Origin of the sequence: Myceligenerans salitolerans (assembly GCF_017349295.1) — a bacterium.
Taxonomy (GTDB): domain Bacteria; phylum Actinomycetota; class Actinomycetes; order Actinomycetales; family Cellulomonadaceae; genus Myceligenerans; species Myceligenerans salitolerans.
Genome location: NZ_JAFMPK010000025.1, coordinates 1 through 115,343, shown reverse-complemented (window position 1 = coordinate 115,343; position 115,343 = coordinate 1). Strand labels below are relative to the sequence as shown.

At 72.9% G+C, this 115,343-nt stretch carries 98 protein-coding genes and 1 riboswitch (1 of these 99 running past the window's edge); of the genes, 42 read left to right on the top strand and 56 right to left on the bottom strand.

What is annotated here, in order from left to right:
* The 8 genes from J0911_RS20990 to J0911_RS04950 form a co-directional block, all read right to left on the bottom strand.
* Positions 1 to 1,230, bottom strand: partial view of a polymorphic toxin-type HINT domain-containing protein gene (locus J0911_RS20990; protein ID WP_207274360.1) — the 5' end (the start) only. The gene continues 7,881 nt to the left of window position 1, outside the view; the window shows 1,230 of its 9,111 coding nt (coding positions 1-1,230); it begins with the start codon at positions 1,228 to 1,230; its stop codon lies off the left edge, out of view.
* 116 nt (positions 1,231 to 1,346) lie between these two features.
* Entirely contained in the window at positions 1,347 to 4,592 is a 3,246-nt protein-coding gene (locus tag J0911_RS04980) for a LamG domain-containing protein (RefSeq protein WP_207274359.1), read from the bottom strand.
* A 121-nt stretch (positions 4,593 to 4,713) separates the two neighbouring features.
* Positions 4,714 to 5,628 (bottom strand): carbohydrate ABC transporter permease, encoded by a 915-nt coding sequence (locus J0911_RS04975; RefSeq protein WP_207274358.1) that lies wholly within the window; start codon positions 5,626 to 5,628, stop codon positions 4,714 to 4,716.
* Positions 5,625 to 6,593, bottom strand: coding sequence for a carbohydrate ABC transporter permease (locus J0911_RS04970; RefSeq protein ID WP_372434838.1), 969 nt, complete (start codon positions 6,591 to 6,593; stop codon positions 5,625 to 5,627). Before J0911_RS04970 ends, J0911_RS04975 begins: the two co-directional genes overlap by 4 nt.
* Entirely contained in the window at positions 6,586 to 7,965 is a 1,380-nt protein-coding gene (locus J0911_RS04965; protein ID WP_242636300.1) for an ABC transporter substrate-binding protein, read from the bottom strand. The genes J0911_RS04970 and J0911_RS04965 overlap by 8 nt, the downstream gene beginning before the upstream one ends.
* A gap of 41 nt (positions 7,966 to 8,006) precedes the next feature.
* The gene (locus J0911_RS04960) at positions 8,007 to 9,707 is read right to left on the bottom strand and encodes a glycoside hydrolase family 13 protein (RefSeq protein WP_207274357.1); all 1,701 of its coding nucleotides are present in this window, start codon (positions 9,705 to 9,707) and stop codon (positions 8,007 to 8,009) included.
* An 82-nt stretch (positions 9,708 to 9,789) separates the two neighbouring features.
* Complete coding sequence (locus tag J0911_RS04955; protein ID WP_207274356.1) at positions 9,790 to 10,803, bottom strand: LacI family DNA-binding transcriptional regulator; 1,014 nt, start codon at positions 10,801 to 10,803, stop codon at positions 9,790 to 9,792.
* A 77-nt stretch (positions 10,804 to 10,880) separates the two neighbouring features.
* Positions 10,881 to 13,619: a discoidin domain-containing protein gene (locus J0911_RS04950; protein WP_207274355.1), complete on the bottom strand. Its 2,739-nt coding sequence runs from the start codon at positions 13,617 to 13,619 to the stop codon at positions 10,881 to 10,883.
* A 219-nt stretch (positions 13,620 to 13,838) separates the two neighbouring features.
* Between J0911_RS04950 and J0911_RS04945 the strand changes: the two genes are divergently transcribed.
* Positions 13,839 to 14,600 (top strand): GTP pyrophosphokinase, encoded by a 762-nt coding sequence (locus J0911_RS04945; RefSeq protein WP_207274354.1) that lies wholly within the window; start codon positions 13,839 to 13,841, stop codon positions 14,598 to 14,600.
* Positions 14,601 to 14,799: 199 nt separating this feature from the next.
* Positions 14,800 to 15,633 (top strand): NAD(P)-dependent alcohol dehydrogenase, encoded by an 834-nt coding sequence (locus J0911_RS04940; RefSeq protein WP_207274353.1) that lies wholly within the window; start codon positions 14,800 to 14,802, stop codon positions 15,631 to 15,633.
* On the opposite strand, the gene J0911_RS04935 is transcribed toward J0911_RS04940, so the two are convergent.
* Positions 15,611 to 15,844 carry a helix-turn-helix domain-containing protein gene (locus J0911_RS04935; protein WP_207274352.1) on the bottom strand — a complete coding sequence of 78 codons (234 nt, stop codon included), beginning with the start codon at positions 15,842 to 15,844 and terminating at the stop codon, positions 15,611 to 15,613. The genes J0911_RS04940 and J0911_RS04935 overlap by 23 nt on opposite strands.
* Positions 15,845 to 15,957: 113 nt before the next feature.
* Here J0911_RS04935 and J0911_RS04930 point away from each other — a divergent pair, with 113 nt between their 5' ends.
* From J0911_RS04930 to J0911_RS04900, 7 genes are all read left to right on the top strand, one after another.
* Positions 15,958 to 16,476: a gamma carbonic anhydrase family protein gene (locus tag J0911_RS04930; RefSeq protein WP_207274351.1), complete on the top strand. Its 519-nt coding sequence runs from the start codon at positions 15,958 to 15,960 to the stop codon at positions 16,474 to 16,476.
* A 77-nt stretch (positions 16,477 to 16,553) separates the two neighbouring features.
* Positions 16,554 to 17,240 carry a DsbA family oxidoreductase gene (locus J0911_RS04925; protein ID WP_207274350.1) on the top strand — a complete coding sequence of 229 codons (687 nt, stop codon included), beginning with the start codon at positions 16,554 to 16,556 and terminating at the stop codon, positions 17,238 to 17,240.
* Positions 17,233 to 17,421, top strand: a complete 189-nt coding sequence (locus tag J0911_RS04920; RefSeq protein WP_207274349.1) for a hypothetical protein — start codon at positions 17,233 to 17,235, stop codon at positions 17,419 to 17,421. Before J0911_RS04925 ends, J0911_RS04920 begins: the two co-directional genes overlap by 8 nt.
* A gap of 95 nt (positions 17,422 to 17,516) precedes the next feature.
* Positions 17,517 to 18,113: a YbaK/EbsC family protein gene (locus tag J0911_RS04915; protein WP_207274348.1), complete on the top strand. Its 597-nt coding sequence runs from the start codon at positions 17,517 to 17,519 to the stop codon at positions 18,111 to 18,113.
* A 62-nt stretch (positions 18,114 to 18,175) separates the two neighbouring features.
* On the top strand, positions 18,176 to 18,928 hold the full coding sequence (gene fabG / locus J0911_RS04910) for a 3-oxoacyl-ACP reductase FabG (protein ID WP_207274347.1): 753 nt from the start codon (positions 18,176 to 18,178) through the stop codon (positions 18,926 to 18,928).
* A gap of 126 nt (positions 18,929 to 19,054) precedes the next feature.
* A complete protein-coding gene (locus J0911_RS04905; protein ID WP_242636316.1) occupies positions 19,055 to 20,848 on the top strand; it encodes an HNH endonuclease signature motif containing protein in 1,794 nt (597 codons plus the stop codon).
* A gap of 68 nt (positions 20,849 to 20,916) precedes the next feature.
* Positions 20,917 to 21,939, top strand: coding sequence for an LLM class flavin-dependent oxidoreductase (locus tag J0911_RS04900; protein ID WP_207274345.1), 1,023 nt, complete (start codon positions 20,917 to 20,919; stop codon positions 21,937 to 21,939).
* A gap of 10 nt (positions 21,940 to 21,949) precedes the next feature.
* Here J0911_RS04900 and J0911_RS20985 read toward each other — a convergent pair whose 3' ends face one another.
* A complete protein-coding gene (locus J0911_RS20985) occupies positions 21,950 to 22,534 on the bottom strand; it encodes a methylated-DNA--[protein]-cysteine S-methyltransferase (RefSeq protein ID WP_207274344.1) in 585 nt (194 codons plus the stop codon).
* A gap of 137 nt (positions 22,535 to 22,671) precedes the next feature.
* Between J0911_RS20985 and J0911_RS04890 the strand changes: the two genes are divergently transcribed.
* Entirely contained in the window at positions 22,672 to 23,061 is a 390-nt protein-coding gene (locus J0911_RS04890) for a TFIIB-type zinc ribbon-containing protein (RefSeq protein ID WP_207274343.1), read from the top strand.
* Positions 23,062 to 23,165: 104 nt separating this feature from the next.
* Here the strand turns inward: J0911_RS04890 and J0911_RS04885 are convergent, their stop codons facing one another.
* Positions 23,166 to 23,606 carry a GNAT family N-acetyltransferase gene (locus J0911_RS04885; RefSeq protein WP_307864916.1) on the bottom strand — a complete coding sequence of 147 codons (441 nt, stop codon included), beginning with the start codon at positions 23,604 to 23,606 and terminating at the stop codon, positions 23,166 to 23,168.
* Between the two features lie 20 nt (positions 23,607 to 23,626).
* Positions 23,627 to 24,898, bottom strand: coding sequence for an arginine deiminase (locus J0911_RS04880; RefSeq protein WP_207274342.1), 1,272 nt, complete (start codon positions 24,896 to 24,898; stop codon positions 23,627 to 23,629).
* Positions 24,899 to 24,989: 91 nt separating this feature from the next.
* Here J0911_RS04880 and J0911_RS04875 point away from each other — a divergent pair, with 91 nt between their 5' ends.
* Positions 24,990 to 25,478 carry an HtaA domain-containing protein gene (locus tag J0911_RS04875; RefSeq protein ID WP_207274341.1) on the top strand — a complete coding sequence of 163 codons (489 nt, stop codon included), beginning with the start codon at positions 24,990 to 24,992 and terminating at the stop codon, positions 25,476 to 25,478.
* Here J0911_RS04875 and J0911_RS04870 read toward each other — a convergent pair.
* Complete coding sequence (locus J0911_RS04870) at positions 25,465 to 25,923, bottom strand: GNAT family N-acetyltransferase (RefSeq protein ID WP_307864915.1); 459 nt, start codon at positions 25,921 to 25,923, stop codon at positions 25,465 to 25,467. The two genes, J0911_RS04875 and J0911_RS04870, sit on opposite strands and share 14 nt — an antisense overlap.
* A gap of 77 nt (positions 25,924 to 26,000) precedes the next feature.
* On the bottom strand, positions 26,001 to 26,471 hold the full coding sequence (locus J0911_RS04865; protein ID WP_207274339.1) for an HNH endonuclease: 471 nt from the start codon (positions 26,469 to 26,471) through the stop codon (positions 26,001 to 26,003).
* Between the two features lie 506 nt (positions 26,472 to 26,977).
* Here J0911_RS04865 and J0911_RS04860 point away from each other — a divergent pair.
* On the top strand, positions 26,978 to 27,796 hold the full coding sequence (locus tag J0911_RS04860; protein ID WP_207274338.1) for a metal-dependent hydrolase: 819 nt from the start codon (positions 26,978 to 26,980) through the stop codon (positions 27,794 to 27,796).
* Between the two features lie 3 nt (positions 27,797 to 27,799).
* Here J0911_RS04860 and J0911_RS04855 read toward each other — a convergent pair whose 3' ends face one another.
* On the bottom strand, positions 27,800 to 29,614 hold the full coding sequence (locus tag J0911_RS04855; RefSeq protein ID WP_242636297.1) for an AAA family ATPase: 1,815 nt from the start codon (positions 29,612 to 29,614) through the stop codon (positions 27,800 to 27,802).
* Between the two features lie 297 nt (positions 29,615 to 29,911).
* Here J0911_RS04855 and J0911_RS04850 point away from each other — a divergent pair, with 297 nt between their 5' ends.
* The 3 genes from J0911_RS04850 (at position 29,912) to J0911_RS04840 (ending at position 35,467) form a co-directional block, all read left to right on the top strand.
* Positions 29,912 to 32,023 carry a serine/threonine protein kinase gene (locus tag J0911_RS04850; protein WP_207274337.1) on the top strand — a complete coding sequence of 704 codons (2,112 nt, stop codon included), beginning with the start codon at positions 29,912 to 29,914 and terminating at the stop codon, positions 32,021 to 32,023.
* A 392-nt stretch (positions 32,024 to 32,415) separates the two neighbouring features.
* Positions 32,416 to 34,323: a serine/threonine-protein kinase gene (locus J0911_RS04845; protein WP_207274336.1), complete on the top strand. Its 1,908-nt coding sequence runs from the start codon at positions 32,416 to 32,418 to the stop codon at positions 34,321 to 34,323.
* Positions 34,324 to 34,612: 289 nt separating this feature from the next.
* A complete protein-coding gene (locus J0911_RS04840; RefSeq protein WP_207274335.1) occupies positions 34,613 to 35,467 on the top strand; it encodes a serine protein kinase RIO in 855 nt (284 codons plus the stop codon).
* A 19-nt stretch (positions 35,468 to 35,486) separates the two neighbouring features.
* Here the strand turns inward: J0911_RS04840 and J0911_RS04835 are convergent, their stop codons facing one another.
* Positions 35,487 to 36,392, bottom strand: a complete 906-nt coding sequence (locus J0911_RS04835) for a hypothetical protein (protein ID WP_207274334.1) — start codon at positions 36,390 to 36,392, stop codon at positions 35,487 to 35,489.
* A 59-nt stretch (positions 36,393 to 36,451) separates the two neighbouring features.
* Here J0911_RS04835 and J0911_RS04830 point away from each other — a divergent pair, with 59 nt between their 5' ends.
* Together J0911_RS04830 and J0911_RS04825 are read left to right on the top strand one after the other, a co-directional pair.
* The gene (locus J0911_RS04830) at positions 36,452 to 37,096 is read left to right on the top strand and encodes an SRPBCC family protein (protein WP_207274333.1); all 645 of its coding nucleotides are present in this window, start codon (positions 36,452 to 36,454) and stop codon (positions 37,094 to 37,096) included.
* Between the two features lie 11 nt (positions 37,097 to 37,107).
* The gene (locus J0911_RS04825; RefSeq protein ID WP_307864914.1) at positions 37,108 to 37,503 is read left to right on the top strand and encodes an ArsR/SmtB family transcription factor; all 396 of its coding nucleotides are present in this window, start codon (positions 37,108 to 37,110) and stop codon (positions 37,501 to 37,503) included.
* 42 nt (positions 37,504 to 37,545) lie between these two features.
* On the opposite strand, the gene J0911_RS04820 is transcribed toward J0911_RS04825, so the two are convergent.
* Positions 37,546 to 38,727 (bottom strand): trans-sulfuration enzyme family protein, encoded by a 1,182-nt coding sequence (locus tag J0911_RS04820; protein WP_207274331.1) that lies wholly within the window; start codon positions 38,725 to 38,727, stop codon positions 37,546 to 37,548.
* Between the two features lie 59 nt (positions 38,728 to 38,786).
* Between J0911_RS04820 and J0911_RS04815 the strand changes: the two genes are divergently transcribed.
* Positions 38,787 to 39,254 (top strand): Lrp/AsnC family transcriptional regulator, encoded by a 468-nt coding sequence (locus J0911_RS04815; protein WP_207274330.1) that lies wholly within the window; start codon positions 38,787 to 38,789, stop codon positions 39,252 to 39,254.
* Between the two features lie 55 nt (positions 39,255 to 39,309).
* On the opposite strand, the gene J0911_RS04810 is transcribed toward J0911_RS04815, so the two are convergent.
* The 7 genes from J0911_RS04810 to J0911_RS04780 form a co-directional block, all read right to left on the bottom strand.
* Positions 39,310 to 40,146, bottom strand: coding sequence for a hypothetical protein (locus J0911_RS04810; RefSeq protein WP_207274329.1), 837 nt, complete (start codon positions 40,144 to 40,146; stop codon positions 39,310 to 39,312).
* 153 nt (positions 40,147 to 40,299) lie between these two features.
* A complete protein-coding gene (locus J0911_RS04805) occupies positions 40,300 to 43,677 on the bottom strand; it encodes an error-prone DNA polymerase (protein WP_207274328.1) in 3,378 nt (1,125 codons plus the stop codon).
* Positions 43,670 to 45,247: a DNA polymerase Y family protein gene (locus J0911_RS04800; RefSeq protein WP_207274327.1), complete on the bottom strand. Its 1,578-nt coding sequence runs from the start codon at positions 45,245 to 45,247 to the stop codon at positions 43,670 to 43,672. The genes J0911_RS04805 and J0911_RS04800 overlap by 8 nt, the downstream gene beginning before the upstream one ends.
* Complete coding sequence (gene imuA' / locus J0911_RS04795) at positions 45,244 to 45,945, bottom strand: DnaE2-dependent mutagenesis accessory factor ImuA' (protein ID WP_207274326.1); 702 nt, start codon at positions 45,943 to 45,945, stop codon at positions 45,244 to 45,246. The genes J0911_RS04800 and imuA' overlap by 4 nt, the downstream gene beginning before the upstream one ends.
* Positions 45,946 to 46,102: 157 nt before the next feature.
* On the bottom strand, positions 46,103 to 47,479 hold the full coding sequence (locus J0911_RS04790) for an extracellular solute-binding protein (protein ID WP_207274325.1): 1,377 nt from the start codon (positions 47,477 to 47,479) through the stop codon (positions 46,103 to 46,105).
* Positions 47,476 to 49,386 (bottom strand): VWA domain-containing protein, encoded by a 1,911-nt coding sequence (locus J0911_RS04785; RefSeq protein WP_207274324.1) that lies wholly within the window; start codon positions 49,384 to 49,386, stop codon positions 47,476 to 47,478. The genes J0911_RS04790 and J0911_RS04785 overlap by 4 nt, the downstream gene beginning before the upstream one ends.
* 117 nt (positions 49,387 to 49,503) lie before the next feature.
* Positions 49,504 to 50,403, bottom strand: coding sequence for a siderophore-interacting protein (locus tag J0911_RS04780; protein WP_242636310.1), 900 nt, complete (start codon positions 50,401 to 50,403; stop codon positions 49,504 to 49,506).
* 224 nt (positions 50,404 to 50,627) lie between these two features.
* Between J0911_RS04780 and J0911_RS04775 the strand changes: the two genes are divergently transcribed.
* Together J0911_RS04775 and J0911_RS04770 are read left to right on the top strand one after the other, a co-directional pair.
* Positions 50,628 to 51,452 (top strand): MHYT domain-containing protein, encoded by an 825-nt coding sequence (locus J0911_RS04775; RefSeq protein WP_207274322.1) that lies wholly within the window; start codon positions 50,628 to 50,630, stop codon positions 51,450 to 51,452.
* Positions 51,453 to 51,573: 121 nt separating this feature from the next.
* Entirely contained in the window at positions 51,574 to 52,164 is a 591-nt protein-coding gene (locus J0911_RS04770) for a hypothetical protein (protein ID WP_207274321.1), read from the top strand.
* Between the two features lie 313 nt (positions 52,165 to 52,477).
* Here J0911_RS04770 and J0911_RS04765 read toward each other — a convergent pair whose 3' ends face one another.
* Entirely contained in the window at positions 52,478 to 53,341 is an 864-nt protein-coding gene (locus J0911_RS04765; protein WP_207274320.1) for a TrmH family RNA methyltransferase, read from the bottom strand.
* Between the two features lie 115 nt (positions 53,342 to 53,456).
* On the opposite strand from J0911_RS04765, the gene J0911_RS04760 reads away from it, so the two are divergent.
* A complete protein-coding gene (locus J0911_RS04760) occupies positions 53,457 to 54,182 on the top strand; it encodes a sigma-70 family RNA polymerase sigma factor (protein WP_207274319.1) in 726 nt (241 codons plus the stop codon).
* Positions 54,183 to 54,294: 112 nt separating this feature from the next.
* Here J0911_RS04760 and J0911_RS04755 read toward each other — a convergent pair whose 3' ends face one another.
* The 7 genes from J0911_RS04755 to J0911_RS04725 form a co-directional block, all read right to left on the bottom strand.
* A complete protein-coding gene (locus tag J0911_RS04755; protein ID WP_207274318.1) occupies positions 54,295 to 57,318 on the bottom strand; it encodes a hypothetical protein in 3,024 nt (1,007 codons plus the stop codon).
* 100 nt (positions 57,319 to 57,418) lie between these two features.
* A complete protein-coding gene (locus tag J0911_RS04750; protein ID WP_207274317.1) occupies positions 57,419 to 59,461 on the bottom strand; it encodes an ABC transporter ATP-binding protein in 2,043 nt (680 codons plus the stop codon).
* Between the two features lie 150 nt (positions 59,462 to 59,611).
* Positions 59,612 to 61,378, bottom strand: a complete 1,767-nt coding sequence (locus J0911_RS04745) for an ABC transporter ATP-binding protein (protein WP_207274316.1) — start codon at positions 61,376 to 61,378, stop codon at positions 59,612 to 59,614.
* Positions 61,379 to 62,155 (bottom strand): TetR/AcrR family transcriptional regulator, encoded by a 777-nt coding sequence (locus J0911_RS04740; protein ID WP_307864912.1) that lies wholly within the window; start codon positions 62,153 to 62,155, stop codon positions 61,379 to 61,381.
* Between the two features lie 116 nt (positions 62,156 to 62,271).
* Positions 62,272 to 63,459, bottom strand: a complete 1,188-nt coding sequence (locus J0911_RS04735; protein ID WP_207274315.1) for an SPFH domain-containing protein — start codon at positions 63,457 to 63,459, stop codon at positions 62,272 to 62,274.
* 67 nt (positions 63,460 to 63,526) lie between these two features.
* Complete coding sequence (locus J0911_RS04730) at positions 63,527 to 63,973, bottom strand: NfeD family protein (RefSeq protein WP_207274314.1); 447 nt, start codon at positions 63,971 to 63,973, stop codon at positions 63,527 to 63,529.
* Between the two features lie 121 nt (positions 63,974 to 64,094).
* Complete coding sequence (locus tag J0911_RS04725) at positions 64,095 to 64,880, bottom strand: ABC transporter ATP-binding protein (protein WP_207274313.1); 786 nt, start codon at positions 64,878 to 64,880, stop codon at positions 64,095 to 64,097.
* 41 nt (positions 64,881 to 64,921) lie between these two features.
* Between J0911_RS04725 and J0911_RS04720 the strand changes: the two genes are divergently transcribed.
* Positions 64,922 to 65,683, top strand: coding sequence for an Rv1486c family protein (locus J0911_RS04720; RefSeq protein WP_207274312.1), 762 nt, complete (start codon positions 64,922 to 64,924; stop codon positions 65,681 to 65,683).
* Positions 65,684 to 65,723: 40 nt separating this feature from the next.
* Here the strand turns inward: J0911_RS04720 and serB are convergent, their stop codons facing one another.
* Positions 65,724 to 66,356: a phosphoserine phosphatase SerB gene (gene serB, locus J0911_RS04715; protein ID WP_207274311.1), complete on the bottom strand. Its 633-nt coding sequence runs from the start codon at positions 66,354 to 66,356 to the stop codon at positions 65,724 to 65,726.
* Positions 66,357 to 66,417: 61 nt separating this feature from the next.
* Positions 66,418 to 67,656, bottom strand: coding sequence for a glucose-1-phosphate adenylyltransferase (gene glgC, locus J0911_RS04710; RefSeq protein ID WP_207274310.1), 1,239 nt, complete (start codon positions 67,654 to 67,656; stop codon positions 66,418 to 66,420).
* 87 nt (positions 67,657 to 67,743) lie between these two features.
* Here glgC and glgA point away from each other — a divergent pair, with 87 nt between their 5' ends.
* From glgA to J0911_RS04690, 4 genes are all read left to right on the top strand, one after another.
* Complete coding sequence (glgA, locus tag J0911_RS04705; RefSeq protein WP_307864911.1) at positions 67,744 to 69,018, top strand: glycogen synthase; 1,275 nt, start codon at positions 67,744 to 67,746, stop codon at positions 69,016 to 69,018.
* Positions 69,019 to 69,168: 150 nt separating this feature from the next.
* The gene (gene fabG / locus J0911_RS04700; RefSeq protein WP_207274309.1) at positions 69,169 to 69,897 is read left to right on the top strand and encodes a 3-oxoacyl-ACP reductase FabG; all 729 of its coding nucleotides are present in this window, start codon (positions 69,169 to 69,171) and stop codon (positions 69,895 to 69,897) included.
* A 177-nt stretch (positions 69,898 to 70,074) separates the two neighbouring features.
* Positions 70,075 to 70,851, top strand: a complete 777-nt coding sequence (gene fabI / locus J0911_RS04695; protein ID WP_207274308.1) for an enoyl-ACP reductase FabI — start codon at positions 70,075 to 70,077, stop codon at positions 70,849 to 70,851.
* Between the two features lie 68 nt (positions 70,852 to 70,919).
* Positions 70,920 to 71,501, top strand: coding sequence for a SixA phosphatase family protein (locus J0911_RS04690; protein WP_207274307.1), 582 nt, complete (start codon positions 70,920 to 70,922; stop codon positions 71,499 to 71,501).
* 4 nt (positions 71,502 to 71,505) lie between these two features.
* Here J0911_RS04690 and J0911_RS04685 read toward each other — a convergent pair whose 3' ends face one another.
* On the bottom strand, positions 71,506 to 72,486 hold the full coding sequence (locus J0911_RS04685; RefSeq protein WP_207274306.1) for a LacI family DNA-binding transcriptional regulator: 981 nt from the start codon (positions 72,484 to 72,486) through the stop codon (positions 71,506 to 71,508).
* 144 nt (positions 72,487 to 72,630) lie between these two features.
* Here J0911_RS04685 and J0911_RS04680 point away from each other — a divergent pair, with 144 nt between their 5' ends.
* From J0911_RS04680 to J0911_RS04640, 9 genes are all read left to right on the top strand, one after another.
* Positions 72,631 to 74,427: an HAD family hydrolase gene (locus J0911_RS04680; RefSeq protein ID WP_207274305.1), complete on the top strand. Its 1,797-nt coding sequence runs from the start codon at positions 72,631 to 72,633 to the stop codon at positions 74,425 to 74,427.
* Positions 74,428 to 74,461: 34 nt separating this feature from the next.
* Positions 74,462 to 75,421: a DUF8171 family membrane protein gene (locus J0911_RS04675; RefSeq protein ID WP_207274304.1), complete on the top strand. Its 960-nt coding sequence runs from the start codon at positions 74,462 to 74,464 to the stop codon at positions 75,419 to 75,421.
* Complete coding sequence (locus tag J0911_RS04670) at positions 75,421 to 77,268, top strand: ABC transporter ATP-binding protein (RefSeq protein WP_207274303.1); 1,848 nt, start codon at positions 75,421 to 75,423, stop codon at positions 77,266 to 77,268. Before J0911_RS04675 ends, J0911_RS04670 begins: the two co-directional genes overlap by 1 nt.
* On the top strand, positions 77,265 to 78,116 hold the full coding sequence (locus J0911_RS04665) for an energy-coupling factor transporter transmembrane component T family protein (RefSeq protein WP_207274302.1): 852 nt from the start codon (positions 77,265 to 77,267) through the stop codon (positions 78,114 to 78,116). The genes J0911_RS04670 and J0911_RS04665 overlap by 4 nt, the downstream gene beginning before the upstream one ends.
* A 115-nt stretch (positions 78,117 to 78,231) precedes the next feature.
* On the top strand, positions 78,232 to 78,648 hold the full coding sequence (locus J0911_RS04660) for a DUF3099 domain-containing protein (RefSeq protein ID WP_207274301.1): 417 nt from the start codon (positions 78,232 to 78,234) through the stop codon (positions 78,646 to 78,648).
* The gene (locus J0911_RS04655; protein WP_207274300.1) at positions 78,648 to 78,908 is read left to right on the top strand and encodes a hypothetical protein; all 261 of its coding nucleotides are present in this window, start codon (positions 78,648 to 78,650) and stop codon (positions 78,906 to 78,908) included. Before J0911_RS04660 ends, J0911_RS04655 begins: the two co-directional genes overlap by 1 nt.
* Positions 78,905 to 79,858: an SURF1 family cytochrome oxidase biogenesis protein gene (locus J0911_RS04650; RefSeq protein ID WP_207274299.1), complete on the top strand. Its 954-nt coding sequence runs from the start codon at positions 78,905 to 78,907 to the stop codon at positions 79,856 to 79,858. The genes J0911_RS04655 and J0911_RS04650 overlap by 4 nt, the downstream gene beginning before the upstream one ends.
* Positions 79,859 to 79,995: 137 nt before the next feature.
* Positions 79,996 to 80,823 (top strand): DUF4184 family protein, encoded by an 828-nt coding sequence (locus J0911_RS04645; RefSeq protein WP_207274298.1) that lies wholly within the window; start codon positions 79,996 to 79,998, stop codon positions 80,821 to 80,823.
* Between the two features lie 72 nt (positions 80,824 to 80,895).
* Positions 80,896 to 82,494, top strand: a complete 1,599-nt coding sequence (locus J0911_RS04640; protein ID WP_207274297.1) for an ABC-F family ATP-binding cassette domain-containing protein — start codon at positions 80,896 to 80,898, stop codon at positions 82,492 to 82,494.
* Here the strand turns inward: J0911_RS04640 and J0911_RS04635 are convergent.
* The 9 genes from J0911_RS04635 to J0911_RS04595 form a co-directional block, all read right to left on the bottom strand.
* Entirely contained in the window at positions 82,481 to 82,972 is a 492-nt protein-coding gene (locus J0911_RS04635; RefSeq protein WP_207274296.1) for an SRPBCC family protein, read from the bottom strand. The genes J0911_RS04640 and J0911_RS04635 overlap by 14 nt on opposite strands.
* Before the next feature lie 31 nt (positions 82,973 to 83,003).
* Positions 83,004 to 83,888, bottom strand: coding sequence for an FAD binding domain-containing protein (locus J0911_RS04630; protein WP_207274295.1), 885 nt, complete (start codon positions 83,886 to 83,888; stop codon positions 83,004 to 83,006).
* A complete protein-coding gene (locus tag J0911_RS04625; RefSeq protein ID WP_207274294.1) occupies positions 83,885 to 86,299 on the bottom strand; it encodes a xanthine dehydrogenase family protein molybdopterin-binding subunit in 2,415 nt (804 codons plus the stop codon). The genes J0911_RS04630 and J0911_RS04625 overlap by 4 nt, the downstream gene beginning before the upstream one ends.
* On the bottom strand, positions 86,296 to 86,787 hold the full coding sequence (locus tag J0911_RS04620) for a (2Fe-2S)-binding protein (protein ID WP_207274293.1): 492 nt from the start codon (positions 86,785 to 86,787) through the stop codon (positions 86,296 to 86,298). Before J0911_RS04620 ends, J0911_RS04625 begins: the two co-directional genes overlap by 4 nt.
* An 82-nt stretch (positions 86,788 to 86,869) precedes the next feature.
* Complete coding sequence (locus J0911_RS04615; protein ID WP_207274292.1) at positions 86,870 to 88,186, bottom strand: endo-1,4-beta-xylanase; 1,317 nt, start codon at positions 88,184 to 88,186, stop codon at positions 86,870 to 86,872.
* Between the two features lie 9 nt (positions 88,187 to 88,195).
* Positions 88,196 to 89,341: an XdhC family protein gene (locus J0911_RS04610; RefSeq protein WP_207274291.1), complete on the bottom strand. Its 1,146-nt coding sequence runs from the start codon at positions 89,339 to 89,341 to the stop codon at positions 88,196 to 88,198.
* The gene (locus J0911_RS04605; RefSeq protein WP_207274290.1) at positions 89,334 to 90,557 is read right to left on the bottom strand and encodes a vWA domain-containing protein; all 1,224 of its coding nucleotides are present in this window, start codon (positions 90,555 to 90,557) and stop codon (positions 89,334 to 89,336) included. The genes J0911_RS04610 and J0911_RS04605 overlap by 8 nt, the downstream gene beginning before the upstream one ends.
* Position 90,558: 1 nt before the next feature.
* A complete protein-coding gene (locus J0911_RS04600) occupies positions 90,559 to 91,440 on the bottom strand; it encodes an AAA family ATPase (protein WP_207274289.1) in 882 nt (293 codons plus the stop codon).
* Positions 91,441 to 91,568: 128 nt separating this feature from the next.
* Positions 91,569 to 91,841: a hypothetical protein gene (locus tag J0911_RS04595; protein ID WP_207274288.1), complete on the bottom strand. Its 273-nt coding sequence runs from the start codon at positions 91,839 to 91,841 to the stop codon at positions 91,569 to 91,571.
* Between the two features lie 180 nt (positions 91,842 to 92,021).
* Between J0911_RS04595 and J0911_RS04590 the strand changes: the two genes are divergently transcribed.
* Positions 92,022 to 95,303 carry a TIR domain-containing protein gene (locus J0911_RS04590; protein ID WP_207274287.1) on the top strand — a complete coding sequence of 1,094 codons (3,282 nt, stop codon included), beginning with the start codon at positions 92,022 to 92,024 and terminating at the stop codon, positions 95,301 to 95,303.
* Here J0911_RS04590 and J0911_RS04585 read toward each other — a convergent pair.
* From J0911_RS04585 to J0911_RS04570, 4 genes are all read right to left on the bottom strand, one after another.
* On the bottom strand, positions 95,195 to 96,574 hold the full coding sequence (locus tag J0911_RS04585; protein ID WP_207274286.1) for a ThiF family adenylyltransferase: 1,380 nt from the start codon (positions 96,572 to 96,574) through the stop codon (positions 95,195 to 95,197). The two genes, J0911_RS04590 and J0911_RS04585, sit on opposite strands and share 109 nt — an antisense overlap.
* Positions 96,571 to 97,497 carry a thiazole synthase gene (locus J0911_RS04580; RefSeq protein ID WP_207274285.1) on the bottom strand — a complete coding sequence of 309 codons (927 nt, stop codon included), beginning with the start codon at positions 97,495 to 97,497 and terminating at the stop codon, positions 96,571 to 96,573. Before J0911_RS04580 ends, J0911_RS04585 begins: the two co-directional genes overlap by 4 nt.
* A gap of 2 nt (positions 97,498 to 97,499) precedes the next feature.
* Positions 97,500 to 97,757 carry a sulfur carrier protein ThiS gene (thiS, locus tag J0911_RS04575; RefSeq protein WP_207274284.1) on the bottom strand — a complete coding sequence of 86 codons (258 nt, stop codon included), beginning with the start codon at positions 97,755 to 97,757 and terminating at the stop codon, positions 97,500 to 97,502.
* Positions 97,754 to 99,097 (bottom strand): FAD-dependent oxidoreductase, encoded by a 1,344-nt coding sequence (locus tag J0911_RS04570; RefSeq protein WP_207274283.1) that lies wholly within the window; start codon positions 99,095 to 99,097, stop codon positions 97,754 to 97,756. The genes thiS and J0911_RS04570 overlap by 4 nt, the downstream gene beginning before the upstream one ends.
* Positions 99,087 to 99,189: riboswitch (TPP riboswitch) on the bottom strand. Its footprint overlaps the gene before it by 11 nt.
* Before the next feature lie 80 nt (positions 99,190 to 99,269).
* Here J0911_RS04570 and thiE point away from each other — a divergent pair.
* Positions 99,270 to 99,935, top strand: coding sequence for a thiamine phosphate synthase (gene thiE / locus J0911_RS04565; protein ID WP_207274364.1), 666 nt, complete (start codon positions 99,270 to 99,272; stop codon positions 99,933 to 99,935).
* A gap of 61 nt (positions 99,936 to 99,996) precedes the next feature.
* On the opposite strand, the gene J0911_RS04560 is transcribed toward thiE, so the two are convergent.
* The 8 genes from J0911_RS04560 to J0911_RS04525 form a co-directional block, all read right to left on the bottom strand.
* Positions 99,997 to 100,206 carry an EF-hand domain-containing protein gene (locus J0911_RS04560; RefSeq protein ID WP_207274282.1) on the bottom strand — a complete coding sequence of 70 codons (210 nt, stop codon included), beginning with the start codon at positions 100,204 to 100,206 and terminating at the stop codon, positions 99,997 to 99,999.
* A gap of 63 nt (positions 100,207 to 100,269) precedes the next feature.
* Entirely contained in the window at positions 100,270 to 101,640 is a 1,371-nt protein-coding gene (locus tag J0911_RS04555; RefSeq protein WP_207274281.1) for an NAD-dependent succinate-semialdehyde dehydrogenase, read from the bottom strand.
* Positions 101,641 to 101,653: 13 nt separating this feature from the next.
* Positions 101,654 to 102,955, bottom strand: a complete 1,302-nt coding sequence (gene doeA / locus J0911_RS04550; RefSeq protein ID WP_207274280.1) for an ectoine hydrolase — start codon at positions 102,953 to 102,955, stop codon at positions 101,654 to 101,656.
* A gap of 97 nt (positions 102,956 to 103,052) precedes the next feature.
* Positions 103,053 to 104,297 (bottom strand): aspartate aminotransferase family protein, encoded by a 1,245-nt coding sequence (locus tag J0911_RS04545; RefSeq protein ID WP_207274279.1) that lies wholly within the window; start codon positions 104,295 to 104,297, stop codon positions 103,053 to 103,055.
* A 161-nt stretch (positions 104,298 to 104,458) separates the two neighbouring features.
* Complete coding sequence (locus tag J0911_RS04540) at positions 104,459 to 105,265, bottom strand: NUDIX hydrolase (RefSeq protein ID WP_207274278.1); 807 nt, start codon at positions 105,263 to 105,265, stop codon at positions 104,459 to 104,461.
* A 184-nt stretch (positions 105,266 to 105,449) separates the two neighbouring features.
* Positions 105,450 to 106,964: a glycerol kinase GlpK gene (gene glpK, locus J0911_RS04535; RefSeq protein ID WP_207274277.1), complete on the bottom strand. Its 1,515-nt coding sequence runs from the start codon at positions 106,962 to 106,964 to the stop codon at positions 105,450 to 105,452.
* A gap of 83 nt (positions 106,965 to 107,047) precedes the next feature.
* Complete coding sequence (locus J0911_RS04530) at positions 107,048 to 107,785, bottom strand: MIP/aquaporin family protein (protein ID WP_207274276.1); 738 nt, start codon at positions 107,783 to 107,785, stop codon at positions 107,048 to 107,050.
* Positions 107,786 to 107,863: 78 nt separating this feature from the next.
* Positions 107,864 to 109,609: a glycerol-3-phosphate dehydrogenase/oxidase gene (locus tag J0911_RS04525; RefSeq protein WP_207274275.1), complete on the bottom strand. Its 1,746-nt coding sequence runs from the start codon at positions 109,607 to 109,609 to the stop codon at positions 107,864 to 107,866.
* 181 nt (positions 109,610 to 109,790) lie between these two features.
* Here J0911_RS04525 and J0911_RS04520 point away from each other — a divergent pair, with 181 nt between their 5' ends.
* From J0911_RS04520 to J0911_RS04500, 5 genes are all read left to right on the top strand, one after another.
* Positions 109,791 to 110,762, top strand: a complete 972-nt coding sequence (locus tag J0911_RS04520) for a sugar-binding transcriptional regulator (protein ID WP_207274274.1) — start codon at positions 109,791 to 109,793, stop codon at positions 110,760 to 110,762.
* Between the two features lie 183 nt (positions 110,763 to 110,945).
* Entirely contained in the window at positions 110,946 to 111,977 is a 1,032-nt protein-coding gene (locus J0911_RS04515; protein ID WP_207274273.1) for a LacI family DNA-binding transcriptional regulator, read from the top strand.
* Between the two features lie 190 nt (positions 111,978 to 112,167).
* On the top strand, positions 112,168 to 113,430 hold the full coding sequence (locus J0911_RS04510; RefSeq protein ID WP_207274272.1) for a sugar ABC transporter substrate-binding protein: 1,263 nt from the start codon (positions 112,168 to 112,170) through the stop codon (positions 113,428 to 113,430).
* An 89-nt stretch (positions 113,431 to 113,519) separates the two neighbouring features.
* Complete coding sequence (locus tag J0911_RS04505) at positions 113,520 to 114,485, top strand: carbohydrate ABC transporter permease (RefSeq protein WP_207274271.1); 966 nt, start codon at positions 113,520 to 113,522, stop codon at positions 114,483 to 114,485.
* On the top strand, positions 114,482 to 115,309 hold the full coding sequence (locus J0911_RS04500; RefSeq protein ID WP_207274270.1) for a carbohydrate ABC transporter permease: 828 nt from the start codon (positions 114,482 to 114,484) through the stop codon (positions 115,307 to 115,309). The genes J0911_RS04505 and J0911_RS04500 overlap by 4 nt, the downstream gene beginning before the upstream one ends.
* The last annotated feature ends 34 nt before the right edge of the window (positions 115,310 to 115,343 follow it).

Here is a 115,343-nt window from a genome sequence, read left to right as displayed (position 1 = left end):
CAACCAGTCGGCGTCCAGCCCGAGCCGTAGTCCGACCGTAGAGCGCTCGCCCACAGTTCCGGCTCCGCCCGCCACACCAGGACCACTCCCGGCGGGCGCACCGCCGACGGTCAGGCGACCGGTCGGGCTCGCCTGCCCGCCCGCTGTCATGCCGTTCAGAACATCGTCAGCTCCGAAACCACCGGAGTCCCCCGCCTCGTCCGCGCCAACCGCGGCGTCCTGATGACGCGGCGCGGCGGGAACGAGATCCACCCCGATTCCCGTGGACCGGTCTCCCGGAAGAGCCGATCGCGCGTGCACCGACCGGTCGTTTGGATCGACGCCGTCGCCCGCCAGGTGCTCCCACCCAGAGGGGCCGCGGGCCCGCAGTGGGCCCACCGCTTCCTGGCCTGGCAGCCGCCAGGACGATCCGGCGGCCTCCGCCGTCCCGGTCAGGTCCTGTGACGTCGAGTCCCACGCCCGGGGCGCGGGGGTGGTGAAGATCTCCTGGCCGAACATGTCGGCCGCGACGAGTCCGCCCTCCTGACGGGTCACCTGCAGCCCCGCCGATGTCGTCAGCGGAAACGTCAACGTCTCGATGCCGACCTTTTTGTCGGCGCGCTCGGCGGCCTCCCGCGAGGAGAAGACCAAGGTCTCCGTGAAGCCGGTCGCGTCCGGGTTCACGGTCACCACCAGGTCCACGCCGTCGGTGATGACATCCGGGTAGGTGACCTGATCGCCCTCGAACCGCGGCGTGGTCAGGTCGAACGGGGCGTCCAGGATCAGTTCGTGCCCGTCGCGCACCATCGAGGCCAGCGACTGGCCCGCGGTGCCGTCCGAGAACGTCAGCTCGTTCGGGCTGACGGCGACCTCCAGACGCCCGTCGCCCGAGTCCCCGGCCACCACGCGAGGATCGACCGGCAGCCATGCCCCGTCCACCAGCGCACGCTCGGCCAGCGCCGTTGCCTCCACACGCATAGTGCCCGACGGCGTGGCATACACGGTGGTCCACGACGTGCGCTCGGTACGGACCTCGACCTCCAGCTCACACGCGTGCGCCACCTTGAGCGCGGTGGCCTGGTCGTCCGAGACCGTCACGCACTCCACGCCGGCCGCCGCCGGCACCGCGAGCGCCGGCTGCACGCCCAGCGTCACCGCCACCGTCGCCGCGACGAGCCCTACCCCCACCGGCTTCCCGCGTCCCACCATGGCGCTCAGGCCAGAGGTCATCCGGCTCGCTGCCTGCTTCACGATCCTCGTCCCACCCGTCCCGGCCGCGGTCGGCGGCCTCACGCTGTTCGTCGCCGCCTCGCCACGAGTCGTCGACCTGCCCCACGCTCGCGGCTCGCCGCCGCTCCCGCGCCGGGTCACTGCTCCGGGTCCTTGATCGTCGGGTCCAGGGCGATCTTTCCGTCCTCGAGGCCCTCCGGCCCTGCCTCGAACGCGCGTGCCTCCGCGCCCTGGCACAACCGGCGGATCTTTGCCTCGGCCACGATCTGCCCGTCGAAGACGCGCACGTTGTCGATGGCGCCGTTCCAGAAGTCCCTCTGTTCGCCCCGGTACTTGGACCGGCCGATCACGAACGGGCCATCGGCCTGCCACGGCGTCGGGTTGGCGAACGGCGTCGTCGTGCGGACCGGCTCACCCGGCTTCGGGGCCTCCGGAGTGCCGACCGGGCACACCCACAGCGAGATCTCGTCGGACACCGCGTTGTACGCGCCGGTCAGGTGGACCCACTCGCCCGTGACGGGTTCCACGCCGCTGATGGCGTGGACCGCCGCCGGGGAGTCGACGTCCGACTCGAACATCCAGAAGCCCCAGCAGTCTCCGGCAGGCGTCCCCGCGCAGTCACCGCGGTACCCCAGCTTGAAGCCTGAGGTCCGATCCGCGTCCTGCGAGACGGCGACCTGCGTGGCGCCCCGTTCGGCCAGCCGCACGTGCGCGCTGACCACGAAGCTTCCCGTGGTGTCGACCAGCGGCGCCCACCGGAAGATCCGGTTGTCCACCCCGTTGAACTCCAGTGCGTGGTCGCCGTCGCGGGAGCCGAACAGTTCGTGCGGGCCTGCCACCCACTGCGGTGGGTCCGTTCCCGGTCGGAACTCCATGGGATCCGGATTGGGGACACCCGACGAGTCGGCAGCGTCCGTGCCCGTTCCCTCGTCCAGCATCCAGATGCCGTTCGCCTGCGGATAGGCGACGTCGATGCTCCAGGTTCTCCGCCCCACCGACGGGTTCCCGGCCTTGTCGCGGGAGCGCACGTACAGCGTCGTCGGCCCCGGCTTCGAGGGGTTGAACGAGATCGTCGCGTACCCGTCGGACCCGACGCTGACCTTCTTGCCCATCGTGTCCGTCCCGAACGAGTACTCGAACCGGGACACGTCCGTCGACCCGTTGCGCCCGAGCTTGAACTTGCCGGTGACACCGGCCCCGCCGGTCTCGACGTTCTGGTGGTACTCGGCCGGCTGCCCCGGAACGACTTCGATGGTCGGCGTGTTGGGCGCGACGATGTCGGGAATGAAGTGGCACCACTCCGACCACGGGCCTTGCTTGCCCGACGAGTCCTGCGCCGCCACCCGCCAGCGGTACTTCACGTTGGAGGAGAGTTCACCGGAAGGGAGCTGAAGGGTGTGCCGGCTCCCGCTGGTCTTGTACGAGGAGTACTTGCCCCATACCTTTGTCCCGTTCGAGACGCGGTAGACCTGGAACCGCCCTCGCACCTGCGTTGCGTCCGGGTCCTTGATGTACGCCGACAACTTCGGCCGCACCGTCGACAGGTACGGCGCTCCTGCCGAGGATGCACACCACTTGTTCTCCGAGCCCTCGTAGGTGTGCAGGTACTTCGGTGTGTTGGGCGGGCGGTTGTACGTCACCGAGAGCGTCGCCCCGTGGTCGTAGTTGCTGCCGTACCGGGATCCCGCGTACCGCTTCCAGGCGTTCATCGACGACTCGTCCGCCTTCAGGCCGAGGGTCAGGTAGTTCCATCCGGACGACGCGACCTTCTTCGCGGACGACGTCACCGCGTAGCCGATCCGGACCTTGCGTCCCGTGCAGCCGTCGCGATGGTTCGTGCCCTGGGAGGCCACCCGGGTCCCCCACGAACCCTTCGTGTTCCATGTCGTGGACGACGAAACCTTGTTGGCCCCGATCCGGTAGACGGCCGTCGCCGTCGTGGAACACGTCGCAGCGTGGACGCCCGACACGGAGAACTCCGCACCCGTGATGTCGGAGGAGTTCAGCTTCCCGACGTTCGACACGTTGAACTCGTACAGCACGCGGTGATAGGAACGCAGCCCGCAGTCGTCGCCGTAGCCCGAGGACGGGTCGCACAGGCCCACTCCGTGATCACCGGCCTCGCGGTCCTGGAACTTGTACGCCGAGTTCGAGTCCGGCCACCGGGACTTCACACCCGCCCATTCGTTCAGCGAGACGCCGGACACCGAGGGGTCGATCGCGAGCGGGAAGTCCACCCCTTCACCGGCGAGCATCCCCGCATCGGGCACGATCGTCACGGTCGCCGTCGAACTGCCCCGCCGTTCCACGACCGCCGGGAGCTCGGCCACGCCGCCTTCCACCATCGGTCCGTCGAACGACTCATTCCTTTCGTCCGGAGCACCGTCCTCACCGGTAGCAGCGGAGCGCGGCTGAGCGTCGAGGCCCACTACCGGGGACTCCTCGGCCGCCGGTCCGCCGGCTGGATCAGCCACGCCGCCGCCCTCCGGCTCACCCCACATCAGGGGCACCGGTGAGGTGAAGATCTCCTCACCGTCTTCGTCGACCGCGACGAATCCGTTTCCCTCCCCCTGAAGTGTCAGGCCCGCCGAGACCTCCACGCCGAACGTCAGTTCTTTCAGCGCCGGGTTCTGCGCGGCCTGCTCGTCGGCGACCCGGATCACGTCGTCGAAACCGGTGCCCTGTGCGTCCGCGGAGACAATCAAATCGAGTCCGTCGTCGTCCAGGATCCCCGGATAGGTCACCTGGTCCCCCTCGACCACCGGAGCGGTGAGGGCGAACGGTACGTCGAACTCCAGCCAGTGCTCTCCGGACTCGACCCGTGCCAGCGGCTCGTCGTCGCGCGCCGCAAACGACACGTCGTACACGGGCGCTGCGACGTTCAGACGGCCGTCGCCGTCCACGTCGACGGTCTCGATCGTCCGGTCCACGGCGGTCCACGTCCCGCCGTCGGTCTCGGCGCGCACAGGGGCGGCCGAGGACTCCCAGCGAACCGCGACACCGTCCGGCTGGGCCCATTTGGCCGACCAGGCATCGTAGGAATCCTCGGCTGCCACTTCGTGACCGCACCGCACGGCCATCTCGAATGCCGCGGCCAGCGTGGGTGCCGATGACGCGCACGGCTCCTCCGCCACACCGCCGACGCCGAGCGCCGAGAGGAGTGCGTCCCGGGAGTCCGTCGCGACCACCGCCCCCGCACCCGCCCCGAGAGCCAGCACGAGGACGCCCGAGACGAGCAACGTCGATCTCGAGCGAAGCCCTCGCGCCACACGCGCCATCACGTGCTGCCGGTCGCTCAGTCCCTCCGGTGCCATTCCCGCTCCCGCTCTCACGGCGACCGCCCGGGCGGCGACCACACCGAGCACCGGAACATACCTGCTCATAACCAACGCACAGGGTGAATATCACCCTGGAACGGCGTCTTTGCTCTTTTCGTTACTGAAAGGAGACATAAGGGCCCATGGGACGCCTCGTGCGAACCCGGTGGTCGTCGCACGCTTTCGCCTACCCCTTGACCGCCCCCGACAGCCCCGCCCCGCTCAGGAACAGCCGCTGGAACACCAGGAAGATCGCGATGGGGATCACCGTGCTGATCGCCAGCGCCGCGAGCAGCACGTCGAGCTCGACGTAGTCCTGCAGCGCGGGCAGCCGCACGGAGAGCGGCTGCACGGCCGGGTCGCGCAGCACGAGCAGCGGCCACAGGAAGTCCTTCCACGCCGTGATGAAGGCGAAGACGGACACCACTCCGATGATGGGCCGGGACATGGGCAGCACGATCGACCAGCCGAGCCGGAACGGGCCCGCGCCGTCGACCTTGGCGGCCTCGAAGACCTCGCGTGGCAGGCCGTCGAAGAACCGCGCCACGAGCAGCACGTTGAACGCGTTGGCCCCGGCGGGCAGCCACACGGCCCAGAACGTGTTGATCAGGGACACGTTCGCGACCGGCACGTCGAGCACGGTGAGGTACAGCGGCACCAGCAGCACGACGGCGGGCACGAACAGCGTGGACAGCACCAGCGCGCTGAGCACGCGGGCGTACACGGGCCGCAGCACGGACAGCACGTACCCGCCCGTGACGGCGATGAGCAGCTGCACCGCCCAGGACCCGAGGGCCAGCCAGAGGGTGTTGAAGAAGTGCAGGTCGATGTCGAACCGGGTCCACGCGACGGCCAGGTTCGCCCAGTCGGTCCCGTTCGGGAACACCTCGATGGGGGCGCGCAGCGTGTCCTGTGTCGGCGTGATCGCGGCCTTGGCGAGCCACAGGATGGGCCCGAGCCCCACCACGACCAGCGCGACCAGCAACCCCGCGTGCACGGCCCGTACACCGCGGCGTACGCCCGGCCGGCGCAGGTCGGCGTCGGAGACGATGCCCCGGTCGATCATCTGGCCGGTGGCCCGGCCCGTCGTCGGTCCGCTCATGTCGTGCTCCAGCGTCTGGTCGTGCGGAAGTAGATCGCCGACAGGATCGCGAGGACGACGGCGAGCATGAGGCTGAGCGCGGTGGCGGCGCCGTAGTCGCCGCGCCCGCCGAAGGCGTAGTTGTAGATCATCAGCAGGATCGTGGTGGTGGAGTTCGCGGGGCCTCCCCCGGTGAACAGGTAGGGCTCGGTGAACACCTGCGACGTGCCGATGATCTGCAGGATCAGCGTGATGAACAGGACGGGCCGCAGCTGGGGCAGGGTGACGTGCCAGATCTTGCGCCAGATCCCTGCGCCGTCCACCTCGGCGGCGTCGTACAGCTCGGGCGGGACGCTGGTCAGCGCGGCGAGGTAGATGATCACGGTGCCGCCGGCCGCCGCCCAGGTGGCCTCGAGCACGAGGGAGGGCATCGCCCAGTCCGGGTGCTGCAGCCAGGGGAACGGCCCGGCGCCGAACCAGCCGGCGATGGTGTTGAACACGCCGGTGTCGGCTCCGCTGTAGAAGGTCTTCCACAGCAGCACGGCCACCACGGGCGGCACGACGACGGGCAGGTACGCGAGCGCCGCGAACAGCCCGCGCGCCCGGCGCACCTCGCTCATCGCCACGGCGGCCAGGAGGGGGATCGGGTACCCGAACAGCAACGCGAGCACCGCGAAGTAGAACGTGTTGCGCACGGCCACGGGCAGCAGCGGGTCGGAGAGCACGTAGGTGAAGTTCTCCAGGCCCACGAACTCGGGCGCGGTGACCAGGTTGGTGAACTGGAAGCTCATGACCACCGCACGGGCGATCGGGAACCAGGAGAACAGGCCGAAGCACAGCAGCATCGGCAGGGCGATGACGAGGGTGGACAGCCCTCCGCGGCGGATCCACGCGGCCACCCGGCCGCCGCGGGGCCCGCCCGGCGGCGCCTGCGAGGGGGCAGGCGGCGCCGAGCGGACGGCGAGGGAGACGGTCGTGTCAGCCACGGTCGATCAGGGTCTGGACCTGCTGCTCGGCGTCGGCCAGCAGCGTGTCGATGTCGGCGCTCTCATCGGTGAGCACGGCCTGGACCACGGGGTCGAGGGTGGCGTACAGGTCCTGCGTGGCGGCGGGCGGCTCGGCGGCCAGCGGCTGGTCGTAGATCCGGTCGCTGTACGGCGCGAACTGCTCGAGCGGCACGTTGATCAGGTCGGCGATCCACTCCTGCGACTGGTCGTACGTCTCCTGGTCGAACACGGGCAGGATCGGAGCACCGACGGGCTGGTCCTGCGCGGTGAGGGCCTCGGCGTCGGCGACGGCTCCTTCCTGCGTGGTCAGCTTGCCCATGTAGTAGAAGTCGATCCACTCCACGGCCGCCGCCTGCTCGGCGGGGGTGGCCTTGGCGTCGACGGCGGCGAGCGTGCCGCCGCCCAGCACTGCGGCGTCGTCGCCCTCGAGCGGGAGCACGGTGACGCCGTAGTCGTCGGGGTTCATCGCGTTCTGCGTGATGAGGTTTCCGTAGTCGCCGCCGCCGGAGATCATCATGCCGATCTTCCCGGCGCCGAAGTCCGCGTGGCTCGTGGCCCAGTCGTAGAGGAACTCGTCACCCATGGAGTCGTCCTCCCACCGCATGGCGTGCAGGTACTCCAGGGCCTCCTGGTACTCGGGGGTGTCGATGGTGGCCGTGACCTCGTCGCCCTCGACGGCCTCGGCACGGCCGCCCATGGCGTACACGAGGGTGGTGAGGATCCAGCCGCCCGTGTTCGACGACGTCATCATCCCCAGGCCGGTCTGGCCCGTCTCCTCGCTGATCGTGTCGGCGGCCTCGCGGACCTCCTCCCAGGTGGTGGGCGGGGCGTCCGGGTCCAGGCCGGCCTCGGCGAAGAGTGCCCGGTTGTAGTGGATGCCCTGCCCGTAGGCGGCGACCGGGACGGCCCACTGGGCGCCGTCGGCGGACTGGCCCGCGGCGGCGACGGTCTCGTTGAACTGGCCCGCGTACGGCAGTTCGGCCACGAGCGCCGAGATGTCGGCGATCTGCTGCCGTTCGATCAGGCCGCGCCCGTCGGTGAAGGGGACGGTGAACACGGTGGGCAGGGTGCCGCCGGCGAGGTCGGCGGCGAAGGTGGTGCCGGTCCAGGTGTACTCCTGGGCCTCGACGGTGATGTTGGGGTGTTCCTCGGTGAACTCGGCGGCGCGGGTCTCGAAGGCCTCGACCGCTTCCTCCTCCAGGCCCTCGTCGATGGCGACGTGGAGGGTCACCTCCTCGTCGGCGAGCGCGTCGGCGTCGGCCGGGGTGAGGGCGTCGTCGCCGGTCGAGCAGGCCGCAAGACTCGCGGTGAGCGCGACGACGGCGAGGGGGGCAATCATGCGTGACTTCATCATCACTCCTTGGTTCGGCGCGGGGGTCGCGCCACTGGGTACTACAGGCGGCACCAGGCCGCCGTGTCCGAGGCCAGGCGTCCGTCGTCCGTGAGGGGCGCGCTGGTGAGGATGACCGTGGCGTCGTCGGGCAGCGCCACGGGTTCGGTACCGAGGTTCACCACGCAGGCGAATCCGGTACCGCGGGTGAAGGCGAGGAGGTCGGTGTCGTCGCCGGGCAGGGTGCCTGGCAGCTCGAGCCAGGCGAAGGCGTCGTCGCGCAGTCCGGGTTCGGTGCGGCGGGCGGCGATCATCCTGCGGTAGAGGGTGAGCATGGAGCCGGGGTCGGTGGCCTGGCGCTCGACGGCGAGGTCGCCCCAGCCGTCGGGCTGGGGCAGCCAGGGCGGGGCGCCGTCGTCCGGCCCGAACCCGTGGCTGGGTCCGTCCGCGGTCCACGGCAGCGGGACGCGGCAGCCGTCACGGCCCGGGTCGACGCCTCCGGAGCGGAAGTGCATGGGGTCCTGGATCGCGTCGCGGGGGATGTCCACCTCGGGCAGGCCGAGCTCGTCGCCCTGGTAGACGTACAGGCTGCCGGGCAGCGCGCCGGTGAGCAGGGCCGCGGCGCGGGCGCGCCGGGTGCCGAGCTCCAGGTCGGTCGGGGTGCCGAAGCGCTTGGCCGCGAAGTCGAACGAGGTGTCCTCCCGTCCGTAGCGGGTGACCGGCCGGGTGATGTCGTGGTTGGACAGGACCCAGGTGGCCGGCGCGCCGACGGGGGCGTGCGCGTCCAGGGTGCGCGTGATCGACTCGCGCAGTTCTTTCGCGTCCCACGGACGGGTCATGAAGTCGAAGTTGAACGCGGTGTGCATCTCGTCGGGGCGCAGGTAGAGCGCGAACCGCTCGGGGTCGGGCAGCCACACCTCCCCCACGAGCACGCGTTCGTCGGCGGGTCCGGTGCCGTAGGAGTCGGCGACGGCGCGCCAGTCCCGGTAGATGTCGTGCAGGTCGTCGCGGTCGAGGTGCGGGTGTTCGCCCGCGCCCCACGTCTCGGGGACCTCCGGCAGGGCCGGGTCCTTGGCGGGCAGGGCGGCGGAGTCGATGCGGACGCCGGCGGCGCCGCGGTCGAACCAGAACCGCAGGACGGCCTCGTGCTCCGCGCGCACGTCGGCGTTGTTCCAGTTGAGGTCGGGCTGCTGCGGGGTGAACAGGTGCAGGTACCACTGCCCGGGGGTGCCGTCGGGGTTCGTCGTCCGGGTCCAGGTCTCGCCCTGGAAGCTGGAGGTCCAGCCGGTCGGCATGCCGTCGCCCTCGGGGCCGGTGCCGTCGCGGAACCAGAACCGGTCGCGTTCGGGCGAGCCGGGCGGGGCCGCGAGCGCGGCCCGGAACCACGGGTGCTGGTCGGAGACGTGGTTGGGGACGACGTCGACGATGGTGCGGATGCCCCGGGCGTTCGCCTCGGCGATGACGGCCTCCGCCTCGGCGAGGTCGCCGAACACGGGGTCGATGGCGCGGTAGTCGGCGACGTCGTAGCCGCCGTCGGCGAGCGGCGACGCGTACCAGGGGGTGTACCAGACGGCGTCGACGCCGAGCTGTTCGAGATGGTCCAGGCGGGCTCTGATGCCCGCGAGGTCGCCGGTGCCGTCGCCGTCGCCGTCGGCGAACGACCGCGGGTAGATCTGGTAGATCACCGCGTCGCGCCACCATGCGCGCTCGTCGGGGTGGTTCACGCTGCCCTCCGCACTTCGTCGTGTTCGGTCTCTGAGCATGACCGTAACGACTCGACAGGATCAGCGCAAGAATCTGACAGATATTCGGCAGAGATTTTTGTCCGGGAGGTTCAGGACCGCGTCACGACCGCGGGCGGGCCGCGGCGGTCGACCGTCGCACGACCAGCTCGGGCTCGAACAGCAGCTCGTCGCGCGACACGGTCGCACCATCGATGAGGCTCGCCAACAGGTCCACGGCGGCACGGCCCATCTGGTCGATGGGCTGGCGCACGGTGGTCAGGGCAGGGTCGGTCGAGTTCATCAGGGCGGAGTCGTCGTAGCCCACCACGGACACGTCGCGGGGCACGTCGAGACCCGCACGCCGCACGGCGCGGATGGCGCCGAGCGCGAGCGGGTCGGAGGCGGCCAGGATCGCGGTGACCCCGCGGTCGACGAGCTTCGCCCCGGCAGCCTGACCGGCCTCGATGCCGTAGCGGCTGTGCACCACGAGCTCGTCGGGCAGCTCGATGCCGGCCCGGGCCGCGAACGAGCGGGCGGCGTCCAGCTTCCGCTCGGAGGGCACGTGGTCGCCGGGCCCGAGCAGCAGCCCGATGCGTTCGTGCCCCATGGAGACCAGGTGTTCCAGGCCCTGGTGGGTGGCGATGAGGTCGTCGCACGACACGTGCGGGAAGCCCAGCTCGTCGATCGAGGCGTTGATCAGCACCACCGGGAGCCCGAGGGACTCCAGCCGCTCGTAGTGCTCGTGGTCGGCGTCCCGCTCGGCGTACAGGCCGCCGGCGAAGATCACGCCGGAGACCTGTTGGGTCAGCAGCAGATCGATGTACTCGGCCTCGGTGATCCCGCCCGCGCTGCGCGTGCACAGCACGGGGGTGAAACCCTGCTGCGCCAGCGCGCCACCCATGACCTCGGCGAACGCCGGGAAGATCGGGTTCACCAGTTCCGGCAGCACCAGGCCCACCAGGCGGCCCCGGTCGCCGCGCAGCTTCACCGGCCGTTCGTAGCCCAGCACGTCGAGCGCCGTGAGCACCGCCTCACGGGTCGCGGCGGACACCCCGGGCTTCCCGTTCAGCACCCGGCTCACGGTCGCTTCGCTGACCCCGACCTTCTCGGCAACATCGGCAAGTCGTCGTCCCATGGAAGCGACCTTACACAAGATCTCGCAAGCCGCTTGCACGGCTTGCGAGATCTTGCGCCACTCCGGACCGGAAGCGCCTACTGGCGGTCGATCGTGAAGGTACTCGTCTCGTTCCGGATGTCGATCGCGTTGTTCGACAGCGTCAGGTCCACGAACGTGGCGGAGCCGACGGCCGGCCCCTGACCGGGCTCGGGCAGCTCGTTCGCCCAGATGCCGAACCCGGACTTCGCGTCCCAGTCGTCCCCGCTGCGCCGGGCGCCGCTGATCGAGACCCGCGTGAGCACGGTGTCCTCGACGGCGTTCTGCGGCTGCCCGCCCACGTAGTTCGTCTGGAACATGATCCCCGAGTACGTCGGGTCGACGATATCGACGTCGGACACCCGAATCGCGCGGAACTCCTTCGACGCCGAGAACAGCCACATGGCGGGGAAGGTCTGGTTGCCCCAGAAGTGCCCACCGGTGCGGATCAGCGAGATGTCCTCGAACACCGTCTGGCCCGGCCCGAAGCCCTCCATGGGGTAGCCGAAGTCGAGCGAGCTGATCGTCACGCCGGAGTAGACCAGGGTGTCGGCCACGAGGATGTCGCGGAACGTGTTGTTCTGCCCGCCGTAGACGGCCAGACCGGCCGCCCGCCACGTGACCAGCGACGTCAGGCTCTCGTACAGGTTGCCCGACTGGCCGCTGCCGCCCGCGTCGGTCGCCGCGAACAGGGCGAACGAGTCGTCCCCTGTGCCGCGGGTCTCGATGTTGCGCACCACGTTGCCCGACGAGCCGTTGGTCATGTTGATCGCGTCGGCCCAGGTGTTGCGTACGCGGGAGTTCGTGATCGTCGAGTCGTCCATGTTCGCGGCCCAGAACATGCAGATCATGTGCTCCACCCACAGGTCGTCGACGGTCATGTCGGCGACGCCGTTGAAGTCCAGGACCTTGCCCGGCCCGTCGATCCGCTCGACGTAGTTGCCCCAGTAGGAGAAGCTGCGGAACTTCGACCCGTTGGCCGACGACTCGGCACGGAAGCCGATGTCCGTGTTGCTCTGGCCCTGGGGCGCGTGGAAGCGGGTGTACCAGGGACCGGCGCCGACGATGTCGACCGCCTCGCCGTACACCTGGAACTTGTTCGACGTCGTGTAGTCACCCGCGGGCAGGTACACGCCGTCGTACTCGCCGTCGTTGTCCATCCGGGCCTTGTCGAGGGCGTTCTGCACGTCCTGGTGCGTGAACCCGGTGGGTTCCACGTACCGGGCCGGGTCGGGGTTCGCCTTGGGGCTGACCAGCTCGGTGCTGATGAAGTCGACGGCGACCGGCAGCGGGTTGGCCGACGTCTTCTGCAACCGGATCGTCGAGCCGGCCGGGACGGTCTCGTCGAGGAAGGTGTTGGCCTCGTCGTAGATGTGCCGCGGCCCGCCCGCGGACGGGTTGTTCACCGGGCTCGCCTCGTTGCCGTACACCCAGGTGTACCGGGAGGTGAGGTCGAGCCTCTTGTGGAACTGCCCGTCCACGTAGATGTCCACGCTGCCGTCCTGCCCGCCGCCTCCGGGCGCGTCCGGGATGGAGAAGCGGGTGACCAGGGTGTTGGTGGGTTCGGTCAGCGTCCATTCCACGTAGGCGCCGTTCTGCTCCAGGTGCGCGGCCTGGCGCCCGGACGCCTCACCGGCCAGGTCGCCCACGGTCCGGTTCGGCCCGAGCAGGTCGGCGCCGCCGCCGAGCGTGCCGTCCTCGGACTCCAGGAGCTGGTACGGCATGTCGGCCCCGCGCCCGTCGGGCAGGTCCGGCGGGTCGGTCGGGTCGTCGGTGGGCGGGTCGGTGGGGTCGTCCGTCGGCGGGTCGGTCGGGTCGTCCGTCGGCGGGTCCGTCGGGTCCTCGCCGGCCGTGCCGCGCACCTCGAGCTCGGCCACCTGCGCACCCGGCGCGCCCGAGTTCGCGGTGAACTCCAGGCGCACGTCCCGGGCCGAGCCGCTGACCGGAACCGTCACCACGTTGCCGGTGGACGGGCTGAACGTGTATTGCACGGGCTCCACCAGGGTGGTGAACGCCCCCGAGCCCGTGCGCCCGAGCACCGCGAACGTCTGCGTGCGCTGCGCCCACACCGGGTCCGGGTTCAGCCGGACCGTGACGGACGTGAGTTCGGCCGGTGTCGCGAGGCTGGTCGTCAGGGTCGCCGGGTACTGCCCGCCGCCCGACTCCCAGTAGGTCCCCGTGTCGCCGTCGGTCGCGTGCGCCGCGACGTAGGCGTGCGTGTGCGACGACGCCGACGACGGGCGCCCCTCGGCGAGGTTCGCACCGTCGGTGGGCTCGTCCGCCGTGCCCAGCACCCGCAGCTCGGAGAGCTGCCCGGCGGGCCATCGGGTGTTGGCCTCGAACCGCAGCCGGAGGAACCGGGCGTCGGTGTCGGCCACGTCGACCTCGACGGTGTTCTCGGTCGCGGGGTCGAACGAGTAGGTGTCACGGTCCCGGACGGGAGCGAACGACACGCCGTCGGCCGAGGCCAGGACGGTGACGTCCTGGTCACGGGACTCCCAGGCCGGCGGCAGGCGAAGTTCCAGACCGGTCACGGTGGCGGAGGTGCCCAGGTCCACCTGCAGCCACTCGGGGAAGCTGTCGTTCGCCGACTCCCAGTAGGTCGCCGCGTCACCGTCCGTGACGTTGGCCGAGACGTACGTCTGGGTGTGCGAGCTGGCGCTGGTCACCCGGCCGGCGGCCAGGTCCTGCGGCTGTGCGGTGGCCGACTGCGTCGCGACGACGGCCAGTGACGACAGCAGCAGGCCGGTCAGCCCGGCCAGCGCCGTGATCGTGGTGGTGCGCTTGCGTCTTCTCATCGGATCTCCAGGGATCATGGCCGACGGCGATGGCGGCGGCGATGGAGTTTCTCGGGATGTTTCCTCGTGGCTGACAACTTTGTGCAGCCTGCCTGTCAACTTCTTGCGCACAGCGAGCCTACGAACGCCCCACGGACCCGTCAAGCCCCTGACCCGCACACCGAAGGTGTCAACCGATTTTCACGACCTCGTCACGCCGTTCTGCCTAGGATCAGGGCCATGGACACGGTGGACCCGATCGAGCTCCGGGCTGTCATGCACGAGGTCCGCCGGATGGCGCTGACCTACAAGTTCGGCATCGACGAGGTGATGACGAAGATCTCGATCCTGCGGGACGAACTGCGCCACATGCAGCAGTACAACCCGGTCGAGCACGTCGGCTCCCGGCTCAAGTCCCTCGACTCCATCGTCGCCAAGTGCCGGCGCAAGGGCATCCCCTTCACGCCCGAAGGCATCCGCAAGCACATGTTCGACATCGCGGGCATCCGCGTCACCTGCAGCTTCGTGTCGGACATCTACCACGTGCGCGACATGCTCACCAAGCAGGCCGACATCACCGTCCTCGAGGAACGCGACTACATCGCCACCCCCAAGCCGAACGGATACCGCTCCCTCCACCTCATCGTCCAGGTCCCGGTCTTCCTGTCCGACCGCGTCGAGGACGTCATCGTCGAGGTCCAGCTCCGGACCATCGCCATGGACTTCTGGGCCTCGCTCGAACACAAGATCTACTACAAGTACGACCGCGAGGTCCCCCGGCACCTCATCGACTCCCTCAAGCTCGCCGCCGACGTCGCCCAGTCCCTCGACACCTCCATGGAACGCATCCACGACGAGGTCAAGGAGCTGTCCGGCGGCACCGAGCCCACCGCCCGCCGCGACACCCTCCTGAGCCCCGAGGAGATCCTGCGCGAGTTCTGGTCCGGCCGCTCCGACGACGCCCGGTTCGACGACCACGGCCGCCTCACCCGCGGCTCCTGACCCGTGCGAGCGGTCATCCAGGACAGGTACGGCGCGGCCGACGTCGTCCGGCTCGGCGAGCTGCCCCGACCCGAACCCGCCGCCGGGCAGGTCCTGGTACGCGTCCACGCCGTCTCCCTCAACGGCTCCGACCGCGAGAACCTCACCGGAAGCCCTTTCTACGCCCGCCTCGGCGGGCTGCGGCGCCCGGCGCCACCCCGTGCCGGGATCCGATGTCGCGGGCGTCGTGGCCGCCGTCGGCAGCGACGTCACCGGCCTCGCCCCTGGTGACGAGGTGTACGGCGAGCTCGCCGGATACCGCGGAGGTCTCGCCGAGTACGTCGCCACCCCGCCGGACCTGCTCGCACGCAAGCCGGCGGAGCTGTCGTTCACCGACGCCGCGGCGATCCCGCAGGCGGGCTGCATCGCCTGGCGAGCCGTGCACGAGACCGGCAAGGTGCGGCCGGGTGACAAGGGGCTGGTCAACGGGGCGGGCGGAGCCGGCGGGGCGTTCGTCGTCGGGCTCGCCAAGCACGCCGGCGCGGAGGTGACCGCCGTCGACCGCGCCGAGAAGGCCGACCACCTGCGGCGCGTCGGCGCGGACCGCACGGTCGCCTGCGAGACCGAGGACTGGGCCACCCACCCCGACCACCGCGAGCGCTACGACCTGATCGTGGACCTCGTCGCGCGCCGCTCCCCCTACCGCGTCCACCGGGCGCTACGGCCCGGTGGCGCCTACTACGTGGTCGGCGGCCTCACGCGCACGCTCCTCGCCACCCTCGCCGCCGGACCGGCGATCCGGTGGCTCACCGGCAAGCGGGTGCGCGTGCTCGTCGTCCCGCAGAGCCGCGACGACCTCGTGGCGGTGACGCGACTGGTCACCACCTCCGCCGTCGTCCCCGCCATCGACCACGTCCACCCGTTCGACGACGTGCCGCGGGCGTTCCGGCGCCTCGCGAGCGGCGCGAACCGCGGCAAGATCGTGGTGGAGGTCGCGGCCGGGCACGCAGACCGGCCGGGTGGCCCCGGCCCTACTCGACCTCCCCGTGCCTGATCCGCTCCCTCACCAGGGCGTACTGGCCGGTGATGTACTCCTCGAAGCGGGACCGCTCGATCCGCCAGACCTTCTTCGGTCCCACCTGGATGCCGGGCAGCTCGCCACTGCGCAGCAGGCCGTAGACGATGGCGCTGGAGACGTCGAGCGCCGTACAGACGTCGGTCAGGGTCATGAACCGGGAGTGGTCGGGCTTGTACTGACTTTCCATGCCGTACAGTCTCGCGGTTGTGACGGCTCGGGGCGCGGGCGACGCGCCCGAAGTCCCTGGTCGGCGAAGGACGCCGGGAGGAACCCGCCCCGGGGAGCAACTAGGGTGCGGACATGGCTACGGTTCTCCCCTTCGACGGCCACGAGCCGCGGATCGACCCGACGGCATGGATCGCGCCGACGGCGACCATCGTCGGCCGGGTGACGATCGGCCCGCGCGCGAGCGTCTTCTACGGCGCGGTGCTGCGCGGCGACATGGACGAGATCACGCTCGGTGAGGGCAGCAACATCCAGGACAACTGCGTGGTGCACACGGACACAGGGGTCCCGGCGCACATCGGGGCCGGCGTCGGCGTCGGGCACGCGGCGGTCATCCATGGCGCCACGGTCGAGGACGGCTGCCTCATCGGCATGGGAGCCACGCTGCTGAACAGCAGCGTGATCCGCGCCGGCGCGTTCGTCGCCGCGGGCGCGCTGGTGCGCGAGGGGCAGGAGATCCCGGCAGGCCACCTGGCCGCGGGCCTGCCGGCAAAGGTGCGCGGCGAGCTGGACGAGGCCGGGCGCGAGCGGGTGCGCGAGAACGCGGTCGAGTACCAGAGGCTCGCGGAGCTGCACCGCCGCTCCGTGGGCTGAACCGGGGGCGGGCGACGTCGGCGGTCCGAGGCCGTCCCCGAGGAATACGGTGTCTCCCGGCCACGTTGTGGCCCGGCGTGAGCCAATCCCTCAAGATCGACATCTGGTCCGACGTCGCCTGCCCCTGGTGCTACATCGGCAAGCGCCGGCTGGAGTCAGCGCTGGAACGCCTCACGGAGCGCGACGGCGCGCGCCCGGACGTGACCGTCGAGTACCACTCCTTCGAGCTCTCGCCGGACACGCCGGTCGACTTCGAGGGCACCGCGACCGAGTTCCTGGCGCGGCACAAGGGCATCCCGCTGGCCCAGGCCCAGCAGATGCAGGACCACGTGACCCGGCTCGCGGCCGCCGAGGGCGTCGAGTTCCGCACCGACCGGGTGCGGCACACCAGGACGCTCAAGGCTCACGAGCTGCTGCACCTGGCCAAGGCGCACGGCAAGCAGTACGAGATGAAGGAACGGCTCCTGGCCGCGTACTTCACGGAGGGCCGGCATGTCGGCCACAGCTCGGACCTGGCCGACCTGGCCGCCGAGGTGGGCCTGGACCGGGACGAGGTCCTGGCGGCCCTCGACAGCGGCCGGTTCGCCGGTGACGTCGCGGCCGACATCGCCCAGGCCCGCGCCTACGGCATCAACGGCGTCCCCTTCTTCGTGCTCGACGGCAGGTACGGCGTCTCGGGTGCCCAGGACCCGGCGGTGTTCGTCCAGGCGATCGACGAGGCCACCAAGGCCGCGGCCGGCACGGAGGAGCACGCCGATGCCTGACGCACCACGGTCCGCCGTCGGACGGTCCGCCCCGGCCCGCCCCGCGCCGCCGGAGGCGGACACCGCGAACGGCCCGGACGAGTCCGCCGGGCCGACGGCGCCCGTTCTCAGCATGCTGGCCGACGACGGCGCCGCGTGCGTCGACGGCGTGTGTGCGCTCCCGGATCCGGTCACTCCCTGACGACGGCCCGCCCACGGGCGGGCTCCGGCTCCGGGCAGAGGCCACGAGCCGGCCACCCGCTACCGTCCGGCCGGGCTTTTGGCAGAGTAGCCCGCATGAACGCACAGTCCACGAACCGGCCGACCGATCTCCCCACGCTCGGCGACCTGAACTGGTCCCCGGCGCTCGACCACCCCGGCCTGCTCGCGGAACCCGTCCTGGCCGCGCTCCGCACGTGGGCCGACACCGAACCGGGCGTCGCCACGGCCGTGGCCGTCACGGAGATCGACCCCGGGCACGCCGACACCGAGACCCTCAACGCCCTCCACGGGCTGCCCCCGGAGTCCTCCGCCAACTGCGTGGTCGTCGCGGGCAAGCGGGGAGACGACGAGCGCGTCGCCGGCGTCGTCGTGCCCGCCTCCACGTTCGCGGACGTGAACAAACGCGTCCGCAAGCTGCTCGACGTACGCAAGGCGTCGTTCGTGCCGCAGGACCGCGCGGTGGCCGAATCGCGTATGGAGTACGGGGGTATCACGCCCATCGGCCTGCCGGACGGCTGGCGGGTGCTCGTGGACTCCCGGTTCTCCGAGGCCGGGACGGTCGCCCTGATGGGGTCCGGCGTGCGCCGTTCCAAGCTGCTGATGGCAGGGCCGCTGCTGTGCCGGGCACCGGGCGTCGAGGTGGTCGAGGACCTGGGGGTGGCGCGGTCCTGAGGGGGTCGTCGCCGTCCGACCATCCGGCAGACTGGGCGCACACCTGACGTGAAAGGACGACGATGACCTCTCGTACCGCCATCGTGACCGGAGCCGCACGCGGCATCGGCGCCGCCACCGCGAAGCGCCTCGCCCGGGACGGCCACGCCGTGGCCGCGCTCGACCTGCTGGAGGACCAGGCGCGGGCGACCGCCGAGCAGATCGTGGCCGACGGCGGCCGCGCCACCGCCGTCGGCGTGGACGTGTCCGACGAGGACTCGGTGGCCGCCGCCGTCGAGCGCGTCGTGAGCGAGCTCGGGGCTCCCGCGATCCTGGTGAACAACGCCGGGATCCTGCGGGACAACCTGATCTTCAAGATGTCGGCCGACGACTGGGACGCGGTCATGGGCGTACATCTGCGGGGCGCGTTCCTCATGACACGGGCCGCGCAGGCGCACATGGTCGCGGCGCGGTACGGGCGTATCGTCAACCTGTCGTCGACGTCGGCCCTCGGCAACCGCGGGCAGGTGAACTACGCCGCCGCCAAGGCCGGGATGCAGGGCTTCACCAAGACCCTCGCGATCGAGCTCGGGAGGTTCGGCATCACCGCCAACGCGGTGGCTCCGGGAACGATCCGGACGGCGATGACGGAGGCGACCGCGGAGCGCATGGGCATCACGTTCGACCAGCTCCTCGAGGGCGCGGCACAGCGGATCCCGGTGGGCCGCGTCGGGCAGCCGGAGGACGTGGCGGCAGCCGTCGCGTTCTTCGCGTCCGAGGACGCGGGCTTCGTGTCCGGACAGGTGCTGTACGTGGCGGGCGGGCCGCGCGACTGACGGCCGCACGGCCATGTCGATGTCGGTTGTCCACAGGTCCTGCTCCCGGGTGGCTGCTGGGCGGGAGCAACCATAGGATCGAACAGGCATGCACGGCGTGGACGGTACGCGGAGAGGGTGAGCACGATGGACGGGCAGACGTTGCACGACGGCGGACGGGCGCGCCTGGACGTCGTGCTGCCCGAGACGTCGTGGGCCGACCCCGGAATGCTCGACGCCGAGCAGCCGCACGACGGTGCACCGGGCGATGCCTCGGTGGACACGCTGGTGGCGCAGACACGCGCGAGCGAACCGGGCCCGTGGCTCGCGAACCTGCTGCACCTTGCCGTCGTGGCCGCGGCCGGATCCGGCGGCGGTGAAGGCACCACCGGTGCACCCGCCACCGGCGTGCTGGGCCGGTTGGACGCGGTGGAGCTGGCCGAGGTCGTGGCCGCCGCGCAGCGCCTGGCCGGGTGGGCACACGCCGTGCAGGCGCGAGCGGCAGGAGCCCTGGTCGAGGCGCAGGGCGGGATCCTGGGGGTGGACCAGGCCGCGACCGTGGTCAAGGACCGGCTCGGTGTCACCGCCCGCGAGGGCAGCGTGATCGTGAACCGCGCCGACCGCTGCGCCCGCTTCCCGGACGTGCTCACCGCGCTGGAGGCCGGTCGGATCGACGCGCGCAAGGCAGATGCCCTGCTGGGCGCCGGCGCCGAGCTGACCGACGCCGAACGAGCCGCTGCGATCGACGTCCTGCTGCCCGAGGCGCCCACCCGCACCTGGAAGTGGCTGTCCGAGCAGTTGAACGCCCTCGCCGCCCGTCTGCACGGCAGCAGCGACGAGCTGGCTCACGCCGCCGACCAGCGCAACGTATGGCTCGAGACGGCGGGCCCTGGCATGGCTCTGCTCACCGCGCTCCTGCCCGCCAAGGACGGCGCCCGCCTGTTCAACGCCGTCCAGGCGGGCGCGCAGGCGCTGATGAACCTCCCCGGCCAGACCCGCCGCCGCGGCCAGGCGCGCGCCGACGCGCTCACCTCCCTGGTCACCGGTCGGATGGTGCCTCATCCGCTCGACGAGGCACCGGACACGGGCGACAGCGCACCGTCCGCGACAACGGCGCCCGCCCCGATCCCCACCGCCCCGCCCGGCGCGCTCGTCCCGCCCGTGCGGGACACCGATCTCGTGCCCGTCCCGGACGAGGACGACGGCGTGCTGTCCACGGCCCCGGCTTCAGGCGTGGTCGTGCGTGGCGTCGAGGTACCCGCCACGGTCAACGTCACCGTGCCGGCCTCCGTGCTCGCCGACCCGAGCGACGACACGCCGGGGATCCTGGACCTCCTCGGCCCGATCCCCGCGGCCCTCGCCCGCGACATCGCCGCCGAGGGGGTCTGGCACCGCCTTGTCACCGATCCGGTCACGGGGATCCTCACCGACTACTCCACCGGCAGCTACCAGCCACCGCCCCGCCTCCGGCGAGCCGTCGAGGCCCGCGACCGCGTCTGCGCCCACGCCGGATGTGACCGGCCTGCCGCGGGCTGCGACCTGGACCACATCGAGCGGTACGACCACGACCGCCCGTACCGCCCGGGCGAGCCCGGCCAGACCAGCGCCACCAACCTTCATGCCCTGTGCCGGAAGCACCACAACCTGAAGACCCACGCCGGATGGCAGGTGCGGCGCGACCCCACGACCGGTACCGAGACCTGGACCAGTCCCCACGGCCACACCCAGGTCTATCAGGCCGACCCCATCGACCCCGGCGCCCGTTACGGCACCACCGCTCATCTCACCGCCGGCACGGCTCGCGGCGCCGACGCGGCCCCGGCCACCGCCGATCCACCGAACGGCCTCACCCTGGCACGCCCGCGGCCCGCGCCACGGCCGACGCCCGTCGAGACCCCGCCACCGAGCCCACCGGGAGAGGACGCTCCACCGCCCTTCTGATCCTGAGCGGCGTCCCCGGTGACGCGCGCCCCCGTGACACCCGGTTCGAAGAAGGGCAGGCTGACATCGTGAAGCACATCGGTTTTCTCTCGTTCGGGCACTGGACACCCCACGCCTCCTCACAGACCCGATCCGCCGCGGACACGCTGCTGCAGTCCATCGACCTGGCCGTCGCCGCAGAGGAGCTGGGTGCCGACGGCGCCTACTTCCGCGTGCACCACTTCGCACGGCAGCTCGCGTCGCCGTTCCCGCTGCTGGCCGCAGTCGGCGCGCGCACGTCCCGCATCGAGATCGGCACCGGCGTCATCGACATGCGCTACGAGAATCCGGCCTACATGGCCGAGGACGCCGGGGCGGCCGACCTCATCTCCGGTGGCCGTCTGCAGCTCGGCATCTCACGCGGATCACCGGAACAGGTGATCGACGGCTGGCGTCACTTCGGGCACGAGCCCCGTGACGGCGAGTCGGACGCCGACATGGCGCGCCGACATGCCGCGCGCTTTCTGGAACTGCTGGAAGGCGAGGGATTCGCCGAACCCAACCCGCGACCGATGTTCCCCAACCCGCCCGGGCTGCTACGCATCGAGCCGTGGTCCGAAGGGCTCCGGGAGCGTATCTGGTGGGGTGCCGGCACCCGCGCCACGGCCGAGTGGACGGCGCGGCAAGGCATGCACCTGATGTCCTCGACCCTCCTCACCGAGGACACCGGCGTACCGTTCCACGAGCTGCAGGCCGAGCAGATCCAGCGCTTCCGCGACGCATGGACGGCGGCAGGCCATGCGCGGGAGCCGCGCGTGTCGGTCTCCCGATCGATCTTCCCCATCACGGACGAACGCGATCACGCCTACTTCGGCATGGAACGCTTCAGCACCGACCAGGTCGGGAACCTGCAGGGTTCGGCCCGGGCCCGGTTCGGCAAGACGTACGCGGGCGAGATCGACGAGATCGTCGAGGACCTCGCCGCGGACACCGCGATCGCAGCCGCCGACACCCTCCTCGTCACCGTGCCGAACCAGCTCGGTGTCGACTACAACGCCCATGTGATCGAGAACGTCGTCAAGCACGTGGCACCCGCCCTCGGCTGGCGATGAGACAGGCTCCTCACAGTTCGAACAGAGCAGGCTGCTCCGGGATGGCGCCCTCCTTCACCAGCATGCGGAGCTTGGTGCGTGCACCGCCCCGTGCCGAGAACCCGCCGATCCCGCCGCCGGCAGCCAGCACACGATGGCAGGGCACGATCGGCGGGAACGGATTACGCCCGAGTGCCTGTCCGACGGCCTGTGCCGAGCCGGGCGCTCCCAGCCTCGCGGCGACCTCACCATAGGTGAGCGTCTCTCCCGGCGGGATGCTGCGCACCACCTCGTACACCCGGCGGTCGAACTCCGGGACCGCGCCCATGTCCAGGGTGATCTCCGCCGCCGGTGCGGCGTCGGTCTCGGCGCCGTGGTCGAGCAGTCTCCTGACGCGTTCGACCGCCTCCGCGACGCCCGCCGTCGCCTCCGCCTCGACCGCGCCGGGATACCAGCGTCGTACGGCGCGCCGCACCTGTTCCGTCCCGCCCTGAGGCAGAGTGGAGCCGACGACCGCGCCGTCACCGACCCGCCAGACGATCGCGCAGTCCCCTACCTGGGTCGCGAACACGGCGAACGCGAGAGAGTTCGCTCCAGACCCTGCTTCACTGTCCACGTCCCTACTGTAGGAAGCGACACCGACACTGCGGGAAGCGACACCGCCATGGCGCGCGAGCCGGGCCGGGCGGAACTGGCACCGGGTCGAGTTCGTTGAGCCTGACCAGGAAGCAAGCAAACCGAAGGAGCCCGACCATGCAGTGCCCCATCGATCAGGCGAACCTCGTCATGTCGGAACGTAAGGGGGTCGAGATCGACTACTGCCCGCAGTGCCGCGGCGTCTGGCTCGACCGGGGCGAGCTCGACAAGATCATCGACCGTTCGATCGACGCCGAGATCGCCGCCGAGAACGCGCGCCCCCAGCCGGCTACGGCCGCGGCGCAGCCGCAGGTCCCTGCCGCCGTTCCGGCGGCGCCACCGGCCGTCCCCCAGCAGCCGCAGTACCGCGACGACCGGCGGTACGACGGCGAGCGGCGGTACGACGGCGATCGCCGCTACGACGACCGCCGCCGGGACCACTACGACCCCCGCTACAGCAAGCGCAAGCGCAAGGAGTCCTTCCTCGGCGAACTGTTCGACTTCTGACGGGCGGAGCCGGCCACCCTTCCTCGTGCGCGGTGCCGCCCGACTCCTCGGCGCCGCGCACCCGGGACTGCCCTCGCGGGCCCGGCTACGGTTCCCGCACGGAGCTACGGCTCCCGCACGAAGTGGTACGACGCGATCCGGTACCGCTGCGAGAAGTACAGCCCGTGCGCCGCGGCACGCTCCGGCTGCACTCCCGAGTCGAGATGCACCATGCTCACGCCCTCGTCCGCGGCGATCTCGTGCACCCGCTCCAGGAGAGCGGTGGCATGGCCCTCACCCCGCGCCTCCGGCACGGTGGACAGGTCGTCCACGTAGCAGAACCGGCCCCAGGCGAGGTTCGTGGCGAACCGGAAGCCCAGCACGGCGACGGCGTCGGCTCGCTCGCTCCGCTTTTCGGTGAAGGCGCCGAGGAGGCGGTAGCCCTGTGGCCGCTGGACCTCGTCGACTTGTGTCGCGAACGCCGCCGGGTCCGTGAGGTGGCCGCGCAGCGCCCGCATGGCGCGAAACGCGAGCGGGGTGTCCGGGGGAAGGATCTCGAGTACCACCCGCGGATTATCGCACCGCGTCAGTCCGCGGCGTCCCGGATGATCGGGCACGTCATGCAGTGACCACCGCCGCGTCCGCGGCCCAGCTCACCGCCCGCGATCTCCAGCACCTCGATCCCCGCCTTGCGCAGGAGGTCGTTCGTGGTGGTGTTGCGGTCATAGGTGAAGACGACACCGGGTTCCACGGCGACGGCGTTGTTGCCGCTGTCCCACTGCTGCCGTTCGGACTCGTAGCTGTCCCCGCCCGTCTCGATCACCCGGAGGCCGTCGAGTCCCATGGCGTCGGCGACGACCTCGAGGAACGTGGCGCCGCCCCCGTCGGACACCACCACCTCGCCGCGATCGCCCGGCCGCAGCACGAACGGGTGCACGCCGTCCACGATCCGGGGGTAGACGGTCACGGTGTCCACGTCGACGAACGTCATCACGGTGTCGAGATGCATCGCCGAGCGCAGGCGCGGCATCCCCGCCACGACCACCCGGTCCGCCGCGCCTCCCGCGAACAGCTGGCCGGCGACCCGCGTGATCGCCTGCCGCGACGTGCGCTCCCCCATGCCCATCAGCACCGTGCCGTTGCCGACCGGCATGATGTCCCCGCCCTCGAACGTCGCCTGGCCGTGGTCCACCTCCGGGTCCCCCCACCACACCCGCGACCCGACGAAGTCCGGATGGAACTCGTAGACCGCCTTCATCAGCAGCGTCTCGTCACGGCGCGCCTGGTAGTAGAGCGGGTTGAGCGTGACACCTCCGTACAGCCAGCACGTCGTGTCGCGCGTGAACAGGGTGTTCGGCAGCGGCGGCATCAGGAACTCCCGCTCGTCCGGCGAGAACGCGGCGAGCGCCCGGTGCCCCGGCGGTAGCTCGGGGACGTCCGCGACCGCGAGCCCGCCGATCAGGTACTCCGCGAGCGTGTGCGGGGGCAGCGACTCGAGGTACCCGCGAGTGGCCTCGACGAGTCCGTCGCCGACGATCTGGGGCACGATCTTGCGGTCCAGCAGCCAGTCGCGGGCCCCGGGGACGCGCAGCGTCTGCGCCAGCACGGCGTGCAGTTCGACGACCTCGACACCGCGGGCCTCCAGTTCCCCGACGAAGGCGGCGTGGTCCGCCTGCGCCCGCTCGACCCAGAGGACGTCGTCGAACAGCAGGCCGTGGGAGTTCGACGGTGTGAGCCGGCGGTGCGCCTGTCCTGGCGCGCAGACGAGGACCTTGCGGAGCCTGCCCACCTCGGAGTGCACGCCGTAGGCGGCGGAGGGACGCGGGCCGGTGTCCTGGGTCGCGAAAGCGGTCGTCATAACGGCCAACGGTACGTCGGTGGCAACGAGGCGACGAAACGTGCAGCGCAGGGTGGAGCCGAGGAAGGAACCCAGGCGTTAGGGTCGTCGCGTGCATCTGGACTGGGGAATCAAGCCGAGCCTGCTCATGTACGTGGCCGGGGCGCCTGGTGGTCGCCTCGCCGTGGACCCCGAGGTGGGAGGTGAGGGAGCGTCGTTCTGGTTCCGCCTGGACGTGGAACGTTCCGCCGCCCTGCCCGGCGGCGGGACGACGCCGGACGCGCGCGCGTTCGCCTTCGGCGGCTCGGTCGCGTTCTTCGGGCACTTCGGTTCGTTCGTCGGCGAGATCGGTGACCCGGAGGTCCGCGCGGACGAGGGGGATAGCTGGACGATGTCGGTCCTGGACCGCGAGTCGGGGGTCCGCACGGACGCGTTCCGGCTCGTCGGTGAGCCGGAAGGGGCTGACGGCGGTCGCCTGCTGCGCTGGACCCAGGTCGAGGTGAGCGAGGCGGGGGCGGGCCTGTGGGGCGGCAACTACCCGGCGGGGACCCGGTTCGAGCCGGTCACCATCGACTTCGGCGAGGACGTCACGAGCCGATGACCTTCACGTAGTGCAGGAAGGAGACGTCGCGCGCGAAGCCCTCGGACTCGTACAGCCCCTGGGCCGCGACGTTGTCCCAGGCGGTGGCGAGCGAGACCCGGATCGCGCCTGCCTGTCTCGCGCGTTCGCAGATGGCCTGGACGAGGACGCGCCCCGCCCCGGTGCCGCGGGCGGCAGGTTCCACGAACAGGTCGTTGAGCACCCACACGGGTCCGAGGCTCACCGACGACCAGGAGCGGTATGCCTGAGCGAGCCCGACGGCGGGACCTTGTCCGTCGGGCTCGGCGATGAGCAGCACCGTGTCGTCGGAGGCGAACCGCGCGCGCAGGAACTCCCGTACGCGCTGTTCGTCGGCGGCGTGCTCGTAGAAGGCCAGGTACTGCAGGAACAGTCCGGCGACGGCGTCGAGGTCGGCAGCGTTGGCGTCACGCACTTCGATGGGCACGCGGGAGATCATGTCAGGTCCCGGCCCGTGAAGGCCATTCCCTCCCGTGTTCGGAACCCTCGCACCACCGGCCGCGGCTACGCGATCCGGGCGGCGCGCTGCAGCCGCGCCCGCGCGTACTCGGCACGCGGCACGTACGGCGTGAGGTACAGCAGCATCCCGGCCTCGGCGGGGGTACGGTCCGCCTTGAACGAGTTGCACTCGTAGCAGGCGGCCACGAGGTTGAGCCAGGTCGACGGGCCCCCGCGCGACCGTGGCACGACGTGGTCCACCGTGTCGGCGGGCCCGCCGCAGTAGGCGCAGGCGCCGTCACGGCGCTTCACTCCCTGCTTGGTGCAGGCGGGTGCGCCGTTGCGCTTGTAGAGCCACCGCATCGCGACGTACCGGACCAGGCGCAGGACGCGCGGTAAGGGGAACGGTCCGAAGGTGCGGCCGTCGACCGCCTCCTCCACCACCGCTACCTCCCGCACGAGCATCCCGATGGCATGCCTGACCGACACGCGATGCAACGGCTCGTAGCCGGCATTGAGTACGAGGACGTCGGCCACGGTCCGCTCCTTTCGGGTGAGAAGTTCGTTTCGTCGGTGCTGGAAGTGCAAAGAAAAAGCCGCCCAGGACGCAAGTCCTCCAGGCGGCACACGAGTGCTGGTCCGGCAACGCGCCGGTTCAGCGTCGTATCGCGCCTCGGAGAGCCTCGCGGCCGTCCAGGAGGTGCTGCGCGGTGGTCGGGTAGGACGAGGTGCCTGCGCAGCGGATCATGGGCTTCCCGTCCTTTCGTGTCGATACAGCCGATTGATGGCAGTGGATACAGCCAGGTGACGAGACCGGGCGACCTCGTCGTGAAAAAAGGTACACACGCGAGCTTGACACGTCCATGCCTTTTCTGGATCTGTCCCCAAGAATTCATCAAAGCTCGGGGGTTCGCCGCGCGACACGCCGAAGCACGCCGCGTCACGCCTGGTCACCCCGAACGTCGGCGTCTCGCGCTACCGTTACCCTTCGGCCGGGCGTTTCCGGTCGGAACGGACACCAGGCTGGAAGGAGCCCACATCCCATGATGGGAGGACATCACGCCGCGACAGGCGCCGCTGCCTGGGTCGCCGTGACCTCGACCGCACCCTTCGCGTTCGGCTGGTACGAGGGGGTCTCCCATACCGGTGTCGTCGCGGGCGCCCTGGTCTGCGCCGGTGCGGCGCTCCTGCCCGATGCCGACCACCACAGCGGCACCATCGCCAACTCGCTCTCCCCTGTCTCGGACGGGGTGGTCAAGGTCATCGAGAAGGTGTCCGGCGGGCATCGCAAGGGCACGCACTCCATCCTGGGCGTGGCCGTGTTCACCGCGATCGCGTGGTTCCTGAGCCTGCTGTCCGTGGACACCGGGATCGAGGGTGTCGGCACCGTGCTCATCGGCCCCGGCATCATGTGCGTCCTCCTGGTCGCGTTCGCACTGAAGGCGTTAAAGATCACGCGCGACACCAAGGTCCTGCCCTGGACGACGTCGCTGACCCTCGCCGCGCTCATCGCCATCTTCGCGCCCGAGGAATGGTTCTGGATGCCGTTCTGCGTCGCCCTCGGCTGCGTGGTGCACATCCTCGGTGACTTCATCACGACGAACGGCGTCCCCCTGTTCTGGCCGCTAAGGTTCAAGTCGCCCTACTGGATGCGCGACGGCAGGGGCATCGAGCTCGACAGCTTCTGGCGGCGCAGCGGCAACATCGCCGTGCCGATCATCGGCAACGCCGGGTCGGTCCGCGAATGGATCCTGCTCGTCCCGGTCTCGCTCTACGCGGTGGTCGGCATCGTGTGGGCGCTGCTCAACCAGATGGGGTACGACACGATGCCGCTGTGGGAACAGGTCATGTCCTGGGTGTGACCGTCAGAGCCCTCTGGCCACGGCGGCACCCGCGGCGAGCCAGGCCCGCCGTGTCGCGGGTCGCAGCGCGCCGTACCGCAGGTGGCCGTCGACCATCCCCGGGTCGAACGGCACCGTGACGACCTCTCGCGCGATGGTCTCGTACCCGGCGGCCACCTTCCGCACCTCCTCCGCGGGAGCCTTCTGGTCCGCCTGGCTCACCACCGCCACCGCCTGCTGCGCCAGGTAGGCGGACCGTCCGTCACGCTCCGCCAGGCCCTCCAGCAGCAGAGCGCCGGCCTCGGCGTGGTCGTCGCGCGTGGTCGTGGCGATGACGAGCTGATCCGTGTGGTCGATCATCCGCTGCCACATCGGGTCGGACTCGTCGTTGCCCGAGTCGATGATGATCAGCCGGTAGTACTTGCTCAGCACGGCGTGGATCGCGTCCACGTCCGCCTGACCGATCCGCTGCTCGTTCGCCATCGCCATCGGCTTGGAACGCAGCACGTCGTAGCGGTCCCGGGTCTGGTGGTGCACGTAGCGGGCGAGGTCCGCCGCCTGGGCGGAGGGCCCGAGCAGGTGGTCGGCACGCGGCAGCAGGTCGAGCAGCGTGGCGTCGTGCGGCCCCTTCTCCGTACGCCAGCCGAGCGTGCCGCGCGTCTGGTTGTTGTCCCACGCCACCACGCCCGCGCCACCGAACTGCGCGAACACCGCGGACAGCAGCACGGACGACGGCGTCTTGCCCGCCCCGCCCTTGCCGTTCACGATCGAGATGGTGCGCGGGCCCGGCCAGTGCTGGCTCACGTCGCGCTCGTCCGCCCGCTCTGCCCGCTCGGCCTCGCTCGGCCCCACCGGCAGGCCCAGCCGCGTGAGCCAGCCGCGGAAACCGTGCTCGGCGGGTTCCTCCACGGAGACCTGGGTGAGGAACGAGGCGCGTCCCTCCCGACGCGTCCGGGCGACCGGCTCCGCCTCCGGGACCCCCACCGCCTGCTCCCCGCGGACCCAGTCGGCGACGCCTGCCGGTTCCGGCGGCACGGCGGTCGGCGGCGGCGCACTGTGGCGTCCGGCGTCCGACGACGTGCGGTCGTGCGAGGCTCCGTCGTCCCGGACGTCCCGCATCACGGGGTGGTCCGCGGCAGGGAGCGCGTCATGCGGGGCGGTGCCGTTCGGGGCACCGCTCGGGGCGGCGTCGATCGGGGCGGCGGCGTCCATCGGCGCGGCGTCGATCGGTGCAGTGCCGTTCGCGGCGACGTCATTCAGAGCGGTGCCGTTCGGAGCGGTGCCGTTCGAAGCGGTGCCGTTCGGAGCGGTGCCGTTCGGAGCGTCACCGTTCGAGACGGCGTCGTCCGGTACCGGCTCGGTGGGAGGCTGCCCGTGGAGAGCAGGGCGGCCCACCGTCGTCTCGTCCGGCACCGTCTCGTCCGGCACCGTCCCGTCCGGCGCGCTCTCGCGTCCCTGCGGGGGCAGCGCGTCGGCGGTGGGCGGAACCTCGGCGGTCCGGCGGTGCGGAGCGCGCGGCACGGTCAGTTCCGGGTCCGGCGCGGGCTCGACGGCCGGCGTCGCTCCGGTCGGCGTCGGACCGTCCTCCTCCGGCACGACCGTGCCGTCGGGGTGGACGACGAGCTTCCACACGCCCTCCGGCCCTTCCGCGCTCGCCCGCACAGGACGGCCCATGTGGACCGCGTTCTCGGTGACTCGGCGCAACACCTCGATCCGCGCCTCCTCGAGGCTGCCGGCGACCACCGGGTAGACGTTCCCGTCGATCCGGACCTCGCCAGAACCGTCCGTCCTGACCACGGCCTCGATCTGAGGCCAGCTGCGCACCGTCTCCGCGCTCATCGGCGTGCTCCTCGGCTTTGCTGTTCGTCTCGCTGCGCCCAAGCTTCCGCCATCTCGCCTTCGAAAGCGACCGGAAACGCCGCTTTCGACCAGGGATCATCCACTCGGCCGCTGGATTCCGGCAACCCCGCCGGGTGGATTCCGGCAACCCCACCGGATCGGACCGGGACGGCGGCGGGTGAACATTCCGCGGGAACCATGAAGTTGTTTGCGGATCGCAATTCTGGCAGCCTTTCGGCGCTGGTAGGTTGTTCTGTGGGCTGACCTGCGCATTTTGTCCCGTACCAAGGAGTTCTCATGTCCGACGAGACGTACCGCCCCACGCACGGCGCGGTCCCGCCGGATCCTGAGGCGACCCAGGTGCGGCCGGGCATCGCCCAGGTGCCGCCGCCTCCGCCCGGAACGGTGCCGGACCCGTACGCGACGCGCGTCCAGCACCCGGGCGCCCCCACCGGTGACCCGTCCGCGACCCGCGTGCAGCCCCCGGCGACGCGGACGGCTTCCCCCGCCCGGCAGCCCGCGATCGTCCAGCAGCCCGGCCACGTCCCCGCGACGGGTGAGGTGCTCGGTGGCTTCGTGCTGCGCGAGTCGCTCGGTCACGGCGGCTTCGCCCACGTCTACCGGGCAGAGCATCCGTCCGACGGCGTGGTCGCCCTCAAGGTCCTGACGAACTCGCAGGCCGGATCCCACGATCGCTTCGTCACCGAGGCCCGGCTCCTGGAGCAGCTCGGCGGGCGCGGTTTCCCGGCCTTCGTGCGCGGTGACCTCGACGCCCCTACCCCGTGGTTCGCCATGGAGCTCGTCCCGGGCAGGACACTCGCCCAGGTGGTGCACGAGCACGGACCGCTTCCACGCCAGGACCTGCTTCGCGTGGCCGACGACGTCGCCGGCGCCCTGGCCGTGCTCCAGGAGGAGCACTACCTCCACCGGGACGTGAAGCCGGCCAACATCATCGTCTCGGACGGCCGGTGCGTCCTCATCGATCTCGGCATCGCCAAGGGGCACGGTTCGCAGACCTCCACGCACGCCGCCGGCACCATCGCCTACATGGCGCCCGAGCTGTTCGTGCGCAAGCCGCACCCTCGCTCGGACGTCTACAGCCTGGGGCTGCTGCTCGTCTTCTGCGCCACCGGGTCGCTCCCGGCGGACCTGAACTTCACGGGCAGGGACCTGACACCCGAGGACGTCGGCCCGGTGGACCCGGCGATCCTCCCTCTGGTCCTGGCCATGACCCGGCAGGACCCGGCCGAGCGCCCACCCCTGCACAACATCGCCCGTGCGGTCGTGTCCCTCGCCTCGCAGCAGGCCCCGGAGCCCGGGTTGCTGCACGCCGCCGAGACCACGCGCGTCGAGCGCGGCGTCGTCACCGAGGTCGTGACAGCGGGCAGCCTCGCCGCGGGCGCGGCGGCTGCCGGGGTGGCGGGCGCAGGTGCCGCGGCCGCGGCGACCCGAGGTGAGCCGCCCACGCAGGCGATGGAGCCCGCCACGCAGGTGATGGGATCGGGCACACGGGCGACGAGCCCCACGGCGGCGCGGACCGAGGTGTTCGGTCCCGTGCAGACGCCCGCGCCGGCCGGCCCGCCGCCCGCGTCGATCCGGCCGCAACCACCCGTGCAGCAGCAGGCACCCACCCAGCAGCAGCCCCCGGTGCAGGGATATCCGGCGTACGGGCAGCCGCCGGCCGGACAGCCGGGGCCCGCCCAGCAGGGGTACCCGCCGCAGCACGGTGGTCCGGCGGGTCCGCCGCAGCACGGTGGTCCAGGGCGTCCGCCGCAGTCGCCGTCGCACCCGGAACCGCAGCCGCCGTGGCGCGACGAGCGGGACCGCGCGCGCGACGACCGACGCGACGACCGCCGGGACGACGATCCGGGATGGCGGTTCGTCAGCATGCTGCTCGGCGTGATCCCGGCCGTCCTGCTGGGCATCGCGGTCTACCAGGTGATCCGCCTCGTCCCGGGCTTCGACGCGATGCCGGACATGTCGCAGGCGCCGCTCTTCCGCGCGCTGGGCGACTGGCTCCTGCTGACGCTGAACCTGCCGTGGGAGTGGTCAGGCACCATGGCGAACCTCGCGATCCCCCTCCTCGGCCTCGTGCTGGCGGGCGTCCTGAACATGGTGACGCGGGTGGCGGGCAGGTCGGAGGCACGACGGCGGCGCCTGTGGCCGTACTTCCTCACCATCGGCGTCTGGGTGGTGGTGCTCGCAGTGCAGGGTGTCGTCGCGGCGGTGACCGAGAGCGTGGAGAACGCCCGCGAGGACATCGGCAACAGCATCGAGCAGGGCATCGAGGATCAGCAGGACAACCTCCAGGACCAGCTCGACGACACCGTGCGGGAGCAGCAGGACCAGATCGAGGAACAGGCGCGGGAGACCGGCGAGGACTTCTTCGACTCCATCTGGCCCTTCTGACGACGCGCGGCCGGAGCACGTCGGGCCGATGGTCACATATCACCCACAGAGCAGCGATTTGTCCCAGAACCTGGGCGCCGTCTTGGTACCTTGCGCACATGCCCCGGGCCGAGCAGATTCCCCCACCACCGGACGTCGACGACGGCGTGTCCGCGCCCTCCGACTCCGGTGCGGTTCCGCCGCCTCCCCCGCCTCCGGAACCCGAGGAGGGCGGCGCCGGGGGCGCAGCAGAGCCTGTCCCGAGCGGTTCAGCCGTCAAGGTTCAACCCGAACTTGAAGGTTCGGCGGTTTCGCGGGCGAACCATGAACCTCAGGTCGAACCCGAGGACCGGACCAACCCTCGAGTCGAGGTCGAGACTCCGGCTCCCCCGCCTCCCCTCCCCGTCCGGCCGGTGCGGCGCATCCCCGCGAGCGGGGAACGCGTGGGTGGTTACACGCTCGGCGAGTCGCTCGGCCACGGCGGGTTCGCCCACGTGTACCGGGCCGAGGCCGAGGACGGCGGCGAGGTCGCCGTCAAGGTCCTGACCGGCCTGCCCGACGACGCGCGGGACCGCTTCGAGCAGGAGGCGCGGCTGCTGGAGCGGCTGGGCGGCCGCGGCTTCCCGCGGTTCGTGGAGGCGGACATGGACGCCGCGCAGCCGTGGTTCGCGATGGAGCTCGTACCCGGCAGCACCCTCCTGGACCGGGTGCGGGCCCACGGACCGCTGCCGGGCCGTGCCGCGCTGCGCCTCGCGGAGCAGGTGGTCGACGCGTTGCTGGTGCTGCAGGACGCACGCTGCCTGCACCGGGACCTCAAGCCGGCGAACATCATGGTCGACGGTGAACGTGCCGTCCTGATCGACCTCGGTATCGCCAAGGTCTTCGACGCCGCGACATCGACCCAGCCCGCCGGGACGGTGTCCTACATGGCGCCCGAACTGTTCGGGCGCCGTGTGCATCCCCGCTCGGACGTCTACAGCCTGGGCCTGCTGCTCGTGTTCGCGAGCACGGGGGCGCTCCCCCCGGACCTCAACTTCCTCGGGCGGGACCTGACCGTCGAGGACCTGGTCGAGGCCACGCCCGGTACCGAGCCGCCGGAGATCGACCGGCACCTGCTGCCGCTGATCCTGGCGATGACCCGCTACCAGCCGGCACACCGCCCACCCCTGGCGAACATCGCGGGCGTCGTCCGCGCCCGGCTCCGCGGTGCGGACGCGGACCCGACCCTTCTGGTCACGGAGCGCCTCGTCGCGGACGGCGTCACCGCCGCCGAGCGCGCGATCCTCCCCGCGACGGCGGTCCTGCCCTCCTCTCCCGAACGGCCGACCAAGGTGTTCGAACGGGGCCCCGGCTCCGCCGGCGATCCCTCGGACACCGACTCCCCGGGACGCGTCCGGGAGCCGTGGCACGCCCTCGTGTACGACCGCGAGCTCATGAACGTCCTGTCCGAGGTGCACGCCGACGGGTTCGACGGGGCCGCCTCCCAGGTCATCGCCGACCACGTCGCGCACCTCGGCGCCGACGCGGCCGGCGGGCACACCCCGGCGGAGATCAAGGACTGGATCTGGCAGGCGATGAGGTGGCGCGCGGCGACGCCTCCTGACGGTCACGCGGACACGCTGCGCGGCTGGCGGAACTTCCGGAAGCCCGACCCCGCGCCGACCCGGGAGCAGGCCGCCGCGCGCCCGCCGCAGGAGCCCGCGCCACCGTCGTACGCCCCGCGCCGGAGCCCCGTGAAACACCTGGGGCCCGCACCGCACACGAGCTCGGTGAAGCATCTCGGTCCCGCGCCGAACCCGCCCGCCCGGTCGTCGGCGGCCCGGACCGCACCGGCCACCTCCGCACTGCCTCGGTCGCAGCCGCCGTCGGTCCGGCCCCGCTCCACGCCGGGTGCCACCCCGTCGGCGGCCGCCGGGCCCGTACGGCAGGCCGTCGGCGCGACCCGGCCGATGCCCGCTGCCCGCCCGCGCCCGGCGCAGCCCCCGGCACCGGCCGCGCAGCCCGTCCCTGCCGCCCCACCCCGGCGCGGCAGGACCGCACGGTTCGTCGGCGCCCTGCTGCGCTGGGTGCCTCGCCTGCTGCTGCTCGGCGCGGTGGCACTCACCGCGGGCCTTGTCGGGCCGACGGCGATGACGCCGTGGCTGACCTACGTCACGAGCCTGCCGGCCGACCTCGTGCGGCCCGCGGAGGGCCCGGTGGTCGCGGCATGTGCGCTGCTCGCGGCGCTGCTGCTGCGGTCCGCCGGGCACCGGATGCACATGTGGTTCTACGCGGTCGGGATGTTGCTCGTGACGGGCGGCGCGGTCTTCCTGGCGATGTAGGACCTCGTCGGGGCGCACAGGAACGGCAGGGGAAAATCCCTGGCGCGCGTCCAGGTTCCGGTGCCAGGGTGAGCCTCACGGTCCCCGGACGGGGACCGGCCAACGTACTCCCGGCGCCCACGCCGGCTTCCCGGAAGGAGGTGGCGTCATGGACGAGGCCCTGACGCTCGCCGCACACCCCTCGCACCCCGCGGGCACGGCTGCGGCAGACGCCACCTGCTGTCCGGAGCACGCGCCGACCGTCTGAACCGCACGGTCGCGCCGTGCTCCCGCTTCCGAGGAGCACCCGTTGTCCCGTTTTCCCGCAGCACCCGATTCCCCGTACCTGGCCGAACCAGGGCCAGGACAGCGCTGGTCCACGTGGCGGTCCGTCGCGAAGGGCCAGCGCGGCCCGGAGCCGCGACCGGACTGGCTCGTCACGTCCGACGCCGCGTTGGACACCGAGCTCGGCGTCCTCAAGACCGGCAAGGAGGCGGACGCGTTCCTGATCGAACGCGGCGTGCCCGCGGCCGACGACGCCTTGCCGTCCCCCACCTGCCTGCTGGTGGCCAAGCGCTACCGGGGCCGCGAGCACACCACGTTCCACCGCGACGGCGACTACACCGAGGGCCGTCGCACCCGCCGCACGCGTGACCAGCGCGCCGTCGACGACCGCAAGTCCCGCTGGGGTCGTGCGGTGGCGGCCACCCAGTGGGCAGACGCCGAGTTCGTGGCCATGACCGAGGCGTGGGAGGCCGGCGCACCGGTCCCCTACCCGGTGCAGATCGACGGGACCGAGATCCTCATGGAGTTCGTCGGCGACGTCGACCCCGGCTCGGGCGAGATCGTCGCCGCACCACGGCTCGCCCGGGAGCGTCCCGGCGCGGAGCTCCTGGAGTCCTACTGGGAGCAGCTGACCGCCGGGATGTCCGTGCTGGCCCGGCTCGGGTACGCACACGGCGACCTGTCCCCGTACAACGTGCTGGCGCACGGCGAGCGGCTCGTGATCATCGACCTGCCGCAGGTGGTCGATCTGGCGTCCAACCCGTTCGCGTCCGAGATCCTCCTGCGCGACTGCCGCCACATGTGCGCCTGGTTCGCGGCGCGTGGTCTCGACCACGATCCCGACGCGCTCTTCGCGGACCTTCTCGCGCAGGCCTGGTGAGCCGCCGCGCCGGCGGCGGTCAGCCGGCCGGAGTCCCGCTGGGGGACGGTGTGGGGCCGTCGGTGGCCGTGCCGTCGTCGGTGGCCGCGCCCTTGTCGAACAGCCCTCCGAGATCGTCGGCGAGCCCGCCGTCCTCCGGTTCCGCCGGCGGGCTCGTCGTCGGGTCCTGGGAGGGCGCGGGGACGGTCCCGGCCGACGGCCCATCCGAGGGGTCGCCGGGCGTGTCGGCGGAGGGCCCGCCGCTCGGCTCGCCCGACGGCGGAGGCACCGGGAGGTCGGTCGGCCCGTCGAACGGTGTGTCGCTCGGCTGCCCGGACGGCTGCTCCGACGGCTCGCGCGCGGACCCGTCCTCCGGTTGCTCGGGTGGCTCGACCACCGGGTCGGTGACCGTCGTCGTCCCCTCGGGCAGCTGCTCGGCCGGGACGCGGCGCACCTGGGTGACCACCGAGGCGGCGTCGAGGACGGAGGCACGCTGGGTCTCCAGCTCCCGCAGGTGCCGCTCACGCCGTTCCTGGCTCGCGTCGTCCGGCAGGTCCTCCTCCACGACACGCGAGGCCTCGTCGAGGGCACCGCGCAGCCGCAGCAGCGTGGTGGGGGCCGCCACGGCCGACCGCTCGGCGGCGTCGTAGACGACCTCGGCGGCCGCGATCGTCTGGACCGAACGGTCGCGGGACTCGTCGACCAGCCGGTCGACGGAGCCCGGCGCGACGTCGCTCTCGGCGACGGCGGTGTCCGCGGTCACGATCGCCGGGATCAGCACGGTCTCGGCGGCGGCGCCCGCCTCGTAGCGGGGCTGGTCGTCGATCATGAGGGCGACGGCCCCGCCCGCGCAGAGCATGGTGACCACGAGCGCACCGGTGCCCGCCACGAAGGCGGACCGCCGCTCGTAGACCCACTCGCCGACGTTCTCTGAGTACTTGCCCATCGCGCGCCACTCTAGCGACCGTGGTTAAATATAAGCATCCGCTTATGTAAGGAGCAGACATGCCCATCGCCATCGACCCCGCCGCCACCGCGGGTCTCGTCACCCGCGAGGTCCGTGACGGCACCCGTGACGACACGCCCACGAAGACCGTCGTCGCCCGCCGTACCTACGACGCCGAGCGCGCCGACGTGTGGGACGCCGTCACGAACCCCGAACGCCTCCCCCGCTGGTTCGCGCCCGTCAGCGGGGAACTCGACCTCGGCGGCCGCTTCCAGATCGAGGGCAACGCCTCCGGCACGGTGGAGAGCTGCACGGCGCCCGAGTCCTTCGGCATCACGTGGGAGTTCGGCGGAGGGACGTCATGGGTCACGGTCGTCCTGACCGAGGCCGACGGCGGCACGACGCTCGAGCTCACCCATGAGTCGGCCGTCGACCCGGACTTCTGGGCACGGTACGGCCCGGGCGCCGTCGGCGTCGGCTGGGACCTCGGGCTCATGGGGCTGGGCCTGCACCTCGCCACCGGCGAGGCGAACGACCCGGCCGAGGCCGAGGCGTGGTCCGTCGGCCCCCAGGGCAAGGACTTCGTCCGCGTCGCCGCCGACGACTGGGCGCGCGCCGCGATCGCGGCCGGCGACGACGAGGCAGCCGCGCGCGCCTCCGCCGCCGCGGTCCTCGCCTTCTACACCACGCCGCCCGAGGCCTGATGGCGGCATCCGTGGCCGGAAGCCCCGACTCCGCTCGCGAGGGTGTCTTCGAGGCGCTCGGCGACCCGGTGCGGCGCCGCCTCCTGGAGCTGCTCGCCGGTGGCGAGCAGCCGGCGGGCGCGCTGGTCGCGGCCCTGCAGGAGCGCGTGCGCATCTCCCAGCCGGCCGTCTCGCAGCACCTGCGCGTGCTGCGGGACGCCGGGCTGGTGCGGGTCCGCGCCGAGGGCACCCGCCGCCTCTACGCGGTGGACGACGCCGGTACGGCCGCCGCCCGGGAATGGCTCGCCCGCTTCGAGGACACGTTCGCCCAGCCGCTCGACGCCCTCGCCACGGAACTCGCCCGAGGCAGACGGGAACGGCGCCGGAGGACGTCGCCGCCCGGGGAATCCGCCCGTGGGACGGGCTGACGACCCGGCGGACCCGCCGGCGCGACGCGCTTGGCACACTTTTTATCGGACGGTGCGGAGCGCCTGGTCCAGGTCACCCCACAGGTCCTCCACGTCCTCCAGGCCGACCGAGAGGCGCACCAGGTTCTCCGGGATCCCCGCGTCCGCGCGGGAGTCCTCGTCCATGATGTGGTGGCTGATGGACGCCGGGTGCTGGATCAGGCTGTCGACGCTGCCCAGGCTGACGGCCGGGGTGATCAGACGCACGGCCCCGATCAGCGCGCGCGCCTCCCCCGTCACCTCGAACGCGACCATCGCGCCCCCGCCGGCCATCTGGCCCGCGGGCCGGGGCGCGCCGTCGAGCCCGGGATAGTGGACGCGGGCCACCGCGGGGTGCCCCAGCAGGCGCCGGGCCAGCTCGGCCGCACCCGCCGACTGGGCCCGCATCCGCACGGGCAGGGTCGTCAGCCCCCGGTGGAGCTGGTACCCGGCGAGCGGGTGCAGCACGCCACCGGTGACGAACCGGACCTGCCGCAGCGCGCGGGCGAACTCCTCGGAGCACGCGACCACGCCACCCATCACGTCGCCGTGCCCGCCCAGGTACTTGGTGGCGCTGTGCAGCGTCATCGCCGCGCCGTGCGCGAGCGGCCGCTGCAGTGCGGGCGTCGCGAACGTGTTGTCGACCAGCACCGGGACGGGGGCGCAGGCGTCGGCGAGTTCCTGGATGTCGACCTCGGACAGCGTCGGGTTGGCCGGTGTCTCCACGACCACCAGTCCCGTGGCGTCCGTGAGGGCCGACGGCGCCTCCTTGGCCGACACGAACGTCGTGGTGGTTCCCAGCAGCCCGGAGTCCAGCAGGTGATCACTCGTCCCGTACAGCGGGCGCACCGCGACGACGTGGGGCCGCCCGGCCGCGACCCGCGCCAGCAGGACGGCCGACAGGGCCGCCATCCCGCTGGCGAACGCGACGGCCGCCTCGGCTCCCTCCAGCTCGGCCAGCGCCCGCTCGAACCGGCGCACCGTGGTGTTCGCGGCGCGGGCGTAGATGGGCGGACCGCCGTCGTCCTTCCCCTCCGTGAAGGCGTCCAGCCGGGCGGCCTCCGCGGCCGCGTCCCGGGACGGGTACGTGGTGGACAGGTCGAGGGGCGGGGCGTGCAGGCCGAGATCGGTGAGATCGTCCCTGCCAGCGTGCACGGCGCGGGTGGCGACGGACCGGTGTACGGCAGACCCAGTGTGCGAATCCATGGCGTACTTCTCGCACACGATGCGGAGTTCCGGGCCGTGCTCTGATAGACATTCGGCCCATGACCCGAGAAGTGCGCCTCGATTCGGTGGACCTGGCGATCCTGCGGGAACTGCAGCAGGACGGGCGCCTGGCGAACAAGGCGCTGGCGCAGCGGGTCGGCGTCGCGCCGTCGACCTGCCTCGCCAGGACCCAGCGGCTGCAGGACACCGGCGTGATCCGCGGCTACCGGGCCGAGATCGACCCGGCGGCCGTCGGGCGCGGGCTGCAGGCCGTGCTCGCCGTCCGACTCGCGTCGCACTCGCGGCCGCTGCTGGGCCCGTTCGTCGAGTGGGCACGGCAGCTCCCGCAGACCCGGGCGGTGCACCACGTCACGGGCCCCGACGACTTCCTGGTCCACGTCGCCTGCACGGACACCGACGACCTCCAGCACCTCGTGCTCGACCTGACCGCACGCCGTGAGGTCGGCCGGGTCCAGACGGACCTGGTGTTCGCCTCGTGGGCGGGCGGCCCGGTCGCCCCGGCCTGATCAGGCCGGCCGTGCCGGCGCGCCGTGCCCCGCCCTTTCAGAGCGAGCAGCCCCTTCAGAGCGAGGACGTGGGCGACGGCGCGGGGGTGGGCGAAGGGCTCGACGGGGCGGGAGACGGCGCCGGAGTGGGCGTCGGCGTGGGGGTGGGCGTGGCGGCCGGGTCGTCGTCCGCACCGTTTCCTCCGTTCCCGCCCGATCCCGAGCCCCCGGAGCCCCCCGAGTCTCCGGAGCCGCTCCCGCCGGACCCGGACCCGGAGCCTCCGGACCCGGAGCCCGTCCCCGAGCCGGACCCGGAGCCGTTCGAACCCGAGCCCTCCGACCCGTCCGCCCGGACGGTGTCCCCGCCGGAGGTCCCCCCGGTCGGCTCGGCGGTGCCGTCGTCGGCCAGCACCAGGCCGTCGTCGTCCGGTGCGACGAGGGTGGTGGTGCCCGGCGGCAGCTCCGAGCTCGGAACGGTCCGGACCGCGGTGATCCGCGCCGCGGCGTCGAGGATCTTCGCACGCAGACCGTCCAGGGCCTCCACCCGCGAGGTGAGCTGCTTCGCCGTCGCGTCGCGGCCGGGCTTCTCCTCCAGTGCCGCGGACGCCTCGTCGAGCGCCGTACGCAGCCGTTCGAGCGCACGCGGCGGGGCGGTCGGCCGGGCCGCCACGTAGACGCCCTCACCGGCCCGGACCGCCTCGGCGAGCCGGACGGTCGCCCGCTCCAGGCTGCCGGGCAGGTCGTGCGGGTCCACGCCCTCCAGGTCCTCCACCGACATGATCATCGGGATCGGCAACGGGCTGGCGGTGCCGGCCGCCCCCGTCGGTCCCGAGGCGTCTCCCCGGTGTGCCAGCGCCAGGCCGCCGCCGCACACGAGGGCCGCCACGAGTGCGCTGACGCTGGTCGCGATCACCGGCCTCCGCCAGCGTGCGTCCGTTTCCCCCTCGAGTGCGGAGGTCCAGATTTCCCTGTTTTCCCCTTGCTCCTCCATGCCTGGCACGATAAGCACGGGTAAAGGATCCACGCCCGGTGGGTCGTGATATACGGCGCTGAATCACCCTCACGGTCACCGGAAGTCGCGTGATCTCGCGGCCGTGGGCAGGCTCAACGGCGCCAGATGCTCCGCGAGGAGATTCACCGCGCCGTCGGCCGACTCCACGCGCCCGCGCACCACCATCGCGGGCGCCGACCTCGCCACCTGGCGGAACCGCCGCCACAGCCCGGGCGTGCAGACCACGTTGAGCAGCCCGGTCTCGTCCTCGAGCGAGAGGAACGTCACCCCACCCGCGGTACCGGGTCTCTGGCGATGCGTCACCACGCCGCCGACGGCGATCCGCCGGCCCGGCTCGGTCACCACCGCCTCCGCCACCGTGCGCACGCCCGCCGCGCTCAGCCCCTCGCGCACGTACTGCGTCGGGTAGGAGTCGGGCGTCACCCCCGTGGCCCACGCGTCGGCCTGGACCTCCTCCGTCTCGGACATCCCTGGCAGCTCGGGTGCCTCCGTGCCCGCGCTCACCCCGGGCAAGGTGTGCGGCCCCTCCTGGCCCAGGGCGCCCGCCGCCCACAGCGCCGCACGGCGCGTCAGGCCCAGCGATCCCAGCGCCCCGGCGGTCGCGAGCGCCTCCAGCTGACCGGTCGTGAGGTTCACGCGCCGGACCAGGTCCCGCAGGTCGTCGAACCCTCCCGGAGCCGGCCTGGCCGCGACGACCTTCTCGGCCACGTCCTCGCCGATCCCCGTGACCTCGGCGAGCCCCATCCGTACGGCGAGCGCCGGGTCCGCCCGCACGAGCCGCGCCGGCCCGCGGGCCGGGCGATCGAGCCCGCCGTCGTCCGTCGCCTCGACGCACGCGAGCGCGCGCGACGCGTTCACGTCCGGGCGCAGTACCCGCACACCGTGCCGGCGGGCGTCGGCGACCAGCGACTGCGGCGAGTAGAACCCCATCGGCTGGGCGGCCAGCAGTCCGGCGTAGAAGGCGGCGGGGTGGTGCACCTTGAGCCAGGCGCTGGCGTAGACGAGGTAGGCGAAGGAGTAGGCGTGCGACTCGGGGAACCCGAAGTCGGCGAACGCCTTCAGCTTCTCGTAGATCTCGTCGCGCACGGGTTCGGGGACGCCTCGCTCGGCCATGCCGGCGTGCAGTCGTGCCCGGAGGGCCTCCATCCGTTCGACGCTGCGCTTGGAGCCCATGGCGCGGCGGAGCCGGTCCGACTCGGCCGGGGTGAACCCGGCGGCGTCGATCGCCATCTGCATGAGCTGTTCCTGGAAGAGCGGTACGCCGAGGGTGCGTCGCAGCGCGTTCTCCAGCAGGGGGTGCGGGTAGTGGATCTCGCGCCGTCCGCGTGCCCGGGCCTGCGCACGCTCGATGTACGGGTGCACGGATCCGCCCTGGATGGGGCCGGGGCGGATGAGGGCGACCTCGACGACGATGTCGTAGAACGTCCTCGGCCGCAGCCGCGGGAGGGTCGCCATCTGGGCGCGGGACTCCACCTGGAACACGCCGACGGTGTCGGCCTCGCAGAGCAGGTCGTAGACGCGTTCGTCCTCGGGCGGCAGGTCGTGGAGGGTGAGGTGTTCGCCGGTGTGCCCGGCGATCGACTCGAACGCGTACCGGATCGCGGTGAGCATCCCGAGCCCGAGCAGGTCGAACTTCACCAGCCCGGCGTCGGCGCAGTCCTCCTTGTCCCACTGGAGGACGGTGCGTCCCTCCCTGCGCGCCCACTCCACGGGGCACACCTCGATGACGGGCCGGTCGCACATCACCATGCCGCCGGAGTGGATGCCCAGATGCCGTGGCAGGCGGAGCATGCGGTCGGCGAGGTCGATCACGTCGGGCGGGATGCGGCCCTCCTCGGCCGCCGACGGCGGCGCGTGGTGGGGTACGACGTCGTGCGTGTCGTCGGACCGGGGCCGGCCGGGCTCGCGCGGCTCGGCGGCGAGGACGTCCTCGAACCGGTGCTCCGCCGACGGCGGTCGCGGGGTGCCCTGCGGCTTCAGGCTGCCCCACTGCTCGATGCTCCTGGACCAGGCGTCCGCCTGCCCGGTGTCGTACCCGAGCGCGCGGGACGCGTCCCGGACGGCGGACCGGGGGCGGTAGGTGATGACGTTTGCGACCTGCGCGGCGTGCGTGCGGCCGAACCGGTCGTACACGTGCTGGATGACCTCCTCGCGGCGCACGGACTCGATGTCCAGGTCGATGTCCGGCGGGCCGTCGCGTTCCGGGGCGAGGAACCGTTCGAACAGCAGGTCGTGCCGGACGGCGTCGACGGCGGTGATGCCCAGCGCGTAGCAGACCGCGGAGTTCGCGGCGCTCCCCCGCCCCTGGCACAGGATGCCGCGGTCGCGGCAGAACTCCACGAGGGAGTGCACGAGCAGGAAGTATCCCGGGAAGTGCATCTGGATGATGATCTTCAGCTCGTGCTCGATCTGCGCCCAGGCACGTGCGACGAGGCCGTCACCCGCCGGTGTTCCCGGCCGCCGTCCGTAGCGCTTCTCGGCCCCGCGGTAGGTGAGCTCGCGCAGCCAGCTCGCCTCGTCGTGGCCGTCGGGGACGGGGTGGGGCGGCAGGTTCGGGCGGACGAGTTGCAGGTCGAAGGCGCATTCGGAGCCCAGGCGCGCGGAGTTCGCCACCGCCTCGGGGTGCCGGGCGTGCAGCCGCGCCATCTCCGCGCCCGAACGCAGGTGGGCCACGGGCGCGCCCGGCAGGAAGCCGTCCAGGTCGTCCAGGCTGGAGCGGGCCCGCACGGCCGCGAGCGCCCCCGCGAGGTCGGCGTCCGAGGGGCGGGCGTAGTGCGCGGCGGTGGTCGCGACCAGGGGTAGCCGGGCCTCGTCCGCGAGCAGGGCCAGCGCGTCGTGCAGGTCGGCGTCGCGGGGGTCGCCGGTGGCGGTGATCTCGACGGCGACGTTGTCCCGGCCGAACGTGGCGGTCAGTGCGCGCAGCTCGCGGCGGGCGGCGTCCAGGCGGGCGGCCCGTGCGCCGGGTCCGGCGAGCGCGCGGCGGACGGCTCCCTTGCGGCATCCGGTGAGCACGAGCCATTCGCCGCGTGCTCGTTCCCCGAGGCCTTCGAGGGTGTGGTGGGCCACGCCCTTGGCGCCCGCGTCCAGGTGTGCGGTGCCGATGGCGGACGACAGGCCGCGGTAGCCGCCGGCTCCGCGTGCCAGGGCGACCAGGTGCGTCGCCCGGGGGTCGGGGACGCCGGTGGGCTGGTCGAGCACCGGGCCGGTGGCCCCGGGGGCCGGCAGGTGGAGTTCCGCTCCGAACACGGTGCCGAGCCCCACGTTCCTGGCTGCCTCGGAGAAGCGCACCACCCCGTACAGGCCGTCGTGGTCGGTGATCGCGAGGGCCTTCAGTCCGAGCCGGGCTCCCTCGGCGGCGAGCACCTCGGGCTGGGAGGCGCCGTCGAGGAAGCTGTAGGCGGAGTGCGCGTGCAGTTCGGCGTACTCAGTCATAGCGGGCCTCCAGTCGCCAGGTGCCGTCGGTCTGGGCGAGGAGGAGCCCGTCGCCGTCGTCGGTCACGATCTGCAGGTAGACGCTGCGAGCGGCGCCGTCGGGCCGCCACCACCGTTCGACCACGGGCCACGGCCCGCCCCAGTCGGTGACGCGCGCGGCGCCGCGCTCGCTGCGCACCAGCGCGGGCTCGCCGCTCATGCCGAGGCGTACGTCGACGACGACGTCGGCACCGGTCGCGTCCAGCACCCGGACCGGGAGGGGGTCGGTGAGCACGACGGCGGGCGCGGGATCCGGGAGGGCGCCCGGCCACGGCCGGTCCGGGGCGCGTTCGGGCGGGACGTCCTCCCCGAACGGCACGAACTGGATCCGGGAGCGCGGGTCGCGGCCACCCTGCGGGCGCGGGGCGAGCACGCCCGGGGCGCCGCGCAGGGCCTGGACGCGCTCGGCGGCGCGGACCGCGCGCAGGCCTTCCCCGGCGGACGCCCCCCAGAGGGCAGGTTGGGTGGCTCCCGCGGGGGCGATCTCGTCGGCGGTGAGGGTGATCCGGGTGATCGGTGCGGGTTCCGGGGTGCCGTGGGTCAGCCAGCCCGTGAGCTGCCAGCGGACACGGTCGGTGAGGCGGGCGGCGGACATACCCGTGGCGTCGTCGGTGCGCCAGACCCGCTCGCAGGTCCGTGGCTCGCCGGTGACGGGGTCGGCGGCGTCGGCCGTCACGACGACGCGGCCGCAGGCCATGCCCCGGGCGACCAGTTGTGCGTGCAGGTCCTCGGCGACGCGGCGGGCGGCGAACGCGGCGACGTCGGCCCGCGACGCGGGGGGATCGAGCTCGGTGGTCGCGGTGATGCCGGTCTCGGCCCGGCGGCGGGCCGGCGGGCGCGCGTCCTCGGCGAGTGCCAGGCGGCGGGCCCAGGTGCCGAGCGGCCCGAAGCGGGCGCGGACGCTCCCGGCGGGGAGTGCCGCCACGTCACCGAGGGTGCGCAGGCCGAGGCGTCCCCACAGGTCGAGGAGGTCGGCCAGAGCGGAGTCGTCCGGGCGGGCGTGCCGCAGGTCGGCGGCCGGGCGCGGGGCGAGCCAGGCGGCCGATCCCCCGTGCGGCACGACGGTCTCGTCGCGGGCGGCGAGCACGGCCGCGAGGAAGCCGTCGGCGACACCGGCCCGGCACTCGTGGCCCGCGTCCCGGGCGACCGCCTCGGTGAGCTCGCGCGCCAGCTCGTGCTCCGACCCGTGGTAGCGGGCGGCGCCGTCGGAGCCCAGGAGCAGCAGCCCGGGGCGAACCACCTCGATCCCCGCCACGACGGTCTCCGCCGCGGCCGCGACGGGTTCGAAGCCGGCGGCGTCACGCGCGTCGTCGGCGAGAAGGACGACCAGGCCGGCGCACTGCTGCTGCGCCGTGCGACGCCGCATGCCGCGGCGCACCCCGGCCGCGCGTGCGGGCGCGCTCACCGCGACGACCCGCTGCCCGGCACCCAGCACCGCCGCGGGCAGGTGCGCGCCTGTGCCGGCCGCCGCCATCGCGGCCACGACGGGCCAGTCCGGCACCCACACCACGGCGGTCCGGACACCGCTCATCCCGCCGCCACCGGGGTGCAGCGCAGGGCGGCCGGACGGGCGGCGTCGCCACGGCCCGTGCGGTACACGGTCAGGGTGCGGCGCCGCAGATGGCCCGCGCCGTGGTCGACGCCCTCCCAGGTGCCGGGGCCCGCGGACAGGACGACGTGCGCGCCGGGCCAGGCGGCGTCCTGTGCGACGAGCAGTACCGTGCCCCGTTCCCGGGCGCGCGCCGTGAGGCGGCGGCGGTCGGCGTCCAGGAGAGCCGCACGGGGGCCGACGACCACGAGGTCCATCCCGTCCAGGAGGGCGGCAAGCACGGCCGGGGCGTCCGCGCCCGGGTCCGGGACGCAGAGGACGCGGTCCAGGGCGCATCCGGCTCCGGCGGCGGCGGCCAGCCCCACCTCCGGGTGGCCGGTGAACACCGTCCACGCGCCCGCGCGTGACGGGGCGGCCAGCAGGGCGAGCAGCAGCGTCGTCGACCCCGACACCACCACGGTGGTCCCGGCGACGAGGCCGGCGTCGGGCAGCAGGTGTGCCACCGCGGGGCCGACCGGCAGGATCGCCGCTCCCGGCCCGGGCTCCTGCCGCCGCGCGGGGGTGTGTGCGCGGACGCCGGTACGCGTCTCGACGGCTCGCAGGGCGCTCAGCGCGCGGCCGTGCCGCGCCGCGTGCTGCTCCTCGTCGTACTCCGGGACGGCCTGAGGGATAGCGGTCATCTGCCCTCCAGCGATGGTGCTGCCGGAACGGGCCGGTCGAGCAAGACTGATGTTCACGACATCGAACACGTGTTCGATGACCTCATCAGTACACAGTGGTGTCGTTCGCCTGTCAACCGCACTGGCCAGGACTGCGCTCCGGCGGCTCAGGCCCGCCTCACCACACGACCTTCCCGTGCACGGCGGCCTCGACCACCTCGGCGAGGCGCCCGGGATCCGGAGGTCGGTCCCCGGCCAGCACGGGCCGGACGTGGGCACGGAACGACTCGCTGAACACCGCGTAGTGCAGCAGCCGAGGACGGCTCGACGCGGTGTCGAGCGCGTCCGAGAGCACACGCTTCGCGTCGTCGGCCGACGGCACCACGACCGACGTGCTCTCGGAGGGCTCCTCGGCGGCCGGCGCCCACGACGCCGAGGGGTCGTCGTACGGGGCCCACCGGGAGGACGCGAAGCCCCCGCGCTCGAAGAGCATCTGCTGGCTGCGCTCGTTCGTGAGGAACTCGACGAGCCGCTGGGCCGCCACGGGATACCGTGACGCGGTGGAGATCGCGAGGCTCTGCCCGCCGAGCACCGCGCCAGGCAGCCTCGCCATGCCCACGCGGAACGGTGCGGCATCCGCTCCGCGCAGTACACGCAGCGCCCGTGGCCAGTGCCGCAGGAAGACCGTCCGGCCGGCCACGAAGGCAGCGAGCGACCCCTGCTCGTCGAACGCCAGCGAGTCCTCCAGGACGGCAGTGCCCAGCCAGCCCGCCATCCGCGCCAGCGCGTCCCCGGCGCCGTCCCCGAGCACCGGGTACCCCGCGTGGTCGAGCGACACGGCGCCCGCGGACTCCAGCGCCTCCCAGACCCCGACCGTGAACCCCTCGTAGTCGGAGAGCTGGAGGGCGATCCCGGCCTCCACGGCAGGCCGGTCCGGCGCGCGGACACCCGCGAGACGTTCGGCCACCGTCCGCGCGAGGTCCGCGAGGTCCGGCCACCGCTCGGGCAGGAAGCCGGGCCCGGGGGTGCCGCCGGTACGGCGGTGGTACTCGTCCAGCAGGTCGGCGTTGTAGTACAGCAGGCCGACGTCCGAGTTGAACGGCAACGCGTGGAGCCGGCCGTCCCAGACCCCGGCGCCCCACGGAGCCGCCAGGAAGCCCGCCCGCTCGACCCCGTCCAGCTCCCGGACGTAGCCCCGCTCGGCGAACAACGGCACCCACGGGATGTCGAGGTTGTAGACGTCCACGTGAGCATCGCCCGCCTGGGCGGTGGACAGCAGCGTGCTGTACGCCAGGTCCGCGTTGCTCGAGACCTCGACGAGCCGTGCCGGATGCGCCTGGCCGTAGTGGCGGTTCCAGAGATCGATCAACGCGTGGCGCTGCCGGCCGTCCGACTCGTCCCGGCCGCTGAGCACGGTCAGGACATGGCCGGCGGCGAGCTTCTCCATGGACCGGCCCCTCTCCAGCAAGGGGAGCAGCCCCGCGGCGGCACACGCTCCGGCCAGAGCGCCCACTCCGACGAGGAACCCGCGACGGGAGAGCAGATCGTGCATCATCGCCCTCCGAGCTGGGTGAAGAGCCGGTCCATCGTCAGGTCGAGCCCCGCGAGCGAGCTCTCGTGGCACGCCCCGTTCCACGCGGCGGTGATGCGTGCCAGATCGGTCCTCCGGCACGACGCCTCACCCACGGCGACCGCGTACAGGCGCACCCCCGTGGCGCCCGCGCCTCGCGCCACGAGACGCTCCGGGCCAACCGTCGGCGCCGAACCGCCCGGGTCGTCCTCCCCGTCCGTGAGCACCACCACCGCCCGGAGGTCCGAGCCGTCCGCGCCGTCCCCCAGGAAGGAAAGGGCCTCCTCGATCCCGTCGTACAGCGGCGTGCCGCCCGACGGCCGGACACGAGCGAGCTCGCCCGCGACGTCCTCGCCGCCGAGGTCGACCAGGGTCTCCGGACTCGACGCGGGAGACCCGTGGAACGTCCACAGCCCCAGTTCGTCCCGCCCGTCCACGTGCTCGGCCGCCGCGAGCACGCCGGCGACGGCGACATCAATGCGGGCCGAGCCGACGTCGGCGGGTGTCGCCATGGAGGCCGAGGCGTCCATCAGCACCAGCACCCGGGCGGGACGCCGCGCCCGCTGGTGGTCGCCGAGCGTCGCCTCGATCCGGGTGTGCGCCACCCGCAGCTTCTCCGGGTCCACCGGCGAGTCGTCGACCCCTGGACCGGGATCGGCGGGCAGCCGTCCGCTGACGTCACGGATCCGCAGCTCCTCCCGCAGAGCGGCCTGCCCCCGATCCCCCGTCAGCCAGGTGGCGAAGGCGTCGGCGGCCTCGACCGCCCGGCCGGACCCGGTACCGGTCGTCATCACATGGTAGTCGAGGCTTCCCGTGTCGGCCGGATACAGCGCGCGCATGGTCCCCGGCGACCGGTCCGCCGGGCAGCCGCCCGTCCGCCGGAACGACAGGAGCGCGTGCTCGGTCGTCAGCACGGCGACCGGGAGAGCGGTGTTCCCGGAGCCCGAGGACGCGACACCGCACAGGAGCGCGACGTCGTCCCCGAGCGGCAGACCGGCATTCTCCAGTGCGCGGCCGATGTCACGCTCCAGCGCCTTGCGTTCCCCGATCTCGCCGAAGCTCTCCGGCGCGTACAACGCGTGGGTGTGGCGTGCGGCCGCGAACGACGAGTCCGGGTTGGCGCGAACCACGTCCAGGCCGGCCGCCCGGGCGGCACCCAGCACCTCGGCGACGCCGTCGCCGGCACGGACGAGCCGGGCGACGTCGTCCCCGAACTCCTCGGGTACGGCCACGACCAACGGGGTCCCGCCGATCAGGCGCCCGTCCGCGCCGTCGGCCACGGGGGCGGCCTGCGCACTCGACTCCACGACCAGCGCGTCCGGACGAGGACCGACGTCGCGCAAGGGCGTCAGGCCGTCACCCTGCCCGTCCTGCGGGTCTCCCCATCCTGCCCGCAGGGAGTCGGCCGTCGTGGACCAGTCGACGCCGAACACCCGCACGTGGTGGTCGGGACAGCCGTGAGGCGAGTGCTCGCGTTCGAACCGCCGCGCCACCTCCGCGAGACCGGTGGCGTCGTGCCGCGGGACCATGACGGCGAGCTCGGTCGGGTCGCCGCACTCCTGCACCCGGTCCCACCACGTCGCCAGACGTTCGTGGTGAAGAACCAGCAGGACCACCAGGGCCAGGCCCGAGACCGTGCCCAGCGCCCCGACCATCCACCGCCACCTGCGGCGGAACCAGGAGTAGAACCACAGCACGACCGCGAGGGCGACGAGGAGGACCACCGCGGCGGCCGCCAGCAAGGCGTTCGACAGCACCTGGACCGTCACCCAGGTCGCCAGCATGGCCATCACCGTCGCCAGCAGGTCGAGCAGGAGAACCAGCTGGCCCCGGGCAGTGCTCTGCTCGCCGCCGTCGGGCTCGCCACGGTGCTCGTCGATCGCGCCTGACATCGGACTCCTCTGTCCATCGCCGAACGGAGCAATCCGATATTTACCACATTCCGGTGCCCACGGCGCGAATACCCGCAGGCGGCGGCCGTGCAGGGCGGCGGAGACCGCCGGGCGGGATCAGATCTCGGCGCGGCCCTTGCGCCAGTAGCCCATGAACGCGACGGACTTGCGGTCCACCCCGCACTCGCCCACCAGGTAGCGGCGCAGCGCCTTGATGACACCCGCCTCGCCCGCGAGCCAGGCGTACAGCACCGTGTCCTGCACCAGGGGCGCGCCGGTGGCGTCGACGGGCACCTCCCACAGGATCTCGGAGTCGACGTCGATGTCGGCCGGCTCGTCCGGCAGCACCGAGGGGCGAACGCCCATCGCCAGCATCCGGTCCGCCGCGGCGCGCACCGCGGGGACCAGGAGGTCGCCGTGCGCGGCACCGTCGCGGGCGAGCCAGGTCACGCGCACGCCCTCCGGCGCGGCGACCACCCAGCCGTCCTCGGGATGCGGCACCTCGAGGAAGACCTCACCGACGGCGTCCGCGGGCAGTCCCTCGCAGATCGCGGCGATGGCCGGGACGGCCGTCTCGTCGCCCGCCAGCAGCAGGGCGTGGCTGCGCGCCGGCGGTGCGAACTCGCGCCCGCCGTGCGGGCCCTCGTAGTGCGCGTCCGGGCCCATGATCACCAGCGGCTCGCCCGCGCGGGCGGCCGTGGCCCAGCGCGAGGCCGGGCCGGAGTCGCCGTGCAGCACCATGTCCACGTCGACCTCGCCACGGTCCTGGCGCACCGCGCGCACCGTGTAGGTACGCAGCGGGTTGCGCCGTTCGGCGGGAAGCTCGCGCCAGGCGGTGAACCAGTTCGGGTCGTCCCGCAGGAGGTGGTCCCAGCCACCCGACGGGTCCGGGAGCAGCAGCTTGATGCGCTGGTCGTGCCCGTTGTCCGCGAACCGCCCGAGATCGGCGCCGGTGAACGTCACCCGGACGAACGAGGGACACAGCCGTGTGACCCGGGCCACCTCGACGTCGAACATCCGGTACGGGGTCGGGGCGGTCGCGGCGCTCTGGATCGTCACGATGGTAAGCCTAACCTCACCTCGACCCCTGGTGGCAACCCAGGTCCGGGACATGGACCGTGTTTTGCTGGCACGACGCGCGCCTCCCCCTTAGTCTCTGCGCGAGTGCCCGTTCCGCATGTCCCAGCTCGGCCCCCCAGAGGCCGAGGACCGGAGCGGACGGAGAGTGTGGCGACGCCTCGATGGACCATTTCACCTACGGCGCCCTGACGCCGTTGCTGTCCTTCGCCCTGTCCTGCGCCGGCTGCGGCGTGGGGCTGTCCTGCACCGCCCGCGCCCGTGTCACGACCGGCACCGCACGCACGGTGTGGCTGCTGCTCGGCGCGGTCGCGATCGGCGGCACGGGCATCTGGGTCATGCACTTCGTCGCCATGCTGGGGTTCTCCGTGCGGGGCGCACAGATCCACTACGACGTGTCCACCACGGTCGCCTCCATGCTCCTCGCCGTGGCCGTCGTCGCCGTCGGCCTGTTCCTCGTGCACCACAGGCCCGACGGCACCGCCGCCCTGCTCGGGGGCGGGATCGTCGCGGGCCTCGGCATCGCGGTCATGCACTACATGGGCATGGCGGCGATGCACGTGGGCGTCGACATCGCCTACGACCCGCTCCTCGTCGTCATCTCCGTCATCATCGCGATGGGCGCCGCCACGGGGGCGCTCTGGCTCTCCGTCAGGGTGCGCGGCGCGGGCGCCGGGGCGGTGGCGACGATCGTGATGGGCCTCGCCGTGTCCGGCATGCACTACACGGGGATGGCCGCGATGCGCATCACCTCCTACCGCCTCCTGGGCACACCGATCGAGACGCCCTCGATCGGCCTGCCCGCCACGCAGCTCGTGGTCCCCCTGATGGGCGGGATCGTGGCCAGCACCGTGGCACTGCTCATCGTGGCGGCCGCCTGGCCGAGCGCGACCGAGATGGAGATCCAGGCGGAGTTCGACGCATGGGCGGAACGGCAGAGGCTCGCTCGGCCGGTGGCGGACGCAAGCGAGCCGGAGGTCCTGGACTGACGAGACTCGGACGTCATGGACCGCGGCGGCTCCCGGCCGGTCGAAGGCGAGCGCGTCGACGTGTTGACAACCCACCCATACCAGCCGGCCGGTCGACGCTCGTCAGGTGTAGCCTCGAAATATGGGTGATCAACGGATTGACCCCGAGGATGCCGACCGGAACGACCCGCCAACCAGGGGAAGATCCTCCGCCCCCCGTCAGGACGCGTCGAACGCGCGCTGGAACGACGACGGCGGGTTCGAGCCGCACGCCACTGACGGCGTCCCCATTCCCCCGGCCGCCGTCGCACCCGCCCGTGCCACGAAGGGCGGACTCTTCCTGCGCGGCGTGCTGGACTCCGCACTGCCGCACCAATTGGGCACGGACGACGAGCCGGAGCGGTACACCGTCGCCGCGGTCTTCTCCCGCAGGGTATCCCCCGAGGAGCGGGCTCTGATCGAGGGACCGAGCACCCTGGCGGTGCTTGCCGAGCGGGGCTACCCGGAGGTGGGCCTCAAGGTGGCGGACCGCCGGCTCGAGATCACACGAACGAACCTGACCATGCTCGCCGGCGGTCTCGCCACCGAGATCGCGGCGGTGCTGCGAGACGTCGAACAGCAGGTCGTCGCCGCACGTGCGCGGCGCGCCGAAGAGGTCCTTCGGTGGAGCACGGCGGAATCGGCACGGGCGGCACGAGTGAAAGCCGAGGCAGACCGTGTCCGATTCGAATGACCGCCGCGCAACCGCGGGAACGGCCACCGACACCGATTCCGAACGTCATCACGACCTGCTCGGTGAGATCGACGCGGCACAGCGCGAGATCGAGAGTGTCATCTCCGTTGTCGACGCGGGCCGCCCGGTCGACATGATCCGCTATGTGGCATCGAGGGCTCGCCTCGACGCCGCCATCGCGAGCTGGAACCTGCGGGCAGACACCGATCGGCCTGCGGTGCGATAACGCCCCCTCCCCGGACACGCCTGGCACCGATGCCGCGCCACGTCGAGCGAGCCGACTCAGGATCCCACCGGAGTCAGGTGCCGCGTTTCAGGCACGGGTGGCCCAGAACGCCACTGCCGATGCCGCCGCGACATTGAGCGAGTCGACGCCGCCCGCCATGGGAATGCGGACGACCGTGTCGGCCGCGGCGACCGCCTCGTGCGAGAGCCCGTCACCCTCGGTACCCAGCACCAGCGCGAGGCGCTCGTGCCGGCCGGCGGCGATCTGCGCGACGAACTCGTCCAACGGGACCGAGTCGTCGCTCAGCGCCAGCGCCGCAGTCGTGAAGCCGGCGTCCCGCAGCGGGTCCAGACCGCCCGGCCACGACTCCAGCCGCGTCCACGGCACCTGGAAGACGGTGCCCATCGAGACCCGCACCGAGCGGCGGTAGAGCGGATCGGCACAGCGCGGCGTGACCAGCACGGCGTCCACCCCGAGCGCGGCGGCCGACCGGAACGCGGCACCGACGTTCGTGTGGTCGACCAGATCCTCCAGCACGGCCACGCGCCGTGCCCCCTCGCCCCCGCGCGCACGGGCGAGTACCTCGGCGACCGGCGCGAGCGGCGGGCGATGCATCGCGGCGAGCGCACCGCGGTGCAGGTGGAACCCCGTGATCTCCCGCAGCACGGGCTCCTCGGCCACGTAGACCGGCACGCCCGGACAGGCGGCGAGCGCGTCCGCCATGGTCCCGAGCCATCGGGGCGCCATGAGGAACGACCGGGGCCGGTGCCCGGCCTCCAGCGCCCGGTGGATCACCTGGGTGCTCTCGGCGATGTAGAGGCCCTTGGCGGGCTCGTGCTTGCTGCGCAGGGCGACGTCGGTGAGGCGCGTGTAGTCCGCGAGCCGTTCGTCGGCCGGGTCGTCGAGGTGGACGACGTCGGAGGTGGTCACGATCCACGATTGTGCACCCATGGCTCGTTATTTCCCCGTTATCACTCACAGCGAACTTCTGGGCCTTCCCATGAAGCCCAATGGTTCGCTAATGTCCCCACCAAGGCAACTTCGTACACGACGAAGGAGATCAGTGATGAGAACCGCCAGAGCCTCCCGACCCCGCCGCTCCCGGAGTTCCGGCGCGCATCCCGCGCTCCCGCTCTCCTACCAGGAGATCATCGAGCGCACACCGTCGCTCGATCCGGCCGAGGAGGCAGTGCTTCTCGAGCGTGCCGCGCTCGGAACGGCCGCCGCACGCACCCTCGCGAAGACCGCGGTCTCGCCGTCGCTGCGTGCCGACCTCGAAGCGAGGGTCAAGTCCGGGCAATACGCGAAGGAGCGGCTCGTCCTGGCCTACCTGCGTATCGTGCCCGACGTCGTGGGCGCCTACGCCGGTCGCCTGCCGTTCATGGACCTCGTGCAGGAGGGCAACGTCGGCCTCGTGCGCGCCGCGGAGAACTACGACCCCGCCCACGGCACCTTCGCCGCCTTCGCCACCCGCTGGGTGCGCCGCTCCGTGGTCCGCGCGATCGTCGCCGGGAGGCGTGCCGAGGCCGCGGAGACCGGGCCGTTCGAGGGCGGTACCCCCAGCGCCGAGCAGTCGATCCTGCGCCGCCGTGTCCGTCAGGCGCTCGCCCAGCTGGACGCGGTCGAGACCAGGGTGCTAGAGATGCGTTTCGGGCTCGTGGACGGCACCACCCGGACGCTCGAGGAGATCAGCCGCCGTCTCGGCGTGACCCGTGAGCGCGTGCAGCAGATCCTCAACGAGGCACTGCTCCGCCTGCGCGACGTCGTGGCACCCTTGCCCGCCGTGGCCTGAGCGCTCGCCGGCTCCTCCGCCAGACCCAGAGACTCCCCCGAGGGCGCACCCGGTGTGCGCAACCCTCGCGGGCCGGGGCACGACAACGGCGTCATGCCCCGGCCCGCGAGGATCACGTGTGGTCGAGCCGCGACACGACCTCGTCGAACGCCTCCTGGTACGCGGCCGTACGCGGATACCCCCCGTGCAGGCCGACCTCGAACAGGTACGCCGCCCGGTCGACCTCCTCGGCCCCCCGGTCGATCTCGTTCGGCTCGTACCCGACCACCGGGAACCCCAGGAAGTCCGTGCGCCGCCACAGATTGATCCACGCCGGCGGACCGGCGGGCCGCCCCGCTTCCGCCGCTTCCGCCCCCGCCGCCTCGTCCCCCGGCGCCTCGTTCCCCGCCGTGACGCCCGGCACGAGCAGTCCGCGCAGGCTGAACTCCGACGCGGGAGCCGCCTGGAGGTCGACGTCGTCCGCCCGCCACGGGTCGCCCGACCACGCCGGCGGGCCGACCGGCGGCAGCCCGAGGGCGCCGGGGCCGAGCAGTTCGGGGAAGAACCGGCCGAAGTAGGGACGCAGCTGGACGCCGTAGGTGAGCAGCCCGACCCGGCCGTCGGCGAGGCCCTGCCGGTGCACCGGGTTCCCGGACCGGATGAGCACCACGGCCGCGGCGAGGACACCGCCGATGGAATGGGCCGACAGCACCACGCGGCGGCGCCGGGCGAGGGCCTCGCGGTAGGCGTCGTCGTCGACGTCGACGGCCGTCAGCCACGAGTCCACGCGGCTGCGCACCTCGGGGACGGCACGCTCGGCGTAGCTCGGCGGGCCGAACGGGTGGGCGCTGCGGGGCAGGAAGCACAGGACGTCCCACAGCAGACCCCACGGCCGTGAGTCGTTGGCGAGGGCCCCGGCCAGGGCGCTGGCGACGAGCGCCGCGGCGAGGGTACCGAGCATCGGCACCGCCAGGGCGGTGAGCCAGGCCGGAACGGTGAACAGCCCTGCCGGATCACCGATGAAACCGGGCAGCGCCAGCGTGGCCGGGTCGCCGAGATCTCCGGGCGACACCGCGAGCGGGACGGTGGCGACCAGCGCGATCCAGGACGCCACGGCCAGGGCCGACACCGCGAGCTCCGAACGGTGGGACATCGCGGCGAGCTGGCGCGCGCGCAGGGCGCGCAGAGCGGCGGGGTTGAGCAGGCCCGGCTCGATCACGTCACCGGCGCGCACCCCCGGCAGTCCCCGGCCGGCGGCCCGTGCGGCCCGCGCCCCGGGACCGCGGCGAGGGCCGGACGTGTTGACCGCGGGCGGGATCCACAGCGTGCCGCTGCGTACGGCGTCCACCGCCGCCGGCGCCACCAGCGCCGCCAGCAGGAGCATGGACACCACCAGGATGACCGCGACGCTCGCGCCGAACTCCGTGTAGACGGGCGGCACGGGCACGATCTCGCCCGGGTCGGCGTCGATCACCACCTCCAGGAACAGCCCGCCGCGGGACTCGGGGACGACGACGCCCGTCGGGGCGGAGCGCAGGTACCACTGCACGCCCACCACGGCGAGGCTGGAGAAGATCGCCGCGGCCGCCGTCGAGAGCAGCAGGAACACGCCCGGGCCCGCTCCGCCCCAGCCCTCGGCACGTGAGCCGTTCGCCCGGCGACGCGCCACCGCCCACCCGGCGGGGACCGCGAGCGCGGCCACCGCCACGGTCAGCAGCACGGCCCGGACGGTGATCGGCAGCGGCTGCCCGCCCGGAGCCGCGAGCGTGGCCACGGCGGTGCAGGCCGTCGCGACCAGCGGCGGAAGGAGCCAGAGCATCGTCAGCGCGGGACCTGGCCGGCGGGCGCGGCGCCACACCAGGGCCGCCGACGCGATCCCCGTGAGCGCGACGACCAGGAGGCCCGGCGTCGCCTCGATACCGATCAGCCGCGGCGTCTCGGCCGGCGGGGCGGAGCCGGCCAGCGTGACCCACGCCCCGGCCCAGACCAGCAGGCCACCGACGAGCAGGGCGAAGGCGGCCCGCGGCTTCCAGCGGGGTACCTCGACCTGGACGCCGTCGTCGTCGGTGCGCAGGGCGACGATCCAGGTGGCCACCATCGCGACGGCGAAGCCCGGCGCCGCCGCCCAGGCCGTGCGCTCGGAGGTCCACAGCATGAGGGCCGAGAGCAGTCCGAGCGCCGCCGCCAGGTGGCTGTAGAGGGCACCCGTGCCGGTGCGGCGTGTCCAGAAGCCGGGACGCCGCAGGACGGGCCCGTCGGTGGACACCGCCGTCTCGCCGGCCATCAGCGCGGAGACGCGGGACTCGAACTTCACGCTGCCGCTGTGCGCGATGAGCACGAGGACGGCGACGGCGACCACGGTCACGAGGGACAGCCAGCCGAGCCGGTCGCCGTGGTCCAGGCGGGCCAGCCAGTACAGCTCGTCCGGGATGCGCGCGCAGACCGAGACGGTCTCGCCCGTCACGGCGCCCATGCACCGGGTGCCGATCGTGGACAGGGCGACCGTGGCCGTCGTCGTCGTGAAGAGAAGTGTGAGGAGCAGGGCGAAGACCCTCGTCAGCGCGGCCGACGGGTCGGGCAGGATGCGGCCGGCGGTCGGCTCGCGCAGGGCGGGCGGGATGCGGCGGGCCCAGTATCCGGCGTTGGCGAGCCCGAACGGGACGATCGCCACCCACATCACACGTGTCGCCACCGTGCCCACGACCCCGAGCACGCCGCCGAGAGGCAGGCGCCCCAGGCGTGACATCGCACCCCAGGAGTAGGCCTCGCGGCGCACGTCGTTACGGATCTCGTGCGGGTCCCCGGCGGGAACGGCGCGGTCCCGCATGTCACCCGGGGCCGGCTCGCGGTCGCGGGCGTCGGCCTCCGGGGTGGGCACCCAGAAGCTGCCCAGGCCGTCGCCGTCGGTCTGGACCACCTCGTCGGCGGGCAGGTCGAGGATGTGGTGCGGTGGCGTGTTGGCCATGCCGTGGATGCGCAGTTCGAGGACGTCCTGGCCGGGTGCGACCGGGACGTGCCGGGTGGTGGGCTCCTCGCGGCGGACCGCCTGCGGCTGGGCGTGGCCGGCCGGGCCCGCGGGTCGCGCGGGCCCGGCCGGGCCGGGTTCCTCGCGTTCGGCCGCGGGACGCGGGGAGTCCGGCTCGTGCACGTGGCTCATGGATGCCTTCCGTCACACAGGGGAGAAAGAACGTCCCCAAACTAGGACGGACATCGCATTTGCGCCAGCGCTCGGGCCGCTCAGGCCAAGCTCGGGCCGCTCAGGCCGGGGCGGGAGCCTCTTCCTCCGCGGCCGGGGCGGCGAACTGGCTCTCGTAGAGACGCGCGTACGCGCCGTCCGCCGCGAGCAGTTCCTCGTGGGAGCCCTGCTCCACGATGTCGCCGTGCTCCATCACGAGGATCACGTCGGCGTCGCGGATCGTGGACAGGCGGTGGGCGATGACGAACGCCGTACGGCCCTGGCGCAGACGGTGCATCGCCTCCTGCACGAGCACCTCGGTGCGGGTGTCGACGGAGCTCGTGGCCTCGTCGAGCACCAGGATCTCCGGGTCGGCGAGGAACGCGCGGGCGATCGTCAGGAGCTGCCTCTCCCCCGTCGAGAGACTGGAGCCCTCGTCGTCGATGCGCGTCTCGTAGCCGTCCGGGAGGGTCCGCACGAACGGGTCCACGTGCGTGGCCCGCGTCGCCTCCAGGAACTTCTCCTCGGTGATCTCGCCACGCACGCCGTAGCGCAGGTTCTCCTCGATGGACCCCTTGAACAGCCAGGTGTCCTGGAGCACCATCCCGATGCTGCCGCGCAGCGCGTCACGCGTCATCTGGCGCGTGTCGACCCCGTCGAGCGTGATGCGGCCCGCGCCCACCTCGTAGAACCGCATCAGGAGGTTGACCAGCGTCGTCTTGCCCGCTCCCGTCGGCCCGACGATCGCCACCGTCTGCCCGGGTTCGGCCGTCAGGTCCAGCCCGGTGATCAGCGGCTTGTCCGGGTCGTAGGAGAACTCCACGCCTTCGAACACCACCCGGCCGCGCGCCGGGCCACCGTCGGCCGGTGCCACCGGGCGCCCGGGATCCGGATCCTGCTCGGGGGCGTCGAGCAGGTCGAAGACCCGCTCGATCGACGCCACGCCGGACTGCAGCAGGTTCATCATCGAGGCCACCTGTGTCAGCGGCTGGGTGAACTGGCGTGAGTACTGGATGAACGCCTGCACGTCGCCGATGCTGAGCTGTCCGGACGCCACCCGCAGGCCACCCACCACGGCGATCACGACGTAGTTGAGGTTGCCGATGAACCCCATGGACGGCTGCATCGTGCCGGAGATGAACTGCGCGCTGCGTGTCGCGGTGTGCAGGCGCTCGTTCTCCTGCGCGAACGTCTCCGCCGCCGCGCGCTGCTGCCCGTACACGCGCACCAGCGAATGCCCGGTGAACATCTCCTCGATGTGCGCGTTGAGCGTGCCCGTGCTGGACCACTGCTTGATGAACTGAGGCTGGCTGCGCTTCGCGATCTGCATCGTGATCACCACCGACAGCGGCACGGTCACGAGTGCCACCAGCGCGAGGATCCACGAGATCCAGAACATCATGGCCAGCACGCCGACGACGGTCAGCAGGGACGTGACGAGCTGCGCGAGCGTCTGCGTGGCCGTCTGGGAGGCGTTGTCGATGTCGTTGGTGACGCGCGACAGGATCTCGCCCCGCCGCTGCCTGTCGACGTACGAGAGCGGGATGCGGTGCAGCTTGGCCTCGACGTCGTCGCGCAGCCGGCGCATCGTGTTCTGCACGGCGACCGCCGTGATGCGCGCCTGCAGCCACCCGAACACGAACGCCGCCACGTACACGGCCACCGCCCAGGCGAGGATGACGACCAGCTGCCCGGTGTCGATCCCCTGGCCGACCACCACACCGGTCATGCCCGAGAGCATGTCCGCCATCTGGTCCTCGCCCTGGGCACGCAGCCCCGCCACCACGTCCTCCGTCGGGGTCCCCGCCGGGACCTGGCCGGCCAGCATCGTCCCGACCACGCCGCGGAAGATGACGTTCGTCGCCTCACCCAGGATCTTCGGACCCGCCACGGTGAGCGCGACCGAGATGACGCCGAACAACGTCAGGATCACCACACGGCCCCGCTCCGGCCGCATGACCCGCGCGAACCGTCGCAGCGAGCCCCCGAAGTCGAGCGGCTTCTCGGCCGGCATGCCCATGCCGCCCATCGGGCCACCGGGTCCGCGCCGGGCACCGCTGCGCGCCGCCTCGCGGGTCGTCTCCGCGTCGGTGGAAGTCCGCGCGCTCATGCCGCCCGCGCTCATGCCGCCTCCTCCAGTGTCTTGCGGGACACCCGCACCCGGTCGGCCGGCACGAACGCGGCTCCGCCATGGTGGTTCATGCCGCCTCCTCCAGTGTCTTGCGGGACACCCGCACCCGGTCGGCCGGCACGAACGCGGCTCCGCCATGGTGGTTCATGCCGCCTCCTCCAGTGTCATCTGGCTCGTCACGATCTCCTCGTAGGTCTCGCTGTAGGCCGGGTGCTCCCGGTCGAGCAGCTCGTGGTGGCGTCCGCGACCGACGATCCGCCCGTGGTCCAGCACGAGGATCTGGTCCGCGTCCCGGATGGTCGCGACACGCTGGGCCACGACGATCACCGTGGCCTGGCGGGTACGCGGCGCGAGGGCGGCCCGCAGCCGGGCATCGGTGGCGTAGTCCAGCGCGGAGAACGAGTCGTCGAACAGGTAGACGCGCGGCTCGCGCACCACGGCGCGCGCCATCGCCAGGCGCTGGCGCTGGCCGCCGGAGAACGTGCTGCCGCCCTGGCCGACCGGCGCGTCGAGCCCCTCGGGCAGCGCCTCCACGAAGTCCCTCGCCTGCGTGATCTCGAGCGCCTGCCACAGCTCGGCCTCGCTCGCGTCCGGCTTGCCGTACCGCAGGTTGCCGGCGATCGTCCCGCTGAACAGGAACGCCTTCTGCGGCACCACGCCGAGCAGGGAACCGAGGTCGTCCGTGCTCAGGCTCCGCACGTCGACGCCGTCGACGAGCACGCGGCCGCCGGTCACGTCGAACAGGCGCGGCACGAGATTCAGCAGCGTGGTCTTGCCGGCGCCCGTGGAACCGATGATCGCCGTCGTCTCGCCCGGGCGGGCGGTGAAGCTCAGCCCGTGCAGCACGGGGGCCTCGGCCCCCGGGTACCCGAAGGTCACGTCCTCGAACGTGACGACGCCACGCGGACCCGCGCCGTCGGACAGACTGCTCAGCGGGGCCGGGTCGGCGGGCTCGGCGACCGACGTGCGGGTGTCGAGCACCTCCGCGATGCGGCCCGCCGCCACGGCGGCGCGCGGCACCATCATGACCATCATCGTGGACATCATGACGGCCATGAGGATGAACATCAGGTACGCGATGAAGGCCGTCAGCGCGCCGATCTGCATCTCGCCCGCGGCGATGCGACCCGCACCGAACCAGAGCACGGCCACGCTGGACAGGTTCATGATGAGCATGACCAGCGGGAAGGCCATCGCCATGAGCTTGCCCGCCCCGAGCGACGTGTCGTACAGGGCCGTGTTCGCGGCGTCGAACCGCTCGATCTCACGCCGCTCCCGGACGAACGCGCGCACCACGCGCAGGCCGGTGATCTGCTCGCGGAGCACGCCGTTGATCGTGTCGATCCGGCTCTGCATCGCCCGGAAGTACGGCACCATGCGCCACATCAGCAGTCCCACGCACACCAGCAGCACCGGGACGACGACGAGCAGCAGCATGGACAGTTCCACGTCCTCCTGCAGGGCCATGAACACGCCGCCCACCAGCATGATCGGGGCCATCACCATGATCGTGAACATCATGATCAGCACCTGCTGGACCTGCTGCACGTCGTTCGTGGTGCGGGTGATGAGCGTCGGTGCCCCGAACTGCCCGACCTCGCGGGCGCTGAACGTCTGCACGGTCGAGAACAGGTCGCGCCGGACGTCGCGGCCGAACGCGGTGGCCGCCCTCGCCCCCAGGTACACGGCGCCGACGGCCGCACCGGCCTGCAGCAGGCTGATGCCCAGCATCAGGATGCCGGTGTTCCAGATGTAGGCGATGTCGCCCTGCACGACGCCGTTGTCGATGATGTCGGCGTTCAGCGACGGCAGGTAGAGGTTGGCGAGCGTCTGCAGGAGCTGGAGCACCAGCAGCAGGACGACGGCGACCCAGTACGGACGCAGGTACCTGCGCATGAGCGTGATGAGCATTCAGTCTTCCTCGCCGGGATAGGAGGGCGCCCCGCCGCCGGCATGCCCGGCGGGGGACGAGTCATGGGTATCAGGAACGTTCGTGTCCGGCGAGCGCTTTTCGCCGACGATCCCGTGCACGAGGGCGTCGGCGAGGACCTCGGCCGGCAGCGGCGGGCCCATCCGCTCGAGTCCCGGCCGGTGGTGCGCGGTGGCCGACTCGATCAGCGAGACGGCCACCTCGATCGGCACCCGCAGGCGGTCCAGGTCCTGCGCGAGCACTCGTCCCAGGGTCTCCTCCACCACCGCGCGGCGCGTCTCCTGCTGCGCCATGAGCCGCGACCGCATCTGGGCGGCGCGCTCCCGATGGAGGTGGTCCTGCTCGTCCGCACCCTCCCGGGTGTGCAGGAAGCGCAGCACCATGACCCATGCGACGGCCTCCTCCGAACGCCGTTGCCCGCGCTCGATGACCTGCCGCACCCGGTCGACGAGCGGCAGGCGCGGGTCGATCGACTCCAGGTCCGCCCGGGTGACCGCCGGGTCCGACGCCCGCAGCAGCCCCGTCAGGGCGACCTCGCCGATCAGGCACACCTTGTCGCCGAACGCGCGGAACAGGGTGCCCTCGGCGACGCCCGCGGCGTCGGCCAGCTCACGCGAGGTCGCGTCCGCCCCTCGCTCCTCCACCAGGGGCATCACGGCCTCGATGATCGCGGCGCGCCGGTCCTCCGGGGACATCGGAGCGGCCCGTCGCCGGCCGGCGCCGTCGGCCGGCGGGGAAGCCTCTGGAATGGGTGACACGGCGCCAGCCTAAATGAGTGAGCACTCACTCCGCAACTGTGGAACCGGCCCCACCCGCGCACGAAGCAGCCGCCCCGCCCACGAGAACGCGGACGGGGCGGCCAGGAGTGAGCCGGTTACTGCTGCGGCGGCGCCGGAGGCGGCGGGGGCACGTCACCCTCCCCGCCGTCGACCGGGCGGGGACGCGGCGCCGGCGGTGTCTGGCGCGCCTGCGCCGAACCGCCACCGGGACGCTGGCCCCGCTCTGCCGAGGGGTCGAACGGCGCGCCCGAGCGGGTGCCGGACTCCGTCGCGTCCGCCGTGGCGGCCTCGGCCTGGCGCTGTGCCTCGGCGAGGGCGTCCCCGGCGCTCGGCAGGATGCTGCCCCCGGTGAGGAAGTCCGTGGTCGGCGTGACCGGCGGCGGCGTCGGGCTGTCGTCGCCCGTCCCGCCGCCCCCGCCGAAGCCCTTGGCGATGCTCGACATCGCCGCGGTGAACTCGGTGGGGATCACCCAGTTGGTGTTCGAGGTGCCGTTCGCGAGCTGCGGGAGCATCTGGATGTACTGGTAGCTCAGCAGCTTCGGGTCCGCGTTGCCGCGGTGGATGGCCTCGAAGACCTGGAGGATCGCGCGCGCCTCACCCTCGGCCTCGAGGATCTTGGACTGTGCCGAACCCTCGGCCCGCAGGATCGCCGACTGCTTCTCACCCTCGGCGGTGAGGATCTGGGACTGCTTGACACCCTCGGCCGTGAGGATCGCGGCGCGGCGGTCACGCTCGGCGCGCATCTGCTGCTCCATGGCGCCCTGCACGGAGGCGGGAGGGTCGATCGACTTCAGCTCCACGCGGTTGACGCGGATTCCCCAGCGGCCGGTCGCCTCGTCGAGCACGCCGCGCAGCTGGCCGTTGATCTGGTCACGGCTGGTGAGGGTCTGCTCCAGGTCCATCGAACCGATGACGTTACGCAGCGTGGTGACCGTCAGCTGCTCGATCGCCGTGATGTAGTTCGCGATCTCGTAGACGGCCGACCGCGCGTCCGTCACCTGGAAGTAGATGACCGTGTCGATCTCGACCACCAGGTTGTCGCTCGTGATCACGGGCTGCGGCGGGAACGACACGACCTGCTCACGCATGTCGACGCCGGCGCGCACCTTGTCGATGAACGGCACCAGCAGGTGGAAACCCGGGGTCAGCGTGGTGTGGAACTTACCGAGACGCTCGATCACCAGGGCCACGGACTGGGGCACGATCCGCACCGCCCGCGACAGCGCCACCAGCACCACGATGACGAGTATGAGGAGGACTATCCACAGTCCGATGTTTTCCACGAGCCTCTCCTACCGCGGGCGCACCCGCTCGAACGATATGTGTACGGTGACAACCGGGCGCAGACGGTCAGGCGGAATGGTCCACCGGTTTCGGCGCGACCACGGCGGTCGCGCCGTCGATGCGCACCACCTGCACCGTAGACCCCTCCGCCAGCGGAGGCGAGCCTTCCGCCGCGCGTGCCGTCCAGACCTCGCCCATGAGCTTGACCAGGCCGGTCATGTCGGTGACCTCCTCGACCACGGACGCCGTCCGGCCGACGTGCGCCTCGGCGTTCGTCAAGGTCTCGGGGCCGCCCCTGGACAGATAGCGCTTCAACGGCGGACGCACGGTCACGAGCAGGATCGTCGCGACGACGGTGAACACGATCACCTGGACCCACAGCGGCTGGCCGGCCGCGTTGGCGCCGGCCGCCGCGAGCGCGCCGCCCGCGAACATGATGAAGACGAAGTCGAGAGTCGTGATCTCGATCAGACCGAGCAACAGGGCCGCACCGACCCACCACAACCACTCCATCGGAATCCCCTCCCCGAGGCTGGGCGCTCACCTGGCGCCTTTGCCCGAAGATTACCAATCCGTCACACGGTCGGCCAGCAAAATCGGGTTCGGGTCCGACGTCGGTTCGGTAACACCGTCGTCAGCGCGCGGCACGCGCCAGCCAGCGCCCTCCACCGTGCGCGACGACGAGCGGCAGCCCGAACGCGGCCGAGAGGTTGTCCGCGGTGAGCACCTCGTCGATCGGACCGGCCGCGTGGATGCGGCTGCGTCCCATGAGCAGCACGTGCGTGAACCCCTCGGGGATCTCCTCGACATGGTGGGTGACCAGCACCAGCACGGGCGACGCCGGCTCCGCGGCGAGCTCGGTCAGCGCGGCGAGCAGCTCCTCGCGCCCGCCGAGGTCCAGGCCCGCGGCCGGCTCGTCGAGCAGCAGCAGCTCCGGGTCGGTCATGAGGGCGCGCGCGATCTGCACGCGCTTGCGCTCGCCCTCGGAGAGCGTCCCGTAGTGCCGGTCGGCGAGCTTCGCGACGTCGAACGCCGCGAGCAGGTCCGCTGCCCGCTGCTCGTCCACGTCGTCGTAGGACTCCTGCCAGCGGCCCGTCACGCCGTACGCGGCGGTCAGGACGACGTCGCGCACCGTCTCGCCGCCCGGGATGCGGTCGGCGAGCGACGCCGACGAAAGGCCCACGCGCGGGCGCAGCTCGAACACGTCGGTGCGGCCGAGCGTCGCGCCCAGCACCTCGGCGCGGCCCTCGGTGGGGTGCATCCGGGTGGCGACGATCTGCAGCAGCGTCGTCTTGCCCGCGCCGTTCGGCCCCAGGACGATCCAGCGTTCGCCCTCGTTCACCCGCCAGTCCACCGAGTCGAGGATGGTCGTGGTGCCGCGCCGGACCGTGACGCCCGAAAGGTCGAGAACCGTGCTCATGGTCCACAACAGTAACGGACATGTCTCATACTGTGAGGGCGATGAACACACCGCCGGACCTGCCCCGCAGCGTCGTCCTCGCCCTCTGGCTGCAGGGCGTCGGCGACACCTCGGACGCCGCGGCCGCCATCCAGGGCGACGACGAGCCGCACCGGGTCCACGGCCTGCCCGGCGTGTGGGACGGCACGGACCTGGGCACGCTGCTCACGACCTGGACCGACGGTCCCCGCACGGTGGCGGCTCTGCTCCCGGTGGCGGGTGACCCCGCGGGGGTCCCGGCCGCGGCGAGCCACGATGCCACCGAGTCCGGGGAATGCGTGGTGATCACCACACCGGAGGGCAGCTGGGCAGCCGTCCCGGCAGTCACCCCGTTCGGCAGCCATCTCGAACCCGGCCACCTCGTCGAGTGGCACGTGCGGCCGGTGCCGGACTGGAGCACGGCGCTGTTCGGCGCGATCGGCTCCGTGTCCGACGCCGAGCGCGAGCTGCGCACCAGTCTCATGACCGCGACCGACGCCCTGGACTCGCTCGACGTCGCGCGCTGGCGCGACGACGCGGCCGATGCCATCGAGCGCCTCCGTGCGGCGAGCACCGCCGACTGGCCGGTGCCGCACCTGGATGGGCGCCGCGCACGGATCCTGCAGCTGGCCGCCCGCCTGCGTGCGATCGTCGCGCTGGGCGCGGTCGACGACGGCGGCGCGGTCAATCTCTGGCAGGCGGACCAGCGCAGCACCGCGCTGCGCGAGGTCGACCGGACGGCACGCCACGCGATGAGCGCCGCCACCTACGGCGAGATTCCGTGACGACCGGCCCACGTTCAGCAGGGGGCTCCCGCGGAACAGGTCAGGAGCCGAGGAGGGTGAGGACCTCGGCCAGCGAGCCGTCGATGCTGTGGGGGGCCTGATCCTTGACCACCGGCTTGGCGCGGAATGCCACCCCGACACCGGCCGCGGCAATCATGTCGAGGTCGTTCGCGCCGTCGCCCACCGCCACCGTGGCCGCCATCGGCACGCCCTCCGCCGCCGCCCACTCGCGCAGGATCGCGGCCTTGGCCGCCCGGTCGACCACCGGGCCGAGCGTGCGCCCGGTCAGGACGCCGTCGGCCACCTCCAGGCGGTTGGCGCGGACCAGGCGGATCCCGAGGCTCTCGGCGATCGGCCGGACCACCTCCTCGAAGCCCCCGGAGACGAGCCCGAACGCCCAGCCGCGGGCCTGGCACTGCGCCACGAGCTCCGCCGCCCCGGGCATGAGCTCGACGGCGTCGCGCACCTTGTCCAGGGCGCTCACGGGTACCCCCGCGAGGGTCGCGACCCGCTCGCGCAGGGACCCCGCGAAGTCGAGCTCGCCGCGCATCGCGCGCTCGGTCACCGCCGCGACCTCCGCGCGGGTCCCCGCGTGGTCGGCGATGAGCTCGATGACCTCCTGCTGGAGGAAGGTGGAGTCGACGTCGGTCACGATCAGGCGCTTCACGCGCAACAGTGTGCCCGACGCCGCCCGGAGCCCGTCGTCGGCTCCACGACGCGGACGGCCGGCCCGGCTACTCGACGACGCTCCCCTTCGGGACGACCGTCAGGCCGGACGCCGTGACCGTGAAGCCGCGCGCGCGGTCCTCCTCGTGGTCGACGCCGATCCGGGCACGTTCGGACACGATCACGTTCTTGTCCAGGATCGCGCGGTGCACCTGCGCGTGGCGGTGCACCTGCACGCCGTCCATGAGCACCGAGTCCCCCACCGACGACCACGAGTGCAGGTGGGTGCCCGGTGACAGCACCGAGCCGGCGGCCTGGGCGCCGGAGATCAGCACGCCCGGCGACACGATCGACTCCACGGCGTGGCCCATCCGGCCGGCGCCCGCGTGCACGAACTTGGCGGGCGGGAGGCCCGTGTATCCCGTGTACAGCGGCCACTCGTCGTTGTACAGGTTGAACACCGGCTGCACCGAGATCAGGTCCATGTTCGCCTCGAAGAACGAGTCGATCGTCCCCACGTCGCGCCAGTAGGCGCGGTCCCGGTCGGTCGAGCCGGGCACGTCGTTGCGGATGAAGTCGTACACCCCGGCCTCGCCGGCGGCGACGAACGCCGGGACGATGTCGCCGCCCATGTCGTGCCGGGAGTCGTTGCTCGACGCGTCGCGGGTGACGGCCTCGACCAGGGCGTCGGCGTCGAACACGTAGTTCCCCATGGAGGCGAGGACCTGGTCGGGGGCGTCCGGCAGGCCGGTGGGGTCGGTCGGCTTCTCGAGGAACTCGCGGATCCGTGTCGGGTCGTCGGGCTGCACGTCGATGACGCCGAACTGGTCGGCCATGGACAGGGGCTGCCGGATCGCGGCGACGGTCGCCCGGGCGCCCGACTCGATGTGCGCGTCCACCATCTGGGAGAAGTCCATGCGGTACACGTGGTCCGCGCCGACCACGACGACGATGTCCGGCCGTTCGTCCTCGATGACGTTCAGGCACTGGTAGATCGCGTCCGCGCTGCCGAGGTACCAGTGCTTGCCGACGCGCTGCTGCGCCGGGACCGGCGCCACGAAGTTGCCCAGCAGCGGCGACATGCGCCACGTCTTGGAGATGTGCCGGTCCAGCGAGTGCGACTTGTACTGGGTCAGCACGATGACGTGCAGGTAGCGGGAGTTGACGATGTTGGACAGCGCGAAGTCGACCAGGCGGTAGATCCCGCCGAACGGGACGGCGGGCTTGGCGCGTGCCGCGGTGAGCGGCATGAGGCGCTTTCCCTCGCCTCCGGCAAGGACGATCGCGAGAACACGAGGGGCGGCCATGGCTCAGACGATATTGCCTCGGGCGAGCTGGGCGAAACCCTCGTCGCGGGAACGGGTGGCGTCGAAAAGGTCGGTAACGTCTGGACCGTGACAGCTCTGGAGCCGCAGCCACCGTCGTCCCGCCTCACGGTCGATCTCCTGACCCGGGAGTACCCGCCGCACGTCTACGGCGGTGCGGGGGTGCACGTCACGGAGCTGGCGGGCGTGCTCGCGCCCCTCGCCGACGTCCGCGTCCGCCACTTCGGCGAGCAGGCCGCGGGCGGCACCGAATCCGGGGGGACGCCCGCGCCCGCCGTGACCGGCTACGCCACTCCCACCGAGCTGACCGGTGCGAACGCGGCGCTCGCGACGCTCGGTACGGACCTGGTGATCGCGGGCGACTGCGCCGGGGCCGACGTCGTCCACTCCCACACCTGGTACGCCAACCTGGCCGGCCACCTGGCCGGGCTGCTGCACGGCGTCCCGCACGTCGTCACCGCGCACTCCCTCGAGCCGCTGCGGCCGTGGAAGGCGGAGCAGCTCGGCGGCGGGTACGCCGTCTCGTCGTGGGCGGAACGGACGGCGTACCTCGGCGCGTCGGCGATCATCGCGGTCTCGGCCGGGATGCGGGACGACATCCTGCGCTGCTACCCCGAGCTGGACCCGGCCCGGGTGCACGTGGTGCACAACGGCATCGACCTGGCGGGGTGGCGGCGGCCGACCGGCGACGCCGCACTCGCGGCCGCCGACGAGACCGTCCGCCGCCTCGGGATCGACCCGGACCGGCCGGCGGTCGTGTTCGTCGGGCGGATCACGCGGCAGAAGGGGCTGCCGTACCTGCTGCGGGCCGCGGCGGAGCTGCCCTCCTCCGTGCAGCTCGTGCTGTGCGCGGGCGCACCGGACACACCGGAGCTGATGGACGAGGTCAGGACGCTGGTCAACGGCCTGCGCGAGGCCCGCGACGGGGGGATCGTCTGGATCGAGCAGATGCTGCCCCGGGAGGAGCTCGTGGCCGTGCTGGCGGCCGGCACCGTGTTCGTCTGCCCGAGCGTGTACGAGCCGCTCGGCATCGTGAACCTCGAGGCGATGGCGGTCGGGCTGCCCGTCGTCGCCACGGCCACGGGCGGCATCCCCGAGGTCGTGGACGACGGCGTCACGGGTGCGCTCGTACCGATCGAGCAGGCCGACGACGGCACCGGCACACCGCTCGACCCCGACCGGTTCGTGGCCGACCTGGCGGAGGCGCTGAACCGGGTGGTCCGCGACCCGGCGCGGGCCGCCGCGATGGGTGAGGCCGGCCGCCGCCGGGCACAGGAGCACTTCTCCTGGACGGCCATCGCCGAGCGCACCATGGAGGTCTACCGCAGCGTGACGACCGGGTGAATACCCGTCACTCATCCTGGATCGCCGGATTTCTGATGTTGGTACCCGATGTCACGAATCGATGTTGTCGAAACCCCACAACGTGCGGCGTGGGGCGCGTGGCACGTCGCGCAGCGCCGCCCGGCGGGTCGCACCGGTAGCGTCGCTGACATGACCGAGAACCTGGATTCCGCCGCCGGCCGCGTCGTCGTCGTGACCGGCGCCGCACGCGGCATCGGCCGCTCGATCGCCGAACGCTTCGTCGCCGAGGGCGACCGCGTCGCCACGCTGTACCGCGGCGGTGACCTGCCCGACGGGGTGCACGGCTACAAGGCCGACATCACCGACACCGAGGCCGTGGACGGCGCGTTCGCGCAGATCGAGCAGGACCTCGGGCCGGTACAGGTACTCGTCGCCAACGCGGGCGTGACGAAGGACCAGCTCCTCATGCGGATGTCGGACGAGGAGTTCGAACAGGTCGTCGACGTCAACCTCACGGGCACCTTCCGCTGCGTGCGCCGCGCCGCCAAGAGCATGATCCGCAAGCGCTACGGCCGCATCGTGCTGATCGGGTCCCTCGTGGGCCTCTACGGCGGCACGGGCCAGGTCAACTACGGCGCGTCGAAGGCGGCGCTGGTCGGGATGGCCCGCTCGATCTCCCGGGAGCTCGGCGCCCGGGGCATCACCGCGAACGTCGTCGCGCCCGGGTTCATCGAGACCGACATGACCGCCGAGCTGCCCGACAAGACGCGGGACTTCTACCTCGGCGCGATCCCCGCCGGCCGGTTCGCCCGGCCCGACGAGGTCGCGGGCGCCGTGACGTTTCTCGCATCCGACGCCGCGGCCTACGTGACCGGCACGGTCCTCCCCGTCGACGGCGGCATGGGGATGGGCCACTGACCAGCCGTTGACCCGCGCGTTCACCAGCGCGGGGACCTCCCACGTCCCACCTCCACAAACATCCTCCACAACCCGCGCCGGACCCGGAGTTTTCCTCCACGCGGGTCACACCGTTACGCTCACACCCAGTGCGGGACACGGCGCGAGGCGCCTACGCACATTCACCGGAAGGACAACATGGGTCTCCTCGAAGGCAAGAAGCTGCTCATCACCGGAGTTCTCACCGACTCGTCGATCGCGTTCCACACGGCCCGCCTCGCGATCGAGGAGGGCGCCGAGGTGGTCCTCTCGTCGTTCGGCCGTCAGATGAAGCTGACGAGCGCGTTCGCGAAGCGTCTTCCCGGTGACACGCCGCCCCCGGTCGTTCAGCTCGACGTCACGAGCGACGAGGACCTCGCGGGCCTCGCCGACGCCGTGCGCGAGGCGGGCCTCGACCGGCTCGACGGCGTCGTGCACTCCATCGGCTTCGCGCCGCAGAGCGTCATGGGCGGCAACTTCCTGTCCGGCGAGTGGGAGGACGTCGCCACCGCGCTGCAGGTCTCCACGTTCTCGTACAAGGCGCTCGGCGTGGCGGCCCGGCCGCTGATGACCGACGGCGGCGCCGTCGTCGGCCTGACCTTCGACGCGCAGTTCGCCTGGCCCGTCTACGACTGGATGGGCGTGGCCAAGGCCGGCCTGGAGGCCGCGAACCGCTACCTCGCGCGCGACCTGGGCCCGGCCGGCATCCGGTGCAACCTGGTGTCCGCCGGACCGATCAAGACCACCGCGGCGAAGTCGATCCCGGGCTTCGAGCAGATGGAGGCCGCCTGGCCCGAGCGCGCGCCGCTCGGCTGGGACCAGACCACCGCGGAGCCGACGGCGCGAACCGTCGCTGCCCTGCTCAGCGACTGGTTCCCGGCCACCACGGGTGAGATCGTGCACGTCGACGGCGGCGTGCACGCCATGGGGCAGTAACCCGGCACCACGGGAGACCCCCGTTTGACCTGCGGCGCCTCCCTCACCCGGGAGGCACCGCACGAACCATGAGTAAGGAGCAGATCGTGGCCAGGCATCGCGAGGAGGTGGCGTCGAGCACGCCGATGCGTCGGCTCGTCCTGTTGCGTCACGCCAAGGCCGAGCCGGCCACGTCCTCCGACGACGCGCTGCGCCCGCTCGCCCTGCGAGGGCGCACGCAGGCGGCCGGGCTGAGCGCGGCACTCGTCGCGCTCGCCGCCGTGCCCGACGTCGTCCTCGTCTCCTCCGCCCTGCGCACGCGCCAGACCTGGGACCTGGCCAAGAGCGGGCTGAACGGCCGGCGCGACGGGGCCCCGCGGGTCGTCGTCACCGACAGCCTGTACAACGCCCGCGTGGGCGACGTCATGGACCTCGTCGCCGAGCTCGACGACAGCGCACGCACGGTCCTGGTCATCGGGCACGAACCCACGATGGCGGCGACCGCGTCGTTCCTCGCGGGGCCGGGCTCCGACGACGCCGCGCTCGCGCAGGTCCGCGTCGGCGTGCCGACGGCGACGTACTCGATGCTGGAGACGCCGGCCGCGACGCCCTGGTCGTCCTGGACACGCTCCACGGCGGTGCTGACCCACGTGGGCCGCCCGCCGGGCTGAGCCGTCAGGCGCTCGCCCGGACCACCAGCCGAGGGGTGAGCACCTCGTGACGGTCCGCGGTGCGGCCGGCCCAGCGCTCGCGCAGCAGCTCGACCGCCAGGGCGCCCATCTCCGCACGCGGCTGGTGGACGCTGGTGAGCCGTGGGCGCGCCCGCAGCGCGAGCGCCGAGTCGTCGTAGCCGACCACCGCCAGCCCTGCCGGCACGTCGATCCCCCGGTCCCAGGCGTGGTCGAGCGCGTCGAACGCCTCGACGTCGTTCCGGGCGAAGACGGCGGAACACCCGTCCGCCAGCGCGGCGTCCAGGCCGGGGCCGGCCGGCTCGTCACGGCCCCGCTCGATCACCCGTACGTGGCGGTCCAGCCCGTGCGACGCCATCGCGTGCTCGTAGCCCGCCCGCCGGGCCAGGCCGGCCGGGCGGCGCGACGAGGTCAGGTGCGCGATCCGCTCGTGCCCGGCGGCGACGAGATGCCCGACGGCGAGCGCCGCGCCCCGCTCGTCGTCGTTGTTGACGGAGTCGATCCCGGCGACGGGCTCGAGCGAGCGTCCCACCATGGCGACGGGGGCGCGCCGGGCCGCGGCCTGGAGCAGTTCGGGATCCGCCCAGGAGGAGACGACCACCAGTCCGTCCACGTCGAGGTCGCCGAGCGCGTCGAGCCGTGCGGCCATCCGGCCGGCCCTGCGGGCCCCGTGGGCCAGCAGCACGGACAGGCCGTGCCGCTCCGCCGCCCGCTCCACCGACTCGACCACCTCGGTGTGGTAGGGGTTGTCGAGGCTTCCGACGACGACCCCGAGCAGCATGGTGCGGTGCTGCCGCAGTGCCCGCGCGAGCGCGTTGGACCGGTACCCGAGCTCGTCGGCGGCGGCGAGGATGCGTTCGCGCGTGGCGGGGCTGACGCCGTCGTCCCCGCGGAGCGCGAGCGAGACGAGCGACTTGGACACTCCCGCCCGCGCGGCGACGTCGACGATCGTGGGGCGGGACCTCATGCCCCGTTTCTACCCCACTTCGCGAGGCGCCTCGCCCCTGGTCCGGGCTCATGATCTGGAACGTTCCAGAGTTCGTGCCGCGTTCACCTGCCGGCCGGTGTTCCGCTACCCGGGCGCCGCCGGCTCTCCCTAGCGTCGTCGCCCGTGACCGAGACTCCCGCCGCCGGCACCGCGCCGGCCACCTCCCCCGCCCCGGCCGCCGCACTGGCGACGCGCCCCCAGGCCCTGCTCCTGGACTTCGGCGGCGTCGTCCTCGCCACGCGGAAGCGCCCCGAGGGGATGGCCGAGGTCGCCGGCCACGTGGCCGAGGTGCTGGCCCGGGCCGGTCACCACATCCCCGCGGCGGACCTGCTGCCGGTGCTGTCCGGCGGGCGCACGGCGCTGCGGGACTGGAAGAACTCCGCGAGCCGCCGGCTCGCCCCGCGGGAGCTCACCCACCGTGAGATCTGGGGCGACTTCTTCGGCGCTCCCCTGCCGCCCGCCGCCCGCGAGGTCCTGATGGGCCAGGCGGGGGCCCTGCAGCAGATGGTCACGCTCACCCTCGCCGAGCACAGTGTCCGGCCGGGGATCCGGGAGCTGGTGGAGCTCGCGGACTCGCTCGGGGTGCCGCTCGGCATCGTGTCCAACGCGCACTCGGGCCGCGCGCACCGCGCGATCCTGGAGCGCCACGGCCTGGCCGAGGCGTTCGGCGTGCAGGTGTACTCCGACGAGGTGGGCGTCCGCAAACCGAACCCGGAGATCATCGACATCGCCGCACGCGCCCTCGGCGCGGAGCCCGGCCGCTGCTGGTACGTCGGCGACACGTACGACCGCGACGTCGTCGCCGGCCGCCGCGCCGGTGCGGCAGCCGTCGTCCTCACTCGCCACCGGCACACGGACGAGGTCCCGTTCCCGGTTTCCGACGTCCCCGATGCCGTCTTCGACACCCCGGAGGGCCTGGTGGCGGCACTGCGCGCGGCCGAGCCGCCGAGGGCCGGGTCTCCCGGGGCGCGCGCTGCCAGGGAGCCGGCGACCGGGCGGCCGGGTCGCCCGGGTGGCGGCGAGCTCCCGAGCGCGTTGCTGCTCGACCACGGCGGGGTCATCTCGGTGTCACGGCCCGACGACGGCGTCCGGCGCGCCTTCGCCGAGCTGCTGGCCACACGCCTCACCCGGGCGGGCCACACGCTCACCACGGACCAGGCCCTCCGCACGCTGAAGGACATCCGCGCCGCCCACACCTCCTGGAAGGCCCGCCACGAACTCCCCGCCGCCCCGCTCACCGCCACCGTCCCCGAGATCGACGCCACGACGTTCTGGGTCGAGCTGGCGGGGCCCGTGATCGCCCGCGCGCTGAGCGGCACGCCCGTGGCCGCCTTCGGTGCTGCCGTCGTCCCTGACGGACTGCGCGCCTGGCTGCGGGCCGAGGCGCACGCGCTGATGGTCGCCTACGCCCGGGCGAAGTCCGTGCCCGTCGTCCGGCGCGGCGTCCGCGAGCTGCTGCGAGCCGCACGGGCGGCCGGCGTGCCGGTCGCCGTCGTCTCGAACACCGTGAACGGACGCGCCGTGCGCGAGAAGCTCGACGCCGCCGGGCTGACCGAGTACGTCGGCGCGCACGTGTACTCCGACGAGCTCGGCCGCCGCAAGCCCGACCCGGAGCTGCCCGCCGCGGCGCTGCGCGCCCTCGACGCCGACCCGGCCCACGCCTGGTTCGTCGGCGACAAGCCCGCGCGGGACGTGCTCGCGGCGCGGGCGGCCGGCGTCGGGCACGTGGTGCTGGTGCGGGGCGGTTCGACGTCCGACGACGCCCTCGCCGCCCTGGCCGACGACGATCCCGCGCGGCCCGACCACGTCGTCGACGACATGACCGAACCGGCCGCCCTCATGGGCCTCGCGCCCGCCGCACCCCCCGACTCCGGCCGGCCACCCGCCGGCCGGCAACCGGACCCCGTGCCGGGGTCCTGACCCCGCACGACCACCCCCCCCTTTGGAGCCCAGCATGACCACCACCGCCGGCGCCCTGCGCGCCCGCCTCCACGACCCCGACGGGATCTCCGGCTCGCAGAAGCTGATGATCATGATCCTGTCCATGACGCTGTACGGCGTCGCCGACATCGTCGCCGACCTGCTGCCGAAGTTCGAGGTCGGCAGCCTCGAGCTGGAGGTCGCGTACTTCGCGTTCATCCCCGTCGTGCTCGCCGCGCTGCTCACACCGCTGTGGGTGGCGCTCGGCGTCGCCGTCGGCGAGGCGGTCATCGCCGACATGCTGCTCGGTTCGTTCTCGGGAATCGGGGAGCTGGAGGGGTTCCTGCAGCTCTTCGTCGGGACGTACGTGGCCGGTTGCGTCGTCAGGGATCCCCGGCGCCCGGCACAGCTGTTCTGGGCCGCGATGGCGCTCGTGTCGATCGACAAGGTGTCGTCCGGGATCATCGACGTCGCGAAGTTCGGCGTGGGCATCGATCCCGAGGCCGGGGAGGAAGCCGGTGGCGGGCTGGCCGCCGTGGTGCTGGCGGAGGGCATCGAGCTCGCGCTCGCGCTGGTCGTCACCGGTGCGCTCTTCGGCGGGCTGGTCGCGATCTGGCTGGCGCCGCGCCTGTACGGCAAGATCGAGCCGCTCATGGGACTGCGTCCGCGGGACCCCGGCGCGCCGCCACGTCTGGTCGGTCCCTGGGGCTCGCCGTTCTGGCTGGTGGGTGTGCTGGGCATCGTCCTGGCCGCCGCCGTCGGCGTCCTCGGGCAGTGGGAGGAGCACTTCGAGGTCGCCAACCCGGTCACCGCGCTCGGTGAGTGGGAGGCGGCGAACGCGGAGTCGCTCGCGGAGTCGTACGCGTGGCTGGCGGCGCTGCTCGGCCTGGTCGCCGGGCTCGTGATCGTCGCGGTCATCGCCGCGCTGCGGGCGCGCGGTACGCAGCGGGCCCTGGCGTCCGCCGCCGACGAGCACGACGAGGACGACGCCTGATGCCGGCCGCCGACGACGGCCCGCGCGGAGCCGCCCCCGCGATCGAGGTCCGGAACGTGACGTTCCGGTATCCCGGAGCGGAGCGGGACACGCTCCGCGGCGTCGACCTGACGATCGCCGCGGGTGACTTCGTGGCCGTCGTCGGCGGCAACGGCTCGGGCAAGACCACCCTGGCCAAGACGTTCAACGGGCTCGTGCCGCACTTCTGGAACGGCGACCTGTCCGGGTCGGTGCGCGTGCACGGGCGCGGCACGCGCAGGCGGTCGGTCGCGGAGCTCGCCTCCGAGGTGGGGTACGTGTTCCAGGACTTCGGCAACCAGCTCGTGCGCCCCACCGTGCGCGACGACGTCGCCTACGCGCCCCTCAACCTCGGGCTGGCCGACTGGCGCGGGCGGGCCGACGCCGTCATCGCCGGTCTGGGACTGGAGCCCATCGCGGACACGTTCACCTGGCAGCTCTCGGGTGGCCAGCAGCATCTGACGGCGCTGGCGGGCGCGCTCGCACTGGCGCCCCGCGTCCTCGTGGTGGACGAGCCGGCCGCCGAGGTCGACCCCGCCCGGGCCACCGAGATCTACGAGCATCTGGTGCGGCTCAACGAGCGGGGCACCACGGTGGTCGTCATCGAGCACCACGCGGAGCTGATCGCCCGGTACGCCCGCAGCGTGGTGCTCGTCGACGACGGCGTGGTCCGCTGGCACCTCCCGACGGCCGAGGCGCTGGCCCGGCACGAGGACCTGGCGTCGGCGGACGTGCCGGCACCGCAGGTCGTGGAGATCGCCCGGGCGCTCGCCCCGGGATCCCTGCTGCCCCTGACGGTCGACGACTGCGTCGCGGCCCTCGCCGGGGTGGTGAACGCGAGGGCGGCCGGTCCTGGCGCGGGTCCGGACGCCGACCCGGTCGCCCGGGGCCCGCAGGCCGGTGGCCCGGACCGGCAGGACCGGGCGGGCCACGCGGTCATCGCCTCGCTGCGGGACGTCTCCCACGGGTACCTGACCATCGACGGGCCGCGGTCCACCGTCGTCGACGGCCTGTCGCTGGACCTGTTCGACGGCGAGCGCGTCGCCCTCGTCGGGTCGAACGGGGCCGGGAAGTCCACCCTGCTCACCCTGCTCGCCGGACTGGCGCTGCCCCGCGCCGGCACGGTGACCGTCGACGGCCGGGACACGCGCGAGGTCTCGGCCCCCGAGCTCGCCGGCACCGTCTGCTACCTGGTCCAGCATCCGGAGGAGATGTTCCTGCAGGACTCCGTCGCGGCCGACGTCGCCATGTTCCCCCGTGGCCGCCGGGTGGCCGGTGCGGACGAGCTCGTCGCCCGCGTCCTCGACCGCATGGATCTGGCCAAGGTCGCCGACCGCGACGGCCGGCTGCTGTCCGGCGGCCAGCAGCGCCGTGCCACGCTCGCCGTCGCGCTGGCCATGCGTCCCCGGCTGCTCCTCCTGGACGAGCCCACCGCCAGCCTGGACCTGCGCAGCCGGGACGACGTCATCGGCCTCCTCGCCGACCTCGCCGAGCACATCCGGTGCACCGTGGTCGCGACCCATGACATGCACCTCGTCGCCGAGTGGGCCAGTCGCGTCGTCGTCCTCGACGAGGGCGCGATCATCGCGGACACGACCCCTGCGGCCCTGTTCGCCGACGACGCCCTGCTCGCGCGCGCCCACCTCGTGCCGCCCCAGGTCGCCCAGGTGGGCAGGCGGCTCGGCCTGTCCCCCGTGCCCCGCACGGTCCCGGAACTGGTCTCCCGCCTCACCACCCCCGCCGAGACCGCGTCGCCCCCGCCGGACGTACCGCCTCGGCCGGCCGACGCGGGGGCGGCCGTCGCCGGAAGGACGGAGGCGTCTCGATGAGCACCCGGCGCGGTCTCGACCGCCTCTCCGTGGACTGGGTCACCCTCGAACTGATGCGTGTCGCGTACGCCACCCGCGGCGGTTTCCTCGCGGTCCGCGACCCGCGCGCGGTGGTGTGGTGGTACGTGATCGGGGCGCTGGCCCCGTGGTTCACCTACGACGTCGGGGTCCTGGCCGTCCTCTTCGCCGCCGCCCTGGCCGCGGCGCTGGCGGCGAGGATCGGCCCGCTGCTCCTGGGGCTGTTCCTGCTCGGGATCGTCGGCGATCTCGTGTACCTGCTCGTCATGCTGCTGATCCTGCGTGAGGACCCCGCGGCGATCGGCGCGCTCGTGCTGCCCGTGCTGAAGCTGGGCACGGTGTCGCTGGTCAGCATGGCCGCGTTCGCCTCCCTCGACCCGGAGAAGATCAGCGACGCCCTGCTGGCGATGCGGGCCCCGGAGATCCTGGGATTCGCCGTGAGCTACGGCTACCGCATGATCCCCGTGCTCGTGGACGAGTTCCGCACCATCGTCGACGGCCACCGCCTGCGCGGCGCCCCGCCGCGCGGACCGGGCTTCCTCGGCTGGCGTCCTGTCGTCCGCCTCGGCACGATCCTGGTCCGGTCCTTCTACCCGCTCGTCCTGAACACGGCGAAACGCACACGCACCACGGTGGAGGCGCTGGAGACGCGCGGCTTCACCGCCGCGGGCAGCGTCGGCGGCGCGGGCCGGGCGCTGCGGCTGGCCCGTCTGCGGTTCACGGCGGCCGACGCCGCCCTGCTGGCGGCCACGCTCGCGGTCGTGGCACTGGCGTACTGGGCAGGCGGCATCGCACTCAGCGGCCAAGGAAGTCCAGCAGCTCGGTGGTGACGTACTCCGGGTTCTCCTCGACGAATCCGTGAAGCCGATCCGTCGCCACGGGATGGTCTTCGGCCGCGATCCGGAGTCGGCGCCGACCCCCGCACACGACTCGTAGACTGGGGTGATGAGCAAGGCTCCCCGTCCCGAGCCCGAGGTCCAGTCGATCACGTCGGTCCCCGAGTCGCTGGACGCCGATCAGGCACGGCGCACGAAGGTCTATCTCATCCAGATGGCCATCCGGCTGGTGTGCTTCGTCTCCGCGATCCTCTGCCTCACCATGGGACCCGCCTGGCTCGGGTGGACGCTTGCCGCCGGCGCGGTCGTGCTGCCGTACACCGCGGTCGTCTTCGTCAACGCGGGGCCGAACCGCACCCCGCGCGACGCCCAGGCCTACGTGCCGGACGGCCCGGCCGCGCTGCCCCCGGCCGCTGACGTGCCCGACGGCGCGGGGCGGCCGCCGTCGGGCACGGGGCACACCGTCATCGACGGTGACACGCTGCTCGACGACGTACGCGACGAACCGGTGGAGAAGCAGAACTGATGGATGTCCTCGGACTGGGCGGCGGGGCCGCCGCGACGCCGGACCCCGTCGACGAGCTGATCTGCAGCGCCAAGGGCTGCCGCGCGGGAGCCACCTGGGGCCTGCTGTGGAACAACCCGCGCCTGCACACCCCGCAGCGCCGCAAGGTGTGGCTCGCCTGCGACGACCACCGCGAGCACCTCGAGCAGTTCCTGTCCGCCCGCGGTTTCTGGAAGCGGACCGTGCCCGCGGGCGAGCTGGACCAGCAGGGGCCCGCGTGAGCGATGCCGACCGGACCCGCGCGCCCCGCACCACCCGGCAGTGGGTGGTGCTCGGTGTCGCCGCGCTCCTGCTGGCCGCGCTCTGCCTGGTCGCGGGCCGCTGGCAGTGGGACCGGTACGAGGACCGCACCGCGCAGATCGATCTGATCGAGGCGAACTGGTCGGCGGAGCCCGTAGCGCTCGCCGACGTCCTGGACGGGCCGGGCGCCGCCCTGCCCGCGGACGCCGTCTGGCGGCCGGTCACCCTCACCGGCCGGTACGAACCCGACGCGACCGTGCTGCTGCGCAACCGGCCCGTGCACTCCACGCCCGGCTACCACGTGCTCGTGCCGTTCGTCGCGGAACATCCGGACGCGCCGGACGGCATCGTCGTGGTGATCGACCGCGGGTTCGTGCCCCTCGGCACGGACGGGAGCGCGCCGGCGTCCGTGCCGGAGCCCCCGGCCGGCGAGGTCGAGGTGACGGCGTCGCTGCGTCTCGACGAGCCGCCGTCGTCGCGCGGCGCTCCGCAAGGGCAGGTACAGGCGATCTCGACCGGCCAGGTCCTGGCCGCCGGCCCCGACGGTGCGGCCTGGGCCGACGGCCGCACCGTCGGCGCGTACGGGGCGCTCCGCGCGGAGGAGCCACGGCCGGCGACGGCGCCCGTCGCGCTTCCCGCGCCCGACACCGACCCCGGGTCGCATTTGAGCTACGCGTTCCAGTGGGGCGTGTTCTCGGTCGGCGCGCTCGCCGGCTACGTGCTGCTGTGGCGGCGCGAACGGGGAGCGCTGCGGGGCGAGAAGGTGTCGGCCGGGGACCTCCTGCTGGCCGCGCCCGACGTCGACGCGGCCACCGGCGGGACGACGTCGCGCGCGCGCCGCCCGGCCCGGAACGGTGGCCGGGGCCTGCTGTCGCGCCCCACCGCCGACTCCGACGACGAGGACGCCCTCATCGACTCCCAGTTCCGCTGAAAGCCGTGCCGTGGGCACGTCCTCCGTCATGTGTGATCCTGGGCACGTGCACGTCGTCGGACCTCGGATCACGGTCGTCGATCCTGCGGCGTAGGTCCGCAGCCGGGGTTCGTCGAGCACCGCTTACTCTTGGGGCGATGCCCTTCACTCCGTCCCACCCTGCCGCCGTGTTGCCGTTCGTGCGCCCGCCCTTCAGCGCGGCCGGCCTGGTGGCCGGGGCGATCGCGCCGGACCTGCCCTACTTCGCCCGGGCCCTGCCCGTTCCCGTCACCGCGCAGTCCTGGTACGAGCCGTATCTCAACGCGACCACCTCGCACGGCCTGACCGGCTCCCTGACGGTCGCCCTGCCCTACGCGGTCCTCCTGGTCGCCGCCTGGTGGGCGGCTCGGCGGCCCGCCGCGGCGCTACTCGCGACAGGTCCGACGGCGGACGGCGCGGCCCCGCGGGGTGGTGCGGGCGGTGGGGCCGGGTTGCGTACGGTAGCCGTCCGGGGCGCGTGGATCCTGCTGTCGCTGCTGATCGGGATCGCCACGCACCTGCTCTGGGACTCGTTCACCCACGGCGACGGGTACGTCGTGACGCACGTGGCGGTGCTGTCCGACCCGGCGGTCGGCGGCCTCACCTGGGCGAGACTGCTCCAGCACGTGAGCACCGTGGCGGGCCTGGTGGTGCTCGTGTGGTACCTGTGGCGCCGCCGGTCCGGCCTGCGGGTCCGGACCGCCGCGGCCGTGACCGTCCTGGCGGTCGCCGCCGCGGGCGCCGTCGCCGGAGGACTGCCGCAGTGGCGGAGTGCGGCCGGCGACCCGGCCGGCGTCTCCGCCGAGGTCCTCCTCCGGGCCGCCGCGGAGACCGCGGGCGTCACGCTGTTCGGCGCCGCCGTCGTCTACGTCGCCGCCTGGTGGGTCGTCCACGCGACCGGCCGCCGGCGACGTAACTCACTGCGCTTTCCCGCCCCGACTGCGTAGACTGGCCCGGCCCCGATCGGCTCGGCCGCCATGGGCCCCGCACTCCCGCGACCTTCGAAGGACCCTCATCCCGTGATCACCGCCCATGGCGTGGAGCTGCGCTTCGGCGCCCGCGCACTGCTGAAGCCCGCGACGTTCCGGGTCGGTCCGGGCGACCGTATCGGGCTGGTGGGCCGCAACGGCGCGGGCAAGACGACGCTCACGAAGACCCTCGCGGGCGAGACGCTGCCCGCGGCGGGCCAGATCTCGCGGGGCAACGAGATCGGCTACCTGCCTCAGGATCCCCGCACCGGGGACCTCGACGTCGTCGCGATGAACCGCGTGCTGTCCGCCCGTGACCTCGACAAGCTCAGCGCCAGGATGCGGACCACCGAGGCCGAGATGGCCTCCGAGGACCCGGACGTGATGGCCAGGGCCCTGGAGCGCTACCCCAAGCTGGAGGCACGCTTCCTCGCCGCCGGCGGGTACGCCGCCGAGGCGGAGGCACAGGTCATCACCGCGAACCTGGGCCTCGACGATCGCGTGCTCGCACAGCCGCTGCACACCCTCTCGGGTGGTCAGCGCCGCCGGATCGAGCTGGCGCGCATCCTGTTCTCCGGCGTCGACACCCTGCTGCTGGACGAGCCCACCAACCACCTCGACGCCGACTCCATCGCCTGGCTGCGCGACTACCTGCGCACCTACAGCGGCGGCTTCATCGTCATCTCGCACGACGTCGACCTGCTGCGCGCGTGCGTCAACAAGGTGTTCCACCTGGACGCGAACCGCGGCGAGCTCGACCAGTACGCCATGGGATGGGACAACTACCAGAAGCAGCGGGAGACGGACGAGCGTCGTCGCCGGCGCGAGCGGGACAACGCCGAGAAGAAGGCGGCCGCGCTCCTGTCCCAGGCGAACAAGATGCGGGCGAAGGCCACCAAGGCCACCGCCGCCCAGAACATGATCCGCCGCGCCGAGCAGATGCTCGACGGCGCCGAGGGCGTGCGGCAGACCGACCGGGTCGCCAAGCTCCGGTTCCCGACGCCCGCCCCCTGCGGCAAGACGCCGATCACGGCGACCGGGCTGTCCAAGTCGTACGGCTCGCTCGAGGTGTTCACGGGCGTGGACCTGGCGATCGACCGCGGGTCGCGCGTCGTCGTCCTCGGCCTGAACGGCGCGGGCAAGACGACGCTGCTGCGGCTGCTCGCCGGTGTCGAGAAGGCCGACTCCGGGACGGTCGACGCCGGCCACGGGCTGAAGCTCGGCTACTACGCCCAGGAGCACGACACGCTCGACATGAACGCGACCGTCGTGGAGAACCTGCGGCACGCCGCCCCCGACCTGACCGACACGCAGGTGCGCAACGTGCTGGGCTCGTTCCTCTTCTCCGGGGACGACGCCGACAAGCCCACCCACGTCCTGTCCGGCGGCGAGAAGACCCGGCTCGCCCTGGCGACGCTCGTCGTCTCCAGCGCGAACGTGCTCCTGCTCGACGAGCCCACCAACAACCTCGACCCGGCCTCCCGCTCGGAGATCCTCGGCGCGCTGAAGACGTACGAGGGCGCCGTCGTCATGGTCACCCACGACGACGGCGCGGTGGACGCGCTCGAGCCCGAGCGTGTCCTCCTCCTGCCGGACGGCGACGAGGATCTCTGGAACGAGAGCTACGCGGAGCTGATCAGCCTGGCGTAGGGCCTCCCGTCCCGGTCAGCTTCTGCTCCAGGCAGTCCGTGAAGCGGCCGAGCAGCTTGTTCGACACCTCCTGGACCAGGCCCCGGCCCATGCCGGCGACCCTGCCCCCGATCTGGAGGTCGGTACGCACCCGGACATCGGTGGTGGGGCCGTCGGCCCCACCCGCGCCCGGGGCGAGGACGACGACGGCCTCCGCTCCGGCCGTGCCGTTGCCGCGCTTGTCCTTGCCCTTCGCGGACAGCACCATGCGGCCGCCGCTGCCGTCCGTGGCGAGCTCCTTCTCCCTGAACTCCCCGGAGCCGTGGAAGGTCAGCGCGATCGGGCCGAGCTTGATCTTCACCGAGCCCGTGAACGTGTCGCCGTCGACCGAGGTGACCTGCGCGCCGGGGAAGCACTCGGCCACGGACTCGACCTGGGCGAACGTGGAGAACGTGGTGGCGACGTCGGCGGGCACCGTGAACTCGTGCGTCAGCTCCACGGGTGGCCGCCTTCCCCGGCGCCCCGCGCCGTCATGCCGCTCCCGCCGCCGCGGCCAGCACGGCCCGCCGGGCGAGCACCCCGGCGAGGTGCCGCCGGTAGTCGGCGTCCCCGTTGAGGTCGGAGGGCGGGCTGGTGCCGTCGGCCGCTGCCGCGCAGGCGGCGCCCACCGCCTCCGGCGTCGGCGCCACGCCCACGAGCGCCTCCTCCACGGCGCGCGCCCGCAAGGGGGTGGAGCCCATGTTGGTCAGTCCGATCCGTGCCTCGGAGATCGTGCCGCCGGCCAGGCGCACGGACGCGCCGACGGCGACGACGGGCCACTGCTGGGCCGTGCGCGTGAACTTCTGATAGCTGGAACCCCAGCCGGCGTGCACGGGGAAGCGGACGGCGGTCAGTAGTTCGTCCTCCCCCACGGCGGTGGTGAACAGGTCCTGGAAGAACTCGGCGGCCGGCACCACGCGCTCGCCCCCCGGGCCGGCGACGACCATCTCGGCTTCCAGGGCGAGCGCCGCGGCGCCGCAGTCGCCCGCGGGGTCGGCGTGGGCGAGGGAACCGCCGAGGGTGCCGCGGTGCCGCACCTGCGGGTCGCCCACCTCGGCGACCGCGTCGTGCAGGAGCCCGAGCTCACCGCGGACGCGGGAGGAGGCCAGGATCTCGTGGTACGGCGTCATCGCGCCGATCTCGATGGCGCCGCCGCCTCCGGCGACCGCGCCTCCCCCGGGGACCTCGCGGATGCCGCGCAGGGTGTCGATGCGGCCGAGGTCGACGACGAGCTCCGGCGCGTTCAGGCGCAGGCGCAGCACGGGCAGGAGCGACTGGCCGCCGGCGACGACCTTGGCGTCGTCGGACCCGGCGAGGAGCCGGAGGGCTTCGTCGACGCTGGTGGGCCGGGCGTACTCGAACGGTGCGGGGATCATGCCGCGCCCCCTTCCTGGATGGCGTGCCAGACGCGCGCTGGTGTGCAGGGCATCCGCACGTCGTGCACCCCGAAGGGGCGCAACGCGTCGACGACGGCGTTCACGACGGCGGGCGTGGACGCGATGGTGCCGGCCTCGCCGACGCCCTTGGCGCCGAGCGAGTTGGAGGTCGCGGGTGTGCTGCGGTGTGCCGTGTCGAAGCTGATGAGGTCGGCGGCCGTGGGCACGAGGTAGTCGGCGAGGGTACCGGTGAGCAGGGTGCCGGCGTCGTCGTACACGGCCTCCTCCCACAGGGCCTGGGCGATTCCCTGCACGAGCCCGCCGTGCACCTGCCCGGCGACGATGAGCGGGTTGATGACGGTACCGACGTCGTCCACGCAGACGTACCTGCGCAGGGAGACGGCCCCGGTCTCGGTGTCCACCTCGACGGCGCACAGGTGGGTGCCGTGCGGGAAGGAGAAGTTGACCGGGTCGAACGTGACCTCGGCGTCGATGCTCGGCTCGATGCCCTCGGGGTAGTCGTGCGCGGCGAAGGCGGCCAGGGCGATCTCCTGGATGCTCTTGCCCTCGTCCGTGCCGGCGACGGCGAACCTGCCGCGGGAGAACTCGATGTCGTCGGCGTTCGCCTCCAGCAGGTGCGCGGCCCAGGGTCTGGCCTTGGCCACGACCTTGTCGGCGGCGAGCGCCAGGGCCTCGCCGCCGACGGTGAGCGAGCGTGAGCCGTAGGTGTCCAGGCCGCGGGGTGCGACCTGGGTGTCGCCGTGCAGCACCTCGACGTCCTCGAAGGGCACGCCGAGGCGGTCGGCGACGATCTGGCTGAAGGCGGTCTCGTGGCCCTGGCCGTGGGCGCTGGCGCCGGTGACGACCTCGACCTTGCCGGTGGGCAGCATGCGGATCGCGGCGTGCTCCCAGCCGCCGGCGCCGTAGTCGAGGCTGCCGAGCACGCGGGACGGGGCGAGGCCGCACATCTCGGTGAACGTGGAGATGCCGATGCCGAGCTGGACGGGGTCGCCTGCCTCGCGCCGCCTGGCCTGCTCGGCGCGGAGGTCGTCGTAGCCGAACGTCTCGACGGCCTGGGCGGTGGCGGACTCGTAGTCGCCGGAGTCGTAGGTGAGTCCGGCGACGGTGGTGAACGGGAACTCGTCGCGGGTGATCCAGTTCTGGCGGCGCACCTCGAGGGGGTCGCGGCCCAGCTCGGCGGCGAGCTCGTCCATGAGGCGCTCGATGGCGAAGGTGGCCTCCGGGCGTCCGGCGCCGCGGTAGGCGTCGGTCCAGGTCTTGTTGGTCAGGACGGTGCGGCAGTCGAACCGGTAGGCGGGGAACTTGTAGATGGCGTTGAACATGAACGCGCCGAGCACGGGCACGCCGCCGCCCACGAGCGCGACATAGGCGCCGAGGTCGGCGAGCAGCTCGACCTTGAGTCCCGTGACGGTGCCGTCCTTCGTCGCCGCGAGCGTGAGCTTCTGCCACTGGTCGCGGCCGTGGTGGGCGGCGAGCAGGGACTCGGAGCGGGTCTCGGTGTACTTGACGGGCTTGCCGAGGCGCCGCGCGACGGCGAACGCCGCCCACTCCTCGGGAGTGGTCTGCAGCTTGCCGCCGAACCCGCCGCCGACGTCGGGCGCGATGACCCGGATCTTCGACTCGGGCACGCCGGTGGTGGCGGCCAGGAGGAAGCGGGTGATGTGCGGGATCTGGGTGGCGGACCAGACGGTGATCTGCTCGCCGGTGGGGTCGACGACCACGGAGCGGGGTTCCATGAACGCGGGGATGAGCCGCTGCTGGCGGTACTCGCGTTCGATGACGATGCCGTCGGCCCGGGCGGCGGCGACGGCGTCCTCGACGTCGCCGCCGGTACCGGCCTCCGCGGAGTCGAAGACCCAGCGGGCGGAGTTGTTGGTGCCCAGGTCGGGGTGTGCGAGGGCGCCGCCGTTCTCGGGGCTCGCGGCGGCGGCGTCCTTGAGGTCGAGGGCGGCGGGCAGTTCCTCGTAGTCGACGTCGACCAGCTCGGCGGCGTCGGTGGCCGCCGCGGCGCTGCGGGCGACGACGACGGCGACGATCTCGCCGGCGAACGCGACCCGGTCGACGGCGACCGGCTTGTGCTCGGGAGTGACCTGGTCGGGCGTGATGGGCCACGCGTTGGCGAGCACGCCCTGGGTGTCGGCGAGGTCGGCACCGGTGAGCACGGCCACGACGTTCGGGGACGCCTGGGCACCCTGAGTGTCGACGGCCGTGATGCGCGCGTGCGGATGCGGGCTGCGCACCATGGCGAGGTGCAGCGTGCCGGGCGGGGCGATGTTGTCGGTCCAGCGGGTGCGTCCGGTGACGAGGCGGAGGTCCTCCTTGCGGCGCCGGTCGCGGCCGATCTCCCGGTCTCCCTCGGCGGTGGCCGGGGCCTCTTCGGTGGCGGTCATGCCGTGCCTCCGTCCGTGCCGTGCGCGACGGAGGGGCCTGCCGCGTGCCGCACCGCGCGCACGATGTTGTGGTAGCCGGTGCACCGGCAGAGGTTGCCCTCGAGGCCGCGGCGGATCTCGTCCTCGGTGGGCGCGGGGTTCTCGGCCAGCAGGTCGGCGGCCTGCATGATCATGCCGGGGGTGCAGAATCCGCACTGCAGCGCGTGGCACTCCCGGAACGCCTCCTGGACGGGGTGCAGGGCGCCGTCGGCGGGGAGTCCTTCGATGGTGGTGACCGAGGCGCCGTCGGCCTGCACGGCCAGGACGTTGCACGACTTCACGCTCCGGCCGTCGAGGTGGACGGTGCAGGCGCCGCAGCTGGCGGTGTCGCAGCCGATCACGGTTCCGGTCTTGCCGAGGTGCTCGCGCAGGTACTGCACGAGCAGCAGGCGGGGTTCGACGTCGTCGGACACCTTCGCGCCGTCGACGGTGAGCTCGATCCTGGTCATGGACGCTCCTCTGCCACTGCGTTGTGACGGTGTGACACGGATCACGGTACGCCGGGGCGACCGTGATCCGCCACAGGTGAGCTCAGGTCAGACGCAGCGTCTGCTCCACGGGACCGGGAGCGTCGAGGGAGAAGGGGAGCGCCGGGCCGCCCGGCGCGCCGGGAAGGGAGAGCTCGTAGTCGCCGAGGAAGCCGGTCACGTCCACCCGCCCGCCGGCGTCCGTGCGCAGCGGGGTGGGCGCCAGCCACCACTCGCCACGGACGAGGTCGCGGAGACGCTCGTAGGCCGGCTTCGGCGAGCCGTCCGCACGCAGCAGGCCGCCGGGCGCGTTCAGCCACATGCCGCGGTCGCTCAGCCCCCAGTAGGTGAACGCCTCCACGTTCGGGTGCGCGAGCAGCAGCCGCAGGTACGCCTCCAGCTCCTCGGCCTGACGGGCCTCGCCCTCGGGCGTGCTGGGCCACTCGTCGACCTGCCAGTCGTTGAGGTCCACCACGTGTTCCGGCATGAGGTCGCCCGACAGCAGCGTAGTCTCGGTCAGGTGGATGGGGATGCCGTAGCGCCCGAAGCGCTCCAGGACGCGGAGCGTCTTCTCCTCGCCCCACCATCCCTGGTGCATGTGTGACTGCAGGCCGAGCCGGTCGATGCGGATGCCGGCCTCCAGCACGGCCTCGATGAGGCACTCGTACGCCGTGGACATGTCGAAATCGTTCAACAGAAGGGTCGCGGACGGGTTGGCCGCCCGCGCCTCCTCGAACGCCATCCGGATCATCTCCACGCGTCCGCGCGCCCGGGCGAGCGGGGTGATCGCGTTGTCCTCCGCGGTGAAGACCGGCATGATCACCACCTCGTTGATCGCGTCCCAGGTGTCGATGACGCCCGCCATGTCGGCCACGTCCCGCCGGATGCGCTCGCGCTGCAGCCGCTCCACCTCGGCGAGCCCGGCGCCGGTCACGGCGTCGCCGCCCGCGCGGGCCACGTCCAGCAGCCATCCCGGCTGGACCGTGTGCCACACCAGGGGGTGGCCCTTGACCGCGACGCCCCGCTCCGCGAACCACTCCGCGGCCCGGCGCAGCCGCGCGGTTCCCGGCGTGCCCCGCGCGGGCTCGAACGTCCCCCAGTAGAAGGGCAGGGTGGCCTGGTTGAAGACGCCGAGCCACGCGTCGGCGAGGCGCTGGTCGTACCCCGGATCGCGCGAGTCGGCGTTCGCGAGGTCCACCAGGTCGAACCCGATGCACCCGAACCAGAACGCGTGCCGCGTCTGCCGCACGACGACGTCCCGGTCGGCGAGCGCCTCGCCGTCGGGGCCGTGCAGGGTCAGGTGCGCCCGCGCGCGCCGGTGGGCGAGCGAGGGGTCGGGCCGGTGGGTCACGGGCGGAGTGAAGAGGGACGACGACGTCATGGTGGCACCCTAGTGATGGATCCGGCCCCGCGTGGTCGTCAGTGCCCGGCCCGAGCCGCCCCAGCGCGCCGAGACGATCTCCGCGGCGATGCTCACCGCCGTCTCCTCGGGTGTGCGCGAGCCCAGGTCCAGACCGATCGGGCTGTGCAGACGCGCCAGGGCGCCGTCGGGGACGCCCGCGTCCCGGAGCCGGGCGAGGCGGTCCTCGTGCGTGCGGCGCGAGCCCATGGCCCCGACGTAGGCCACGTCCAGGCGCAGCGCCCGCTCCAGGACCGGTACGTCGAACTTGGGGTCGTGGGTGAGCACGCAGATCACCGCGCGCTCGTCGATCCGGCCGGCGTCCGCCTCGGCGGCGAGATAGCGGTGGGGCCAGTCGGTCACCACCTCGTCCGCGTCGGGGAAGCGTGTCGCGGTGGCGAACACCGGCCGGGCGTCGCAGACGGTGACCCGGTAGCCGAGGAACGCACCGATCCGTGCCGTGGCCGCCGCGAAGTCGATCGCGCCGAACACGAGCATCCGCGGGCGCGGCGCGTGGGCGGAGACGAACACCCGGCAGCCCTCGCCCCGACGTTCGCCGTCCGGCCCGTAGGTGAGGGTGTCGCTGAGCCCGCCGGCGAGCAGGCCGAGGGCGTCGTCGGCCACCGCGCCGGTCAGGCGCTCGCCGCCCAGGCTTCCCGAGACCTGCGGGCCGCCGGCCGGGCCGCTCGGCCGGACGACCAGCCGGCGGCCGAGGAGCCGCTCGTCCGGGTGCTCCACGACGGTGGCCACCGCGACCGGGCGGCCGGCGGCGATGTCCGCGGCGACCTCGCCGAGGTCGCCGAACCCCGCGGGGTCGACCCGCTCCACGAACACGTCGAGGATCCCGCCGCAGGTGAGGCCGACGGCGAACGCGTCGTCGTCGGAGATCCCGTACCGCTCCAGCACCGGCCTGCCGGTCCTGGCCACGTCGCTCGCCAGGTCGAACACCGCGCCCTCCACGCAGCCGCCGGACACGGAGCCCACCGCGACGGGCGGCGCGCCGTCGGGGCCGGGGCCCACCAGCATGGCGGCACCGGGGGGACGCGGCGCCGAGCGGAACGTGGCCACGACCGTGGCCATCCCGACCGCGTGGCCGTCGCGCCACCAGGCCAGCAGTTCGTCGAGCACGTCACGCATGCGCGAGCACCTCCAGCGCCTCTTCGAACGTCGCGAGCGAATGCCCCGCGAGGAAGTGGTCCACGTGCGGCAGTACCGCCGCGATCCCGGACTGCACCGGCCGGTAGCCTGCCTTGCCGCGGTGCGGGTTCACCCAGATCACCGCACGGGCGAGACGACGCAGCCGGGCGGCACGTGCGGCCAGTTCCGCCGGGTCGCCGCGCTCCCAGCCGTCGCTGCAGATCACGACCACCGCCCCGCGCAGCCGGGCACCGTGCCGGTCCGTCAGCGCGGCGAGCGCCTCGGCGAGCCGTGTGCCGCCGGCCCAGTCGGGCACGAGTTCGCCGGCGCGGGCCAGTGCCCGTTCCGGGTCGGCGGCCCGCAGGGCGTCGGTCACGCGGGTGAGGCGTGTGCCCAGTGTGAACACCTCCGCGCGGGACGGCGGTGCCGACCGTACGACGGCGTGCGCGAGGCGGAGGAGGGCCTCGGCGTACGGGCGCATGGAGCCCGACACGTCCACCAGCAGCACCGCGCGGCGCGGCACCCGGGCCCGGCGGCGCCGCTCGACCCGGACGGGCTCGCCCGCCCGGCGCAGCGAGGCGCGCAGGGTGCGGTGCAGGTCCGGGCGCCCGCGCCGCCACGGCACGGCGCGGGCGGCGCGGCGCAGCGGCGGACGGGGACGCAGGGCCGCGAGCTGTGCGGCGAGGACACGGCGTTCCGCCGCGGTGAGGCCGGCGATGTCGCGACGGCGGAGGATCTCCCGGTCGTCGGCGAGCACGGGGACGACGCCGGGCGTCCGCGAGGTCCCGGGGTGCGCGGTCCCGGGGTGGGCGGGTGCGGCGTCGCGGCCGGACGGGAGCACGGCGGTGGAGGGCTCCGTGGCCGCGCCGGTGCGGGCGGGAACGGTGGTCGACGCCGCGGCGCCGTCGCCCGTGCCCGTCCCGGCGCGCGGCAGCGGCAGGCCGACGGCCGTCGCCCCGAACCACGCGGCGAACACCTGGTCGAACCGCGTCAGGTCGTCCGGCCCTCCGCACAGCGTCGCCCGGCCCGCGCGGTAGGCGGCGACACCGCTGCCCGCCCCGAGCAGAGAGGTGGCGTGCAGGAACGCGGTGGCGCGGTCATGGGTGACCGCGACGCCCGCCGCGCGCAGGGCCCGGGCGAAGCCGAGGAGGACCTGCTCGGCGCCGTGCCCGCCCTCCGCGTTCACCGTGACCGCCCCCCGATCGTCGTCGCGCATGTCAGGCCGCCAGGATGCGGGTGAGTGCCTCGCGTGCGCGGAGGGTGTCCTCGCGGTACTTCACCACCGCGCCGAGCGTGCGGGACGCGGCGTCGAGGTCGAGCGTCGTGGCACCGAGGCGCTCCAGGGCGCGCGCCCAGTCGAGCGTCTCGGCGACCCCCGGGGGCTTGAGCAGCGGTTCCCCGCGCAGCCGCTGGACGCAGCCGGCGACCTGGCGGGCCAGCGTCTCGGCGACCTGCGGCAGGCGGACCCGCACGATCGCCACCTCCCGCTCCAGGTCCGGATGGTCGATCCAGTGGTACAGACAGCGGCGCTTGAGGGCGTCGTGCAGCTCGCGCGTGCGGTTCGACGTCAGGACGACGGTGGGCGGTGTCGTGGCGCGGATCGTGCCGAGCTCCGGGATCGTCACCGTCCAGCCCGACAGCACCTCCAGGAGGAACGCCTCGAACTCGTCGTCGGCGCGGTCGATCTCGTCCACCAGCAGGACCGAGGGGGTGGTCCGCAGTGCCTGCAACACGGGCCGGGCCAGGAGGAACCGCTCGTCGAACAGGGAGCGCTCGGTCGTCTCGACCTCGAGGCCGGCCCGGTCCGACGACGCCGCTGCGGCCTCCAGCGTGCGCAGGTGCAGGATCTGCCGGCCGAAGTCCCAGTCGTACAGCGCCTGGGTGGCGTCGATGCCCTCGTAGCACTGCAGCCGGATCAGGGGCGCGCCGCCGGTTCGGGCCAGGGCCTCGGCGAGCGCGGTCTTGCCGGTGCCCGGCTCCCCCTCCAGGAGCAGGGGACGCTCCATCGCCCGGGCGAGGTGCGCCACGGTCGCCAGTTCCTCGTCGGCGAGGTATCCGGCCTCCCCCAGTGCTGCCGCGAGAGCCTCGGGTGAGTTCATCCGTTCAGGTTACGGTGTGGCGGCCCGGCGGTCGTGGCGTCCGGACCGGTGAACGCCCGGAGGCCGGCCGACCTCCCGGGAGCGGGTCCCGCCGTCGGGAGGTCGGCCGCGCCGCGGCCCGGTACGGGTCAGCTGTCGCCGTCCATGTTCTCGTCGTCCATGTTCTCGTCGTCCATGGAGTCCTCGCTCCCCATGTCCTCGTCCTCCGACATCTCCTCGTCGGACATCTCCTCGTCGGACATCTCGTCCTCGGACATCTCGCCGTCGGACATCTCCTCCGTACTCGTCGGGGACATGTCGTCCTCGGCGGGTTCGGAGTCGTTGCAGCCGGCCAGCAGCGTGGCGGCGGTGAGGGCGGACAGGGCGACGGCCGCGACACGGCGGCTCCGGGTGATCTTCATGCCCCCAACGCTATGGCGCGGAGCACGCGAACGACCCTTACGGCCTGGTTATGCGCTTCTTACGGGGATCTGACGCGCCCGCGGTCGGCGCTCGCCCCGGCGGCCGGGACAGGGGCCGTGGAATCCGGCGCCGCCATCGATTTCCCTTATATCCTCTTTGGGGTCGAACAAGGGAGCTCGATGCCGGACCACGTCCCCCCAGCCACCCCGCCCGCCAGACCTCGCCGCAAGCACTACGACGCGTTCCTCTCCTACAGCCGCAGCGCCGAGGGTGACTTCGTGCCCCGCGTCCAGGCGATGCTGCGCGGCTTCGGCAAGGGCGCGGCGGGCCCGTCGGACGATCGTGACCTGAGGCTCTTCGTGGACCGCTCGGGCCTCGCGGCCCACCCCCATCTGTGGCTGGAGATCAAGAACTGCCTCGCCGCCTCGGACCGTCTCATCGTGTTCGCCTCTCCGGGCGCCGCCGCGTCGGAATGGGTCGACAAGGAGGTGCGCTGGTGGCTCGCCGAACGCAGCATCCACACCGTCTACATCGCCCTGACGAGCGGCGAGATCGTCTTCGACCACGCTGCCGGCCGGATCGACGCCGAGGCGACCACCGCCCTGCCGCCCGCCCTGGTCGAGCACCTCGACCGCGAGCCCCGCTGGGTCGACCTGCGCGGTCCGCGGCGTGACCCCGGCCGCAGCAACCACCCCGAGCTCCCCAACGCGCTCGCCGAGCTGGCCGCCCCGCTGCGCAACGCCGCCAAGGAGGACGTCCTCAGCGCGCACATCACCGCGCAACGCCACCTCAACCGCCGCGCCCGCGCGCTCACCGCCGCCCTGTCGGTGCTGCTCGCTCTCTCGGTCGTGAACGGCGCGCTCGCCAGCCACTCCGCCGAACGGGAAGCGGCCTCGTCGTACGAGAGCGACGCCCACCTGCTCGCCGCGGCGTCGCACGCGAGCCGGGCGGAGAACCCCGACCTCGCCCAGTACCTCGCGGCCGAGGCGTATCACCGCGCGCCCGGGACGCAGACCCGGCACGCCTTCCTCACCGCCACGCTCGACACGCCGACCGACGACCAGCACCTCCTGCGCACCGTGGACACCCCGGGCGTGACGGCGCTGGCCGCCACCGGCACCGGCGCGGTGGGACGCACGGCCACGGGCGGGCTCCTGCGCTGGAACCCCGACGACGGCGACCCGGAGATCCTGCCCGGCGCGGGCGTCACTCTCCCGGATCCCGGCCTGGCGACCACCAGCGCCGTCGCCGGGAGCGACGACGGGCGCGTGGTCGCGGCGATCGACGCCGCGGGGGTGATCCTCGGCAGGTTCTCCGACGACGCCGGCCCGCTCGCCGACGACGGTGAGCTGGTGCGCCTCTACCGCCCGCTCCTCGACGTGGCCGACGACGAACGCCTCGACCCCACGGCCGTGGCGGTCACCGCCTCCGGCGACGCCCTCCTCGTCGCCTACGAGACACGGGGCACGTGTCCCGGCGGGGCCACGCACCAGCTCCTGCGCGTCGCCCTCAGCGGTCCCGAGGGCGACCTCGGGCTCCGGACGGTCGCCGCGCGCACGCATGCCTTCTTCGCCAGCCCCGCCTCGCGCTGCACCGCCGGCGACGATCCCGACGACGCCGTCCGCGCCGTCGCCGTGGACGTCGCCGCGGGCGCCCTGCGGGCGGACGCGAGCCGCCGGGTCGTCGTCGCCGACCCGCGGACCGGCGAGTCCCGCACGCTGAGCCTCGACACCCTCGCACCGGCCCCGGGTGGTGCGCCGGACCCCGCCCCGGCCGGCACGATCCCGGCGCCGTCGCTCACCACCTGGGCGGGGCTGACCGGTACCGGTACCGCCACGCGGGTCAGGCTCCACCACCCGCTCACCCGGGCCGACGACGGCGTCCCGGACACCATGTCGTGCCCGGTGCCGCTCGGCTGGCGCGACCCGGAACTGGCCGCGGTGGACGACGCCGGCGCCCGCGCCCTCGTACGCACGGACGACGGGCTGGTCGCCTGCACCGCACCGCGCGACATGCTGTGGCCCCGCACGCGGACCTGGCACCTCACCGGGGCCGCACCGGGTGCCCTGGTCGTGCTCGCTCCCGAGGACCGTGTGGTCGCCGCCGACGGCGAGACGCTGTCCCTGTGGCGCACCACGCGGGAGAGCAGCGACATGGACTTCCCGCCCGGCATCGCCGACGACCCGGCCGCGGCGCCCGTCGTCGCCTCCCGCTCGGGGGACCGGCTGCCGGAGCACGCGGCCACGACGGCCCTCTCCTGGCCGGACGGCACCGTCCAGGTCCACGAGAAGGGCACGGTCGAGGTTCCGGGCCTGCACGACGGCGAGCGCGTGCTCCCGGTTTGGCTCACGCCGTCGCCGGAGCGGGCGCGCACGACGCAGCGCGACGACGGCGACCTGCTGCTGGTCGCGTCCGACGGCCGGGCCTGGATCAGCAGCACCGACGCGCTCCGTCCGGGTCCGGGCGGCACGCTCGACCCACCCGCGGAGCCCCTGCCGGAGTTCCGGGCCCACCTGCGCGAGGCGCACACCGCGTTCACCACCTTCGACACCGAGGGCTGCCTCCCGCGGCGGCTGGAGGATCCGGAGTCGGTCTGCCCGGTGCTGGTCGGCGCCCACCGGGCGGCGGACCATCTGGTGCTCGTGGACTCCACCGGTGGGGTCTATCTCCTCGACCCGGATCTGACGAAGACGCCTCGCTACGTGCCCGACGAGCTGGGTATCGGCGCGCTGATCGCCTCGCCGTGGGAGGAGCGGGGGCGGGTGGCCGTGGACGACGACGGCCACTGGCTCGCCGTCGCGCCGCGCGGCCGGTCGCTGCGGGTGCTCGACCTCACGAGCCCGGTACCCGGCTGGGAGGTACGGGGCGGGGCCATGGCGCAGGTCCACCTGGTTCCCGCGACGCCGGGGAGCGAGGGCGCGCGTCCGCTGCTGGTCGCGCTGGCCGAGGACGGCTCCGTCCGTACGGGCGCGGTCGCCGAGGGCGGCCCGCTCCTGCCGCTCCTGTCGCCCGGTTCGCACGGTGACGTGCTGGCCGTGCTGGCGGAGCCCGGGCTGGTGGTGCGCAACGAAGGGCCGCTGCTCGCCCTGTTCGACATCCGGTCCGGCGCGCGGGTCGGCACGATCGCGACCAGCCTGCGCACCGCCGGCACGGAGCCGGACCCCGGGACGGTGTACGCCGCGCACGGCCGGCTCCTGCTGGTGCAGGAGCACGGGGTCACCATCAGCCGCGCGCTCGACAAGCAAGAGGACACGATGCTGCGGCAGGCGTGCGTCTCGGCGGCACCGGCGCTCACGCCCGAGGACCTGGGCCGCCTGGGGGTGCGCCACACCCCTCCGCGCTGCCGCATCGTCTACACCGAGGGGCTGCCGACGTTCACCGACCCGGGCCTGCTCGTGCCGGAGAACCGGCTCGCGCCCCCGCCGTTCCCGCCGGTCAGCTCCGCACCGGCCGTTCCCTGAGCGGGGGCGCCCCCGCCACCGGACCGCCGGGACGGGCCGGCGTACGCCCGCATGCCGCCCGTGACCGACCGGGCGTCGATCCCGGACTCGCGGAGCCTCGCCGCGACCCGCGCGGAGCGGACGCCCGACGCGCACAGCACGTGGACCACGCCGCCGTCCGCCCACCCGGCGACGGCGGACACGCTGCGCCCGGCGCCCGGGCCGGTGAAGTTCCCCGACGGGATCAGCCGTGCCCCGGGGAACGGGTCGGTCCGCGACTCCCAGGGCTCCCGCACGTCGAGCACGAGCGTGGCGGCGTCGCGCTCCCGCGCCGCGACCAGCTCGGTCACCGAGGTCTCCTCCGGGTGTGCCGCGGCGCCGGGGGCCGCCACGTCACGCCCGGCCGGGCCCGCCCCGCAGAACAGCGCGTACGGATCGGCGCCGCCACCCTCGCGGGCGTCCAGGAGCTCCGTGACCGGCGCACGGTCCGGGTCGCGCCGCACGGTGAGCGTGCGCCACGTGCCGTCGAGGGCGTCGTGGACGGCGAGCCGCCCGAGCAGCGGCCGCCCGGCGCCGGTGATCAGCTTGACCGCCTCGGTCGCCATGATCGTGCCGACGGTCCCGCACACCGCGCCCAGGACACCGGCCGTCGCGCAGTCGGGTGACGCACCGGGCGGCGGCGGGACCGGGAACACGTCACGGTAGGTCACCCCTTCCGGCGCGGCGGCCTCCGCACGGGCGCGGGGCGCGGCCCAGAACGTGGAGACCTGGCCGGTGAACCGGTGCAGCGCTCCCCACACGCACGGCAGCCCGAGAATCTCGGCGGCGTCGGAGACGAGGTAGCGCGTGGCGAACGCGTCGGACCCGTCCAGCACGAGGTCGTAGCGGCCCAGGACGTCCAGCGCGTTGTGACGTGTCAGTCGCTCCCGGTGCTCCACGACGTCGGTGTGCGGGTTCACCGCCCGGACGGCGTCGGCGGCCGACGCGGTCTTGGGCCGGCCCACGTCCCGCTCACCGTGCACCACCTGCCGCTGCAGGTTGGACGTCTCGACGACGTCGTCGTCCACGATGCCGAGCGTACCGACGCCCGCGGCCGCCAGGTACAGCAGCGCGGGACTGCCGAGCCCGCCCGCGCCGACGGCGAGCACCCGCGCGGCCCGCAGCCGCCGCTGCCCGTCCTCGCCGATGCCGGGCAGCGCGAGCTGCCGCGCGTACCGCGCCAGCTCGTCGCGGGTCAGCTCCTCGGCGGGTTCGACCAGCGGCGCGGTCGTCCCCGGCGTCTGCCCCGTCACAGCGCCAGGTCCAGGTTGTCGCGTGCGTCCGGGCCCGTCGCACCGCCGACCGCCACCCGGCCGTCGGCCGGGGAGGAGGCCAGCGCGCGCTCGCGGCGGGGCATCCGGCCCGCGTGGGCGGCGTCGTGCCCGGCCTCGACGGCGAGCCGCATCGCCCGGGCCATGCGGACCGGGTCGGCCGCCCGGGTCACGGCGGTGGCGAGCAGGACGCCGTCGCAGCCGAGCTCCATCGCGAGCGCCGCGTCCGACGCCGTCCCGATCCCCGCGTCGAGAATCACCGGCACGGGCGACGCGGCGGCGATCGCCTCGATGTTGCGCGGGTTGGCGATGCCGAGCCCGGAGCCGATCGGTGACCCGAGCGGCATGACCGCCGCGCAGCCGGCGTCGGCGAGGTGGCGGGCGGTGACCGGGTCGTCGTTGGTGTAGGGCAGCACGGTGAAGCCGTCGTCGACCAGGATGCGGGCGGCCTCGACGGTGCCGGCCGGGTCGGGCAGCAGCGTGACGTCGTCGGCGACGACCTCGAGCTTGATCCAGTCCGTGCCGCACGCCTCGCGCGCGAGCTGCGCCGTGAGCACGGCCTCCCGCACGGTGAAGCACCCGGCCGTGTTGGGCAGGGGACGGATGCCGAGACGTTCCAGCAGGCCCCAGATCGAGGTGTCGCCGGTGGCGGCCGGGCCTGCGGCCCCGGGCGTGGGACGCGCCACGCGCCGCATCGCGACGGTGGTCAGCTCCGTGCCGGACGCCACGAGCGCGTCCTCGAGCGCGAGCAGGCTCGCCGCTCCCCCGGTGCCCAAGACCAGGCGCGAGCCGAGCGAGGTCCCCGCGATGGTCAGCGGCGCGTCGATGGAGGTCGTGGAGGTCGTGGAGGTCGTGGAGGTCGTGGAGGTCGTGGAGGTCGTGGAGGTCGTGGAGGTCGTGCCCATGGTCAGCCTCCCTGCACGGCGGTGACGACCTCGACCCGCATGCCGGGCCGGATCTCGGTACGGTCCCAGGCGCCGCGCGGCACGACGGCGTCGTCCACGGCGACGGCGACGCCGCGCGGGACGCCGTCGACCACCACCTCCGGCACGAGGCGGGCGACGAGGTCGGTCACGGGAACGGGCCCGTCGAGCGGGTAGGGCTCGCCGTTCACGAGCGCGGCGGGCCGGGCGGGGCCGGCGGGGGTGTCCGGGGAGGTGGTCACGAGGGTGCTCCTTCGGTGGTGCGGGGGTGTGCGGCCGGTGTCGTGGCGCGGCGCTCCAGCCGGAGCGGGTCGAGCAGGGGGGCGGCGGCCTCCGCGATGCGCGCGGCGTGCGCGGCACCGGGTCCGGCGTGCGGTAGGACGCCGGGCCGGTGGTCGACGACGGCGGCGGTGAGCGGGGCGAGCAGGATGCCACCCCGGTGGTGTCCCGTGGCCAGGACCAGCCCGGGGGCGGCCTCGCCCAGCAGCGGGGCGTTGTCCGGGGATCCCGGGCGGGAGCGGGTGGTCGCCTCGGCGAGGTCCGCCTCGTCGAGGGCCGGCAGGAGGGCGCGCGCGTCGCGCAGCAGGGCGAACACGTCGCCCGCGCGGGTGCGCGTGGTGGCGGCGCGCTCGTCGGAGGTGGCGCCGACGACGATCTCGCGGCGGCCGTCGGGCCGGGGGCGGCGGGGCACCACGTAGACGGGCCGGCCCTGGACGGTGCCGCGCACCACGACCGACGGCCCCAGGGCCGCGTCGGCGTCGAGCCGGAGCGTGGTGCCGGGGACGGCACGGGTGGGCGCACCGGGGTACAGCCCTGCGCTGGCGTGCCCGGCGGCGAGAACCACGATCCCGCCTCGACGCCGGCCGTCCGCTCCGCGCCTCCCGGTCCCGTCCCAGCCGTCGCCCCCGGCCCCGGCGGCGCGTCCGGCGGCGACAGGCTCGCCGGTCACGCCTTCGGCAGGCCCGGCCGGCCACTCCGTCCCGGCGTCGTCGCACACGCCGACCACGGCACCGCCGTCCCAGGTCAGAGAGGTGGCGGCGCGCTCCACCAGGCTCGCGCGCGGATGGCGTCCCACCACGTCGAGCAGCGCACGCTGCACGGCGCGCGGGTCGACCTGGTGGTCGCCGGGGATCCAGGCCGCGGCCGAGAGACGCGGCCCGAGGGACGGTTCCCGGGCCCGCGCCTCGGCCGGCGTGAGCTCCCAGGACTCCAGGCCCAGCTCGCGGTGCAGCGTGAGGCGCCGGCGCAGCTGGGCGGCGTCGTCGGCGTCGTACGCGACGGCGAGCGTGCCCGCCGTGTCGAGCCCGAGCGTCCCGGCCGCGAGCCCGGCGGCCCGCTCCAGCCCGGCGGCGAACTCCGGCCACAGCCGGACGGACTCCGCACCGATCCGCGCGAGGCGCTCCTCGCCGAACTCCGCCTCCATGGCCGGCCCGAGCATGCCGGCCGCGGCGTGCGTGGCGCCGTCGCCCGGCGCGGGGTCGAGCACGGTGACGGCCGCTCCGGCCACGAGCGCGCGCCATGCGGCGGTCAGCCCGATGATTCCCGCGCCCACGACGACCACGGGCACGCGGCTGTCCTCCATGGTTGCTCCCTTCGCCGGCATGACCCGGATCAGGTTCGACGGTCGGCGCGTTCGCGCCCTCTCAGCCCCTCGGGGCTCCCGTGCATGTCGTAGGCAACCATAACCCCCGTGCCCGGCGGGCGGTTCCGGCGGGCGGTCACGGCCGGAACGGCCGACCGGTCGTCCGCCTACACTGCGTTCCGTGGATCCTCGGACACGGCTCGCCGACGCCCGGCTCTACCTGTGCACCGACGCCCGGGAGGCGACGGGCGACCTCGAAGCGTTCCTGCACCGGGTGTTCTCGGGCGGGGTCGACGTCGTGCAGCTGCGCGACAAGACGCTGGACGCCGCGCGGGAGCTGGAGCTGCACGCCCTGGTCGCCCGCGTGGCGGCGGAGTACGGGGCGCTGTGGGCGGTCAACGACCGGGCCGACCTCGCCGGGCTGGCCGGAGCGCCCGTGGTGCACATGGGGCAGGACGACCTCGCACCGGCCGACGTGCGCACGCTCCTGGGCGGCGGTCCCGTCCTCGGCCGCTCCACGCACGCGTTCGAGGAGGCCATGACCGCCGAGGCGGACGACCGCGTCGACTACTTCTGCGTCGGCCCGCTGTGGTCCACCCCGACGAAGCCGGGGCGGCCGGCCGTGGGCCTGGACCTCCTGCGGCAGGTGGCGGCCACCCGGCCCGCGACGCCCTGGTTCGCGATCGGCGGGATCGACGACGACGGCCCGGGTCCCACGCGCCTGGACCAGGTCCTGGAGGCGGGCGCCACCCGCGTCGTCGTCGTCCGCGCCATCACCCGGGCCGACGACCCGGAGAAGGCAGCGGCGGCACTCCGCCGCCGCCTCCCGCCCTCCTGAACGTCGTTCGACGGGCTCTCGGGTCCAGGAGTTGCGCCGAACCGAGGCCGGCGCCGCCGGGTCAGGAGTTCCAGGCCTTCGTGAACTCCTCCAGGTTGATCTTGCCGTCACCGTCGCCGTCGGCGTGCACGAAGATCGAAGTGAGGTCGTCGTTGGTGACCTCCTCGCCGCGCCCGCCCATCGCCTGGCGGAACTCCTCGACGGTGATGTGGCCGTCGTCGTCGTTGTCGAACTCGTTGAAGGTGGCGGTCAGCTCGTCTTCGGCGGTCACGGAAGGCCCTCCTGAAATTCCCGGCTTGCTCGGTCCGGAGCAGGCTACCGCCAACCGCCGGGATCACTCGCGTTTCGGCCCCACCCACACCTGCTGCGCGTTGACGAACTCGCGGATGCCGTGCGGCCCGAGCTCGCGGCCGTAGCCCGAGCGCTTGATGCCGCCGCTCGGCAGCCGCGGGTCGGTCTTCACGATCCCGTTCACCGCGACCTGGCCGGCCGCGATCCGGGACGCGAGCGCCTCACCACGCTCCGGCGTCGACCAGACGCTCGCCGCCAGCCCGTAGTCGCTGCGGTTGGCGACGGCCAGCGCGTCCTCGGCGTCGTCGGCCCGCATCACGACCATGACCGGCCCGAACGTCTCCTCGCGGCATGCCGTCATGTCCTCGGTCACGTCGGCCAGCAGCGTGACCGGGTAGAAGTACCCGTCCCCGTCCGGCATGCGGCCACCCAGCAGCAGGCGCGCACCGGCGTCGACCGTCTCGGTCACCTGCCGGTGCAGGTTGTCGCGCAGGTCCGCCCGGGCGATCGGCCCCACCTGGGTGGCAGGGTCCCGCGGGTCGCCCACCACCAGCTTCTCGAGCCGCCGCTGCAGCTTCTCGACGAGCTGGTCGTACACGGGCGCCTCGGCGATGATCCGCTTGGCCGCGATGCACGACTGCCCCGCGTTGATGATCCGCGACAGCGTGATGACGTCGGCGGCCTCGTCCAGGTCGGCGTCCGCCAGCACCAGGCAGGGGTCGCTGCCGCCGAGCTCCAGCACGGCAGGCTTGATCTCGCTCGCGGCGACGCCCGCCACGGCCGCTCCCCCGCGCGCCGACCCGGTGAACGACACCGCCTGCACCCGCGGGTCCCGGACGACGCCCTCGACCGCGTCCGTCTCCAGCGGCAGGTTCGCGAACACGCCCTCGGGCACGCCGGCCGCCGCGAGGGCGTCGGCGATGGCTCGTGCGCAGCCGGGCACGTGGGGGTCGTGCTTCATGACGCACGTGTTGCCCGCCATGAGCGCCGGCGCCGCGAAGCGTGCCGCCAGCCAGAAGGGTGCGTTCCAGGGCAGCACGCCGAGGACCGTCCCGAGCGGCAGGTACTGCACGTAGCTGCGCGTCGCGTCGGACTCCAGCACCTCCTCGGCCAGGTACTGCGCCGCGTGGGCGGCGTAGTGCTCGAAGCACCACGCCGCCTTCGCGACCTCGCCGTGCGCCTCCGTGACGGGCTTGCCCATCTCCCGGGTCATGAGCGGTGCCAGCTCGTCGGTGTGCTCGCGCAGGTGGGCGCCCACGGCGGTGAGCACCTCGGCGCGCCGCGCGATCCCGACGTCGCGCCACGCCGGCCAGGCCGCCTCGGCGGCTCCCAGCACGGCGTCGACCTGCTCGGGACCTGCCGGCTCCTGCTCGGTCACGACCTGCCCGGTGCTCGGGTCGATGGCAGTCAGCATGCGGACCTCCTTCTCACGCGATCTCGGCGACGTCGGGGCGGATGGGGGTAGGGGGTTCGGCGTCGTCCGTGACGTCGGGCGGCGTCCCGTCGTCGTGCACGACGACGGTCGAGGACTCCGGCACGACGGCGGACGGCAGCGGCGCGGCCTGCTCCGGCTTGCACACGAAGTCCTCCTCCAGGGTGTAGAACGACTCGCAGCCGTCGGCGGTCACGTGGATGGTGTCCGAGATGCCGACCGTCTTGTCGCCGTCGACGCCCCACATCCAGGGCAGGATGTGGAACGTCATGCCCTCGCGCAGGATCGCCGGGTTGCCCTGGTTCAGGCTCAGGATGTAGCCCTCGTCCCAGCTCGGCGGGAAGGCGATCCCGATCGAGTACCCGGAACGGGTGATGAGGCGGGCGCCCACGCGGTTGTCCGAGATGATGTTGCGCACGATGTTGTCCGCGTCCGAGACCGTCAGGCCCGGCCGGATCGCCGCCTTGACCTCCTTGAGCGCGAGCTTCATGCGCTCCTGGGCGATGCGCATCGAGTCGGACAGCTCGTCGAGGACGACGGTGCGCATCATCGCCGTGTGATACCGCCGGAAGCAGCCCCCCACCTCGATGAACACGTGCTCCCCCGGCTGGACGTGGCGGCCCTCCCAGGTCGCGTGCCCGATCATGCTCCGCGGGCCCGAGACCACGTACGGCATGACGGCCGGCGGCTCGCCGCCGGCCCGGAACATGGCGGCGCTGATCTCGGCGCCGATCTCGTTCTCCGACACGCCCGCCACGCACGCCTCGATGCCGGCGCGCATACCCGCCTCGGTCGCGCGGGCGGCCTTGGTCATGATGCCGATCTCCGCGGCGGACTTGGTGAGCCGCCCCTCCTCCACGATGCCGAAGCAGTCCAGCAGCCGGCCCTCGGTGAACGCGGTGTGGATGTAGTCCTGGTGGTAGGCCGGGAAGAAGTAGCTGTTGCGCTCGTAGCCCACGTTCCCCGAGTGCAGACCGAACTCCCGCAACGCCTGCACCAGGCCCTGGATCGCGTCACCCGTGTCCGGGTAGGGACGGGTCACCTCGACCCAGGTGCGTGCGTGGACGTTGGACTCCTCCATCGCACGCGTGATCATGAAGGGCTCGATCTCCAGCGGCACCACCAGGGCCTGGAAGAAGGAGTAGCCCGTCGTCTGGTAGTCCGTGAGGTACATGAGGTTCTCGGGATCGGTGATCACCACCGCGTCCAGCAGCCGGTCGGCCATGCGGGCGCGCAGCTCCGCCAGGCGCCGCTGGTACTCCTCGAACGGGAACGTCATGTCGTCGCGCTGTCTCATCTGCGGGGCCTTTCGCTCGTGGTGCTGCCGATTCACCTCGTCGTGCGTCAGTCGTCGTCGGTCGTGCGGTCGGTCGGTCACATCGGTCGCCGAGCGGCTAGGCCGTGCTCCGCACGGCCGAGGCGAGGATCTCCAGGCCCGCGGCCAGGTCGTCGTCGCCGATCGTCAGCGGCGGGATCAGCTTCAGCACGCGGCCGCCCGTACCGCAGGGGCAGACCAGCAGGCCGTTGTCGAAGCACTCGCGGGTGACGGCCCGGGCGAGGTCGCCGTCGCCCAGGTCGAGTGCCTGGATCATGCCCTTGCCGCGCACCTCGAACCCGCGGCCGGACTCCTGGGCGATCGTCCGCAGCGCGGCGGCCATGGTCTCGCCCTTCGCACGCACCTGCGCCGGGAACTCGTCGTCGTCGAAGTAGGTGAGCGCCTCACGGCCCGCCACGAACGACAGACCCTGGCCACGGAAGGTCCCGGTGTGCTCCCCCGGCTGCCAGCGCGCGTCGTGCTCGGGCTTGACGAGGTTCATCGCCAGCGGGGTGCCGAAGCCGCCGATGCCCTTGGCGAGGCACACGATGTCCGGGTCCAGGTCCATGCCGTCGAAGCTGAAGTAGCTGCCCGTGCGGCCGCAGCCGACCTGGATGTCGTCGATGACGAACAGCGCGTCGACGTCCCGCGCGAGCTGCTGCACGGCCCGCAGCCACTCCCCGCTCGCGACGTTGACCCCGCCCTCGGCCTGGATGGTCTCCACCACGAAGGCGGCAGGCGGCCGCAGGCCGCTGGAGCCGTCGGCCAGCAGCGCCCGGTAGTCGTCCAGCGCCCGCGTCCCGCCTCCGGGCGCGGTCTCGAACGGCAGGCGCACCACGTGATCGAGCGGGACCCCGGCGGCGTTGCGGAAGTAGTCGTTCGCGGTCAGGGCGAGGGACCCCAGCGTCATGCCGTGGAACCCGTGGGTGAACGCGACGACGTCCTGCCGTCCGGTGACCCGCCGGGCCAGCTTGAGGGCCGCCTCCACGGCGTTGCTGCCCGTGGGCCCCATGAACTGCATGCGCATCGTCAGGCCGCGCGGGCCCAGGATCGTGTCCGCGAACCCCTGGAGGAACTCGCGCTTGGCGGTCGTCGCCATGTCCAGGCTGTGCACGATGCCGTCCGCCTCGAGAAAGGCGATGACGGCCCGCTTCATGCGCTCGTTGTTGTGGCCGAAGTTCAGCACGCCGGCGCCGGCGAAGAAGTCGATGTAGCTCCTCCCGGCCTCATCGACCTGCCGGGCGTTCGACGCCGAGGTGAACACGGTGGGCCACGTCCTGCTGTAGCCCCGGATCTCTGACTCCCACTTCTCGAAGACCTCCATGGGCCAGATCTAGTTTCTCCCGCCGCTCCCCGTCAAGGAACTCGCCGCGATTCCTGCCGCGGATCGTCGAGGATTCCGGTCCTTGCCTGATTCATCCTTGATGTCGACCGCCGTCGCCCGTCCGGCCCGCCGGGTCCGAGCACGGCGCCGACCGGCGCCTCTCACGGCATGGCGATCTCGCGGCCGCCGACGACGGCGACCGTCCGGTCTCCCCTGCGGACCAGCGCGGGACGGATCGGTTCGGCCGCCCGCTCCGCGTTCCCGGCCGCCGCGGCCGTCAGCGCGGCGGTGTCCGGGAGCGCGGCGATCTCGGTGAGGGTCAGGAACGTGGGCGGCATGAGGCGCGCGGCGCCGGACGCATGCGCGGCCAGGACGTCGGCCGGGTACCACCAGCGGGCCTCGACGGCCTCGGTGGTGCGGGCATCGGCGGCCTGCCCGGCGGGCAGCACCGCGACGAAGAACGCGGCGTCGTAGCGCCGAGGTTCCTGCTCGGGGGTGATCCAGCGGGACCACGGGTGCAGCAGGTCGGCGCGCAGGGCGAGGCCGGCGCCGTCGAGCACGTCGGCCAGCGTGCGGGTGCGGTCGACCAGCCCGGAGCGCGCGGCGCGCAGCCACGCGTCGTCGGGCAGGGGCGACCCCGGCCCCGAGGGCCCGGCGAGCAGCACGCCGCACTCCTCGAACGTCTCGCGCACGGCGGCGCCCACGAAGCCGGCCGCCTCGCCGGGCGGGCACGAGAAGCGGCGCCCCCACTCCTCGGGTGCGGGGCCCTGGATCCGGGCCGGCACGACCGCGTCGCCGGGGTCGACGGCACCACCGGGAAAGACGGTCATCCCGGCGGCGAAAGCCATCGTCGGCACCCTGCGCTGCAGGAACACCTGCAGCGGGGAGCGCTCGCCGGACGGGTCGGGCAGGTCGCGCACCAGGATCACGGTGGCGGCCGCCCGTGGAAGGGCAGGAATCGTGTTCACCGGGGCAACGTAACGGATCCCCGCCGCCCCCTCGACGCGCGGCCGTCCGGATGGTCCGGCGCGCGACCACGCCGTTCTGCCGTGGTGGGAACGCACCCACCCCGCAGAACGGCGTGGTCGACGCCGCCCCTCGGCCGGCGCCGGCCGCCGCCCCTCCGCCGCCGTCCCTCAGCCGGCGCCGACGTCAGCGGGCGTCGTCGTCGACCCAGTCGAACGTCTTCGTCACCGCCTTCTTCCAGTTGCGGTAGAGGCGCTCGCGCTCCTCGCCGGCCATCGCCGGGGACCAGCGGCCGCCCTCGGCCCAGTTGGCCTCCACGTCGCTCTCGCCGGACCAGAAGCCGACGGCGATACCGGCGGCGTAGGCCGCGCCGAGCGCCGTCGTCTCGGCGACCTGCGGACGCACGACGTCGACGCCGAGCTGGTCGGCCTGGAACTGCATGAGCAGCTCGTTGGCGACCATGCCGCCGTCGACCTTGAGCTCCGTGAGCTCGACGCCGGAGTCGGCGCGCATGGCGTCCACGACCTCGCGCGTCTGGAAGGCCGTCGCCTCCAGGGCGGCGCGGGCGATGTGGTTGCGGTTGACGTAGCGCGTGAGCCCCACCAGCGCACCGCGCGCGTCCGGGCGCCAGTAGGGCGCGAACAGACCGGAGAACGCGGGCACGAAGTAGGCGCCGCCGTTGTCCTCCACCTTGCTCGCCAGGTACTCCACGTCGGGCGCGTCGGTGAAGAGCCCGAGGTTGTCGCGCAGCCACTGCACGAGCGAGCCGGTCACGGCGATCGACCCCTCCAGCGCGTACACCGCGTCGGTGTCACCGATCTTGTAGCAGACGGTGGTGAGCAGGCCGTTCTTCGAGGGGATCTTCTCTGTGCCCGTGTTGAGCAGCATGAAGTTGCCGGTGCCGTAGGTGTTCTTGGCGGTGCCCACCTCGAAGCAGGCCTGGCCGAACGTGGCCGCCTGCTGGTCGCCCAGGATGCCCGCGATCGGCACGCCCGGCACCATGCCCTTCGGCCGCCCGTGGCCGTACACCTCCGACGACGACCTGATCTCGGGCAGCATCGACATCGGGATGCCCATGTCCGCGGCGATGTCCTCGCGCCAGGACAGGGTGTCCAGGTCCATGAGCATGGTGCGCGAGGCGTTGGTGACGTCGGTGACGTGCACGCCGCCCTCGACGCCGCCCGTCATGTTCCACAGCACCCACGCGTCCGTGTTGCCGAACAGCAGGTCGCCGCGTTCGGCGGCCTCCCGCGCGCCCTCGACGTTGTCGAGGATCCACTTCACCTTGGGCCCGGAGAAGTAGGTCGCGAGCGGCAGGCCCACCACGCTCTTGTACTTGTCCGGCCCGGTGTCGCCGCCGAGCTCGTCCACGATCGCCTGGGTGCGCGTGTCCTGCCAGACGATCGCGTTGTACACGGGCTTGCCGGTGTTCTTGTCCCAGACGACGGTGGTCTCGCGCTGGTTCGTGATGCCCACGGCCGCCAGGTCCGCGTGGTTGATGTTCGCGCGGGTCAGGGCGATCCCCACGACCTGGCGCGTGTTGTCCCAGATCTGATCCGGGTTGTGTTCCACCCATCCCGGCTGCGGGAAGATCTGGTCGTGCTCGAGCTGGCCGGTCGAGACGACGGTCCCGGCGTGGTCGAACACGATGGCCCGGGAGCTCGTGGTGCCCTGGTCGATGGCGAGGACGTAGTCAGGCATGGTTCTCCATCCACTTCGTTGTGCGTCGTTCACTGCGTCGTACGGGGTTCACTGCCTCGTGCGTTCGGACGGCCTGCGGGTGTTCAGAAGGCTACGGCGGTGGCCAGCAGACCGCCGAGGGCCCCGCCGACGAGCGGCCCGACCACCGGGACCCAGGCGTAGGCCCAGTCGCTGCCGCCCTTGCCCTTGATGGGCAGGATCGCATGGGCGATGCGCGGCCCGAGGTCACGCGCGGGGTTGATGGCGTAGCCGGTCGGGCCGCCGAGGCTGGCGCCGATCCCGGTCACGAGCAGAGCCACCGCCAGCGGACCCAGGTCACCGGGCCAGTTCGCGAACGACAGCACCACGAACACCAGCACGAACGTGCCGAGGATCTCGGTCACCAGGTTCCAGCCGTACGAGCGGATCTCGGGACCGGTGGAGAACACCGCGAGCTTGGTGGCCCCGGGTGCCTCCTCGTCGAAGTGCCGCTTGTAGGCGAGGTAGGTGAGGACGGCGCCCAGGACCGCGCCCGCCAGCTGGGCCGTGATGTAGACGGCCGCGTTGGCGGCCGTGGCCGGGATGCCGGGCCCGAGCTCGTCGGCGCCGCTCGCCAGGAGACCGACGGTGACGGCGGGGTTGATGTGGGCGCCGCTCTTGAAGGCGACGAACACGCCGGCGAACACCGCCAGCCCCCAGCCGAAGTTGATGAGGAGCCAGCTGGAGCCGACCCCCACCCCCTTCGTCCTGGGCAGGATGGCGTTGGCGACGACGCTGCAGCCCAGCAGCAGGAGCAGCATCGTCCCGAGCAGCTCGGTGACGAACAGCTGGATGGTTGACATGGGTGGTACCACCTCTCGTTGACATCGTTGTCGGTCGGTGCGCCACGGCGTGGCGAGTTCGTCCGGGTTCAGGATGTGTCAGGTACGCAGCGGCCGCATCGGCGCGACGTCCTCCGCACGGCCGCGGACGGCGGCGGCCGCCGCGTCGTCCGGTTCGCCCGCGGCGGCGGTCTCCGCCCGGACCCGTGCGGTGTAGGCCTCGAGCTCGGCGTCCCGGGCGGCGTCGTCCCAGCCCAGCAGCGGGGCGACGACGGCGGCGATCTCGCCGGCGGCCGCGAGGGCGCCGTCGGGCACCTCGTAGACGAGCCGCGTCCGGTGCGCGAGGACGTCCTCCAGGTGGAGCGCGCCCTCGTGGCTCACGGCGTAGTGCACCTCGGCGCGCAGGTAGGCCGGGGCCTGGGCGAGCGGGCGGGCGAGTGACGGGTCGGCCCGGCACAGCTCGACGATCTCGAGGAGGCTGGCGCCGTACCGGTGCAGCAGGTGGTCGACCATCGCCGTGGTCCACCCGTACCGTCGCGCCCAGCCGGCGGCGTCCTCCCGTGCGCTCTCCAGCCCTTCGGCACCGAGCAACGGGATCTCGTGGGTGATGCCGGGCCGCGCCGCCGCGCCGTCCCCGAGCGCGAAGTCGACCGCGTCCTTGGCCATCACGCGGTACGTCGTCAGCTTCCCGCCGGCGACCACGGTCAGCCCGGGCGTGGGCGAGGCGACCGTGTGCTCACGGGAGACCTTGGCCGAGCTGGTGCCCTCCTTGGTGCCCGGCTGCAGCAGCGGACGCAGCCCGGCATAGGTTCCGACGACGTCCTCGCGGCCCAGCGCACTGGACAGCACCGAGTTGGCCTGGTCGAGCACGTAGTCGACGTCGGCGGCGGTGGCCACGGGGTGGGTGGGGTCGAGTTCCCACGGCGTGTCCGTGGTGCCGAGGATCCAGTACCGGGACCACGGGATGACGAACAGCACCGATACCGGCGTCTGCAGGATCAGGCCCGCCTCGCCCCGGATCCGGTCCCGCGGCACCACCACGTGGACGCCCTTGGACGCCAGCACCCGCAACCCGCCCTGGTCTCCCGCGAGCGCTTCGGTGTCCTCGGTCCACACGCCGGTGGCGTTGATGACGTGCCGGGCCCGGACCGCGATCTCCCGGCCGGTCTCGAGGTCCACCACGACGGCGCCGTCCACGGTGCCCTCGGCGTCCTTGGTGAGGTCGACGACCTGCGTGCGGGAGGCGGCGTGCGCTCCGTGGCCGGCGGCGGTCCGGACGAGGGTGGTGACGAGCCGCGCGTCGTCGACGGAGGCGTCCCAGTACTGGACGGCGCCCACGGCGGCGTCGTGGGCGAGGTCGGGGAACCTCTCGGCGAGCCGGCGGCGGGACAGGTGCCGGTGCCACGGCATGGCACGGCGGCCCCGGCCGATCGTGGCGAGGGTGTCGTAGAGGGCGATGCCGGCTCCGACGTAGGCCCGCTCCCACACCCGGTGCTCCAGGGGGTAGAGGAACGGGACGGGGCGCACGAGGTGGGGGGCGAGTTCCTTGAGGAGCAGGTCGCGCTCGGTGAGCGCCTCACGGACCAGGTGGAAGTCGAGCATCTGCAGGTAGCGGAGACCGCCGTGGACGAGCTTGCTGCTGCGGCCGGAGGTGCCCGAGCCCCAGTCCTGGGCCTCGACCATCGCGGTGGTCAGGCCGCGCGTCGCGGCGTCGAGCGCGATGCCGGCGCCGGTCACGCCACCGCCGATCACCAGGACGTCCAGCGTGCCGCCGGGCTCGGCGGACCGCTCGAGCGCGGCGAGCGCCCGGGTCCGCGACTCCGTGGTGAGACGGGTGGTGACCATGCCGTTCCCTTCCGATCGCTTTTCGCGGGGATGTACCGCGCTTGTGCCGGGCCTTGCCGGCGGGGGTGCCGGACCAACAGCACACCTCGCCAGGCACGGACGTGCAAGCGATGTGCACGAACGTGCAAAAATGCGTGCGGGGCACCGGGCGCCGAGGGGCACGGGCCGAAGGGAGTCGGACATGCCGAACCGCGAGCGGGACCTGGTCACCGCGGCGACCATGTACTACCTGCAGGACGCGAAGATGGAGGCCATCGCCAAGCACCTGCACACGTCGCGGTCGACGGTCTCGCGGTTGCTCAAACGTGCACGGGACGAGGGGATCGTGGAGATCACCCTCCGGCCCGCCCATTCCCGGGCGCCGAGCCTGGGCCAGCACATCGCCACCACGTTCGGGGTGGCCGCGTACGTGGTGCCCGTGCCGGACACGGCGGGCCTGCCGGACCGCCTGGACCAGGTGGCGATGGCCACGGCGCGGCTGGTGGCGCGCTGGTTCGACTCGGAGATGGTGCTCGGGATCGCGTGGGGCACCACTCTCGCCGCCATCGCGGGCCACCTGCCGGGCAAGCCGACGCGTGGCTCCGAGATCGTGCAGCTCAACGGGGCGGCCAACACGCGGACGTCCGGCGTCTCCTACGCGGGAGACCTCGTGGCCGGGTTCGGCGCGGCGTTCGACGCGCACGTGCACCACTTCCCGGTGCCGGCGTTCTTCGACTACGCCGCCACCAAGGAGGCGATGTGGCGGGAGCGTTCCGTGCGACGCGTGCTCGACGTCCAGTCCCGGATCGACATCGCCCTGTTCTCGGTGGGTGCGACGGTGTCCGGTGGCCTGCCGTCGCACGTGTACGCGGCCGGCTACCTCGAGCCGCGGGACACGGAACTGCTGCGCGCCGAGGGCGTGGTCGGTGACGTGTGCACGGTGTTCCTCCGGGCCGACGGCAGCTACCAGGACATCCCGATCAACGCACGGGCCACCGGACCCACCCCGCGGCAGCTGCGCCGGATCCCCCGGCGGCTGTGCGCGGTCGCCGGGGACAACAAGGTGCCCGCGCTGCGCGCGGCCCTCGCTGCGGGCGTCGTCACGGACCTGGTGCTCGACGAGCGCACCGCCGCCCGCCTGATGCGGAAGCCGGCACGGTCCGCGAGCCGGTGATTGTGAACCGGTTCGACACAGATCCAGGCCGCCGATGACGACCTCGCCCCCGCATCGGCCGACGGCCGCACCGATATCCCGGCATTTTCCCGGCCTCGGCACTTGCCTCCGCCGTCGGCGGTGTGGTTAGGTGCGAACCGGTTCACAACCCGAACCGGTTCACACCGACGCGAGGAGGCGGCCGTGGTCAACATCGGTGACGTCGCACGGGCAGCGGGCGTGTCCCGCAGCACGGTGTCGTACGCGCTGTCCGGCAAACGCGCCATCTCCGACCGGGCGCGCCTGCGGGTCGAGGCCGCCGTCCGCGAGCTCGGCTACACGCCCAACGCGGGAGCGCGGGCGCTGGCGACGTCGCAGACCATGGTGATCGGCCTGCTGGCCCGCTTCCTGGAGGACGAGTTCGCGCCCGCGATGCTGCAGTACATGCTGGGCGTCTCGAACACGGCCCGCGAGCTGGGCTACGACATCCTGCTCTCCACCGAGGAGGACGGCACCCGCGCCCTGCGCCGCATGAGCGACTCGCGGATGGTCGACGGCGTCGTCCTGCTCAACGTCGCCCACGAGGACGACCGGCTCCCCGTGCTGCGGACCGCGCCTCAGCCGGGGGCACTGGTCGGCCTGCCGGGCGACTGCACCGGGGTCGACGTCTTCGACCTCGACTTCGAGGAGGCCGGCCGGCTCATGGTCGACCACCTGTTCCGGCTCGGGCACCGCGAGCTGATCCTCGTGTCCCAGCCCGAGCACGTCGTCGAACGCGGCGGTGCCTACGTGTGGCGCCTGCAGGGTGCCGCCCAGGAGGCGGCGCGGGCGCGCGGCGTCACGCTGCACGCGACGTTCGGCTCCTCGCGCCAGCCCGAGATCGGCCGCGACCTGGCCGCAGTCCTCGACACCCACCCGGACGCCACCGGCCTGATCCTCAACAACGAGGCGGCCGCGGCGGCGCTGCCGAGCGTGCTGCACGAGCGCGGGTTGGCCGCGCCCCGCGACCTGTCGGTCGTCGGACGGTACTCGGAGGAGTTCGCCAGCACGTTCTCCCTGCACTACACGGCGGTCGAGAGCGCACCGGACCGGCTCGGCCGCATGGCCGTGCGCCAGCTCGTGCGCCGCATCGAGGGCGAGATCGCACCGGACGACCCGTACGTGGTCCGGTTCGTCTCACCCGAGCTCGTCGACCGCGGAAGCACCGGCACGCCGCCGGCGCGAGCGCCCGGCTGACCTCCGGCACGCCGACAGCACGGCGACGGGACGTCGGCGCCCACATGGTGTTAACGCTCACACCATCGGCGTCGCTCACCCACCGTGTCGGCGCCCACGCACCGCGCCGAGGCACAACCGGGGGCCGACCACCGGATCGATGCCCTCGACCGCATCACCATGCACGACCACTGTTCAAGGAGGAACACCCATGTACAACCCGAAGCGCGGCACCGCCCGCCCGTTCACGGCCGGCCTGGCCGTCCTCGCCGTCGCCGGCGGCCTGGCCGCCTGCTCGGCCGGCGACGACGCTCCCGGCGAGAACGCCGCCGGCGGCACCTACACGTGGTGGGATCCCTACCCCCAGCACGAGGAGGGCTCCGACTGGGCCGGACGCGTCCAGGCCTGCGGCGAGGACGCCGGCGTCACGATCGAACGCACCGCCTACGACACCACCGCCCTGACGAACCAGGCGCTGCTCGCGGCCCAGGAGGGCACGTCGCCCGACGTCATGCTGCTGGACAACCCCGCGGTCTCCACCCTCGCGGACACGGGCATGCTCACCACCGTCGCGGAGCTCGGCCTCGACACCTCCGCCATCGACGAGAACCTGCTCGCCGCGGGCGTCGTCGACGGCGAGACGTACGGCATCCCCATCGGCGCCAACACGCTGTCCCTCTACTACAACGCCGAGGTCCTCGACGACGCCGGCGTCGACCCGGCCTCGATCACGGACTGGGAGTCCCTCACCGCGGCTCTCGGCGAGGTCACCGACGCCGGGCACAAGGGCATCACCTTCGCGGGCATCGGCACCGAGGAAGGCTCCTTCCAGTTCCTGCCCTGGTTCTGGGGCGCGGGCGCCGACCTGCGCGAGCTCGACTCCCCCGAGGCGGTCGAGGCCCTCGAGCTGTGGACCGGCTGGCTCGACGACGGCTACGCCCCTGACTCGGTGATCAACAACTCCCAGAACACCGTGTGGGAGGAGTTCCTCACCGGCGACTTCGCGTTCGCCGAGAACGGCACGTGGCAGGTGAACAGCGCGGCCGAGGCGAGCTTCGAGACGGGTCTCGTCCAGCTCCCCGCACGCGACGGCGGCGTCGCGCCCGCCCCCACCGGCGGCGAGTTCATCGTCGCCCCCGTCCAGGACGACGCCGCCCGCTACGACGTCACCCGCCAGATCGCCGAGTGCATGACCACGCCCGAGGGCCTGGTGGAGACCGCGAACACCTTCGCGTACTACATCCCGCCCACCGCCGAGGGCCAGGACGCCCTCCTGAAGGAGAACCCGGACCTCCAACCGTGGGTCGAGGCCGTGCGCAACGCGAAGGGCCGCACCAGCGACGACCTGGGCACCGACTACCCGAAGATCAGCGAGGCCCTCTGGACCGCCGTCCAGAACGCCCTGTCCGGCGCCGAGACGCCCGCCGACGCACTGGCGAAGGCCCAGGCCGACGCCGAGGCCGCGACCAGCTGAACGCACCGGGCGCGCCGGATGCGCGGGCACACCCGCGCGTCCGGCACGCCCGCGAGCCGACCGACCGCAACCGAGCGAGGAATCCCGTGATGACCACCACCGAGGCCCCGGCCGCCGCGGACGCACCCCCCGGTGCCCGCCCCGTGCCGCGGCGGCCGCGGCGCCGGCACGGCACGTCAGCGACCCCCTGGACCGCCGTCGGCTTTGCCGCACCGCTGATCGTCTACCTGACCCTGTTCTACGCCTACCCGCTCTGGCGGAACGTCGACCTGTCCGTGCACGACTACACCATCCGTGCGTTCGTGCAGGGCGACGCCGAGTTCGTCGGGTTCGACAAGTACGTCGAGGTGTTCACCTCCTCGACGTTCCCGACGGCCCTGTGGAACACCGCCGTCTTCACCTTCGCCTCGATCCTGTTCCAGTACGCGATCGGGCTGGCGCTCGCGGTCTTCTTCCGGTCGGGTTTCCGGCTCTCGCCGCTCCTGCGGGCGATGTTCCTGGTGCCGTGGCTCCTGCCGCTCATCGTCTCGGCGTCGACCTGGGCATGGATGCTCAGCAGCGAGAACGGCATCGTCAACTCCGCGCTCGGCGCGTTCGGGGTGCCGCAGATCAACTGGCTGACGTCGCCCGGCACCGCCCTGCTCGCCGTCACCGTCGCGAACATCTGGCTCGGCATCCCGTTCAACCTGGTCATCCTGCACTCGGGGCTGCAGAGCATCCCGGGCGACGTGTACGAGGCGGCATCGCTCGACGGCGCGGGCCCGTGGCGGCAGTTCTGGAGCGTCACGTTCCCGCTGCTGCGCCCCGTCTCGGCGATCACGCTGCTGCTCGGCCTGATCTACACGCTCAAGGTCGTGGACGTCATCTGGGTGATGACCACGGGCGGGCCCGGCGACTCCTCGACCACACTCGCCATCTGGTCCTACCGCGAGGCGTTCGGCACCGGGCAGCCGGACTTCTCCCCCGCGGCCGCCGTCGGCAACGTGCTGATCGTCGTCGCCCTCGTGTTCGGGTTCCTGCACCTGCAGCTCCAGCGCCGCCAGGAGGAGTCATGAACCGCGCGCCGTCACGAAGGACGGGGTGGAAGACCGCACTCGGCGTGTTCTTCACGGCCGTCATGCTCTTCCCCGTCTACTGGATGTTCAACGTCTCCCTCACCCGCACCGCGGACCTGCGGGCGGACCCGCCGCACTGGTTCCCGTGGGCACCCACCACGGAGGGCTACGAGGCGGTCCTCGCCCAGCAGCTGCCCGCCCTCGGGACGAGCCTGCTGGTGGGCCTCGGCTGCGTGGTCCTGACCGTCGCGATCGCCGCGCCGGCCGGCTACGCCGTCGCGCAGCTGCGGCTGCCCGGGCGGGGCGCGCTCAACTTCCTGCTGCTCGTGGCCCAGATGATCCCCGGCGTGGTGATGGCGATGGGCTTCTACGCGGTGTACGTGCGGCTCGGGCTGCTCAACACCGTCGGCGGGCTCATCGTCGCCGACTCGACGATCGCCGTCCCGTTCGGCGTGCTCCTGTACACGGCGTTCATGGCGGGCATCCCGCGCGAGCTGCTGCAGGCGGCACGGGTCGACGGCGCGAACGCCTGGCGCACGTTCGTCTCGGTCGTCCTGCCGCTGAGCCGCAACGCGACCCTCACGGTCTCGCTGTTCGCGTTCCTGTGGGCCTGGTCGGACTTCATCTTCGCCTCGACCCTCGACCGCAACGGCGACCTCGTCCCGATCACGCTCGGGATCTACCAGTACATCGGCAACAACACGACGCAGTGGAACGCGATCATGGCGACCGCCGTCGTCGCGTCCGTACCGGCGGCGGTCCTGCTCGTCGTCGCGCAGCGCTTCGTGACGGCGGGCGTGACCGCCGGCGCCGTCAAGGACTGAAAGGGCGACCGTGACCCACACCCAGGCGGCCTCC

Excerpts from the sequence above, each read along its gene's own strand:
- J0911_RS04980 (WP_207274359.1), bottom strand. The coding sequence starts at position 4,592 with ATGAGCAGGTATGTTCCGGTGCTCGGTGTGGTCGCCGCCCGGGCGGTC.
- J0911_RS04975 (WP_207274358.1), bottom strand. The coding sequence starts at position 5,628 with ATGAGCGGACCGACGACGGGCCGGGCCACCGGCCAGATGATCGACCGG.
- J0911_RS04965 (WP_242636300.1), bottom strand. The coding sequence starts at position 7,965 with ATGAAGTCACGCATGATTGCCCCCCTCGCCGTCGTCGCGCTCACCGCG.
- J0911_RS04960 (WP_207274357.1), bottom strand. The coding sequence starts at position 9,707 with ATGCTCAGAGACCGAACACGACGAAGTGCGGAGGGCAGCGTGAACCAC.
- J0911_RS04955 (WP_207274356.1), bottom strand. The coding sequence starts at position 10,803 with ATGGGACGACGACTTGCCGATGTTGCCGAGAAGGTCGGGGTCAGCGAA.
- J0911_RS04950 (WP_207274355.1), bottom strand. The coding sequence starts at position 13,619 with ATGAGAAGACGCAAGCGCACCACCACGATCACGGCGCTGGCCGGGCTG.
- J0911_RS04945 (WP_207274354.1), top strand. The coding sequence starts at position 13,839 with ATGGACACGGTGGACCCGATCGAGCTCCGGGCTGTCATGCACGAGGTC.
- J0911_RS04935 (WP_207274352.1), bottom strand. The coding sequence starts at position 15,844 with ATGGAAAGTCAGTACAAGCCCGACCACTCCCGGTTCATGACCCTGACC.
- J0911_RS04930 (WP_207274351.1), top strand. The coding sequence starts at position 15,958 with ATGGCTACGGTTCTCCCCTTCGACGGCCACGAGCCGCGGATCGACCCG.
- J0911_RS04920 (WP_207274349.1), top strand. The coding sequence starts at position 17,233 with ATGCCTGACGCACCACGGTCCGCCGTCGGACGGTCCGCCCCGGCCCGC.
- J0911_RS04915 (WP_207274348.1), top strand. The coding sequence starts at position 17,517 with ATGAACGCACAGTCCACGAACCGGCCGACCGATCTCCCCACGCTCGGC.
- fabG (WP_207274347.1), top strand. The coding sequence starts at position 18,176 with ATGACCTCTCGTACCGCCATCGTGACCGGAGCCGCACGCGGCATCGGC.
- J0911_RS04905 (WP_242636316.1), top strand. The coding sequence starts at position 19,055 with ATGGACGGGCAGACGTTGCACGACGGCGGACGGGCGCGCCTGGACGTC.
- J0911_RS04890 (WP_207274343.1), top strand. The coding sequence starts at position 22,672 with ATGCAGTGCCCCATCGATCAGGCGAACCTCGTCATGTCGGAACGTAAG.
- J0911_RS04880 (WP_207274342.1), bottom strand. The coding sequence starts at position 24,898 with ATGACGACCGCTTTCGCGACCCAGGACACCGGCCCGCGTCCCTCCGCC.
- J0911_RS04860 (WP_207274338.1), top strand. The coding sequence starts at position 26,978 with ATGATGGGAGGACATCACGCCGCGACAGGCGCCGCTGCCTGGGTCGCC.
- J0911_RS04855 (WP_242636297.1), bottom strand. The coding sequence starts at position 29,614 with ATGAGCGCGGAGACGGTGCGCAGCTGGCCTCAGATCGAGGCCGTGGTC.
- J0911_RS04850 (WP_207274337.1), top strand. The coding sequence starts at position 29,912 with ATGTCCGACGAGACGTACCGCCCCACGCACGGCGCGGTCCCGCCGGAT.
- J0911_RS04835 (WP_207274334.1), bottom strand. The coding sequence starts at position 36,392 with ATGGGCAAGTACTCAGAGAACGTCGGCGAGTGGGTCTACGAGCGGCGG.
- J0911_RS04830 (WP_207274333.1), top strand. The coding sequence starts at position 36,452 with ATGCCCATCGCCATCGACCCCGCCGCCACCGCGGGTCTCGTCACCCGC.
- J0911_RS04820 (WP_207274331.1), bottom strand. The coding sequence starts at position 38,727 with ATGGATTCGCACACTGGGTCTGCCGTACACCGGTCCGTCGCCACCCGC.
- J0911_RS04815 (WP_207274330.1), top strand. The coding sequence starts at position 38,787 with ATGACCCGAGAAGTGCGCCTCGATTCGGTGGACCTGGCGATCCTGCGG.
- J0911_RS04805 (WP_207274328.1), bottom strand. The coding sequence starts at position 43,677 with ATGACTGAGTACGCCGAACTGCACGCGCACTCCGCCTACAGCTTCCTC.
- J0911_RS04800 (WP_207274327.1), bottom strand. The coding sequence starts at position 45,247 with ATGAGCGGTGTCCGGACCGCCGTGGTGTGGGTGCCGGACTGGCCCGTC.
- imuA' (WP_207274326.1), bottom strand. The coding sequence starts at position 45,945 with ATGACCGCTATCCCTCAGGCCGTCCCGGAGTACGACGAGGAGCAGCAC.
- J0911_RS04790 (WP_207274325.1), bottom strand. The coding sequence starts at position 47,479 with ATGATGCACGATCTGCTCTCCCGTCGCGGGTTCCTCGTCGGAGTGGGC.
- J0911_RS04785 (WP_207274324.1), bottom strand. The coding sequence starts at position 49,386 with ATGTCAGGCGCGATCGACGAGCACCGTGGCGAGCCCGACGGCGGCGAG.
- J0911_RS04780 (WP_242636310.1), bottom strand. The coding sequence starts at position 50,403 with ATGTTCGACGTCGAGGTGGCCCGGGTCACACGGCTGTGTCCCTCGTTC.
- J0911_RS04775 (WP_207274322.1), top strand. The coding sequence starts at position 50,628 with ATGGACCATTTCACCTACGGCGCCCTGACGCCGTTGCTGTCCTTCGCC.
- J0911_RS04770 (WP_207274321.1), top strand. The coding sequence starts at position 51,574 with ATGGGTGATCAACGGATTGACCCCGAGGATGCCGACCGGAACGACCCG.
- J0911_RS04765 (WP_207274320.1), bottom strand. The coding sequence starts at position 53,341 with ATGGGTGCACAATCGTGGATCGTGACCACCTCCGACGTCGTCCACCTC.
- J0911_RS04760 (WP_207274319.1), top strand. The coding sequence starts at position 53,457 with ATGAGAACCGCCAGAGCCTCCCGACCCCGCCGCTCCCGGAGTTCCGGC.
- J0911_RS04755 (WP_207274318.1), bottom strand. The coding sequence starts at position 57,318 with ATGAGCCACGTGCACGAGCCGGACTCCCCGCGTCCCGCGGCCGAACGC.
- J0911_RS04750 (WP_207274317.1), bottom strand. The coding sequence starts at position 59,461 with ATGAGCGCGGGCGGCATGAGCGCGCGGACTTCCACCGACGCGGAGACG.
- J0911_RS04745 (WP_207274316.1), bottom strand. The coding sequence starts at position 61,378 with ATGCTCATCACGCTCATGCGCAGGTACCTGCGTCCGTACTGGGTCGCC.
- J0911_RS04730 (WP_207274314.1), bottom strand. The coding sequence starts at position 63,973 with ATGGAGTGGTTGTGGTGGGTCGGTGCGGCCCTGTTGCTCGGTCTGATC.
- J0911_RS04725 (WP_207274313.1), bottom strand. The coding sequence starts at position 64,880 with ATGAGCACGGTTCTCGACCTTTCGGGCGTCACGGTCCGGCGCGGCACC.
- J0911_RS04720 (WP_207274312.1), top strand. The coding sequence starts at position 64,922 with ATGAACACACCGCCGGACCTGCCCCGCAGCGTCGTCCTCGCCCTCTGG.
- glgC (WP_207274310.1), bottom strand. The coding sequence starts at position 67,656 with ATGGCCGCCCCTCGTGTTCTCGCGATCGTCCTTGCCGGAGGCGAGGGA.
- fabG (WP_207274309.1), top strand. The coding sequence starts at position 69,169 with ATGACCGAGAACCTGGATTCCGCCGCCGGCCGCGTCGTCGTCGTGACC.
- fabI (WP_207274308.1), top strand. The coding sequence starts at position 70,075 with ATGGGTCTCCTCGAAGGCAAGAAGCTGCTCATCACCGGAGTTCTCACC.
- J0911_RS04690 (WP_207274307.1), top strand. The coding sequence starts at position 70,920 with ATGAGTAAGGAGCAGATCGTGGCCAGGCATCGCGAGGAGGTGGCGTCG.
- J0911_RS04685 (WP_207274306.1), bottom strand. The coding sequence starts at position 72,486 with ATGAGGTCCCGCCCCACGATCGTCGACGTCGCCGCGCGGGCGGGAGTG.
- J0911_RS04675 (WP_207274304.1), top strand. The coding sequence starts at position 74,462 with ATGACCACCACCGCCGGCGCCCTGCGCGCCCGCCTCCACGACCCCGAC.
- J0911_RS04670 (WP_207274303.1), top strand. The coding sequence starts at position 75,421 with ATGCCGGCCGCCGACGACGGCCCGCGCGGAGCCGCCCCCGCGATCGAG.
- J0911_RS04665 (WP_207274302.1), top strand. The coding sequence starts at position 77,265 with ATGAGCACCCGGCGCGGTCTCGACCGCCTCTCCGTGGACTGGGTCACC.
- J0911_RS04660 (WP_207274301.1), top strand. The coding sequence starts at position 78,232 with ATGAGCAAGGCTCCCCGTCCCGAGCCCGAGGTCCAGTCGATCACGTCG.
- J0911_RS04655 (WP_207274300.1), top strand. The coding sequence starts at position 78,648 with ATGGATGTCCTCGGACTGGGCGGCGGGGCCGCCGCGACGCCGGACCCC.
- J0911_RS04645 (WP_207274298.1), top strand. The coding sequence starts at position 79,996 with ATGCCCTTCACTCCGTCCCACCCTGCCGCCGTGTTGCCGTTCGTGCGC.
- J0911_RS04630 (WP_207274295.1), bottom strand. The coding sequence starts at position 83,888 with ATGATCCCCGCACCGTTCGAGTACGCCCGGCCCACCAGCGTCGACGAA.
- J0911_RS04625 (WP_207274294.1), bottom strand. The coding sequence starts at position 86,299 with ATGACCGCCACCGAAGAGGCCCCGGCCACCGCCGAGGGAGACCGGGAG.
- J0911_RS04620 (WP_207274293.1), bottom strand. The coding sequence starts at position 86,787 with ATGACCAGGATCGAGCTCACCGTCGACGGCGCGAAGGTGTCCGACGAC.
- J0911_RS04615 (WP_207274292.1), bottom strand. The coding sequence starts at position 88,186 with ATGACGTCGTCGTCCCTCTTCACTCCGCCCGTGACCCACCGGCCCGAC.
- J0911_RS04610 (WP_207274291.1), bottom strand. The coding sequence starts at position 89,341 with ATGCGTGACGTGCTCGACGAACTGCTGGCCTGGTGGCGCGACGGCCAC.
- J0911_RS04605 (WP_207274290.1), bottom strand. The coding sequence starts at position 90,557 with ATGCGCGACGACGATCGGGGGGCGGTCACGGTGAACGCGGAGGGCGGG.
- J0911_RS04600 (WP_207274289.1), bottom strand. The coding sequence starts at position 91,440 with ATGAACTCACCCGAGGCTCTCGCGGCAGCACTGGGGGAGGCCGGATAC.
- J0911_RS04595 (WP_207274288.1), bottom strand. The coding sequence starts at position 91,841 with ATGAAGATCACCCGGAGCCGCCGTGTCGCGGCCGTCGCCCTGTCCGCC.
- J0911_RS04590 (WP_207274287.1), top strand. The coding sequence starts at position 92,022 with ATGCCGGACCACGTCCCCCCAGCCACCCCGCCCGCCAGACCTCGCCGC.
- J0911_RS04580 (WP_207274285.1), bottom strand. The coding sequence starts at position 97,497 with ATGGGCACGACCTCCACGACCTCCACGACCTCCACGACCTCCACGACC.
- J0911_RS04570 (WP_207274283.1), bottom strand. The coding sequence starts at position 99,097 with ATGGAGGACAGCCGCGTGCCCGTGGTCGTCGTGGGCGCGGGAATCATC.
- J0911_RS04555 (WP_207274281.1), bottom strand. The coding sequence starts at position 101,640 with ATGCTGACTGCCATCGACCCGAGCACCGGGCAGGTCGTGACCGAGCAG.
- doeA (WP_207274280.1), bottom strand. The coding sequence starts at position 102,955 with ATGAGACAGCGCGACGACATGACGTTCCCGTTCGAGGAGTACCAGCGG.
- J0911_RS04545 (WP_207274279.1), bottom strand. The coding sequence starts at position 104,297 with ATGGAGGTCTTCGAGAAGTGGGAGTCAGAGATCCGGGGCTACAGCAGG.
- glpK (WP_207274277.1), bottom strand. The coding sequence starts at position 106,964 with ATGCCTGACTACGTCCTCGCCATCGACCAGGGCACCACGAGCTCCCGG.
- J0911_RS04530 (WP_207274276.1), bottom strand. The coding sequence starts at position 107,785 with ATGTCAACCATCCAGCTGTTCGTCACCGAGCTGCTCGGGACGATGCTG.
- J0911_RS04525 (WP_207274275.1), bottom strand. The coding sequence starts at position 109,609 with ATGGTCACCACCCGTCTCACCACGGAGTCGCGGACCCGGGCGCTCGCC.
- J0911_RS04520 (WP_207274274.1), top strand. The coding sequence starts at position 109,791 with ATGCCGAACCGCGAGCGGGACCTGGTCACCGCGGCGACCATGTACTAC.
- J0911_RS04510 (WP_207274272.1), top strand. The coding sequence starts at position 112,168 with ATGTACAACCCGAAGCGCGGCACCGCCCGCCCGTTCACGGCCGGCCTG.
- J0911_RS04505 (WP_207274271.1), top strand. The coding sequence starts at position 113,520 with ATGACCACCACCGAGGCCCCGGCCGCCGCGGACGCACCCCCCGGTGCC.
- J0911_RS04500 (WP_207274270.1), top strand. The coding sequence starts at position 114,482 with ATGAACCGCGCGCCGTCACGAAGGACGGGGTGGAAGACCGCACTCGGC.